Origin of the sequence: Streptomyces sp. SCSIO 75703 (assembly GCF_036607905.1) — a bacterium.
Classification (GTDB): Bacteria; Actinomycetota; Actinomycetes; order Streptomycetales; family Streptomycetaceae; genus Streptomyces.
Genome location: NZ_CP144555.1, coordinates 2351428 through 2466770, shown reverse-complemented (window position 1 = coordinate 2466770; position 115343 = coordinate 2351428). Strand labels below are relative to the sequence as shown.

The following is a 115343-nucleotide window of genomic DNA, read 5'->3' as shown; positions in this document are numbered from 1 at the left end:
CGTGGCCGACGCTCTCGCCGAGCAGAGCCGCATGCTGCGCGAGCACACCTGGCCCGGGGAGGCGGCCCGTCCGGTCGCCGGGCTGGCCGACGCCCTGGACTCCGCCCGCGAGGAGTGGGAGCGGGCCGCGTCCGCCACCGACCCGGACACCTTCGACGAGCACATGGACGAGGCGTACGTGCTCATGGACGACGAGAAGCAGGTCACCCCGCGCAAGGCTCTGGGGCTGGCTGACACGCCTCCGGAGTACGACGACTACGACGTGGAGGAGGACGACGGGTCGTACGGGGCCGACATGGAGGTGTGACGGCCGCCACAGTGGGGAGAAAGTGCCTGGGTAAAGCGTCCCGACGGGCTACATCATCACATCGAGTGATTCTCTGGCCTTTGCTTGCCCGGCACAACCTACGGTTGCGACGCTGTTGCTGTCTGTACAACCTGATGGGAGCGGCCAGTGACATTCGGTGAGCAGCCGGCGTACCTGCGCGTCGCGGGTGATCTCCGCAAGAAGATCGTCGACGGCCTGCTGCCGCCCCACACCCGGCTCCCGTCGCAAGCCAGGATCCGCGAGGAGTACGGCGTCTCGGACACCGTCGCCCTGGAGGCGCGCAAGGTGCTCATGGCGGAGGGGCTCGTGGAGGGCCGCTCCGGTTCGGGCACGTACGTGCGCGAGCGTCCGGTGCCCCGCCGGGTGGCCCGCTCCGGGTACCGGCCGGCCGGCGGGGCCACGCCCTTCCGGCAGGAGCAGGCCGACGTCGAGGCGCGCGGCACGTGGGAGTCGGGCAGCGAGCAGACCCTGGCGAACGGCTCCGTCGCCGAACGCCTCGGGGTCAAGCCGGGCGACCGTGTGATGCGCACGCGGTACCTCTTCCGGGAGGCCGGGGAGCCGATGATGCTCTCCACCTCCTGGGAGCCCCTGGACCTCACCGGCCGTACGCCCGTGATGCTCCCCGAGGAGGGGCCGCTCGGCGGCATGGGCGTGGTCGAGCGCATGGCCGCCCTCGACGTGGTCGTGGACAACGTCACCGAGGAGGTCGGTGCCCGCCCCGGCCTCGCCGAGGAACTGCACGTCCTGGGCGGCGTCCCGGGCCACGTGGTCCTCGTCATCCAGCGCACCTTCTACGCCTCGGGCCGCGCGGTCGAGACCGCCGACGTCGTCATCCCGGCCGACCGCTACCGGGTGGCGTACCACCTTCCTGTCAAGTAGCGCCGCACCGGTGTGAGAAGGCGCACGCCGGGCGTACGCCTCCTTGGCCCCTCCCCGCTCCCGGCCCCGCCGCCCCGGCCCGCACCACCGTGGGCCGGGGGCGGGGTTCCGGCCTTTCTCGCAGGTCCGCCGGGTGTCGTCCGGGACACCTGTGACCGGATGTGCCCGTGTGCGGGCACGGCGCTCGCCGTTTCGTGCGCCCCCCGCGCGCTGGCTGGTTGCGTACCTCCTTGTGAAAAGCCGTATTCGCTGCGTAAAGGTTGGGCGTAGGCTCGGGCATATGCGGATTGCGGTTTCCTTATCGGGCGGGGCACGGCGCGCGCCGTGGACGGCAAGCGGAGGGGCGCGATGAACGACGGCACGGTCACTCTTCCCTGGCTGGTCTTCCGGCAGGACGACAACGGCAATCGCTACCGGGTCGGCCGGTACGCGACCCGCGCCGAGGCGCAGAAGATCGCGGACACCCTCGACGGCCGCGGCGGCCAACGCCTCTACTGGGTCGAGAAGCTCGGGGCGGGCGGCCCCGCCGGGGCCGACTGACCGTCGCCCGGCGGCTGCGGGGCGGCGGTCCGCCCGGACGTCCTATGCTCCGGCGCATGACGCAACGGATCGTGGTGGGCGCAGCCCTCGTGGACGACGGGCGCCTGCTGGCCGCGCGCCGCAGCGCGCCCCCGGAGCTGGCCGGCCGCTGGGAACTGCCCGGGGGCAAGGTCGAGCCCGGGGAGACCCCCGAGGCCGCCCTGGTCCGTGAGCTGCGCGAGGAACTCGGCGTCACCGCCGAGGCCGGCGAACGGGTCCCGGGGCAGTGGCCGCTGCGGTCGCCGTACGTGCTGTGGGTGTGGACCGCCCGGCTCGGCCCCGGCTCCCCGGCGCCCACGGCCCTGGAGGACCACGACGCCCTGCGCTGGCTCGCCCCCGAGGAGGTCTGGGACGTGTCCTGGCTCGACCAGGACGTCCCCGCCGTCCAACAGGCCCTCGACCACCTGGGCCTGACCCCGCACGCGCCCGGCGCGTGACCCCCGGGGCCCCGCGCGCCCTCGCACCCGGGCGCGCTTCGGGCCGCCCCGGCGGCGAAAGCGGAGGTCCGCCGCGCCTCCGGCCCCGGTTCCGCCCCGGCGCTTGTACCGGCCCGCCCCCGCGGCGGTAACCGGCGTCGATATCGGGTATGTGCCCCTTAACCGCCCGAAAGGGGACGGCGGGCCGGCCGGGGATGTGATGGGGCGTGAGCGACACCCAGGACGACTGTGCCGAGTGGGTCTTCCCCGCACGGCCGGACAGCGCGCGGGCCGCCCGTTCCGCCGTCCGCGAACGGCTGCGCGGCTGGGGACTCGACAGCGCCGACGACGTCGCCGCCCTCCTCGTCAGCGAACTCGTCACCAACGCCCTGCGGTACGCCACCGCACCCATCGGCGTCCGCCTGCTGCGCCGGCCCGCGGGCCCGGTCGACGTCGTCCTCGTCGAGGTCTCCGACCCGCTGCCCGAACTCCCGCACGAGCGCCGGGCCCACCCCGAGGACGAGGGGGGCCGGGGCCTGCACCTGGTCGCCTCCACCGCCCGCCGCTGGGGCATCCGGCCCGCGGCGGGCGGGAAGACGGTCTGGTTCGAACTGGCCGTACCGCGCTGAACGGGGCGACCGGCCGGTAGCCACCGCCCGGGTCCTCCGGAGCCCGTCGCACGGGACCCGGCGCGCGCCCGTGCCCGCCCGCCCTCCGGCGCCCGGCCGGATCCGGCCGACGACGGGGGGCCGCGAGCGTGATTCGATGACGTGTCCGCTGGTTAGAAGAGTGGAAGTGTTGTCACGGTCCGGACCGAAAACCATCGGGACCGTGCTGTGATCGTGAACACCGTGTCGCGCGGCGCCGTAGTGCTGGATACTGCGGGCAGCCGCCCCCGGTGACCGGTGCCGGACGCGGTGAGCTGGAGGGGACGGATCGCGTGAGCGAGATACCAGCGAGGGCCACGGGGCCCGAGGGCCCGGCGAACGGCGCGCAGGCCGGAGCCGTGGGCGGCGCCATGGCGCACACCGCCCCCGGTGACACGCCGCCAGGCGACGCCGTGTGGCAGAGCAGTCCGCCCGGCTCGATCTACGACTACGTCAAGGTCGCGTCCTTCTCCATCGGCCCCGACGGCCTCGTCGACCAGTGGAGCCTGCGCGCCGAACAGCTCCTCGGCATCCCCGCCCGGACCGCCGTCGGCATGGACCCCGTCGAGGCGTTCATCGACCCGGACCTGCACGACCGGGGCCAGCGCAAGATGGCCGAGATCCTCGACGGCCGGGAGTGGACCGGCGTCGTCCCCTTCCGGGTCCCCCGGGGTCCCGGCGCCGCCGGGCGCGACGGACACCGGGACCGGCACGGACTGGCCGAGGTGTACGTCATGCCGACACGGACGGAGTCCGGCGAGAGGGCCGCCGTCTGCATCGTCGTCGACGTCCGCACCCTGCGCAGCATCGAGACCGACCTCGCCGCCTCACAGGCGATATTCGGCCAGTCTCCGTTCGGCTTCCTGCTGATCGACACCGACCTGCGGGTGCGCCGGGCCAACCGGCGGTTCGCCTCCATCTTCGGCGGCACGCCCGACGAGCACCGGGGCCGGGGCGTCCACGACTACCTGTCGCGCGCCGAGGCCGACCGGGTCTCCGCCACCCTGCGCCGGGTGCTGGAGACCGGTGACTCCATCACCGACATGCACGTCACCGGCTTCGTGCCGGAATCGGAGGAACGCCGCCACTGGTCGGTCAACCTCTACCGGGTGCACAGCGGTTCCGGCCGGCCCATCGGCGTGGCCTGGCTCGGCACCGACATCACCGCGCGTCGTGCCGCCGCCCGCGAGGCCGCCGCCGCCCGGCGCAATCTGGCCCTCCTCAACGAGGCCGGCGCCCGCATCGGCAACTCCCTCGACCTGGAGACCACGGCCCGCCAACTCCTCGACGTCGTCGTCCCCGGCTTCTGCGACCTGGCCACCGTCGACCTCTACCAGGGCCTGCTGGCCGGCGACGAGACCCCGCCCGGCCTCGCCGACGGCAGCGCCGAACTGCGCCGCGTCGCCTTCTCCAGCGCCGTGTCGGCGGCGCCCTTCGACGGCACCGGCGAACGGGTCCAGCTCGGCGCCCGGCACCACTACCCGTTCAACTCGCCCTGCGCCGACGCCCTGCGCACGGCCCGTCCGCGCAGCGTCCCCGCGGAGGAGGGCGGGCTCGTGCAGTCCACCCTCGCCGTGCCGATGGTCGCGAACGACACCGTGGTCGGGCTCGCCCAGTTCGCGCGGGCCAAGGGCAGCGAACCGTTCGGCGACCGGGACCGCGACCTCGCCGTGGAACTGGCCACGCGCGCCGCGGTCTGCATCGACAACGCCCGCCTCTACCGCCGCGAGCACGAACGGGCGTTGATACTGCAACGGTCCCTGCTGCCGCCCGGCGACCCGGAGGCGTCCGGCCTCGACATCGCCTGCCGCTACCTGCCGGGGAACGCGGCCACCGGCCGGCCCAGCGAGGTCGGCGGCGACTGGTTCGACGTGATCGAACTGCCCGGCCACCGCACCGCGCTGGTCGTCGGCGACGTCATGGGCCGCGGACTGCGCGCCGCCGTCGCCATGGGCGAACTGCGCACCGCCGTACGCACCCTGGCCCAGCTCGACCTCGAACCGGCCGAGGTGCTCTCCCAGCTCGACGAGATCGCCCGCGGCCTCGGCGCCCCCGGCGGCGTCCAGCAGGCCACCCGTGCCGCCCGCCGCCCCCGCGAGGCCGACCTGTCCGAGGTGTACCTGGCGACCTGCGTCTACGCCGTCTACGACGCGGTGACCCGGCGCTGCACCTTCGCCAACGCGGGCCACCTGCCGCCCGTCCTGGTCGAGCCCGGCGAGTCCGCGCTGATGCTGGACGTGCCGCCGGGCCTGCCGCTCGGCGTGGGCGGGGAGCCGTTCGAGGAGGTGGAGGTCGAACTGCCCGAGGGCGCCCTGCTCGCGCTCTACACCGACGGGCTGGTCGAGAGCCGCGACCATCCCCTGGACGAAGGGCTCCAGGCGTTCGTGGGCGCGCTCACCGACCCGGCCCGGCCGCTGGAGGACGTCTGCGACCAGATCCTCGGCACGCTCGACACCCACCACGGCGAGGACGACATCGCCCTGCTGCTGGCCCGCGTCCAGGGACTGCCCGCCGAGTCCGTCGGCGACTGGACCCTGCCGCGCGAGCCGCGCAGCGTGGGCCGGGCCCGCGAGTACACCCGCGCCCAGTTGCGGGGCTGGGGCCTGGAACCGCTGACCGACACCACCGAACTGCTCGTCAGCGAACTGGTCACCAACGCCCTGCGGTACGGGGAGGGCGAGATCAGGCTCCGCCTGCTGCTCGACCGCACACTGGTCTGCGAGGTGTGGGACTCCGGACTGGTCCAGCCGCGCCGGCGCCGGGCCCGCGACACCGACGAGGGCGGCCGGGGGCTGCAACTGGTCGGACTGCTCAGCGCGGCCTGGGGCTCGCGCCGCACCCCGCGCGGCAAGACGGTCTGGTTCGAGCTGCCCCTGCCGGGCGACGACACGCCGCTGACCGACCCCGCGGAGGCCCTGCTGGGCCTGTTCTGAGCGGCCCGCGGCACCCGGGGCACCCGCGGCACCCGCGAGCAGCCCGAGACGCCATCCGAGGCGGCCCGCGGCAGCCTGCGGCGGCCCGCGGCGCCCGGGACACGGCGCCCGAGCCCCCGCGTAGCGCCCGACGGCGCCCGAGCCCGCGTAGCGTGCGACGGCACCCGAGCCCCGTAGCGCCCGACGGCGCCCGCGAGGGCCCGAAAGGCGCAGAGCCGCCGAGCCCGGCGCACCCCCGCTCGGCCTCGGCGTCCGCTCGGCCCGGCACCCGCCAGGCCCCGGCGGTACCACCCCGCCCCGGGCCCCCGCTCAGCCGCCCGTCCCAGCCCGGGACGGTGCCGGAGGGCCCGCCGCCGGCGGGCCGGCGTAGCCGGGGAGGTCGTCGCAGGCGCCGGTGGGCGTGGCGCCCGGCGTCGTCCGGGTCCGCGCGCGCCGCAGGCGGCGCACTCGCCCGTACCCGGCGAGCACGCAGACCGTGCCCGCGGTGACCAGCGGCAGCACCAGGTCGGCGCTCGGCGCCCCGCCCCCGGCGCGGTCCCGCGCCGGGGTGCTCGCCGCCGTCCCGGCGGGGCCGGCGGGCACGGCCGGCGGGCCGCCCCGCGCCGCCGTGAGCGGCAGCACCAGCCACATCACCCCCGCCGCGCCGCCCAGCAGGGCGTGTGCGACCCGCACGGAGCGGTGCGCCGTGGCACGCCGTGGCCGGTTCCGGACGGGGAGGGGCGTCACACCGGGAGCGTACGAGCGGCCCCGCGCCGCCGCGACCGGGCGGACGGCCGGCCGGGACACCCGCCGGTGCGCGCCGGGGCGCGTTGGGCCGCACGAGTGGGGTTGCCGCGCTCCCTCGCCGTGTCTCCCCGGGTTGCCGAAGCCTTTCCTCTTCAGTGGCCCGCAGAGCCGTACGGATACAAATGATCAACTCCATATACCGCCAAATGTGATCACAGCAGGGTGATCGCGACCCACGCGGCCCACCGGAGGTAGCACAGATGTCCCACGTCGGCGTCGGACCACGCGCGCTCACCCGCTCGGTCGCCTTTCTCACCGCGGGTGTGCTCGCGGTCCCCGCGCTGGCCGGATGCAGCTCCGACGACCGCGCGGGCAAGCCCCTCGCCGGGCAGGACATCGCCCCCGCGGCCCGCTCCCGGATCGCCGACGGCGGCACCCTGCGCTGGGCCGTCGACTCCGTGCCGGAGACCCTCAACGCCTTCCAGGCGGACGCCGACGCGACCACCACGCGGGTCGCCGAGGCCGTGCTGCCCTCGATGTACCGCATGGACGAGGCGGGCCGCCCCGTCCGCGACGCCGACTACCTGGAATCGGCCAAGATCGTCGAGACCGAGCCCCAGCAGGTCGTGCTCTACAAGCTCAACCAGCAGGCCGTCTGGAGCGACGGCCGGGAGATCGGCGCCGCCGACTTCGCCGCCCAGTGGCGGGCCCTGTCCGGCAAGGACAGCGCCTACTGGACCGCCCGCAACGCGGGCTACGACCGCATCGAGAAGATCGAGCGCGGCGCCCACGACCTGGAGGTCAAGGTCACCTTCAGCCGGCCCTACGCCGACTGGAAGTCGCTGTTCACCCCGCTGTACCCGAAGGAGGTCATGGGCACCCCGGACTCCTTCAACGACGGCGCGCGGCGCAAGCTCAAGGTGACCGCGGGGCCGTTCTCCCTCAAGAAGGTCGACGTCCAGGGCGAGGAGGTCGTCCTCGGCCGCAATCCGCGCTGGTGGGGTGCCCAGCCCCGGCTGGACGAGATCGTGCTGCGCGCCGTGCCGCGCGAGGACCGGGTCACCGCGCTCGCCGAGGACACCATCGACCTGGCCGAGATCGACCCGGACGCCGCGCGGCAGGTCTCCGTGGCCGCCGGTCCGCGCGACGCGGGCACCGGGACGCCGCTGATGGGCCCGGACGGCACACCGGCGCCCGGCGCGTCGCCGCTCGCGGGGGCGCCGGGCGTCTCGGCCGCCGAGGCGCTGCGCTCCTGGGCCGTCGCCCACGGGTCCGACGAGGAGGCCGCCGAGGAGGAGGGGGAGGCCCGCGAGAAGCGGCGCGAGGCGCTCGCCGCGCAGGAGACCCGGCAGCGGGCGCTGCGCGGCTTCGAGGTCCGCAAGTCGCTGGAGCCCGCCTACACCCAGCTCGCCCTGAACGGCGCCGACGGCCCCCTCGCCGACGAGCGCGTGCGCCGCGCCGTGGCCCGCGCCCTGGACCGCACCGCGCTGGCCGAGGCGGTGCTCAAGCCGCTGGGCCTGCCCGCGAAGCCGGTGGGCAGCCACCTCGCGCTCGCCGGGCAGTCCGCCTACGCCGACGGCAGCGACGCGCTCGGCAAGCCCGACACCAAGGAGGCCCGCGCGCTCCTCGCGGACGCCGGCTGGGTGCCCGGCGGTCCGGTGGAGCCGGAGAAGAAGGGCGAGAAGGCGGCCGGCGCCGAGGACGGCACGAAGGACGGCAAGGACGCCCCGTCCGGCGAGGACGACGACGGCACGTACATCGTCGGCCAGGACGACCGGAAGAACGGCCGGGACGGCGGGACGGCCGAGGAGGGGAACGGGCGGGACGGCGGCTCCGCCGGCGACGACGGCAAGCGCGCCGACGAGCACCACGAGGGCCGGCACGAGGACCGGGACGGCGGGCAGAACACCGCGCAGGGCGGCGTGCCCGGCGCCTACGCCCCCAAGGGCACCGCGGCCCCGGCCGGCGCCGCCTCGGCCCCGCTCGCCAAGGACGGCAAGGCCCTCACGCTGCGCTTCGTGCTCCCCTCCGGCCCCGGCTCCGAGGCGCTGCGCACGGTCGCCGACCGGATCTCGGCGATGCTGAAGCGGATCGGCGTCGGCACCGAGATCTCCAAGGTCCCGGACGAGAGCTACTTCAAGGACCACATCGCCTCCGGCGAGTACGACCTCGCGCTCTACTCCTGGCCCGCCTCCGCCTTCCCCGCCACCGACGCCCGCCCGATCTACGCCAAGCCCGTCCCCGCCGCCGACGGCTCCCTGAACGTCGCGCAGAACTACACCCGGGTCGGCACCGACCAGGTCGACCAGCTCTTCGACCAGGCCATGACGACGCTGGACGAGAAGGAGGCGGACGCGCTGCTGCGCAAGGCGGACCAGCGGATCTGGGCGGCGGCGGCCTCCATCCCGCTCTACCAGCGCCCCCAGCTCGTGGCCGCCCGCACCGGTCTCGTCAACGCCGGCGCCTTCGGTCTCGCCACCCCCGTCCACCAGGACATGGGCTTCCTGGCGAAGGGCGCGCGGGGCGCCGAGGCGTCGCCCCGGCCGTCCTCCTGAGCGGTTTCGGGCGCCCCGCCCCGTAAAGTCACGTCCCGGCGCCCCGTACCATTGGGTGAGGCCGTGGCGTGCACCGCCCGGCAGGCCCGCGTGACATGGACGTACGCGAGGGCCGTCCTCACACCCTCCGGGAGTACGCCTCATATGGCTGTGTCTGTTACGCGTCACAACATCCGCAATGTCGCCATCGTCGCCCACGTCGATCACGGCAAGACCACCATCGTCGACGGGATGCTCAAGCAGGCCGGTGCCTTCGCCGCGCACCAGCTCGACACCGTGGACGACCGCATGATGGACTCGAACGACCTGGAGCGTGAGAAGGGCATCACGATCCTCGCCAAGAACACCGCGGTGAAGTACCACCCGAAGGACGGCGGGGAGCCCATCACGATCAACATCATCGACACCCCCGGCCACGCCGACTTCGGCGGTGAGGTCGAGCGTGGTCTGTCGATGGTCGACGGCGTGGTCCTGCTCGTCGACTCCTCCGAGGGGCCGCTGCCCCAGACCCGCTTCGTGCTGCGCAAGGCGCTGCAGGCGCGGCTGCCGATCATCCTGTGCATCAACAAGACGGACCGGCCCGACGCCCGCATCGACGAGGTGGTCAACGAGGCGTACGACCTCTTCCTCGACCTGGACGCCGACGAGGAGCAGATCGAGTTCCCGATCGTCTACGCCTGCGGGCGGGACGGCATCGCCTCGCTGACCAAGCCGCAGGACGGCAGCGTGCCGGGCGACTCGGACAGCCTGGAGCCGTTCTTCTCGACGATCCTGTCGCACATCCCGGCCCCGGTCTACGAGGAGGGCGCCCCCCTCCAGGCCCACGTGACCAACCTGGACGCCGACAACTTCCTCGGCCGCATCGCGCTGCTGCGCGTGCACCAGGGCGAGCTGAAGAAGGGCCAGACCGTCGCCTGGATGAAGCGCGACGGGACCGTGCAGAATGTGCGGATCTCCGAGCTGATGATGACCGAGGCGCTCACCCGCAAGCCCGCCGAGAAGGCCGGCCCCGGTGACATCTGCGCGGTCGCCGGCATCCCGGACATCATGATCGGCGAGACCCTGGCCGACGTGGAGAACCCGGTCGCGCTGCCGCTGATCATGGTGGACGAGCCGGCGATCTCCATGACCATCGGCACCAACACCTCCCCGCTGGTCGGCCGCGGCGCCACCGGCAAGGGCGCCGACAACAAGTCGGCCGTCAAGGACCGCAAGGTCACCGCCCGCCAGGTCAAGGACCGCCTCGACCGCGAGCTGATCGGCAACGTGTCGCTGCGCGTGCTGGAGACCGGCCGGCCGGACGCCTGGGAGGTGCAGGGACGCGGCGAGCTGGCCCTCGCGATCCTGGTCGAGCAGATGCGCCGGGAGGGCTTCGAGCTGACCGTCGGCAAGCCCCAGGTGGTCACCAAGGAGGTCGACGGCAAGACGCACGAGCCGGTCGAGCGCCTGACCATCGACGTGCCGGAGGAGCACATGGGCGCGGTCACGCAGCTCATGGGCGTCCGCAAGGGCCGCATGGACAACATGTCCAACCACGGCTCGGGCTGGGTCCGCCTGGAGTTCATCGTGCCCTCCCGCGGCCTGATCGGATTCCGGACCGAGTTCCTGACCCAGACGCGTGGCACGGGCATCGCCCACTCCCTCCACGAGGGCCACGAGCCCTGGTTCGGGGCGCTCAGCACGCGCAGCAACGGCTCCCTCGTCGCGGACCGCGCGGGCGCCGTCACGGCGTTCGCGATGACGAATCTCCAGGAGCGCGGGGTGCTCTTCACCGACCCCGGCACCGAGGTGTACGAGGGCATGATCGTCGGCGAGAACTCGCGCTCCGACGACATGGACGTCAACATCACCAAGGAGAAGAAGCTCACGAACATGCGGTCGTCGACGGCCGACGTGACCGAGTCGATCGTGCCGCCGCGCAAGCTGTCGCTGGAGCAGTCGCTGGAGTTCTGCCGCGACGACGAGTGCGTCGAGGTGACCCCCGAGTCCATTCGCATTCGCAAGGTGAACCTGGACGCCCGCGAGCGCGCCCGCGCCGCCAGCCGCGCCAAGCACGCCTGACGTTCCGTCAGAAGCCTTACCGGGCCCGGCTTCTCCGTCATCATGCGGGGGAGGCGGGCCCCTCGGCGTGCCCGAAAGCCGGCGGAGGGGGTCGCCGGCGGGCGTCCGGGGGGTGCGCGAGGCCGTTCGGATATCGGTGAGCCGACAATCAGGTTTCGAACATGTGAACAAGAGAATATGCCGAGATGACCGATTTGCCGGATGGGGATCTTATCTGTCAAGCGCGCAGAGGTGTCAATCTTTGCAATTTTTGCTCAAAATAAGAACGGTAGGGAGATCCCTGTGTCATTCGCCCTTGACGCGCGTTGACTCGTTTGGCGAAAGTTCCCCCAAACCGCAGAACCCGCCGGTATCTGCGCTGCGCTCGATTCTCCATCCCCCGGGGGAAGAAGACACATGACCAGTCCAACCAAGGCCGAGGGCTCAGGGGCCACGGTCGCCTTGGACCCTGAACTCGTGGTGACCGCCGAGGCCGCCGAGGGGCCGAAGCAGCCTGAGGGCCGTTCCCCCGGCCAGTTGATGTGGCAGCGCTTCAGGCGCGACCGTACCGGAGTCGTCTCCGCGTGCGTAGTGATTTTCTTCTTCCTCGTCGCCGCGCTGGCCCCGCTCATCGCGAAGCTGTACGGCAAGAACCCGTACACCCTGTACGCGCAGGAGCCGGACTACCCGTTCCTGCTGGACGACTTCGCCATGCCGACCGGTTCCTTCGGTGGCATGTCGGGCGAGTTCTGGTTCGGCGTGGAGCCCAAGCTGGGGCGCGACGTGTTCACCATGCTGGTGTACGGCATGCGGACCTCGCTCTACATCGCGGTGGCCCTCACTGTGCTCTGCGTGACCACCGGCGTGATCATCGGCCTGATCGGCGGCTACTTCGGCGGCCGGGTCGACTACTGGGTGGGCCGGGTCACGGACTTCTTCCTGGCCTTCCCGCAGCAGCTCTTCTTCATCGCCTTCATGCCCGTCGTGACCGCGATGTTCGTCTCTCCGCAGGACGAGACCCCGACCTACCTCCGGGCCATAGCGATCATCCTCGTGATGTGGTTCCTCGGCTGGATGGGTCTGGCCCGCCTGGTGCGCAGCTCCGTGCTGTCGCTGGCGGACCGGGAGTTCGTGGAGGCGGCGAAGGTGTCCGGAGCCTCTCCCTGGCGCATCGTGCGCAAGGAGATCCTGCCGAACATCGTCACGCCGATCCTGGTGCAGGCCACCTACATCCTGCCGAGCACGATCCTCTCCATCGCCTTCCTCTCGTACATCGGTGTCGGCTTCGTCGAGCCGACACCGGACTGGGGCCGCATGTTCAAGATCGGCACCGACGTGTACGAGCAGGACCCGATGTTCCTGCTCTTCCCGGGCGCGGCGCTGGTGATCTTCGTACTCGCCTTCAACCTTCTCGGCGACTCCGTCCGAGACGCATTCGACCCCAAGACCGGACGCTGACCGTCCATTGGTGGGTGGGGGCGCTGCCGCCCCGGGCCGGTCGGCCGGCCCGCCAGGCAGCACTCGTGGACAACTATCGACAGGTAGGTGCATCGGCATCATGAAGCCCATCAGAACGCGCACCGTGCGCGCCATAGCCGTGGCCATCGCGGCCGGTTCGCTCGTGCTCACCGGCTGCTCCAGCGGCAACGACGGCGGTGGGAGCAAGGGCAAGGGCGACGCGAAGTCCCAGACGGACGCCGCCGAGCAGCAGGACCCTGTCTCCTACGGTGACGCCGCCGCCTCCACCGGCCCCGCCAAGGAGGTGCCCGGGGCGAAGCCCGGCGGCGTCATCAACGTCTACCAGCAGTCCGACCTGACCCACATGGACCCGGGCCAGATCTACGTCAGTGACGCCAAGCAGTTCTCCAACCTGGTGCACCGCGGCCTGACGCACTTCCAGGAGGACGACAAGGGCAACCTGACCGTCGTCGGCGACATCGCCACCGACTCCGGCCAGTCGTCCGACGGCGGCAAGACCTGGACGTACAAGCTCAAGGACGGCATCAAGGACGAGGATGGCAACGCCATCACCTCGGCCGACGTCCGCCACTCCATCGAGCGCCTGTACTCCAAGGTCATCTTCGACGGTCCGACCTTCGTCCAGTCCTGGCTCTCGGGCAACGACTACCGCAAGGCGCTGCCGGACGGCCCCTACAAGGGCAAGCACCTGCCGGACTCCGTCCTGGAGACCCCGGACGACAAGACGATCGTCTTCCACTTCGACCAGCCGCGTCCGGACCTGCCGCAGGCCCTGACCATGCCCGGCTACTCCATCGTGCCCGAGAAGCAGGACACGAAGGAGAAGTACGACCACGCCCCGAAGGCGCTCGGCCCGTACAAGATCGCCGAGTACAAGGCGGGCAAGTCCATCAAGCTGGTCAAGAACGACCAGTGGGACGAGAAGACGGACCCGGTCCGCCACCAGTACGTCGACGGCTTCAACTTCAGCAACACCATCGACGCCGCCAGCCAGACCAAGCGTCTCCTCGCAGACCAGGGCGAGGCCAAGAACGCCATCCAGTTCACCGACTCGGTGGACCCGGCGCAGCTCTCCACGGTCATCAACGACGCGAGCGCCAAGAAGCGCACCATCCACGGCTACCAGCCGTACGTGTGGCAGATGACCTTCAACCTGGACCGGCTGAAGGACAAGAAGGTCCGCGACGCGATCACCTACGCGCTCCCGAACCAGTCCATGGTCCAGGCGGACGGCGGTCGTTACGGCGGTGAGGTCGCCGGCGGTCTGCTCGCCCCGACCCTGCCCGGCTTCGACCCCGAGTACGACCCCTTCGGCAAGCTGAAGAAGCCCAACGGCGACCCCGCGAAGGCCAAGGAGCTGCTGAAGGAGGCGGGCGTCAAGGAGGGCACGAAGCTCACCTACGCCTACTCCAACACGCCGCGCGGCCAGGCCCAGATGCTCCTCATCAAGGACGCGCTGAACAAGGTCGGCTTCGACGTCCAGGCCAAGGAGATCGACCGCGCCAGCTTCTACGAGCAGGTCGGCAAGCTCGACAACCCGTACGACATCTACATGACCGGCTGGGGCCAGGACTGGCCGTCGCCGTCCACGGTCATCACCCCGGTCTACGACGGTGAACTCGTCGCCGACGGCGCGTCGAACTACTCGCACATCAACGACGCCGAGGTCAACGACCTGATCAAGAAGGCGCTGAACCAGGAGCCGGAGGAGGCCGCCAAGACCTGGGAGAAGGCCCACCACCGGATCGTCGAGGAGATCAACCCGGCCGCCCCGGTCTACTACTCGAAGCAGATCCAGCTCTACGGTTCGAACATCGGCGGTGCCCGGTACAGCACGGAGTCGAGCTACATCGACATCAACAACCTGTACCTGAAGCAGCCGTAAGCCGTCAGTTCGGCTGACCGCGGGGGTGTGCGCCAGGCGGAGCACACCCCCGCGGACGGTACCCCCTCCTTGCCGCCGCGTTTCGAAGAGAGCATCCACCCGCCATGCTTCAGTTCCTCATCCGCAGGCTGATCGGCGCCGTCGTCATCATGTTCCTGATCGGCGCCTTCACGTTCTTCCTGTTCTATACGATCCCGCAGGACTTCGCTGCGCTGTCCTGCGGCAAGAACTGCTCCCCCGAGAACCTCGCCGTGATCCGCGAGAACCTGGGGCTCGACAAGCCCATCACCACCCAGTTCTGGGAGTTCATGACGGGCATCGTGTCTGGGCGCGACTTCCCCCAGGGGCACTGCTCCGCCCCGTGCCTGGGTGTCTCCTTCAACAGCGGCAACTTCGTCTGGGACTCCATCGTCGACCGCTTCCCGCTGACGCTGTCGCTCACCGTCGGCGGTCTGGTCATCTTCCTCGTCGTGGGTCTCGGATCCGGCATGCTCGCCGCCTGGAAGCGCGGCACCGTCGTCGACAAGATGGTCAGCGGCGCCTCGATCGTCCTCAGCTCGTTCCAGATCTACCTGCTCGGCCCGATCGCGCTCGGCATCTTCGTCTACAGCACCGGTCTGCTGGAGAACCCGAAGTACCACCCGTTCACCGAGAACCCGGCCACCTGGGCCGTCGGACTGCTCATCCCCTGGGCCGTGATGGCGACCATCTTCACCGCCCAGTACACGCGTATGTCGCGCTCGACCATGATCGAGCAGCTCCAGGAGGAGCACGTCCGCACCGCGCGCGCCAAGGGCATGTCGCAGCGGTACGTGTTCTTCCGCTACGCCTGGCGAGGCTCGCTCATCCCGATCGTCACCATCATCGGCATGGACCTCAGCGCCCTGCTGGCCGGCGCGGTGGTCACGGAGTTCACCTTCGACCTGCCCGGTCTGGGACGTCTCGCGGTCGACTCCTCACTCGACAAGGACCTGCCGCTGACGATGGGCATCATGCTGTTCGGAGCCTTCTTCATCCTGCTCCTGAACATCATCGTCGACCTCGCCTACGCATACATCGACCCGCGCGTGCGGCTCAGCTAGGAGAAACCACCGTGACCACTCTGACCAAGACCGAAGGCGCGACGGCCCCGACCGGGCCCGAAGCCTTCCTCTCGGTCCGCGACCTGCGGGTGCGGTTCTCCACCGAGGACGGCATCGTCAAGGCGGTCGACGGGCTGTCCTTCGACGTCGAGCGCGGCAAGACCCTGGGGATCGTCGGCGAGTCCGGCTCCGGCAAGTCCGTGACCAACCTGACCATCCTCGGCCTGCACAACCCCAAGACCTCCACGGTCGAGGGCGAGATCGTCCTCGACGGGCAGGAACTGGTCACCGCCGGCGAGAAGGAGATGGAGAAGCTCCGCGGCAACAAAGTCGCGATGATCTTCCAGGACCCGCTGACGGCGCTCTCGCCGTACTACACGGTGGGCCGGCAGATCGCCGAGCCGTACATGAAGCACACCGGCGCCTCCAAGAAGGAGGCGCGGGCGCGGGCGATCGAGATGCTGACCAAGGTCGGCATCCCCCAGCCCAAGACCCGGGTCGACGACTACCCGCACCAGTTCTCCGGCGGTATGCGCCAGCGCGCCATGATCGCCATGGCGCTGGTCTGCGACCCCGACCTGCTCATCGCGGACGAGCCGACCACCGCCCTGGACGTGACCGTCCAGGCCCAGATCCTCGACCTGCTCAAGGAACTCCAGCAGGAGTTCGGCTCCGCCATCGTCTTCATCACCCACGACCTCGGCGTCATCTCCGACATGGCCGACGACCTCCTGGTGATGTACTCGGGCCGGGCCGTGGAGCGCGGCGGCGTCCGCGAGGTGCTGCGCGAGCCCCGCCACCCCTACACCTGGGGCCTGCTCAGCTCGATGCCCCGGCTCGGCGGCGACACCGCGCAGGCGCTGAACCCGATCCCGGGCTCGCCCCCCAGCCTGCTCAACCCGCCCTCCGGCTGCGCCTTCCACCCGCGCTGCGCCTTCACCGCCGAGGTGGGCGGCGACCGCTGCCGCACCGAGCGCCCCGCGCTGGCCGACGGCCGGGCCGCCGCCTGCCACCTGACGGCCGACCAGAAGCAGCGCATCTTCATCGACACGATCCAGCCCCGGCTGCGCTAGGGAGATCCGAGACATGAGCGACAACCTCACCCTCCCCGCACAGCAGAGCCCCGCCGGCGCCTCGGCCGAACCGCTCCTGACCGTCGAGGGCCTGACCAAGCACTTCCCCATCTACGGGGGCTTCCCGATCAAGCGGAAGGTCGGCGCCGTCCAGGCCGTCGACAAGGTCGACCTGACCGTCGGCGCCGGTGAGAGCGTCGGCCTGGTGGGTGAGTCGGGCTGCGGGAAGTCGACCACGGGCCGGCTCATCACCCGGCTCCTGGAGCCGACCGGCGGCAAGATCACCTACGCCGGGCACGACATCACGCACGCCTCCCGGCGCGAGCTGGCCCCGATGCGGTCCGAGATCCAGATGATCTTCCAGGACCCGTACTCGTCGCTGAACCCGCGCCAGACCGTCGGCACCATCATCCGCTCGCCGATGGAGGTCAACGGGATCGACCCGGCCGGCGGCCGGGAGAAGCGGGTCCGCGAACTGCTGGAGCTGGTCGGCCTCAACCCCGAGCACTACAACCGCTTCCCGCACGAGTTCTCCGGCGGCCAGCGCCAGCGCATCGGCGTCGCCCGCGCGCTCGCGCTCAACCCGAAGCTCATCGTGGCCGACGAGCCGGTCTCCGCCCTGGACGTGTCCATCCAGGCGCAGGTGGTCAACCTGCTCCAGAAGGTCCAGCAGGAGATGGGCATCGCCTTCCTGTTCATCGCCCACGACCTCGCGGTGGTCCGCCACTTCTCGCAGCGCGTCGCGGTGATGTACCTCGGCAAGGTGGTCGAGGTCGGCGACCGCGACTCCATCTACAACCGGCCCCGCCACCCCTACACGCACGCCCTGCTGTCGGCCGTGCCCGAGGTGGCCATGGACGACGAGCCCGACGACCGCGAGCGCATCCGCCTCGCCGGCGACGTGCCCTCGCCGATCATGCCGCCCTCGGGCTGCCGGTTCCGCACCCGCTGCTGGAAGGCGCAGGACAAGTGCGCCACGGAGGAGCCGCCGCTGGTGCGCCTCTCCGACAGCCGCGAGGGCCACCTGACCGCGTGCCACTTCCCCGAGGACCCCACCACGGAGGCCCGGGACGAGGACATCGTGCTGGACCCGGGCCTGAAGGCCCTGGAGAGCGAGAACGCCGCCACGGACTGACCGGTCCGGCCTCCGCGCGGCGCACCCCCGGAACCGGGGCGGGAGCACGTCTCCCGCCCCGGTTCCGTCGTCCGCGCCACCCGCGTGCTCCCCCCACCCGTACGGACGGGTGAAAGTGCGTTACCTCCCGCTTCGCCCGATAGTGGCCGGTAACGACTCAGGGCACGAGGAGGCACTTCATGCGCGGAGCCACACACGCCACATGGGCCGCGGGCGCGGCGGCGGTAGCCCTGGCGGTGACGGCCTGCGGAGGCGGCGGGGGCAGCGGCGACGGCGGCGCGGTGCTCAGCTCCTCCTGGGGCGACCCGCAGAACCCGCTGGAGCCGGCCAACACCAACGAGGTGCAGGGCGGCAAGGTCCTCGACATGATCTTCCGGCAGCTCAAGCAGTACGACCCGGACACAGGCGAGGCCAAGGACATGCTCGCCGAGAAGATCGAGACCTCGGACTCGCAGAACTTCACCATCACCGTCAAGGACGGCTGGACCTTCAGCAACGGCGAGAAGGTCACCGCCCAGTCCTTCGTGGACGCCTGGAACTACGGCGCCAGCCTGAAGAACAACCAGCGCAACGCGTACTTCTTCGCGTACATCGACGGCTACGACAAGGTGCACCCCGAGGACGGCAGCGCGCAGAGCGCCGACACCCTCTCGGGGCTGAAGGTCACCGGGCCCCGCACCTTCACCGTGAAGCTCGGGCAGAAGTTCTCCACGTTCCCCGACACCCTCGGCTACCCGGCCTTCGCGCCGCTGCCCCGGGCGTTCTTCGACGACCACGCCGGCTGGCTGAAGAAGCCCGTCGGCAACGGCCCGTACATGGTGGACACCTACACGCGCGGCTCCCAGATGTCGCTGCGCAAGTGGGACGACTACCCCGGCGCCGACAAGGCGCGCAACGGCGGTGTCGACCTCAAGGTGTACACCGACAACAACACCGCCTACACCGATCTGATGGCCGGCAACCTCGACCTCGTCGACGACGTCCCCGCCGCCCAGCTCAAGAACGTCAAGAAGGACCTCGGCGACCGGTACATCAACACCCCGGCCGGCATCATCCAGACCCTCGCCTTCCCCTTCTACGACGATGCCTGGAACAAGCCCGGCTCCGAGAAGGTCCGCAAGGGCCTGTCCATGGCGATCGACCGCAAGCAGATCACCGACACCATCTTCCAGCAGACCCGCACCCCGGCCACCGACTGGACCTCCCCGGTCCTCGGCGCGGACGGCGGCTACAAGGCGGGACTCTGCGGCGACGCCTGCGCGTACAAGCCCGACGAGGCCAAGAAGCTCATCCAGGAGGGCGGCGGCCTGCCCGGCGGCCAGGTGAAGATCACGTACAACGCCGACACCGGCTCCCACAAGCAGTGGGTCGACGCGGTCTGCAACTCCATCAACAACGCCCTGGGCAACGACCGCGCCTGCGTCGGCAACCCGGTCGGCACCTTCGCCGACTTCCGCAACCAGATCACCGACCAGAAGATGAGCGGTCCCTTCCGCGCCGGCTGGCAGATGGACTACCCGCTCATCCAGAACTTCCTCCAGCCGCTCTACTACACCAACGCCTCCTCCAACGACGGCAAGTGGTCCAACAAGCAGTTCGACAGCCTCGTCGACAAGGCCAACGGCGAGACCGACACCGCCACCGCCGTCAAGACCTTCCAGCAGGCCGAGGAGGTCCTGCGCGACAACATGGGCGCCATCCCGCTCTGGTACCAGAACGGCAGCGCCGGCTACTCCGACCGCCTCTCCGACGTCAAGCTCAACCCCTTCAGCGTCCCGGTATACAACGAGATCAAGGTCGGTTAGGGGGCGCCATGGGACGGTACGTCGTCCGGCGGCTGCTCCAGATGATCCCGGTCTTCATCGGGGCCACGCTGCTCATCTTCCTCATGGTCAACGTCATGGGCGACCCCATCGCGGGCCTGTGCGGCGACCGGCAGTGCGATCCGGCGACGGCCGCCCAGCTCCGGCGGGAGTTCGGCCTCGACCAGCCCGTGTGGCGGCAGTACGCGACCTACATGGGCAACGTGTTCACCGGCGACTTCGGCACCGCCTTCAACGGCCAGCCGGTCACCGAGCTGATGGGCACCGCCTTCCCGGTCACCATCCGGCTCACCCTCGTCGCCATCCTCTTCGAGATCGTCGTCGGCATCGTCCTCGGCGTGGTCACCGGACTGCGCCGGGGCCGCCCCGTCGACACCGGGGTGCTGCTGCTCACCCTCGTCGTGATCTCCGTGCCCACCTTCGTCACCGGCCTGCTGCTCCAGTTGCTGCTCGGCGTCAAGTGGGGCTGGATCGACCCGGCCGTCTCCACCGCGGCCCCCTTCGCCGAGCTGATCGTGCCCGGCCTGGTCCTCGCCTCGGTCTCCCTCGCCTACGTGACCCGGCTGACCCGCACCTCCATCGCCGAGAACCGCCGCTCCGACTACGTGCGCACGGCCCTCGCCAAGGGCCTGCCGCGCCACCGGGTCATCACCCGGCACCTGCTGCGCAACTCCCTCATCCCCGTCGTCACCTTCATCGGCACCGACATCGGGGCCCTGATGGGCGGCGCCATCGTCACCGAGCGGATCTTCAACATCCACGGCGTCGGCTACCAGCTCTACCAGGGCATCCTGCGCCAGAACACCCAGACCGTGGTCGGCTTCGTCACCGTGCTCGTCCTGGTCTTCCTGATCGCCAACCTCGTCGTCGACCTCCTGTACGCCGTACTCGACCCGAGGATCCGCTATGCCTGAGCAGCCCTACGAGCCCGAGCGCGCCATCGCCGGCACCGGCATGGGCGGACAGATGGACCTCGGCGCCAGCGAGGCCGCCACCCTGGAGAAACCCCCCGGCCCCGACGGCACCGGCCCCGAGGAGAAGCCCCGCAGCCTCTGGTCCGATGCCTGGCACGACCTGCGGCGCAACCCCGTCTTCCTGGTCTCCGCGCTGGTCATCCTCTTCCTGATCGTCATCTCCCTGTGGCCCTCCCTGATCGCCTCCGGCAGCCCCCTCAAGTGCGACCTGGCCAAGGCCCAGGAGGGCTCCCAGCCCGGCCACCCCTTCGGCTTCGACGGCCAGGGCTGCGACGTCTACACCCGCACCGTCTACGGCGCCCGCACCTCGGTGGCGGTCGGCGTCCTCGCCACCCTCGGCGTCGCCCTCCTCGGCAGCGTCTTTGGCGGGCTCGCCGGCTACTTCGGCGGGGCCGGGGACGCCGTACTGTCCCGGATCACCGACGTGTTCTTCGCCATCCCGGTCGTCCTCGGCGGGCTCGTGCTGCTCTCCGTCATCACCAGCAACACCGTCTGGCCGGTGATCGGCTTCATCGTCCTGCTCGGCTGGCCGCAGATCTCCCGCATCGCCCGCGGCTCCGTCATCACCGCCAAGCAGAACGACTACGTCCAGGCCGCCCGCGCCCTCGGCGCCTCCCACACCCGGCTCCTGCTGCGCCACATCGCGCCCAACGCGATCGCCCCCGTCATCGTCGTGGCGACCATCGCGCTCGGCACCTACATCTCCCTGGAGGCCACCCTGTCCTTCCTCGGCGTCGGACTGAAGCCGCCCAGCGTCTCCTGGGGCATCGACATCTCCGCGGCCTCCCCCTACATCCGCAACGCCCCGCACGCGCTGCTGTGGCCCTCCGGCGCCCTGGCGGTCACCGTCCTCGCGTTCATCATGCTCGGCGACGCGGTGCGCGACGCCCTCGACCCGAAGCTGAGGTGAGCCCCGCCATGCTGCTCGAAGTGCGCGACCTGCACGTGGAGTTCCGCACCCGGGACGGGGTCGCCAAGGCCGTCAACGGGGTCGGCTACGGCGTCGACGCGGGGGAGACCCTGGCCGTGCTCGGCGAGTCCGGCTCCGGAAAGTCCGTCACCGCCCAGACCGTCATGGGCATCCTCGACACCCCGCCCGGCAAGGTCACCGGCGGGCAGATCCTCTTCGAGGGCAGGGACCTGCTGACCATGAAGGAGGAGGAGCGCCGCAAGGTGCGCGGCGCCGAGATGGCGATGATCTTCCAGGACGCGCTGTCCTCCCTCAACCCCGTGCTCACCGTCGGCGACCAGCTCGGCGAGATGTTCACCGTGCACCGCGGCATGTCCCGCAAGGACGCCCGCGCCAAGGCGGTCGAGCTGATGGACCGGGTGCGCATCCCGGGCGCCCGGGAGCGGGTGCGGCAGTACCCGCACCAGTTCTCCGGCGGCATGCGCCAGCGCATCATGATCGCGATGGCGATCGCCCTGGAGCCCAAGCTGATCATCGCCGACGAGCCGACCACCGCCCTGGACGTCACCGTCCAGGCCCAGGTGATGGACCTGCTCGCGGAGCTGCGGCGCGAGTACCGCATGGGGCTGATCCTCATCACCCACGACCTCGGCGTGGTCGCCGACGTGGCCGACAAGATCGCCGTGATGTACGCCGGGCGGATCGTGGAGACCGCCTCCGTGCACGACATCTACAAGGCCCCGGCCCACCCGTACACCCGGGGCCTGCTCGACTCCATCCCGCGTCTGGACCAGAAAGGCCGGCAGCTCTACGCCATCAAGGGCCTGCCGCCCAACCTCACCCGCATCCCTGCCGGCTGCGCCTTCCACCCCCGCTGCCCCATGGCGCGGGACGTCTGCCGCACCGACGTGCCCCCGCTGTACGAGGTGACCGGCGCGCCGGCCGAGCGGGGCAGCGCCTGCCACTTCTGGAGGGAGTGCCTGCATGGCTGAGCCGATCCTGGAGGTGCGCGGGCTGGTCAAGCACTACCCGCTCACCACCGGCATCCTCTTCAAGAAGCAGGTCGGCGCGGTGAAGGCCGTCGACGGGGTCGACTTCCACCTGGACCGGGGCGAGACCCTCGGCATCGTCGGCGAGTCCGGCTGCGGCAAGTCCACGGTCGCCAGGATGCTGGTGAACCTCGAACGCCCCACGGCCGGGGAGATCCGCTACAAGGGCGAGGACATCACCCGGCTCTCCGGCCGCGCGCTCAAGGCCGTGCGCCGCAACATCCAGATGGTCTTCCAGGACCCCTACACCTCCCTCAACCCGCGCATGACGGTCGGCGACATCATCGGGGAGGCGTACGAGATCCACCCGGAGGCGGCGCCCAAGGGGGACCGCCGGGCGCGGGTGCGGGACCTGCTGGACGTGGTCGGCCTCAACCCCGAGTACATCAACCGCTACCCCCACCAGTTCTCCGGAGGCCAGCGCCAGCGCATCGGCATCGCGCGCGGGCTCGCCCTGCGCCCCGAGATCATCGTCGCGGACGAACCGGTCTCCGCCCTCGACGTCTCCGTGCAGGCGCAGGTGATCAACCTGATGGGCCGGCTCCAGGACGAGTTCGACCTGTCCTACCTCTTCATCGCCCACGACCTGTCGATCGTGCGGCACATCTCCGACCGGGTCGGCGTGATGTACCTCGGCCGCATCGTGGAGACCGGCCGCGACGCGGAGATCTACGACCACCCCACGCACCCCTACACGCAGGCGCTGCTGTCGGCCGTGCCGGTGCCCGACCCGGACGCCCGGGAGCGCCGCGAGCGGATCATCCTGGCGGGCGACGTGCCCTCGCCGACGAACATCCCCTCGGGCTGCCGGTTCCGCACCCGCTGCTGGAAGGCGCGAGAGCGCTGCGCGCTGGAGGTGCCGGCGCTGGCGGTGCCCGCCGAGTTCCGGTACGCGGCCGGGCCCGCGGCGCACGACTCGGCGTGCCACTTCGCGGAGGAGAAACGGGTGGTGCCGCCGGCGGACGAGGGGCCTTCCGCCGCGGGCGGCGCGGAGGGCCGGGGCGGCGGGGACGAGGGCGACGCGGAGGGCCGGGGCGACGGCGGGGCGTCCGGCGTGGCGGGGGGCCCTGGCCCCGGTGGCCCGCGGCGGCGCGGGGCACACCGGGAGGACGGCGGGGACGGCGGGGAGGGCGGGAGCGGCGGCGACGGGGCGGGCGGCGGCTGAGGGCGTCACGGAGGGGGCGGAGCGGGCCCGCGGGGCCGCCACGGCGGCGGGCCCGGGGGCCAAGGCACGCCCGGGTCCGCCGAAGGCCGCTTTACGGCGTACCGCCGCCCCGCCGGGCGTGTCGTGACCCGCCCGGCGGCACCCGGCGCCCCCTGACCGCCGCCCCGCCGGTCGCCGACCCGCCCGGCCGGGTCCGGCCGCGTCCGCGCCGGGGCGGCCGACACACCGTCAGTCCCGTGCCGCGGGACCCCCGGAGCCGGCCAGCGAGCGCTTCAGGAAGTCCGCCTGGAGCAGCAGCAGGTTCTCGGCGACCTCCTCCTGCGGGGTCATGTGCGTCACCCCGGACAGGGGCAGCACCTCGTGCGGGCGTCCGGCGGCCAGCAGGGCGGAGGACAGGCGCAGCGAGTGGGCGACCACCACGTTGTCGTCGGCCAGCCCGTGGATGATCATCATGGGCCGGTGCGGCCCGGCCGCGTCGACCAGCCCCGCGTCGTCGACGAGCGAGTTGCGGCGGTACACCTCCGGACGCTCGCCCGGATCCCCGAGGTAGCGCTCCTGGTAGTGCGTGTCGTACAGGCGCAGGTCCGTCACCGGGGCGCCCACCACGGCGGCGTGGAAGACGTCCGGGCGGCGCAGCACCGCCAGCGCCGCGAGGTAGCCGCCGAAGGACCAGCCGCGCACGGCGACCCGCGTGAGGTCGAGCGGGAACCGTCCGGCGAGCGCCTGGAGCGCGTCGACCTGGTCCTGGAGCACGACGGCGGCCAGCTCGTCCCTGACGGCCTTCTCCCAGGCGGGGGAGCGGCCCGGAGTGCCCCGCCCGTCGGCGACGACCACCGCGAAGCCCTGGTCGGCGAACCACTGCGAGGTCAGGTGGGCGTTGTGGGCGGCGGTCACCCGCTGGCCGTGCGGACCTCCGTAGGGGTCCATCAGGACGGGGAGAAGGGCGTCTCCGTGGTAGTCCGTAGGCATAAGCACGGCGCACGGGACGCTGCGTGCGCCCCCCTGGGTGAGCGTCACGCGCGGGGAGAAACCGGGACGTTCCGCATGGGAGGCGATCGTCGCGACGGGCTCTCCGTCGCGCAGCACCCGCGCCGTCGTCCCGGGCCGGTCCAGGGTCGCCGAGACGAGCACGCTCACCTCGCCCGCGCGTACGGCGGTGTGCACGCCCGGTTCCCGCGAGACGCGCTCCATGCCCAGTTCGTTGACCCGGTGCACATGTACCTCGCCGGTTTCCGGGTCGGCCGCGTCCGCGCCGGCGGAGGCCGACACCAGCACGTCCCGCCCGCCCACGTCCAGCACCGCGCGCAGGTGCAACTGCGAACCGGTCAGCGGTCGTTCGCCCACGGCGAGGACCCGCGCCCCGCCCTCGTCGGCGATCCGGACGAGCTGTCCCGACGGGCTCCAGCACGGCACGCCGGGGAAAAGTTCCAGCCAATCCGGATCCTCGTCCGCGTGCACCATCCGGGTCGCCCCCGAGGCGGTGTCCACGGCCAGGATCACCTGCCCGCGCTGGTCGCGCGCCTGCACGAGCAGCAGCGGCGCACCCGCCGCCGACCAGTGCACTCGCGCCAGGTACGGGTAGCGCGCCCGGTCCCACAGGACCTCCGTGCGCTCCCCGTCCAGGCCGATCAGGAAGAGCCGCACGTCCGCGTTGGGGGTGCCCGCCGCCGGGTACGCCACCTGCTGCGGAGCGCGGTCGGGACGGGCCGGGTCGGAGATCCACCAGCGCCGCACGGGGCTCTCGTCCACCCGCGCCACCAGCAGCCGGTCCGACTCCGGGGACCACCAGAAGCCCCGGCTGCGGCTCATCTCCTCGGCCGCGACGAACTCGGCGAGCCCGAACGTGACGCCCTCGCCGTCCGGTTCGGCCAGCGCCCGGTCGCCCTCGCCCTCGGCGCCCACCACCCGCAGCGCGCCCCGGGCGACGTAGGCGATGTGCCGCCCGTCGGGGGCGGGGCGGGGGTCGACCACCGGGGAGGGAGTGCGCAGCTCACGGGCGGTGCCGGCGCGCAGCTCGGCGGTGAACAGCCGCCCGGACAGGGCGAACGCGGCCAGTTCCACGGCCCCGTCGGTGGCATAGCCGACGATGCCCGCGCCGCCCTCGCGGCTGCGTTCGCGCCGGGCCCGCTCCTCGGGGGAGAGCCGCTCCGCCGCGCCGTGCAGCAGGGCGCCCGGTTCCGCCGCGGGGCGCTCGGTGCCCTCGGCGACGTCGAGGACCCACAGGGCCTGGGAGCGGTCCGTGCCGGAGCCGGAGCGCAGGAAGACGACCCGCGAACCATCGGGTGCCACGGTGAACGCGCGGGGCGTTCCGAGTGTGAACCGCTGGGTGCGGGCGTGCTGTCGGGGGAAGGTGCCGGACTCGGTCGTCATGCCCCGACCATATTGGCCATGCGCCCCCTTGTGCGGCCGTGCGCCGAGCGATGCGCGCGTACGGAAAGTTATGATCACTAGCGCATAGTGGGTATCAACCAGATGCCCGCCGTGTGGATTTATCTGCCCCCATGGTTCCGTCTGTTCGACCCGACCGCGTCCGACCCCCCATGTCCCTGGGTTCTTTGGAGGTGAACCGCCGTGGCACTCTCGATTTCGGCGGTGGTGCTGCTGGCGATCATCGTCTTCCTGCTGATCAAGAAATCAGGACTGAAGGCCGGGCACGCGGTCGTCTGCATGCTGCTCGGCTTCTACCTGGCCTCCTCGACCGTCGCGCCCACGATCAGTGAGCTGACGACGAACATCGCGGGGATGATCGGCAACTTCAAGTTCTGACACCGGACCCCGTCCGGTTGTCCGGCCCCGGGCCGCGAGGGCACCGCAGCGCCCCCGCGGCCCGGGTGCGGGCAGGGCGCCCGCTCCGCTCCGTCCCGCCCGCACCCGCGTACCCCGCCCGGCGCGCGACGAGGGGAGGGCCCCCGCCCGGGGAGGACGCCTCGTAGGCTGGTGCCCATGACGGAACGGCCCTCCCCCGACCTCCCGGCGGGGGCACCCCCGGCCCGCCGCGACCGGCGGCTGCTGCTGGTGCACGCGCACCCGGACGACGAGTCGATCAACAACGGCGTCACCATGGCCCGCTACGCGGCCGAGGGCGCCCACGTGACCCTGGTGACCTGCACCCTGGGCGAGCGGGGCGAGGTCATCCCGCCCGAGTTGGCCCACCTCGGCGGCGCGGCCCTCGGCGAACACCGGCTCGGCGAACTGACCGCCGCGATGCGCGCCCTCGGCGTCGACGACTTCCGGCTCCTGGGCGGACCGGGCCGGTACGCCGATTCCGGGATGATGGGCCTGCCCGACAACGACGACCCCGGCTGCCTCTGGCAGGCCGACGTCGACGAGGCGGCCGGCCTCCTCCTCGACATCGTCCGCGAGGTCCGCCCGCAGGTCCTCGTCACCTACGACCCCGACGGCGGCTACGGCCACCCCGACCACGTGCAGGCCCACCGCGTCGCCATGCGCGCGGCCGAACTCGCCGCCGCGGAAGGCCACGCGATCGCGAAGGTCTACTGGAACCGCGTCCCCCGCTCCACCGCCGAGTCCGCCTTCGCCCGCCTGCGCGAGGAGTTGCCGGGCCTCCCCTTCGCGGAGGCGGCCGGCGTCGGGGACGTGCCCGGCGTCGTCGACGACGAGCGGATCACCACCGAGATCCGCGGCGCGGGCGCCGCCCCGGCCGCCAAGGCCGCCGCGATGCGCGCCCACGCCACCCAGATCGAGGTCGCCGGCGAGTGGTTCGCCCTCTCCAACGGGCTGGCCCAGCCCCTGTTCACCACCGAGTACTACGAACTGGTGCGCGGCGAGCGCACCGGCGACGGCCGCGAGGACGACCTGTTCGCCGGGATCGGGGAGGCACCGTGAGCGAGCGCGACCGCCGCCCCGAACCCGTCCCCGCGCTCGCCCGGCCGCTGCGCCTGCCCTCCGCCGGGCGGGCCCTCCTTCACCTGGGACTCCTCGTCCTCGGCGCGGTCACCGGCGTCGCCGGGGCGCTGGTCCAGCCCGGCTGGTTCCCCGGCGGACTGCTGCTCGCGCTGGCCGCGGAGGCCGGCCTCTGCCTCGGCGCGGCCCGCGCCACCGGCAGCCGGGCGGGGGCCGCGGTGCCCGCCGTGGGCTGGGCGGTCGCCGTCATCCTGCTCACCACCAGCCGCCCGGAGGGCGACTTCCTCTTCGCCGCCGGGGCCGCCTCCTACGTCTTCCTGCTGGGCGGCCTCGTCATCGCTGTGATGTGCGCCACCCTGGCGCCGGTGCGGCAACCGGACCGCGACCCCGCCCGACTTGGCAAGTGACGTACCGGTTCGCCGGGGCACGGCCGTGAGGGTCGGGTGCGGGTTTCCCCAGCGGCCCGGCGAGAGGGGCCGGAAGCGGCCAGTATGGTGGTGCGCGCCGCCGAGCCGCCCGCTTTCAGGTGTGATGGGCGGCGGAGCCAATCGGGAGAACCTGCCTTGAGTCGAGAAACTGACAGTCCATCCTCCGGGCCCCAGGGGCGGGGCGGAGCCGCGTACCCCTCGGGCACCCCGCCCTACGGGACCCCCACGGCTCCCGGCGCCGGTCAGGACGCGGGCCGTTCGGCCAAGCGTCCGGAGGACCGCAAGACCGAGACGACGCTGACGACCCGTATCCGGATCAACATCCCGGGATCGCGGCCCATCCCGCCCGTCGTCGTGCGCAAGACCGTCGCCGACGCCGACCCCGCGGACGGCGAGCCGGAGCAGGCCGAGCGGACCTCGCCGAGTCTCCCGGCGCCGCCCGTACCGCAGGCTCCCGCCGAACCCGCGCAACCCGCCCCGCCCGCCGAGGAGAAGCCGACCAGCGACTGGTTCGCGCCCCGCAAGTCGGCTCCCGGCAAGGGCGGTCAGGGCGGCGGCTCCGCCAACGGTGCAGGTCAGCAGGGTGGTTCGGGCGCTTCCGGGACCGTCGGCGGTGCGGGCACGGGCGGCGCCCCCGTGGCCGGCACGCGGCCGGGCGGCGGGAGTGGCCGCCCCGCCGGTGTGGTCGGCGGCATGAGCGTGACCGGCGGCGCGCGGACCGGCTCCCCGAACGGGGCCGGCCTCTCCGGCGCGACCGGCGGACCCGTGGCTCCCGGGCACGGCGGCGGCACCGGCTCCTTCGACGTCACCGAGGCGCTGGCCGGTCCCTCGACGGGCGGCACGCGCCCGGCCGCCCCCGGCACCGGCGAACCGCGCCGCGACGACCTGCCGTACGTCTCCGACGACGGCCGCGCCCCCCAGGACCCCTTCGGCGGCCCCCAGCGGCCGGGCGGGGACGGCCCCGGCGGTCCGCGGGGACCCGGCACCGGTCCCGTGCCACGCGTCCCCGGTGCCGCGCTGAGCGACGACACCGCCGTCCTCACCCCGCAGAAGCAGGCCGCCGCGCCGCCCGGCGCCTTCGGCAACCCGGGCAACGTCTCCGGCGACACCCTCACCAGCGGCGTCCCCTTCGTCCCCGGCGACCAGAACGTCTCCTACCAGCACCTGTTCCCGGACGAACCCGCCGTCGGCGGCCCCCCGAAGCCGCCCGCGCCGGCGGAGCCCGCCGCCACCCCCGCCAAGCCCGCCAAGAAGGGCCGCAGCAAGCTCGCGCTGCTCGGCGTCGGCGTGTTCCTGGTCGGTGGCGTCGCCTACGGCGCGGGCCTGCTGATGAACCGCTCCGACGTGCCCAAGGGCACCACCGTGCTCGGCGTCGACATCGGCGGCGGCACCCGCGACGACGCCGTCGAGAAACTCGACGCCGCCTTCGGGGACCACATGGCCAAGCCGCTGAAGCTCGCCGTGGACGGCCAGACCGTCTCGCTCAAGCCCGACCAGGCGGGGCTCCAGTTCGACACCCAGGCCACCGCCAGCTCCGCCGCCCGCAGCGACTACAACCCGGTCTCCGTGATCGGCTCCCTCTTCGGCAACCACCGCGTCGTCGAGCCGGTGATGCCCGTGGACGAGGAGAAGCTCCAGGCCGCCCTCACCAGCGCGGCCGGCGGCGCCGGTTCGATGACCGAGGGCTCGATCCGCTTCGAGTCCGGCAAGGTCGTCCCGGTCTACGGCAAGGCGGGCAAGGGCATCGACGTCGCCGGGTCCGCCCAGGCGATCGAGCGGGCCTACCGCGCGCAGGTCGAGAACGGCGCCTCCGACCCGGTGAAGGTGCCGACCACCACCCGGCAGCCCACGGTCCCCGACGCCGAGGTCGACCGGATGGTGAAGGAGTTCGCCCAGCCCGCGATGTCCGGCCTCGTCACCGTGCAGTCCGACGCCGCGCACACGATCGCCTTCAGCCCCGCCAACTCGCTGTGGAAGTTCCTCGGCGTCAAGGCGCAGAACGGCAAGCTCGTCGAGTACTACGACCAGGCCGCCCTCAAGGAGCTGTACGGCGACACCTTCGACGGCGTCCTGATCAACCGCGCCACCGGCGAGAAGACCCCGGTCACCGTCCAGGACGTGATCAGCGCCCTGCGCCCGGCGCTGAAGAGCACCGACAACCGCGTCGGCGTCATCGAGACCGACCCGAGCTGACCCACCGGCGACGGGCGCCCGGCCGCCGCCGGGCGCCCCTTCGCCCTGCCCGCGCCGGTCAGTTGAGCAGCGCCCGCGCGGCGCGCGCCTCCGCCCGTACGCCCTCGGCGGCCTCCTCGTCGACGGCGGCGGCCACCTCCGCGTACTCCTCCAGTTCGGCGGCGCCCGCCGCGAACTCGCCGCGCAGCACCAGCAGCCGCGCCCGCTCGTGGCGCAGCCGCGCCGGATGGGCGGGCAGCGCGAGCGCCAGGTCCACCGCCCACAGCGCCACGTCGGAGCGTTCCGGACGCGCCTTGGCCCAGGCCCGCACGTTGTTCAGGACGCGGGCGACGACGTCGAGGGGTGCCGCCGGTTCGAGCATCGCCGCACCGAGCGGCCCGCCGGTCGCCCCGGCCACCAGCGCCTGCGCGTCCTGACCGGCGAGGACGCGGCCCCCGGCGAACGGATCGGCCAGCACCGGGTCCCCGGCGGGGCCGAAGCCGACCACGAAGTGACCGGGCAGCGCGACCCCGTACACCGGCGCACCCGCCCGCCGGGCCACTTCCAGCCACACCACCGACAGCAGGATCGGCAGCCCCCGCCGGCGCCGCAGCACCTCGTGCAGCAGCGAGGACTCCAGCCGCGCGTAGTCCGCGGGCACACCGCCGAATCCGTACCGCCCGCCCAGCAGATCGCGCAGGGCCACCGCCCAGGCGTGCGGGCCGCCCGGCCCGTACGGCAGCTCACCGGCGAGCCGGTCCAGCTCCACCTGCGCGGCGTCGAGCCCCGCCTCGTCCAGCGACCCGTCCGCCACCGCGCCCACCAGCAGGCACAGCACCGACAGGTCGGGGCGCTCGCAGCGGGCCTCCTCGGCGAACCGCCGCCGCAGGTCCTCCGAGCGGTCCGGGGGCGGTGGCTGGGGTCGGTGGCGCATGGGTCCTCGCTGTCCTCCCGCGGCGCTCAGCGCCGCTCCGTCCCGGCGTCCCGGGGCTCGCGGTAGTGGTGGTACGCGTGGTGCGCGGTGAAGCCCAGCGCGGCGTACAGCGCCCGCGCCGGTGCGTTGTCCGTCTCCACCTGGAGCCACGCCGCCGACGCGCCCTCGTCGAGCGCACGCCCGGCCAGCGCGGCCATCACCCCGGTGGCGAGCCCGCGCCGGCGCCGGGCCGGGTCCACCTCGACCGCCGAGAAGGACGCCCACCGCCCGTCCACGGCGCACCGCCCGATCGCGGCCGGCGCCGGGCCCTCGCCGGGCACCGAGGCGAACCACACCGACGGCCCGCCGCCCAGCACCCGCAGCGCCACCTCGTCCAGCCCCGCGCGCCGGTACCGGCCGAGCCACGCCGCGTCCGCCGTCCGGGCGAGCGACACGCCGGAGCCGTCCGCCCGGTCGGCGACCGGGGCCAGCGCGCCGGTCCACAGCTCGGCCGACACCTCCCGCTCCCAGCCGCGGCGTTCCAGCTCCGCCGCGAGCACCTCCTGCGTGCCCTCGGCGCCGGAGGCGGTCTGCACGTAGGCGGGGAGCCCGCGCTCCCCGTACCAGCGCCGTACGACGGCCAGCGCCTCGTCGAGGGGGCGGCCGGGATCGCCCAGCGGCAGCACCGAGTTGGCCCGCCGGGTGAAGCCGCCCGCGGCGCGCAGCTCCCAGCCGCCGAGCCGTTCGGCCTCGACCGGCGGCCAGGCGCGCGAGGCGACGCGGGCCAGTTCCCCGTAGGAGGCGGCGGGGCCGCGTCTGCGGGCCCGCGCGGCGGGCACCACCTTGCCCGCGACCAGGGAGGATTCGGCGATCTGGACGACCTCGCCACTCTTCCGTGTGATCAGCAGCACACCATCGTCCCATGATGTGAGAACACCGAGTGTGTCGGTGTACTTGCCCTCGGTGGCGCCGGGCTCGCTCAGACGTCGTACGGAGACCCGTTTGCCCACGTCAGCAGCGGTGACCCGGACTTCCAGACGCCCGGCGGCGGATATTTCCACGGGTCGGTTCACCCCTCCTGTTCGGATCATGCCTCGGAACGGAGATACTAGGGGCGGGCATCGACGACGCCGCGCTCCCGCGCGCCAGGCGGCGGAGCCTGAGGAGGCCCGCCGGCGCCCAATCGAGGAGGAACGACAGCGTGACCTACGTCATCGCGCAGCCTTGTGTCGACGTGAAGGACAAGGCGTGCATCGAGGAGTGCCCGGTCGACTGCATCTACGAGGGCCAGCGGTCCTTGTACATCCACCCGGACGAATGCGTCGACTGTGGTGCCTGTGAGCCGGTCTGCCCGGTCGAGGCGATCTTCTACGAGGACGACACTCCCGAGGAGTGGAAGGACTACTACAAGGCGAACGTCGAGTTCTTCGACGAGCTCGGCTCGCCCGGCGGCGCCAGCAAGCTGGGACTGATCGAGCGCGACCACCCCTTCATCGCCGCGCTGCCGCCGCAGGCGTAACCCCGCGAGCCCGGCCGCACGCCCGCGCCGCCTCGGTCCCGTACGGCCCGATCGCCCGATCGCCGCACGGGACCGAGGCGTTTGCCGTCCGGCGGCGCGTCCGCAGCAGAAAGTGAGCTCCCCGTGTCCGCAGTCTCCGACCGACTCCCCGACTTTCCCTGGGACCGGCTCGCGCCGTACAAGGCGACGGCCGCCGCCCACCCGGACGGCATCGTCGACCTCTCCGTCGGCACCCCCGTCGACCCGGTGCCCGACCAGGTCCAGAAGGCGCTGATCGCCGCGGCCGACTCCCCGGGCTACCCGACCGTGTGGGGCACCCCCGAACTGCGGGACGCGATCACCAACTGGGTGGGCCGCCGCCTGGGCGCCCGGGGCATCACCCACCACCACGTGCTGCCCGTCGTCGGCTCCAAGGAACTCGTCGCCTGGCTCCCCACCCAGCTCGGCCTCGGCCCCGGCGACCGGGTCGCCTTCCCCCGCCTGGCCTACCCCACCTACGAGGTCGGCGCCCGCCTCGCCCGCGCCGCCCACGAGGCGTACGACGACCCGACCGAGCTGGACCCGGACGGCCTGCGGCTGCTGTGGCTCAACTCCCCGTCGAACCCGACCGGCCGGGTGCTCTCCAAGCCGGAGCTGACCCGGATCGTCGCCTGGGCCCGCAAGCACGGCGTCCTGGTCGTCTCCGACGAGTGCTACCTGGAGCTGGGCTGGGAGGCCGACCCGGTCTCCGTGCTGCACCCGGACGTCAGCGGCGGCTCCTGCGAGGGGCTCGTCGCCGTCCACTCCCTCTCCAAGCGGTCCAACCTCGCGGGCTACCGGGCGGCCTTCCTCGCGGGCGACCCGGAGGTGCTCGGCCCGCTGCTGGAGATCCGCAAGCACGGCGGCATGATGACCCCGGCGCCGACGCAGGCGGCCGTGGTGGCGGCCCTCGGCGACGACGAGCACGTCCGCGTCCAGCGCGAGCGCTACGCCGCCCGCCGCGCCGCCCTGCGGGAGGCGCTGCTCGGCCACGGCTTCCGTATCGAGCACAGCGAGGCGAGCCTCTACCTGTGGGCGACACGCGGGGAATCCTGCTGGGAGACGGTGTCCCACCTCGCCGAACACGGCATCCTGGTGGCGCCCGGCGACTTCTACGGGCCGGCCGGCGCGAACTTCGTGCGGGTCGCGTTCACCGCGACCGACGAGCGCGTCCGGGCGGCGGTCGACCGGCTGCGCTGAGCCGCGACCGGGGCGGGGCCGGACTCCCCGCCCCGGGCGCGGGGCCGGACTCCCGGGCCGCCGGACGGCCGCCGTGCGCGGTCGGCCGGGCCCGCGGGTCGCGGTCGCCGCGCACGGCCCCGACGGGCCCGCGGGACGGCCGGGTACGGCACGACGGGGCCCGGGAGACCCCGGACCCCGTCGGTCGCACCCCGCCGGGTCAGCCGAGCGGCAGGCCGTCCACCGGCAGGCCGCCCTGGGCCGCGCCGCCGACCAGGTCCCCGGCCGCCTGCTGGGCCGCCGGCGCCGCGCTGTCGACGACCGTGCCGCCGGCCTGGCCCGCGACCCCGGTGACGTTCTGGGCGGTGTCCTCGACGGTGCCGCCGACGTTCGCCGTGTCCAGCGCGGTCAGCCCGCCGAGGGACGGGGTGGCCGGCAGGGCGGGAGCCGCGCCGGCGGAGCCGGCCGCACCGACCCCGGCGGCGGCTCCGGCGGCGACGAGCAGCGCGGCACGGGCGATCCGGCGGGTCAGGGGGAGGGACATGATGCTCCTTCGACGGAGTGAACGGTGAGTGTTCCGCCCGCTCCCGGTGCAAGATCAACCGGGGTCGGACGCAGTGACTACCGCTCGACGGCGCCGAAGGTTGCGGCGGCCCGAGGTAAAGAGTTGGTAATGCGTCGCATTATCGGGTGCGCTGACAAGCGGGTGGGACCTCCCCGTTCCGGGGGCGCGCAACCCCGGGAGAGCCCTGCGTACGCGCCGTTTTCGCGCCCCCCGGGGTGACGGCGCGGCAGGGTGCGCGGCCCGCTCCGCCCGTGTGGGTGAGGACAACTCTCGCGGGTGAGGGGCCGTACGGCTGCCCGAACGCCCCCTGCGGGCGGGCGCGGCTCGTGGGGGACGTGCGCGGGGCGCCCGGGGCTCAGCGGGGCGCGGAGGTGATGCGGACCGCGCCCGGCCCCGTCTCCGCGCCCTGGGCGCCGCCGCCCGCCACGGGCCGCCACTTGCTGTCGGTGTTCCCCGCCGTCCACACCCGGCCCGCGTAGGAGACCTGCTCGATGTGGAGCGCCGAGGCGTTGGCCACCGCCCAGTGCGCGAACTGCCAGCCGCGCTGTTCCGGCCGGTCCTCGCCACCGTCCGCCGCGCCGCCGCCGGGTACCACCGGCACCGTGACGGTCCGCCCCGAGGAGCGCTCCGCCGCGGGTCCGTCCGGGGCGTCGCCCGCCGGGTCCGGCCCGGCCGGGGCGGCGGGCCCGGCGGCCGTCCCCGGCGTCTCGCCGGGGACGGCAGCGGCGTCGGGGGCGTCCGCGGCCTCCGGGAGCCGCGGCGCCGGGGTGCCGTCCGCCGGGGTGCCGTCCGCCGGGGCCCGCGGACCGGACGGCGTGCCCGTGGGCGACGGGGCCGGGCCGGCCACCGCGTCCACCGGCCGCAGCACCGCGCGCCCGAAGTCCCGCACGAGGGCGGCGCGGACCGCGTCCGGGCCCTTGGCCCGGGTCGGCGCGGGCTGCCCCTGGCAGGTCAGCGTCGCCGCGGACCGCCCGGTCAGCGCCGCGGCCAGCAGCGTGGCGTCCGGCTCGTGCTTGGCGTACGCCTGCGGGAAGCCGCTGCGCTGCACGCGCTGCGCCGCCACCGTCAGCGGCAGGCGCGTGTACCCCGGCACCTCGACCAGGTGGTCGTAGAACATGCCCGCCGAGTACGCCGGGTCCATGATCTCCTCCGGCGTGCCCCAGCCCTGCGAGGGCCGCTGCTGGAACAGGCCGACCGAGTCCCGGTCGCCGTAGTCGATGTTGCGCAGGGCGGACTCCTGCAACGCGGTCGCCAGCGCGATGGTCACCGCGCGTTCGGGCAGGTTGCGGGCGGTGCCGACGGCGGTGATGGTCGCCGCGTTCACCGCCTGCTCCGGGGTGAACACGTAGGTCGCCCCGTCGCCGTCGCCGGAGACGACCTTGCAGCCGGGCACGCCCGCGCCACCGGTGACGTACTGCAGCGCCAGGTAGCCGGCGACCGCGAGCAGGACCACGAAGGATGACCCGAAACGGAGAAGACGGCCTCGGCGTTTGCGGGTTGGGGACGGCTCAAGCACGCGTCCAAGGTACTGGAGAGTCACCGGGCCCGAGCGACGGGCATGACGGACGGGACACCGGGCGGAGGGACCTCCGCCGGTTTCTCCGGGTTAGGGTCGAGACCATGGCCGATACCCCGCTTGACCTCACTCTGGACGCCGCGGAGCTGACCGCGCGCCTCGTCGACTTCCCGTCCGAGAGCGGCTCCGAGAAGCCCCTCGCCGACGCGATCGAGAGCGCCCTTCGCGCCCTGCCGCACCTGAGGGTCGACCGGTACGGCGACAACGTCGTCGCCCGCACGGACCTCGGCCGTGCCGAGCGCGTGATCCTGGCCGGCCACATCGACACCGTCCCCATCGCCGGCAACGTCCCCTCGCGGCTGGACGAGGACGGCGTGCTGTGGGGGTGCGGCACCTGCGACATGAAGGCGGGCGTCGCCGTCCAGTTGCGGATCGCGGCCACCGTCCCGGCCCCCAACCGCGACCTGACCTTCGTCTTCTACGACAACGAGGAGGTCGCCGCCGAGCTGAACGGCCTGAAGCACGTGGCGGAGGCCCACCCCGACTGGCTGGCCGGCGACTTCGCGGTGCTCCTCGAACCCTCCGACGGCGAGGTCGAGGGCGGCTGCCAGGGCACCTTGAGGGTGCTGCTGAAGACGGCGGGGGAGCGGGCGCACTCCGCGCGCTCCTGGATGGGCTCCAACGCCATCCACGCCGCCGCCCCGATCCTCGCGCGCCTCGCCGCCTACGAACCGCGCAGCCCGGTCGTCGACGGGCTGGAGTACCGCGAGGGCCTGAACGCCGTCGGCATCTCGGGCGGGGTCGCGGGCAACGTGATCCCCGACGAGTGCGTGGTCACCGTCAACTTCCGCTACGCCCCCGACCGCAGCGAGGAGGAGGCCCTGGCCCACGTCCGGGAGGTCTTCGAGGGCTGCGGCGTGACGGAGTTCGTCGTCGACGACCACAGCGGGGCGGCCCGCCCGGGACTGACCCACCCGGCCGCCGCCGCCTTCGTCGAGGCCGTCGGCGGCACCCCCCGGCCCAAGTACGGCTGGACCGACGTGTCCCGCTTCTCCGCGCTCGGCGTCCCGGCCGTCAACTACGGTCCCGGCAACCCCCACCTGGCGCACAAGCGCGACGAACGCGTCGAGACCGCCAAGATCCTGGCCGGCGAGGAGCGGCTGCGTTCCTGGCTGACCTCGTGATCGACCGGCGTGTTTACCCGGCTGTGCGGCGGACATGCTGAGGTCCCCCGTACGTAACCCGCGTGGATCTACGCTGACCTGGAAGAACCTGCAACACGGAGGGAGCGCACATGGCGACAGGCAACCCGGAGGGCAAGAAGCAGCCACCGGACGAACAGCGCCTGGGTCCCGTCCTCCGCCGGCGCGACCAGGTCCAGCGCAGTACCACGGACCAGCGCCTGCTGGACGAGCGCGCGCCGACGGACTGGGTCCACACCGACCCCTGGCGGGTGCTGCGCATCCAGTCGGAGTTCATCGAGGGCTTCGGCACGCTGGCCGAACTGCCGCCCGCCATCAGCGTCTTCGGTTCGGCCCGGACCCCGGTCCAGTCACCGGAGTACGAGACCGGGGTGCGGCTCGGCCGCGGTCTGGTCGAGGCCGGCTTCGCGGTCATCACCGGCGGCGGCCCCGGGGTCATGGAGGCGGCCAACAAGGGCGCCCTGGAGGCGAAGGGCGTCTCCGTCGGCCTCGGCATCGAGCTGCCCTTCGAACAGGGACTGAACCCCTACGTCGACATCGGGCTGAACTTCCGGTACTTCTTCGTCCGCAAGATGATGTTCGTCAAGTACGCGCAGGGCTTCGTGGTCCTGCCCGGCGGGCTCGGCACCCTGGACGAGCTGTTCGAGGCGCTCACCCTGGTGCAGACCCAGAAGGTGACCCGCTTCCCGATCGTCCTCTTCGGCGAGCGGTACTGGCGCGGGCTGGTCGACTGGCTCCGCGACACCCTGGTCGCCGAGGGCAAGGCGGCGGAGAAGGACCTGCTCCTGTTCCACCTCACCGACGACGTGGACGAGGCGGTCGCCCTCGTCTCCAAGGAAGCGGGCCGCTAGGGCCTCTCGTGTGGATCACGCCGGGCTCGCGGGTCCGGCCTGATCCACACGGAAGACCCTAGGCCAGACCGCGGCGGGCCACCGCCGGGGCGCGGTGGCCCGCGATGGACGCCACCATCTCCAGCACCTGCCGGGTCTCCGCCACCTCGTGCACCCGGTACACCCGCGCCCCCAGCCACGCCGACACCGCCGTCGTCGCCAGCGTGCCGAGGAGACGTTCCTTCACCGGCCGGTCCAGCGTCTCCCCGACGAAGTCCTTGTTCGACAGGGACACCAGCACCGGCCACCCCGTCCCCGTCATCTCCCCGAGCCGCCGCGTCGCCTCCAGGCTGTGCCGGGTGTTCTTCCCGAAGTCGTGCCCCGGGTCGATCATCACCGACTCCCGCGGCACCCCCAGCGCCACCGCCCGCTCGGCCAGCCCCACCGTCACCCGCAGGATGTCGGCCATCACGTCCTCGTACGCCACCCGGTGCGGACGGGTGCGCGGCAGCGCGCCCCCGGTGTGCGTGCACACCAGCCCCGCCCCGTACCGCGCGGCGACCTCCGCCAGCCTGGGGTCCGCACCGCCCCACGCGTCGTTCAGCACGTCCGCGCCCGCCTCGCACACGGCCTCGCCGACCTCGTGCCGCCAGGTGTCCACGCTGATCACGACGTCCGGGTGACGCCGCCGCACCTCGGCGACGAAACCCACGGTGCGCCGCGCCTCCTCGCGCGCCGACACCTCCTCGCCGGGGCCGGCCTTCACCCCGCCGATGTCGATGATCCCCGCGCCCTCGGCCACCGCCCGCTCCACGCGGGCCAGCGCCGGCTCGTCGAGGAAGGTCGCCCCCCGGTCGTAGAAGGAGTCCGGGGTCCGGTTCACGATCGCCATGATCACCGGCTCGTGCGCCGCGAACTCGCGCCCGCCCAGCCTGAGCGTCCCCTGTGTCATCTGCTCGCCCCTACCGTTCTCACGTCCCGTTCTTCGACCGCGCACGGCCCGACTGTCAGACTCGCATGGCACGATCGGACCCGGCACAACCGACTCCGATCCAACCAGCCGATGTGATCCACCCGCCGGTGCGGTCCATCCCACCAGTGCGTGCGCACGCGCTCGATCCGGCCATGGGGGCCCAAGCGATGGTCATGTTCCTCTTCCTCGTCGTCGCGCTCGCGGTCGTGGTCGCCGCGGTGACCCTCGCCGTGGTGAGCGGCGGCGACAGCGGACCGTTGCCCGAGGCCGCCCCCGAGCGGCTGTGCGACGCCCTGCCCCCGGACCGCCCGGTGGCCCGCGGCGACGTGGAGCGGCTGCGCTTCCCCCTCGTCGTCCGCGGGTACCGCATGACCGACGTCGACGACGCCCTCGGCCGGCTCGGCGCCGAACTCGCCGAGCGCGACGCCCGCATCGCCGACCTGGAGTCCGCCCTCGCCGGGGCCCGCGCCGCCGGCGTCCTCCAGCGGCACGACCACGACCGGCCGGCGCCCGGCACGGACGGCGGGCAGGAGCGGTGAGCGGCGAGGCCGTCCCCGGGCCCGACGGGGTGCCGCGCTGCCCCTGGGCCCTGTCCACCGCGGACTACGTGGCCTACCACGACGAGGAGTGGGGCCGCCCCGTCCACGGCGACGACGCCCTCTTCGAACGCCTCAGCCTGGAGGCGTTCCAGTCCGGGCTCTCCTGGATCACGATCCTGCGCCGCCGCCCCGGCTTCCGCGCCGCCTTCGCCGGCTTCTCCATCGCCCGGGTCGCGGCCTTCGGCGACGCGGACCGCGAGCGCCTGCTCGCCGACACGGGCATCATCCGCAACCGCGCCAAGGTCGACGCCACCCTCGCCAACGCCCGCGAGCTGGCCGGCTGGGCCCCGGGCGAGCTGGACGGGCTGATCTGGTCCCACGCCCCCGACCCGGCGGCCCGCACCGTCCCCAAGAGCCTCGCCGACGTGCCCGCGCTCACCCCGGAGTCGACCGCCCTGTCCAAGGCCCTCAAACGGCGCGGCCTGCGCTTCGTCGGCCCGACCACGGCCTACGCGCTGATGCAGGCGTGCGGCCTGGTCGACGACCACCTGGCCGGCTGCGCGGCGCGGCGGGCCTGACCCCGGACCGCGCCGCGCGGCCGGGGCTCAGCGCCCGAGGTAGACCGGCTTCTCCTTGCGCACGAAGGCCCGCACGGCGATCGCGTGGTCCTCGGAGGTGCCGGCGCGGGTCTGGAGCTCGTCCTCCTTCTCCAGCGTCTCGACGAGCGAGTGCGCCATCCCGTAGGCGACCGACTCCTTGAGCGCCGCGTACGCCACCGTCGGCCCCTGCGCCAGCTCCCGCGCCGTCCGCTCCGCCTCCGCGCGCAGCTCGGCGGCCGGCACCACCCGGGTGGCGATGCCCAGCTCGTACGCCTCCCGGGCGCCGATGCCGCGCGGGAAGAGCAGCAGGTCGGTGGCGCGGCCGGGGCCGACCACGCGGGGCAGCGTCCAGGAGACGCCGGAGTCCGCGGTGAGCGCGACCCCCGCGAAGGACGTGGTGAACTTCGCGGTGTCCGCGACGATCCGGACGTCCGCCGCGAGCGCGAAGCCGAAGCCGGCCCCGGCCGCCACCCCGTTCACCGCGACGACCACCGGCTTCGGGGCCTCCACCAGGGCGCGGACAATCGGGTTGTAGTGCTCGCGCACCGTGCTCATGGTGTCGCCGGAGCCCCGCTCGCGGTCGGCGGTGAGCAGCTCGACGTGCTCCTTGAGGTCCTGGCCCACGCAGAAGGCCCGGTCCCCGGCCGCGGTCAGCAGCACCGCCCGCACGGCCTCGTCCGCCGCCGCGGACCGCACCGCCTCCCGGAGCGCGACCTTGGTCGCGACGTCCAGCGCGTTCATCGCCTCGGGGCGGTTCAACGTGATCGTCGCGAGCCCGTCGCTCACCTCGTAGAGCACGGTGTCGGCCATGACTGTCCCTCCGCGTCGCCGTCGTGGACGTGGCGGGGGCGGACGGAACGGAGCGCCCCGCCTACCCGCCGGTACGTCCGGGTCTGCTGCACAGCATGACGGAGATCACGGCCGCCGGGCCCGTACCCGGATGTGACCTGCGTCAAAGAATGCGGGTGCGGGGACATTCGGGAGGAGTGGGCGCGAGCGCGCAGTATCGCAGTCACATCGCCGAATTGAGTGGTTTTGCTCGCGTGCGTTGCGCAAGCGATGCCGACTGATGTTGGTCATCGGGTCCAGGGATGCGGGATAATGGCCGGGAAGCAATGTGTTCGATGCCGGTGTCGTGCGTCCTCGGTCGGACCGCGCGTGCCCTTCAGGGGCCGTCGGCTGTGACGGTGAGCTGGTATCAGGAAGGGGAACGAGCATGGCGGCCATGAAGCCGCGGACGGGTGATGGCCCGCTCGAGGTGACCAAGGAGGGGCGGGGCATCGTCATGCGCGTTCCGCTCGAAGGCGGCGGTCGACTCGTCGTCGAGCTGACCCCCGATGAGGCCGACGCGCTCGGCGACGCCCTCAAGAAGGTCGTCGGCTGACGCGGACGGTCCCGCCCGTCGAATCGCCCCGGTGCCGCCTGGCGCCGGGGTGATGCATTTCCCGCATCCCCTCCCGCGTCCCGCATTCCTCGCGGGGCCACCGCGCGTCCCGGCGCCCGCGGACGGGCCAGGGTCTTTCGTGTGGATCAGGCCGGACCCCACGAGCTCGGCGTGATCCCAGCGAGAGGTTCTAGCTGTATTGATCACGAGCGTTGTTGACACTGCTGGATCTTGAACATGGCGAAGACCTCCGGTGTGGTGGGAGCTGTCTAGGAACTCACCGCACGGAGGTCTTCGTGCCCCACCGTAATGCCCGGCTGACCGTCTTCGGTAGAAGACTGCTGGTCGAACGTGTCTGCTCAGGCCGTCCGGTCGCTCACGTGGCCGCCGAGATGGGTATCTCCCGGGCCACGGCTCACAAATGGATCCGCAGGTGGCGGGCTGAAGGCGAGGCGGGCCTGCACGACCGGTCGAGCCGGCCTCACACGACGCCGCACCGGACCGCGGCCTCGGTCGAAACCCGCGTCTGCGACCTGCGACAGAGCCGCAAGCTCGGGCCGGCCAGGATCGGCCCGATCCTGGGCCTGCCCGCCTCGACCGTCCACCGGATCCTGACCCGCCACCGGCTCAACCGCCTGGCCTGGCTCGACCGCCCCACCGGCACGCTGATCCGCCGCTACGAACGCGAGCGTCCCGGGGAACTCATCCACGTCGACGTGAAGAAACTCGGCCGGATCCCCGACGGCGGCGGTCACAAAGCGCTGGGCCGCCAGGCCGGCCGGGCCACCCGCAACAACATGGGCTTCGACTACGTCCACTCCGCCGTCGACGACCACACCCGCCTCGCCTACAGCGAGATCCACGGCGACGAGAAGACCGCGACCTGCGCGGGCTTCCTCACCCGCGCGGCCACGTTCTTCCACAGCCAGGGCATCACCCGGATCGAGCGGGTGCTGACCGACAACGCCTGGGCCTACCGCAAGGGCCTGGCCTGGAAGGCAGTCCTGGCCGAGCTCGGCGCGACCGGCAAGCTGACCCGGGCCTACCGGCCGCAGACCAACGGCAAGGTCGAACGCTTCAACCGCACCCTGCTCGACGAATGGGCCTACCTGCGGCCCTACACCTCAAACACCGAACGGACCGAAGCCCTGGCAGACTTCCTCCACACCTACAACCACCACCGCTGCCACACCGCACTGGACGGACACCCGCCCATCAGCCGTGTCAACAACGCTGCGGGTCAATACATCTAGCGCTTCACCGCGCAGAGCAGCCCGTCGCCCACCGGCAGCAGGGACGGCACCAGTTCCCCGCTCTCGCGGACCGTGCGCAGCAGTTCCCGCAGCCGCAGCACCTCGGTGGGCTGCGGCCCGGAGTCGACCGTCCGGCCGGCGCCGAAGACGCCTTCGAAGGCGACCAGACCTCCCGGGCGCAGCAGCCGCAACGATTCGTCCAGGTAGTCGAGGTACTCCAGCCGGTCGCCGTCGCAGAAGACCAGGTCGTAGCCCGCGTCGGCGAGCCGGGGCAGCACGTCCAGGGCCCGGCCGGGGATGAAGCGGGCCCGGTTGCTGGCGAAGCCCGCGGCCCGGAACGCCTGGCGCGCGAACTGCTGGTGCTCCGGCTCCGGGTCGACGGTGGTCAGCACCCCGTCGGGGCGCATGCCGTGCAGGAGGTGGATCCCCGACACCCCGCAGCCGGTGCCGATCTCCGCGACCGCCTTGGCGTCCACGGTGGCGGCGAGCAGTCCCAGCGCGGCGCCCGTGCCGGGCGTCACCGAGCGCAGGCCCGCCTCGCGGGCCCGCTCGCGCGCCCAGCGCAGCGCGTCGTCCTCGGCGACATAGGCGTCGGCGAACGCCCAGCTCGTCTGCCGGTTGCCGGTAATGACCCTCTCCTGTCCCCGTCGTTGCCTCGGGCGTGACTGTATCCGTTGGGGTCGGGAACTCGCAGATGGGACCGGCCGTTTACCAGGCGAGGGGAAACGAGCGGCGGACGGCCGGGACGAGGACGGGGGGGGACAGTCGTGGACCAGGGCACCACCCGCGCGGCGACGCATCCGCACGACCCGGACCAGCCCAGATCAAATTCTCGTAAAACCGCTTATCCGGAGCTAACGGGCGAGGTGGCTATGGTAGGGGCTCCACTGGACACCACCAGAGCCGACAGGGGAGGTGCGGCCGTACCCGTGGATCGCGGAGGAGTGCTACGGCGCATCCTCGGGTCGGCGGGCAGGCCGAAATCCGTGAACGACACCGCTGCTGACCACAGCCACGCCGCCCGCCCCGCCACGGGGCGCGCGCAGACCGCGACCTTCGCCGGCGACGCGGACGCACAGGCGTGGACTCCGCCCACCTGGGAGGAGATCGTCAGCACCCACAGCGGCCGCGTCTACCGCCTCGCCTACCGCCTCACGGGCAACCAGCACGACGCGGAGGACCTCACGCAGGAGGTCTTCGTCCGGGTCTTCCGCTCCCTGTCGACCTACACGCCGGGCACCTTCGAGGGCTGGCTGCACCGCATCACGACCAACCTCTTCCTGGACATGGTCCGCCGCAAGCAGCGCATCCGCTTCGACGCGCTCGGCGACGACGCGGCCGAGCGGCTGCCCAGCAAGGAGCCCAACCCGCAGCAGGTCTTCCACGACGCGCACTTCGACGCGGACGTCCAGCAGGCGCTGGACACCCTCGCGCCCGAGTTCCGCGCCGCCGTCGTCCTCTGCGACATCGAGGGCCTGTCGTACGAGGAGATCGCCGCGACCCTCGGCGTGAAGCTCGGCACCGTGCGGTCCCGCATCCACCGCGGGCGCTCCCAGCTCCGCAAGGCCCTCGCCCACCGTTCTCCCCAGGCCCGCGCCGAACGCCGGTCCTTCGTGGCCGGCGTTCCCGCACTGGGAGGAGGGGGCACGAGCGCGTGAGCGGGACACGTCCGAAACGCGAGGGACAGCTCGCGGAACAGCATCTGGGAGACCGACTCTCCGCCCTGGTGGACGGAGAGCTCGGTCACGACGCGCGTGAGCGGGTGCTCGCGCACGTGGCGACCTGTCCGAAGTGCAAGACCGAGGTGGACGCCCAGCGACGGCTGAAGAGCGTCTTCGCCGAGACGGCCCCGCCCGGCCCCTCCGAGAGCTTCCTCGCCCGCCTCCAGGGGCTGCCCGGGGGTGATCCCGACGCCGGCGGACGGCCGGGCGGCGGCACGGGCTTCGCCGGACTGCCCGACCGCCTCGGGCCCGGCTCCGGCTCCGGCGTCTTCGGTACCGGGGGCGAGGAGCGCTTCGCGTTCGACTACGCCCCCGCGCGCCCCCATCCCGCGCTGCCCGCGCCCGTCGCGGACCGGGGCTTCCGCATCGCCGACGTGAGCCGGCACGACGCCGACCGGTCGGCGTCGCGCGGCCTGCGGTTCGCCTTCGCCGCCGCCGGCGCGGTCTCGCTCGCCGCCATCGCCCTCGGCGGCGTCACCGTCGGCACCCCCGACACCACCGCCGAGGCCCGCGGCGGCTCCGGCAGCGGCAGCAACGTGACCCCGCTGCGCACCCAGGGCACGGCCGCCGCCGCGACCCCGGAGAACCAGCGGCGTCGCTCCGCCGCCCCGCTGCTCGGCCAGTCCCAGGGCCACCTCGGCTTCGGGGACTCCCCGGCGGCCCCCGCCGCACCGGCCGTCCCCCCCTCGGCGTCGGCGCCCCTGCTGCCCGGGGTGCCCGCCCCCTCGGCCGACCCGCGCCAGCAGACGGTCCACGCGCTGACCACCCCGGTGATGGCCGGCGCCGCCGCCATGTCCCCGTTGATACGCCCGTTGAGCAGCGTGCCCCCGCTCTCGCTCCGCTCCTGGCCCGCGGTGCCCGACATCCGCCCGCCCGGCCTGCTCGCCGCCCCGGCCGCCGACCCGGACGCCGCGCCGCCTCCGGCGTCCCCCGGTGCGACCACCTGGCCGGTTCCCTGACCGCGGGGTCGCGCGCCGGCCTCGGGAAACCTGATTGAATCCGGGAGGGCGCCAGAGCCCTGGGAGCCGAGGAGCACGGCCTGCTGTGGGGGAGAACATGACCGAGGGGAAGCCCACGAGGGCGAAATGGTGGAGCCGCCCTCGCCCGTCCGACGACCTGCCGGACGGGGACTACACCCTGGCGGGCCCCCGCCCGGCCGCCGACCCGGGGACCCCCGGTGCCGACGAGGGCGACCACGGGCCGGACCGGCCCGCGCCCGCCCCGGCCACCGCGGCCGGCCCCGAGGTCCCCGCGGACGGCACCCCGCCGCCCGCGCCCGTGGCCGCGCGTCCCCGCCCCCTGCACGACCCGGACCCCTACGGCACCCCGCCCTACGGCGAACCGGGCCCCTGGGCCCCCGCCCCGCCCGTCCAGCACCCCGCGGCCCACGGCACGGCCGCCCCGGCCCACGGCACGGCCGCCCCGGCACTCCCGCAGGCGGCCCCCTTCGCGCCCCCGGCCCCCATGGCGCCCACGGCACCGCTCCCGGCCTCCGCGGCACCGCCCACCGCGCCGTCGGCCGAGCCGGGCGCCGGCCCGTCACGCCCGGCCTGCGCGCCGCCCACCGCGCCCCCGGCCGGCCCGCCCCCGGGCCACGCCCCCGAGGACCGGGCCCGCGACGAGTGGGCGCACGGCGCCGGGGCCCCCGGGGAGCGGTCCCCCGAGGACCGGGACCGGTACGGCCACCGGGCCCACCCCGCCGCCCCGGCCCCCGCCGGCCCGCCCCCGGCCCCCGCGGTCGACCCCTGGCAGCGCTACGACCCCTGGGCGCCCCCGGTCGCCGCCGAGCCGCTCCAGCAGACCGGCGCCGCCGTCCCCACCCGGGACCAGCGCCGCCGGCGCGCCCGCACCACGCTCGCCGCCGCCGCCCTGGTCATCGCGGTGGCCTCCGGCGTGGCCGGCGGTGTCGTCGGCGCGTACCTGGAGCGCAACGGCGGCATCGGCGCCGTCGAACTGCCCCAGGCGGGCCGGGAACCGGACGGCCGCGCCGCCGACAGCGTCGCCGGCATCGCGGCCCGCGCCCTGCCCAGCGTCGTCACGCTGCACGTGCGCGGCAGCGACGCCTCGGGCACCGGCACCGGTTTCGTCCTCGACGACCGTGGCCACATCCTCACCAACAACCACGTCGTCGAACCGGCCGGCACCGGTGGCGAGATCACCGTCACCTTCCACAGCGGGGACACCGCCGAGGCCACCGTCGTCGGCCGTGACAGCGGGTACGACCTGGCCGTGGTCCGCGTCCGGGGCGTCAAGGGCATGACCCCGCTGCCCCTCGGCAACTCCGACAACGTCCGGGTCGGCGACCCCGTCGTCGCCATCGGCGCCCCCTTCGACCTGGCCGGCACCGTCACCTCCGGCATCATCAGCGCCCGCGAGCGGCCCATCACCGCCGGCGGCGACAAGGGCGACGGCAGCGACGTCTCCTACGTCGACGCCCTCCAGACCGACGCCCCCATCAACCCCGGCAACTCCGGCGGCCCCCTCCTGGACGCGCGGGGCCGGGCCATCGGCATCAACTCCGCCATCCGCTCGGCCGACGGCGGCGGCAGCGAGTCGGACGCCGGCCGCGCCGGCTCGATAGGACTCGGCTTCGCCATCCCGATCAACCAGGGCAAGCGCGTCGCCGAGGAGCTGATCAACACCGGCCGCGCCACCCACCCGGTCATCGGCATCACCCTCGACATGAGCTACTCCGGCGACGGCGCCCGCGTCTCCGCAGAGGGCGGCGACGGCGGGTCCCCGGTCACGGCGGGCGGGCCCGGCGCCGCGGCCGGCATCCGGTCCGGGGACGTGATCACCGAGGTCGACGGCCAGCGGGTGCACTCCGGCGAGGAACTCATCGTCAAGATCCGCGCCCACCGCCCCGGCGACCGGCTGGACCTGACCCTGCTGCGCGACGGCGACGAGACGAGGGTCTCCCTCGTGCTCGGTTCCTCCGGCGGAGGCTGACACGGCCGGGCCGGGACGGTACCGGCCGACCGGGGTCGGCGGGTACCGTGGTGGCGGCCCGGACATCGCAAGGAGCTACAGGTGTTCAATGACATAGGACCGCTTGAGCTGGTCACGCTCGTTGTCCTCGCCGTGCTCATCTTCGGTCCGGACAAACTGCCCAAGGTCATCCAGGACGTCGCCCGCACCATCCGGAAGATCCGGGAGTTCTCCGACAGCGCCAAGCAGGACATCCGGCAGGAGCTGGGCCCGGAGTTCAAGGACTTCGAGTTCGAGGACCTCAACCCCAAGACGTTCCTGCGCAAGCAGCTGGAGAACGAGGACCTGGGGCTCAAGGAGATCCGCAACGGCTTCGACCTCAAGAAGGAGATGTCCGAGGTCGCCGACGCCGTCCACGGCCGCGAGGCGGACCCCGCGCCCGCCGCCGGAGCCGCCTCGGCCGGCACCTCTTCCGGCGGCCGTGTGGACATGACCAAGAAGCCCGCGGCCCCCGCCCGCGACGATCACCCGCCCTACGACGCGGACGCCACCTGACCCGGATCCCCCCGTTGTGCGCCCCCGGCGCACGCCCGGGGCACACCGGGGCGTCTGCTACTCCGGACCGGTGGTGCCGCCACCCGACTGCGATGCCCCTGTACTCCACGCGCCCGCCTGCGCTCGCGGCGGCCCGTACGGGTGTGGCTATGCTGCCCGAGGCGTTTGTGCGGACCGGAGGAGTGCGCCCGAAGGGGGGCGGGCCGTTTCCGGCCCGCCGAGAGCGAGGAGGCTCCGGGCACATGGAGACGACGAGTCGGGCCGCGAGAGCGTCGGCCGCGGAGGGCGGACAACACGGCCCCTCCGCCTGGCGCACGGTCGACGGCTACCTGCGCGCACCCTTCCCGTGGTACGGCCTCGACGAGGCGTTCACGGGGCGGCGCTGGCTGATGCAGGTCGGCACGGCGGCCGACGGGACGGTGGAGCACGGGGCGATCGGCCACGGCGACGAACCGTCCGTGCGCAACGAGCACGTGGCCGGTGACGACCAGGACGCCAAGGAGAAGTTCGCGGTCGTGGTGACCGTGGCCGCCAACCCCGACCGGCGCAGCGCCGACGGCACGGGACTGCTGGAGGCCACCTCCGTCTCCTCGGCGGCGTGGCTCGCCGGGGTCGGTCTGCTCTCCTTCACGTGGCCCGGCCAGATGGACCACACCCTGCGCGACGACTGGCTGGAGCAGCAGACGGAGACCGCCTGGTCCCTCGCCGACGACCTCGACGCGGCGGAGTGGTCGACCCTGTCCCTGCCGGTGGACGGCGTGCCGACGACGTTCCACTACCGCGAGTCGGCCTACGGCTGGGTGCTGGCGGGCTCGGCCGGCAAGAGCGTCCACCTGGGCGCCTACGGCCGGGGCATGAGCGCCTACGGGCTCGCCTTCTCCGTGGTCAAGGACATCGCCGCCCACGCCTGAGCGGCCCCCACCCGAGGGGCCGCCGCCCGAGCAGGGTCACCACGAGCGGGGTCACCACGAGCGGGGCCGCTCGCGGGCGGGACCGCCGCGCCCCGAGCGCACCGCACCCGGGAACCCGGCGTACGCGCCGCAGACGGCGGAGCGGACTACGCGACGGGGCGCCGTCCCACGGACGGCGCCCCCTGGTCGTACCGTCGGCCCCCTGGTCGTACCGGCGGTCAGAACTTGTTGCGCGGAGTGATTCCCAGGGACAGCCCCGACAGGCCGCGCTCCCGGTTGCCCAGCTTGTCCGCGATCGAGCGCAGCGCCTCGCCGGCGGGGGAGTCGGGGTCGGAGAGCACCACGGGCTTGCCCTCGTCGCCGCCCTCGCGCAGCCGGACGTCGATCGGGATGGAGCCGAGCACCGGCACCGTCGCCCCGGTCGTGCGGGTCAGGCCCTCGGCGACCGCCTGGCCGCCGCCCGTGCCGAAGACGTCGACCATCTCGCCGCAGTGCGGGCAGGGCAGGCCGGACATGTTCTCGACCACGCCGACGATCTTCTGGTGGGTCTGCACCGCGATGGCACCGGCCCGCTCGGCGACCTCGGCCGCCGCCTGCTGGGGCGTGGTCACCACCAGGATCTCGGCGTTCGGCACGAGCTGCGCCACCGAGATCGCGATGTCGCCGGTGCCCGGCGGCAGGTCGAGCAGGAGGACGTCCAGGTCGCCCCAGTACACGTCCGCCAGGAACTGCTGGAGCGCGCGGTGCAGCATCGGCCCGCGCCACACCACCGGGGCGTTGCCGGGCGTGAACATGCCGATGGAGATGACCTTCACGCCGTGCGCCGACGGCGGCATGATCATGTTCTCGACCTGGGTGGGCCGCCCGTCCGCGCCGAGCATGCGGGGCACCGAGTGGCCGTAGATGTCGGCGTCGACGACCCCGACCTTCAGCCCGTCCGCCGCCATCGCCGCCGCCAGGTTCACCGTCACCGAGGACTTGCCGACGCCGCCCTTGCCGGAGGCGACCGCGTAGACCCGGGTCAGGCTGCCGGGCTTGGCGAAGGGCACCTCCCGCTCGGCCTGTCCGCCGCGCAGGGCCTCCGCCAGCTCACGGCGTTGTGTGTCGCTCATCACGTCGAGTTCGACGTCGACCCGCGTGACGCCCTCGACCCGAGAGACCGCCTCCGTCACGCGCTGGGTGATCGTGTCCCGCATCGGGCAGCCGGAGATCGTCAGGTACACCCCGACCGCGACCGCTCCGTCCGCGCCGATCTCCACCGACTTGACCATCCCCAGCTCGGTGATGGGACGGTTGATCTCGGGGTCGTTCACCGTCGCCAGCGCCTCGCGCACCGCGTCTTCCGTAGCCATGCTGACGATGGTACGGCGCCCACCACGGGGAGTGGGAAGCCCGTCACCGGTCGGTTTGGTCACCCTGCTCCGGCCCGTCCGCCGCGGCGGCCCCCGAAACCGCGCGCCGGTCCCCGCGGCGCTCCTCCAGTTCGCGCAGCGCGTCCTGCAACTCGGAGCGGATCCAGTCCCGGGTGGCGACCTCGCCGAGCCCGACGCGCAGCGCGGCGATCTCCCGGGTCAGGTACTCGGTGTCGGCGATCGACCGCTCGTTCTGTTTGCGGTCCTGCTCCAGGTTGACCCGGTCCCGGTCGTCCTGCCGGTTCTGCGCGAGCAGGATCAGCGGGGCCGCGTAGGACGCCTGGAGGGACAGGGCCAGGGTCAGGAAGATGAACGGGTACTGGTCGAACCGCAGACCGATCGGCGCGGCCACGTTCCACACCACCCACAGGATGATGACGACCGTCATCCAGACGATGAACCGCCCGGTGCCCAGGAAGCGCGCGATGCGCTCGGAGAGCCGGCCGAAGGCGTCCGGGTCCCACTCCGGCACCAGGCGGCGGCGTGGCGGGCGGGGCTGGTCCAGCCGGAAGCGCGCACGGGTGGCCGCCGTCGCCCCCGACGCCACGCGCTCGCGCGGCGGCGTCTCGCGCTCAGGACCCATCCGGGCCCACCCCCTCGTCCAGGTGGTACTCGGTCTCCCGCCAGTCGTCCGGCAGCATGTGGTCCAGGACGTCGTCGACGGTGATCGCGCCCAGCAGCGAGCCGGAGTCGTCCACGACGGGCGCCGCGACCATGTCGTACGTGGCGAAGAACCCGGCGACCACCGGCAGCGCGGCGTCCGGCGCCAGCGGCTGCAGGTCGTCGTCGAGCATCGAGCCGACCAGCGTGTACGGCGGATCGCGCAGCAGCCGCTGGAAGTGGACGGTGCCCAGGTACTTGCCGGTCGGCGTCTCCTCCGGCGGGCGGCACACGTAGACCTGCGCCGCGTGGGCGGGGGACAGGTCGGGGTTGCGGATGCGGGCCAGCGCGTCGGCGACGGTGGCGTCGGGGCGCAGTACGAGGGGCTCGGTCGTCATCAGACCGCCCGCCGTGTGCTCCTCGTAGGACATCAGGCGCCGCATGTCGGCCGCGTCGGAGGGCTGCATCAGGCCCAGCAGCCGTTCCTTGTCCTCCTCGGGCAGCTCGCCCAGCAGGTCGGCGGCGTCGTCGGGGTCCATCGCCTCCAGGACGTCCGCCGCCCGCTCCTCCTCGAGCTTGCCGAGGACCTCGATCTGGTCGTCCTCCGGCAGTTCCTCCAGCACGTCGGCCAGCCGCTCGTCGTCGAGGGCGGCGGCGACCTCGGCCCGCCGCTTGGCGGAGAGGTGGTGCAGCACGTTGGCGAGGTCGGCGGGGCGCAACTGCTCGAAGGTGGCGAGCAGGTTCTCGGCGCCCTGCCCGTGCTCCTCCAGCGAGAAGCCGGTCACCGCGGACCACTCGACGGTCAGCGTCTCGCCCCGGTTGCGGCGGAAGGCGCCGCCCTTGCGGCCCTTGCGGACGAAGACCCGGTCGATCTGCCACTCGCGGCGCGCGGGCTGCTGCCGCACCGCCAGGTCGAGCACGGTGACCTCCTCGCCGGTGTCCACGAGCGTCACCCGCCGGTCCAGCAGCTCGCCGAAGACCAGCCGCTCGGTGGGCCGCTGCTCGAAGCGCCGCACGTTGAGCACGCCGGTGGTGATGACCTGCCCGGAGTCGATGCCCGTGACCCGGGTCATGGGCAGGAAGATGCGGCGCCGGGTGGCGAGTTCGACGACGAGCCCGAGCACGCGCGGGGGCTTCTGGCCGACACGGAGCATGACCACCAGATCGCGCACGCGCCCCACCTGGTCGCCGTTGGGGTCGAAGACGGCGGCACCGGAGAGGTGGGAGACGAAGATCCGGGGGGCGCCCGCTGCCATGGCGGCGGCTCCTTTGCGTCTGGGCTGTTGCGTACGGTGTTCCATTTCCGACATGCCCGCTCGGACGGCCTTCAGGCTAGCCCGTCCCGAAGAGCCCTGTCCTGGCAGTCGGGTCCGGACGGACCGGCGTCGGGCGCCGCGACGGCACCGGTACGCTGCCGTACGCCGATTGGCCCCGTCAGAAAGGCAGCTCCACCCGTGACTGTGACTCCCCGGCGCCGATTCCGCAGGGCCGCTCTCCTGGGCGCGCTGTGCGCCCTGGCCGTGACGGGGGCCGGGCTGACGGGCTGCCGGGCCGAGGACCCGGACGCGGGCACCAACGGCGTGGGGAAGCTGCCGGCCGCCGCCATCCACAGCAAGGCCCTGGCCGTGGCCGGCTCCGCCGGGGCGGTCCGCCTGCACGGGACCGTCGAGGCCGGCGGCAGCACCTACACCCTCGACATGCGGCTCACGGCGGACGGGGGCACCGGGTCGGTCGCCGCCGGGGGCACGACCTTCGGGCTGCTGCGCGTCGGCGACCAGCTCTACCTGAAGGCCGACGCCGGTTTCTGGAGCCACGACGGCGGGGACGAGGCGGCCGCCGCCAAACTGGCCGACAAGTACGTGAAGGTGCCGCAGGGCGATCCGGCGTACCAGAAGTTCAGCGGCTTCACCGACAAGGACGACCTGCTGGAGGCACTGCTCACGCTGCACGGCACGCTGGCCACCGACGGCCGGCACGAGCAGGGCGGGGTCCGCACCATCCGGGTCAGCGGCGACGGTGGTTCGGGCGGCTCGCTGGACGTCTCCCTGGAAGGCACGCCGTACCCGGTGCGCCTGGTGCGGGCGGGCAGCGCGGGCACGCTCAGCTTCTCCGACTGGGACGAGGACGTGCCGGTCGAGGAGCCGGCGGAGGACGAGACCCTCGACTACGGCAAGCAGCTCCCAGCCTCCTGACGGGCGGCCGGGAACGGCCGGCCAGGGTCTTTCGTTCGCATCAGGCCGCATCAGGCCGCATCAGGCCGCATCAGGCCGCGGGGTCCGGTGCCATGCGTCGCGCGGCGGAGGAGGACGACAGGGCGGGGCCCTGACAACCGACGACAACGCGGCGAGGCGCGGTGCCGGGCCCCGCGAGCCCGGCGTGATCCACCGAAAGACCCTAGCGCCGCCGGCGCCGCTTCAGCAGCAGGCGGGGCAGCGCCGCCGGGGCCGCCTCCCGGGTGGTCGCCGGGCTCGGCGGCGGGGGCTCGGCCAGCGAACCGTCGGGCAGCGGCGTGAGTTCCCCGGTCGGCTCCAGGCGCAGCACCCGGCACTCGCGGGCCCAGCGGGCGGGCATGGCCTCGCCGTCGGTCGCGTTCAGCCGCTTGCCCCGGAGTTCGGCCACGGCCGCCTGCCAGACCTCGGAGCCGGGCGCCGCCTCCACCACCCGCGCCGTCCAGGTGACCAGCCGCCCGCCCTTGTCCTTGCTGCGCACGGTGACCTCGGCAGTGGCCCCGTCCGTCAGGCCGGTCAGCGGCTGCTCGCCGGGGCCGTCGCCGACCACGCAGGCGGCGCCCTCGTGCCAGACGTGCCACAGGGGGCGGGCGGGCGCGCCGGGGGCCCGGACCCAGACGAGGCCGGACTTCCTGGTGGCCTCCTCGACGAGGGCCTGGTCGAGCAGCTCGGATGTCATGCGGGCCAGCCTAGGGCCTCTCGTTCGGATCAGGCCGGGCTCGCGGGGTCCGCCCTGATCCGAACGGAAGACCCCAGGGCCCTCGGGCCCCGGTGGGCCGCCGGAGGACCGGCGGGGCGGGGGACGCCGGGCGGGCGGTGCCGTGGGGCGTCAGAGCCAGCCGTTGCGCTTGAGCATGCGGTGGATGCCGAGGCAGATGCCCACCGTGATGCCGAGGACCAGCGGGTAGCCGTAGCGCCACTCGACCTCCGGCATGTGCTCGAAGTTCATCCCGTACACGCCGCACACCATCGTCGGCACGGCGATGATCGCGGCCCAGGAGGTGATCTTGCGCATGTCCTCGTTCTGCGCGACGGACGCCTGGGCGAGGTTGGCCTGGAGGATCGAGTTCAGCAGCTCGTCGAAGCCGATCACCTGCTCCTGGACCCGGGCCACGTGGTCGGCGACGTCGCGGAAGTACTTCTGGATCTCCGGGTCGACGAGCAGCATGGGCCGCTCGCTCAGGAGCTGCATGGGGCGCAGCAGCGGCGCCACCGCGCGCTTGAACTCCAGGACCTCCCGCTTGAGTTGGTAGATGCGCCCGGCGTCGGTGCCGCGCGGGGTGCCCCGGCGGTCCGGGGAGAAGACCTCGGTCTCGACCTCGTCGATGTCGTCCTGCACGGCGTCGGCGACCGCCAGGTAACCGTCGACTATGTGGTCGGCGATGGCGTGCAGCACCGCCGAGGGGCCCTTGACCAGCAGCTCGGGGTCGTCCTGGAGCCGGTGGCGCAGCGCGCGCAGCGAGCCCTGGCCGCCGTGGCGGACGGTGATGACGAAGTCCCGTCCGGTGAAGCACATGACCTCGCCGGTCTCGACGACCTCGCTGTTGGTGGAGAGCTTGTCGTGGTCGAGGTAGTGGATGGTCTTGAAGACGGTGAAGAGGGAGTCGTCGTAGCGCTCCAGCTTGGGCCGCTGGTGCGCCCGGACGGCGTCCTCCACGGCCAGTGGGTGCAGCCCGAACTCCCGTGCGATACCGGCGAATTCGTCCTCGTCGGGCTCGTGCAGGCCGATCCAGGCGAAGCCGCCGTCGCGGCGCACCTGGCGCAGCGCCTCCTGCGGGGCGAGCGGTCCGGCCTGCGGGACGCGCCGGCCGTCCCGGTAGACGGCGCAGTCGACCACGGCGGAGACGGTCCCGGGGCCCGGCACGGCCTCGAAGCCCTCGTCTTTGCGGGGGGAGACGCGTGAGGGGCGGACCGCGGCGCGCAGGTCTCGGATCATCGACATGGGCGGGCTCCTTCGCGACGGGCAGCAAAGCGGCGTCGGCGAGGGGTGGAACCACCCGGAATGAGGACGTCCTGGGCAGGTGCGTGAGGCGCGTCCACAAAGCGGGGGGCACCGCACCGTCGCGGTGGTCGGCTTCGCTGCTGAGACGTCTGCCGGTGCAGACGGGCAGATCAGGCAAAACGAGACGCAGCGCTCTTCCGCGTGAGGACGCGCAGGGGGGAGGGGCCGCAGCGTGCCGGGGCCGGAGCGGCTGGATCAGCGGCGGGAAGAGCGAGTGGTACTGCACGGTCGACTTCGGTCCATGCCAGCCCCACCTCCTCCGGCCGGTCCCCCGTGAGGGACGATCCATCCCCTGTTTGAAGGGGTTCCCCGTAGGGGAGTGTTCACAGCGTCGGGACGTGATCGCCGCGCTTGCGCATGCCGCCCGACCGCCGGCTCAGAGTACCAGCCGCGCTACGTGTCAAGGCGCCGCTTTGCCGTGTGCTGATGAGTTCTATGCTCGCCGCATGGCTGATGTTCTTCCCCTGGCCGAGGCCCGGTTGCGCGGTGCGCTGGGCGAGCCGGACGCGCGCGCCGCGGTCACCTTCCTCGGCGCCGACCGCATCGAGGTGCTGCGCTTCCCGGGCGGCGGCCCGGAGGGCGACATCGTCCGCTACGCCACCCTCGGCATGTCCGCCCAGCCCATGACCGACCCCTCGGCCCTGGTCGCCGACCCGCTCCAGGGGCCCCGCGCCGAGCTGGTGCTCTCCGTGCGGGCGGGGCGGGCCGACACCGACGAGGTGCTCCGCCCGCTCGCCGTGCTGGCCGCGTCCCCGCAGGTCGAGGGGGTGATCGTGGCGCCGGGCGCCTCGCTGGACACCGGCGGCGCGCTCTGGCCCGGCGCCCCGTTCACCTCGGTCCTGGTGGCCGAGCCGGGCGGCCTGGTGGAGGACCTGGAGCTGGACCCGCCGCTCGACCCCGTGCGGTTCCTGCCGCTGCTGCCGATGACGCCGAACGAGGCCGCCTGGAAGCGGGTGCACGGGGCGCAGGCGCTGCGCGAGCGCTGGCTCTCTCACGGGACGGACCTGCGGGACCCGCTGCGCGCCTCCGTGCGGCTGGACTGACCGGCCGCCTCCGCCGCCCGCCGCCGGGGCGGCCGGACCGGCGCCGGGTGACCGATCTCACCAACAGGCGGGATACGGCGGCCTGTTGGGCGGGCCGGACCCCTCCGCGCCGGGCCTGTGCTGGACCGGCGGCCGTGCGGGACGACTGATCGGTGGGGCGTACATCCTGTTCCGCGGGGTGGGCGTCCCGGTACACGGGGGTGATCGTCCTTGACGTGGCGGAGCCGGGGGAGGACCGTGGGGCCCTATGAGGGGTGAACCCAGTTGCCCGAAGTGCGGTGGCCGGGTCCGGGCTCCCGGCCTCTTCTCGGACACCTGGCAGTGCGCCGTGCACGGCACCGTGCACCCTCTGCAACCCGTGCTCCCGCCGAGCGTCGAGGCGCTCGGCGTCATCGTCCGCCGCACCGAGGTGCCCGTGTGGATGCCGTGGCCGCTGCCGGTCGGCTGGCTCTTCACCGGCGTCGTCCACGCGGGCGACGACCGCAGCGGCGGCCGGGCCACCGCCCTCGCCTGCACCGGCCCCGGCCCGCTCGGCGGCATGGGCGAGCTGGTCCTGGTCGCGGAGGAACCGGGCGTGGGCCTCGGCGCGCGGTTCGCCGGCCTCGACGCCCCCGACCCGGGCCCGTACCTGGACGTGGACAAGGCGCCCGAGGCCAAGGTGCTCGCGGCCGGCCGGCCGACACCGCTGTGGCACGTCCCCGGCGCCCCGGAGGACCGTGCGGTCTTCGCCGGCGAGGCCCTCGGGGTGTGGCTGTGGGCCGTGGTCTTCCCCGAGCGGACCGGCCTGCTCATGTACGACGAACTGGTGCTGACCGACCTCCGGGACGCGGGCGCGGAGATCGACCTCGTACCGTGCGGGGCGCTGTCGCCCAAGCTGCTGCATCCGTAGCGGGGCGCGGGAGCGGAACGGCTCCCGTACGGTCGTGCTCCCCGGGGCCGGCCGGTGCGCACGGTCCGCGGGCCGCCTGCGACGTAGGGGGTGCACGGTGCTTTCGGGTGTGACATCGAAGGCTGAGACTCCGGTTATCCTGTGGGTGTCCCTTCCGTCCCGTCACCGCCCTGGAGTCGCGTCGTGCGCATCGATCTGCACACCCACTCCACCGCGTCCGACGGCACGGACACCCCGGCCGAGCTGGTGCGCGAGGCCGCCGCCGCCGGACTGGACGTCGTCGCGCTGACCGACCACGACACCACCCGCGGCCACGCCGAGGCCCGCGCCGCGCTGCCCCCGGGGCTCACCCTGGTCACCGGCGCCGAGCTCTCCTGCCGGATCGACGGCGTCGGCGTGCACATGCTCGCCTACCTCTTCGACCCGGAGGAGCCCGAACTGCTCGCCGAACGGGAGCTGGTCCGGGACGACCGGGTGCCGCGTGCCCGCGCCATGGTCCGCAAACTCAACGACCTGGGCGTCCCCGTCACCTGGGAGCAGGTCGCGCGGATCGCCGGCGACGGGTCGGTCGGCCGCCCACACGTGGCCTCCGCCCTGGTCGAACTCGGCGTCGTCCCCACGGTGGGCGACGCCTTCACCGAGGAGTGGCTGGCGGACGGCGGCCGGGCCGCCGTGGAGAAGCACGAGACCGACCCCTTCGAGGCGATCCGCCTGGTCAAGGGCGCCGGCGGGGTCACCGTCCTCGCGCACCCGGGCGCCGTCAAGCGGGGCCGCACGATGTCCGAGAGCCTGGTCGCGGACCTGGCCGCCGCCGGCCTCGACGGCATCGAGGCCGACCACATGGACCACGACGAGCCCACGCGCGCCCGGCTGCGGGGCCTCGCCTCGGACCTGGGCCTGCTGGTCACCGGGTCCAGCGACTACCACGGCAGCCGGAAGACCTGCCGGCTCGGCGAGTACACGACGGACCCCGAGGTCTACGGGGAGATCACGCGCCGGTCCTTCGGGGCGTTCCCCGTGCCGGGCGCCGGCGGAGTCTGAGCCCGCCCGGAACCGGCCCGCGCGTCACCGACGACTGCCGCCCCGCCGAGGGGCGCACTCGCCGGTCCGCTCTCCCGTCACCCCACCCGTCACCCCACCCTTCACTTCCTTCTCCGTCTCCTGCCGTCCGCGTGCCGCGCGGCCGGTCCCCGTATCGCAAGGCTCTGTCACGCTCATGTTCGACGTCGCCGTCTTCGGCTCCCTCTTCCTGACCCTCTTCGTCATCATGGACCCGCCCGGGATCACGCCGATCTTCCTCGCGCTGACCTCCGGCCGGCCCGCCAAGGTGCAGAAGCGGATGGCCTTCCAGGCCGTCTGCGTGGCCGGCGGTGTGATCACCGTGTTCGGACTGCTCGGCCACCAGATCCTCGACTACCTGCACGTCTCGGTGCCCGCCCTGATGATCGCGGGCGGGCTGCTGCTCCTGCTGATCGCCCTCGACCTGCTCACCGGCAAGACGGACGAGCCCCAGCAGACCAAGGACGTCAACGTGGCCCTGGTCCCGCTCGGCATGCCGCTGCTGGCCGGGCCCGGCGCCATCGTGTCGGTGATCCTCGCCGTGCAGAAGGCCGACAGCGTGGGCACGCAGGTGTCCGTCTGGACGGCGATCCTCGCCATCCACGTGGTGCTGTGGCTGGTGATGCGCTACTCGCTGCTGATCATCCGCGTCATCAAGGACGGCGGTGTGGTCCTGGTGACCCGCCTCGCGGGCATGATGCTCTCCGCCATCGCGGTGCAGCAGATCATCAACGGCGTCACGCAGGTGATCCAGAGCGCCTGAGAGCACGGGCCCGACCGCGGGCTCCCCGGCCGGGGTCCGGCCGGGGTCCGGCCGGGGAATCGACAGAGCCCCCGCACGGCACCGGTTCGGTGTCGTACGAGGGCTCGCACACTCTTCACGCGCGCCGCGCGCTACGAGGCCGGACTCTCGGCCGGACGGATCCACAGGCGCTGCCCTATGGCGGCGGCCTGCTGCACGATGCGGTTCACGGAGGCGGCGTCCACGATGGTGGTGTCCACCGGCGTCCCGTCCACGTCGTCGAGTCGCATGACTTCAAAGCGCATGGCCTCTCCCTTGATCTGATCATCCTCCTGAGGAGAACTACTGAGGTGTCCCGGGTCATCGGTGCCCTGGGTTCCACAGAAAACAACGGACTGCACCATGCAAACATTCCCTAGGCTAAGGAAAATTTTCGAGCTGCTAACGATTGGCTGGATGTCGCCAAATCGTCGATCGATAGATGTCCGATGCAAGACTGACCGGGACCGGTTGTGTTCGCAGCGTGACCGCCGGGACAATAGAGGCGATGAACGACGACCCCGGGTCCCTGAATGCCCGAATCGAACAGACCAACGAGCTGTTGCGGCGGATGCTCGCCGAGGTGGCGAAAACGCCCTCCACGCACGCGATCTTCGTCGACGCCGGGTACCTCTACGCGGCGGCGGGCCGCCTCGTGGCCGGGACCGAGGACCGCCGGGCCTTCGACCTCGACGCCGAGGGGCTGATCGAGGCGCTCATCGACAAGGCCCGCACGATCTTCGCGGACAGCCGGCTGCTGCGGGTCTACTGGTACGACGGCGCCCGGCGCCGCATCCACACCCTGGAGCAGCAGTCCATCGCCGAGCTGCCGGATGTCAAGGTCCGCCTCGGCAACCTGAACGCGAACAACCAGCAGAAGGGCGTCGACTCCCTCATCCGCTCCGACCTGGAGTCCCTCGCGCGCCACCGCGCCATCAGCGACGCGGCCCTGCTCGGCGGCGACGAGGACCTGGTCTCCGCGGTGGAGGCGGCCCAGGGCTACGGCGCCCGCGTCCACCTGTGGGGCATCGAGGCGCCCGACGGCCAGAACCAGGCCGAGCCGCTGCTCTGGGAGGTCGACAGCCAGCGCACCTTCGACCTGGAGTTCTTCAAGCCGTACGTCTCCCGGCGCACCGCGCCGCCCTACGAGGTGGCGGGCGTGGCCCGGCCGTCACGGGAGGACGTCCGCTTCGTCGGCGCGCAGATCGCCGCGAAGTGGCTGGGGGCGCGGGGCCGCGAGGCGCTGATGGAACTGCTCCCCGGCCACCCCTACCTCCCCGGCTCCGTGGACCAGGACCTCCTGGTGGAGGCCGAGGGTCTGCTCCAGTACTCGCTGCGCGGCCAGGCCGACCTGCGCCGGGCGCTGCGGGACGGCTTCTGGGAGCACCTGCAGGGGCAGTACTAGGCCCGAAGCCGGGGGCGGGGGGCCGGGGGCGGGGTCGGTCTCGGGCCGGGGGGCGGGGTGAGGGGCCGGCACCCGTGTCGGGGGGCCGGCTCCGTGTCAGAGGCCGGTGGCGTCGTCCGGGTGGTCCTGCGGCACGGTGTCCCAGAAGTCGGCCAGGGCGCGGGCGGTGGGCAGCGGCCGGTCCGTGTTGGGGGAGTGCTCGGCCCCGGCGACCACCGTGCGGTGCGCGCCCAGCCGCCGGGCCATGTCGTCCAGCAGCGGCACGGGCCAGGTGTCGTCACGCTCCCCGGACAGCACGTGGAACGGCAGCGGCAGCGCCGCCAGCTCGGGAATCCGGTCCGGCTCCTCACACAACTGCCGTCCGGTGACGCGGAGTTGGGCAGGCATGGTGCCCAGCCAGCGGTCCCGCAGCCGCTCCCGGTCGGCGGTCCCCCGGGAGGCCGCCTCGGCCTCCTCGGGCGGGCCCATGGCCTGCATGACCTTCCAGACCTCCTCCATGGTCAGGGTGTCGAGCGCGTCCCGCAGCAGCCGCACCCGCTGCCGCTGCGAGCCGGAGATCCGGGCCGGGCCGGAGGACATGAGCGTCAGGGACAGGAACGGCGCCGGGTCGAGCAGCGCGGCGGCACGGGCGATCTGCCCGCCGAGGGAGTGCCCGAGCAGGTGCACCGGCACCGCGAGCGCCGTGACCTGGGCCAGCACGTCCCGGGCCAGTTCCGCCTGCGCGTAGGGGGCCTCGTCGTGCTCCGGGCCGGGCGTCTCGTACTGGCCCCGTCCGTCCACGGCGACCGTCCGGTAGCCGCGTGCCGCGAGGGGGGCGTGCAGCAGGGTGAAGTCCTCCTTGCTGCCGGTGAACCCGGGCAGCATCAGCACGGTCCCCCTCGGCCCGGTGCCGTCGGCCACGGGGGAGTCCACGGCGGCGAACTCGCCGCGCGGCGTGCACAGGCGGTAGGTACGGGCTCCGGGGGGCGGGGTGAAGGCGGCGTTGGTGCTCACGGGCAGAGGCTATCCGCCGGGGGCGGGGCGGGGGAGGCGGGAACGCCGCCGGCCCGGTTCCGCGCGGATGGCGGGACCGGGCCGACGGGGTGACGGGCGGTGCGGATCAGCTCTCGGCAGGCTCCGCGGCGGCCGTGGCCGCCTTACGGGTGCGACGGGCCTTCGGCTTCGCCTCGGCGGCGCCCTCCGCCGCGCCGGTCGCCTCGGCGGAGGCGACCGTCTTGCGGGTGCGGCGCTTCGGCGCGGCCTCGGGCTCTGGCGCCGCCTGCGCGGGGATGCCCGACGCGTCGGCGGCCTCGGCGGTGGCCGTGGCCTTGCGGGTGCGGCGGCGCGGCGTGGTGCCGGTGCCCTCGGCCGTGTCCACCGCGGCCTCGGCCGGGGAGACCTCGGCTTCGGCGGTCTTCGCGGTGGTCTTCTTGGCGGCCGTCTTACGGGTGCGGCGCGGCTTGGCCTCGGCGGCCTCCGCCTCCGGCTGGGCGGCCTCGGTGGTGTCGGCGGCCTCGGCGGTGGCCGTGGCCTTGCGGGTGCGGCGGCGCGGCGTGGTGCCGGTGCCCTCGGCCGTGTCCACCGCGGCCTCGGCCGGGGAGACCTCGGCTTCGGCGGTCTTCGCGGCGGTCTTCTTGGCGGCCGTCTTACGGGCGCGGCGCGGCTTGGTCTCCGCGGCCTCCGCCTCCGGCTGGGCCGGGAGGCCCGGGGCGTCGGTGACGGCCTCCGTCTCGACGGCCTTCCCCGCCGTGGTCTTCCGCGTACGGCGCGGCGTGGCCTCGACCGCCTCGGCCGCGGGGGCCTCGGCGACTGCCTCGGCGGTGTCGAGCACCGCCTCGGCGGTCGCCGCGGCCTTGCGGGTGCGGCGGCGCGGCTTCTCGGCGGGGGCCTCGGCGACGGGCGCCTCGGCGGCCTCCGGTTCCGTCACCCTGCCGGCCACCGGCGCGGTCGCGACGGGGGCGGTCTCCACGGTCTCCACCGGGGCGGCCTCCGCCGACTTGCGGGTGCGGCGGCGGCGCGGCCTGGCGTCGGCCGGCTCGGTCGCGGGGGCCTCGACGGCCCGGACGTCCGTGCCCTCGGCCGTCGCCACCGCGGTGTGTGCGGCCTCGGCGGTCTCGTCGGCGGGGGTCCCGGCGGTCACCTGCGGGCGGGCCGCCTCCCCGTTGCGGGTGCGGCGCCGGCGGCGCAGCGTGCGCGGACCCTTCCCGGCCTCGGTGTCCGTGTCGGTGTCCCCGGCCGCGGGCGCCTCGGCGGGGGCCGCCCCGGCGTCCACGGGCTCCCCGCCGCGCATCCGGCGACGGCGGCGCGGCGTACGGGAGGACTGCTCACGGTCGCCGGAACGGGACTCGTCCCGGCCCCGAGGGCCACGGCCGCCGCGTCCACCACGGCCGCCCGGCTCGCCCAGGTCCTCCAGTTCCTCGGCGGCCAGCCCGGCACGGGTGCGTTCCGAGCGGGGCAGCACGCCCTTGGTGCCCTCGGGGATGCCGAGGTCGGAGTAGAGGTGGGGGGAGGTGGAGTACGTCTCCGGCGGGTCGTTGAAGTCCAGCACCAGCGCCTTGTTGATGAGCTGCCAGCGCGGGATGTCGTCCCAGTCGACCAGGGTGATCGCCGTACCCTTCGCGCCCGCGCGGCCGGTCCGGCCCACGCGGTGGAGGTACGTCTTCTCCTCTTCCGGCGACTGGTAGTTGACGACGTGCGTCACACCCTCGACATCGATGCCGCGGGCGGCGACGTCGGTGCAGACCAGCACGTCCACCTTGCCGTTGCGGAAGGCGCGCAGCGCCTGCTCGCGGGCACCCTGTCCGAGGTCGCCGTGGACCGCGCCGGCGGCGAAACCGCGGCGCTGGAGCTGCTCGGCGATGTCGGCGGCGGTGCGCTTGGTGCGGCAGAAGATCATCGCCAGTCCGCGGCCCTCGGCCTGGAGGATGCGGGAGACCATCTCCGGCTTGTCCATGGAGTGCGCGCGGTAGACGAACTGCTTGATGTTGGCGACCGTCGCGCCCTCGTCGTCCGGCGAGGTGGCGCGGATGTGCGTGGGCTGCGACATGTAGCGGCGGGCCAGTCCGATGACCGCGCCCGGCATGGTCGCCGAGAACAGCATGGTCTGGCGCTTGGCCGGGAGCATCGTGACGATCTTCTCGACGTCGGGCAGGAAGCCCAGGTCGAGCATCTCGTCGGCCTCGTCGAGGACCAGGCACCGGACGTGCTTGAGGTCCAGCTTGCGCTGGCCGGCCAGGTCCAGGAGACGGCCGGGGGTGCCGACGACCACGTCGACGCCCTTCTTCAGCGCCTCGACCTGCGGCTCGTAGGCACGGCCGCCGTAGATCGCGGTGACCCGCACGTTGCGGACCTTGCCGGCGGTCAGGAGGTCGTTGGTCACCTGCTGGCACAGCTCGCGCGTGGGGACGACGACGAGCGCCTGCGGGGCGTCGGTGAGCGATTCGGGGGCGGCGCGGCCCGCCTCCACGTCGGCGGGGACGGTCACCCGCTCCAGGAGGGGGAGGCCGAAGCCCAGCGTCTTGCCGGTGCCGGTCTTGGCCTGGCCGATGACGTCCGTGCCCGAGAGGGCGACGGGGAGCGTCATCTCCTGGATGGGGAAGGGGTGGACGATGCCGACGGCCTCGAGGGCTTCGGCGGTCTCGGGGAGGATTCCGAGGGATCGGAACGTCGTAGTCAGGGTGCTGCCTCTTCTGTGTGCGCGGTGCGAGGCGAGCGCGGGGGTCGTGGCGACCGTGCCGGGGACGTCGGCTGCCATACGGGCGGGCCGTAGGACACGGGACCTCTGCCGACGCTCTAGCGCTCGAACCGCTGAGGGTCTCCCTCCGGGTCCGTACACACCGGTGCGCACGACGGGGAGGGCTGTCGGGTCGGAGCCGATCGGGCCACCGACCGGGCATCCTCATGCGTGCGGCCCGTCGACGATGTCACGTACCCGTACGTCACATACTCGGCAGGCGCATTACCACCATACCCCGGATTCGCGCACATGCGAGGGGGGATGTGCGGACGTAGCCGTCGTCACACTCATCGGCCGGGGCCGTGGAGGGGGTGGCGGGCGGACTATTGTGCGCTCCATGACGAGCTCTGACAAGCCTGGCAACGCCGCGGACACCACGACCGCACCCACCGGAATCGCCGCCCGGGACTGGGCGACGGCCTCCGCCGACCCGCAGTACCGCGCCGCCGTCGTGGATCTGCTCGGCGCGCTCGCCTACGGGGAGCTGGCGGCGTTCGAGCGGCTGGCGGAGGACGCCAAGCTGGCGCCGACGCTGGCCGACAAGGCGGAGCTGGCGAAGATGGCGTCGGCGGAGTTCCACCACTTCGAGCGGCTGCGCGACCGGCTGGCCGAGATCGGCGAGGAGCCGACGGCGGCGATGGACCCCTTCGTGGCCGCCTACGACGGCTTCCACCGCCAGACGGACCCCTCGGACTGGCTGGAGGGCCTGGTCAAGGCGTACGTGGGCGACTCCATCGCCAGTGACTTCTACCGTGAGGTGGCCGCCCGGCTCGACTCCGACACCCGTGCCCTGGTGCTGGCGGTGCTGGACGACACCGGGCACGCGAGCTTCGCGGTGGAGAAGGTGCGCGCCGCGATCGAGGCCGAGCCGCGTGTGGGCGGACGGCTGGCCCTGTGGGCGCGGCGGCTGATGGGCGAGGCCCTGTCGCAGTCGCAGCGGGTGGTCGCCGAGCGGGACGCGCTGTCGACCATGCTCGTGGGCGGGGTCGCGGACGGCTTCGACCTCGCCGAGGTCGGCAGGATGTTCTCCCGGATCACCGAGGCCCACACCAAGCGGATGGCGGCGCTGGGCCTCGCCGCCTGAGGCGTGCCGGGGGCGGGGAGAGGCCCGGACGGGGGCCGGGCTCGTCCGGGCGCCGTCCGGGGGCCGGGCCGGGTGCGCCGGGAGCGCGGCCGCCCGGGGCCGGTCCGGCGCGGGCGCCCGTCCGGCGCGCGCCGACGCGGCGCTCAGGCGGTCGCCGAACGGTGCCGGAGTGCCCCCGCCGGTCGCAGCAGCAGCGACAGCGAGGCCACGGCGAAGGTCACCGCGCCTATGAGGACCGGCACGAGTCCGCCCGCGTCCAGCGCGGTGTGCGTGACGAAGGCCCCGAAGAGCGCGCCGGCGACACCCGTCGGCAGGACCAGGACGGGGGCCGGCAGGCGGTGCGGCAGGCGGCGGACGGCGGCCCAGGCCAGGGCGAGGCCGAGGAGCGTGGCGATGAGCGCTTGCAGCAGCATGTCGGGGGTCCCTCCCACACGGTCGGCGTGCCCGAAACGGTCGTAGCCGTCCTACCCGTGGCCCATGCGGCGCAATCCACCCCCCGAGGGTGACCCGCGGGTACCGAACGGGGAGGGCCCGGCGGTCACCTGCCGCCGGGCCCTCCCCGTTCGCCGTCCTGCCGTCAGAGCGTGCCGAAGCCCACCTTGCGCGGGGACGGCTCGCCGATCTCGACGTACGCGAGACGGTCGGCGGGCACCAGGACCTTGCGGCCGTGCTCGTCCACGAGGCTCAGGAGCTGCGCCTTGCCCGCCAGCGCCTCGGCCACCAGGCGCTCGACTTCGTCGGCGCTCTGACCGCTCTCCAGAACGATCTCGCGGGGCGCGTGCTGCACGCCGATCTTGACCTCCACGGCTATGTCCCTCCGACGGTCAGTGAAGTGCGCGATCCTTCCGCGCCGTACCCGCACACACTAGCCCGGTGCGGGGGAGCGGTACGCCGCACCGGAGAACGCCAGGAGCGAACAGCCGGCCCGCGCCGACGCGGCGGCGGCCGCGGCCCGCGCCCCACGGGGCACCGGGACCGCGGCCGCCGCCGGCGTCAGTGCTGCTCGGTGCCGTGCATCGGGAAGCCGGCGATGCCCCGCCAGGCCAGCGAGGTCAGCAACTGGACCGCCTGGTCGCGCGGCACGCTGCGGTCGCTGTGCAGCCAGGAGCGGGCCACCACCTGCGCGAGGCCGCCCAGACCGGAGGCGAGGAGCATCGACTCGGCCCGCGAGAGGCCGGTGTCCTCCGCGATCACGTCGCAGATCGCCTCGGCGCACTCGTTGGTGACCTTGTCGACGCGCTCGCGCACGGCCGGCTCGTTGGTCAGGTCCGATTCGAAGACCAGCCGGAAGGCGCCCCCGTCGTCCTCGACGTACGCGAAGTAGGCGTCCATCGTCGCGCGCACGCGCTGCTTGTTGTCGGTCGTCGACGCGAGCGCGTGCCGCACCGACTGGATGAGCGCCTCGCAGTGCTGGTCGAGCAGGGCGAGGTAGAGGTCCAGCTTGCCCGGGAAGTGCTGGTAGAGCACCGGCTTGCTGACGCCGGCCCGCTCGGCGATGTCGTCCATCGCGGCGGCGTGGTAGCCCTGTGCCACGAACACTTCCTGCGCGGCGCCCAGGAGCTGGTTCCGCCGGGCTCGGCGGGGAAGGCGTGTGCCCCGCGGGCGTACCGCCTCTGTCTGCTCGATGGCTGTCACGCCGCCTCCCATAGTCGTCCACGTGCGGTGTGCGCCGCGTCGCCATCGTACTTTTCGGTAACCGTGGTGTGCGCGGTGCGAGCGCAGAATTTCACGGACCGGACGGCGGCGAAAGGCGTGCAAGAGGTTTCAAAAGATCTCAGACCGGGCATAAAACGGCCTCTTTCCTGTCAGGAGGCGCCTTCCGGTCCCCGCACGGACGGCCCGTCTCAGCGGTAGTCGTCCTCGTCGTGGTGGACGACCCGGGCCTGTTCCGCGAGGTCGCCCTCGCTGGCCCGGTCCGGTTCCACGCCGGTCAGCGAGTCGTCGCGCTCCGGGGCGACGTCGGCGTACTGCTCGGCCGCGTCGGCGTCGGGCTCCTCGACACCGATCTCGCCGGGCTCCTCGTTCTCGTCGTCGAAGGTCTCGGGGTCGGTGGGATCGACGGTCATGCTGGGCTCCCTTCCTCGAAGACGTCCCTGGCGCACAGGGGCGAACACCGGGTGCCCCGCCCCGAGCGTAGGAGACACCCGGTGCGCACGCCATGCGTCACGGGGTGAAGCCCGGCGGGGCTCCGGGCGGCGTCCCCTGGGTTCCGGGGAGAGTCCCGGGGAGCCCCGGGGCGGTCGTCCCCGGGTGCCGGGAAGGCCTCCAGGGAGGCTCCGGGCGGCCGTCCATCGGGCTCGGGGAGGTGTTTCGGAGGGGTCCGGGGTGCTCCGGGCCGCTCGCGGCGACGGCTTCCCCCTGGGGGCGGCCTGTGATGGCGAACACGTCAAGCGGGGCGTGATCGTCTCGTAACATTGCCGCATGTCTTCGACCGAGCCGCCGTCCGTGCCGCCCGCCACCGTCCTGCCCAAGGTGGCGGCCGTCAGGGGCACGGAAGGCGAACGGCTCCGGCAGGCGCACCTGCCCGGCATCACCCTGACGCTCCGCTCCCGTCCTCCCGCGCGCGAGGGGCTGCCGCCCGCGCTCTACGTGCACGGCCTCGGCGGCTCCTCTCAGAACTGGTCGGCGCTGATGCCCCTGCTCGACGACCTCGTGGACGGCGAGGCCGTCGACCTGCCCGGCTTCGGCGAGTCCCCGCCGCCGGACGACGGCGACTACTCGGTGACGGGCCACGCCCGCGCCGTCATCCGCCACCTCGACGCGAGCGCGCGCGGCCCCGTCCACCTCTTCGGCAACTCCCTCGGCGGAGCCGTCGCCACGCGCGTGGCCGCCGTCCGGCCCGACCTCGTGCGGACGCTGACCCTCGTGTCGCCGGCCCTGCCCGAGATCCGCGTCCAGCGCAGCGCCGTGCCGACCGGGCTGATGGCCGTCCCCGGGGTCGTCCCCCTGTTCTCCCGTCTCACCCGGGAGTGGACGGCGGAGGAACGGGTCCGAGGCGTCACCGCGCTCTGTTACGGCGATCCCGCCAGAGTGACCCCCGAGGGCTTCCGCAACGCCGTCGACGAGATGGAGCGGCGACTCCAACTCCCCTATTTCTGGGACGCGATGACCCGCTCCGCGCGCGGTATCGTCAACGCGTACACCGTCGGCGGGCAGCACGGGCTGTGGCGACAGGCGGAACGGGTCCTCGCGCCCACGTTGCTGGTCTACGGTGGACGCGACCAACTCGTCGGCCACCGCAGGGCCCAGCGGGCCGCACGCGCCTTCCGCGACTCGCGGCTGCTGACGCTGCCCGACGCGGGACACGTGGCGATGATGGAGTACCCGGAGACGGTGGCCACGGCGTTCCGCGAACTCCTCGCGGACACCCGGGAGCCGGCGGCCGGCGAGAGGACCGAGGCGGCCGTCGCGGACGAGCCCGCCGACCAGAGCACAGGAGGCTGAGGCGCGACGTGGGACGCCACAGCCGTCGCGGCCCCGCTCCCCGGGGCGACGACGCGGACGCCGCCGCACGGGAGGGCCTGATCCGGCGGCCCGGCCGCCGGCGGATGAGCGGCACGCCCGCGGAGGAGCGGGCGGCCCCGGCCGGTCCCGTGCCCGACGCCGCCCCGCGCGAGGCGTACGCCGGCCGGCCGGGAACGGTGCCGGGCACGCCGTATGACACGCCGTCGGGTACGACGGGCGGGCTCCAGGACGGCCGGACGGGCGGGCTCCAGGCCGGAGCCGGGCGGGTGGGTCCGCCGCCGGCGGACGGCACACCGCCGTACGGCTTCCCGGGGATCGCGGGCGACCCCGCGGGGCGCGGCCCCCGGGGCGGGCCCGGAGGCGCTCCCCGCGCGACCGACGGCGGCTCTCCGCGTACGGGCCCCGCGGCGGGCGGTCCCCGGTTCCCCGGTGACACTCCCGCGCACGCCGGGCCGCGCGTGCGCGGAGGACACCCCGAACACCGGGAGGCCGGTGGCGGCTGGGGACGGCTGGGCGAGGCGCCCGGCGCCGGGCGCGACACGCCGGCGGCACCATGGACCGGCACCCCGGAGGGCCCTGGTGTGCCGCTTCCGCGCCAGCGGCAGTCGCCGCCCGGCGGCCCGCCCCGGCGGGCCCCGGACGAGGCGCGGCGGGAGCGTCCGGGCGGGACGCCGCGCCGGGCGCGTGCGGAGGGCCCGCGCCAGGAGTACCTCGACGCCTTCGACGACGACGACGTCTTCGCCGCCCGGCCCCCGCGCGGCCCCGCCGTCTCCGGGCACGGCGAGGGCCCCTTCATCGGCGACTGGAGCGACGCCCCCGCCGACACGCACCCGGAGGGCACCCGCGGTGACGGCGGACACGGCGCCGTCGGCCCGGAGCGACCCGCCGAGGACCCCGCGCCCGCCAAGGGCGCCAAGGGGCGCACCTTCACCGGCATCGCCGCGGCGGCGGTGACCACGGTGCTGGCGATCGTCGTCGCCGGACAGGTCGCCGACGGCCAGGACGGCGAGGGCGTCCGCTCGCGGGCCGCCGCCGACGGGGCGCGCGACGCCCGGGGCGCCTCGGCGCGCACCGACGGGCGGGCGGTGCCCCCCGCCCCCGAGGCGGCGCCCCCGACCTACGCGCAGCGGATGAGCACCCTCTACCCGCTCGGCGCCGATCTGGAGGGACCCGGCACCTTCGACGCCGTCACCGGCGTCGCCAAGGCCCCCGGGACGGGGCGGAAGTACACCTACCGCGTCGACATCGAGCGCGGACTCGGCCTCGACGGCGACCTGTTCGCCGAGGCCGTGCAGAAGACGCTCAACGACGACCGCAGTTGGGCGCACAACGGGGCGCGCACCTTCGAACGCATCCACTCCGGGGACCCCGACTTCGTCATCACCCTCGCCAGCCCCGGTACCACCGCCTTCTGGTGCGCCAAGTCCGGACTGGACACCACCGAGGACAACGTCTCCTGCGACTCCGCCGCCACCCCCCGCGTGATGATCAACGCCTACCGGTGGGCACAGGGCTCGGAGACCTACGGCGACAGGCACATCCACGCCTACCGGCAGATGCTGATCAACCACGAGGTCGGCCACCGCATCGGCTACAACCACGTCACCTGCGACAAGGACGGCGACCTCGCGCCCGTCATGCAGCAGCAGACCAAGTTCCTCGACCACGACGGCATCCGCTGCCGGCCCAACCCCTGGGCGTACCCGGGCGCTTGACCAGGCATGGCCGAAGCGTCACGCCGTGTAGCGGCATGATCCCTTAGCGCGATCAAACGCACTCCGCCGACGAAAGTTACGACCGTTCACCCCTTTTGGTGGTGCGACGGACAACCGTCCGGCGCGCCCCCGCCTTGTCCGCTTACGTTCGTCCCGCTGCGAGCCGCCGGGTCAACGGCGGCTCCCGAAACGGGAGATCGGGGGTGCGCGCGTGCGCATCGGACTGCTTACGGAGGGCGGCTACCCGTATGCGAGCGGTGAGGCCGGACTCTGGTGCGACCGGCTCGTACGCGGGCTCGAACAGCACGAGTTCGACGTCTACGCGCTCAGCCGCGACGCCCGGCAGGAGGACGAGGGCTGGGTCTCGCTGCCGCCCCAGGTGAGCCGGGTGCGCACCGCTCCGCTCTGGGAAACCGAGGACGACGGGGCCGGGTACGGACGGCGCGCGCGCCGGCGCTTCGCCGAGTCCTACGCCGAACTCGCCACCGCCCTGTGCGCCACCGGCCCCCAGGACCCCTCGGGCCGTCCCGGAGAGGCGACCAGCACTGAGGCGGACCGTTTCGCCAACGCGCTCTACGGTCTCGCCGAACTCGCCCGGGACGAGGGCGGGCTCCCCGCCGCGCTCCGCTCCGAGACCGCCGTACGCGCCCTGGAACGCGCCTGTCGCGCGCCCGGCGCCCGGCGCTCCGCCCGCGAGGCCCGCGTCCCCGACCTGCTCACCGTCGCCGCACGCCTCGAACACGCCCTGCGCCCCCTCTCCCTCGACTGGTACGAAGCCGACGGCCTCGGCGACGTCGACCTCTGCCACGCGGCCTCCGGCGGCGCCGCGGCGCTGCCCGGACTGCTCGCCGCGCACTTCCACGGCGTGCCGCTGCTGGTCACCGAGTACGGCGTCCGGCTGCGGACGCACTACCTGCGCGAACCGGACTCCCCGCCCGCCACCCGCGCCCTGCTGGCCGCCTTCCAGGGCCGGCTGGCCACCGAGACCTACCGCCGGGCCGCCCTGATCACCCCGGGCAACACCCACGCCCGCCGCTGGCAGGAACGCTGCGGCGCCGAACGCCACAAGGTCCGCACGGTCCACCCCGGGATGGACGCGACGCCCTTCGCCGAGGCGGCCGAGGCGCCGGAGCGCGCCGACCCGCGGACCCTCGTCTGGGTCGGCACCGTCGAGCCCGCCAAGGACCTGGTCTCGCTGCTGCACGCCTTCGCCGAGATCCGACGCGAGGAACCCGGCGCCCGTCTCCGCGTCGTCGGCACCCCGGCGGGCCCCGAGGGCGCCGCCTACCTCGCCCACTGCCAGGGGCTCGCCGCCCAGCTCTTCCCCGACGAGGCCGACGGCCCCCACGCGGTCGGCGACAACCCCGTCTCCTTCGAGCAGACCGGCGGACCGGAACTGCCCACCCGCGCCGACGCCTACGCCGCCGGGGCCGTCGTCGTCCTCTCCAGCGTCGTCGAAGGGTTTCCGGCGGGGCTGGTGGAGGCCATGTTCTGCGCCCGCGCCACCGTCTCCACCGACGTCGGCGCCGTGGTGGAGGCCATCGGCGGCACCGGACTGGTCGTACCGCCGCGCAACCCCCGGGCGCTCGCCGAAGCGTGCGTCGCGTTGCTGCGCGACCCGGAGCGCAGGGAACGCCTGGGCGCCGCCGCGCGCGCCCGCGCACTGGAACTCTTCACCGTCGAGCAGAACGTCACCGCGTTCCACGGCATCTACCTGGAGATCCTTTCGAGGACCCCGGTCCGCCACCTCGTCCCGGACGACCCCGGGGCACCGCTGCCCTTCGCCGTCCCGGCCGAGGCCCACGTCCCCGGCCGGTGGACCGACACCTCCGCCCCCGCCGCGCCCCGGGGCGGCCCCGGCTGGGCGAAGGGCGCCCCCGTCCGGGCCACCGCGCCCGCCTCCGTCGGGGAGGGAGTGCGGTGAGCGGCCTGGACCGTCCTCGACGTCCGCTCCCGCAGGGCCCCTGGGAGACGCGGCCGGACCACGCCGACCACGGGATCGACACGCCCGCGACGCCCCCCTGGGGCGCGCACCGCGCCACCGTCGCCGACGTCAGCGCGCCCGGCCCGCTCGGTGCTTCCCACACGCCCGGCCGGGGGCCGATCGCCGCCGACGAGGTGTCGGGCGCGGGCCGGCGCGGCGCCGGCGGCCTGTCCGGGATAGCCCCGCACACCGGCGGCCCCGGCTACGGAGACGCGGCCGGGGGAGCGGCGGCCTCCGCCCTCGGCCGGGAGACGGCGACGACCGGGGAGGAAGAAGGCCGGCGGCCCGGCGACGGACCCGGCGCGACCGCGACGGCCCCGGCCGGGGGCATCCGGCCGGCCGGTCCCGGTGACGCGGCGTCCGCCGGGGACGCGGGAGACGCCGGCCCCGGCGGAGCGGCTTCCGGCGGGGGTTCCCGGCCGGGGGCCGGTCGCGGGGAGGCGGCCCGGCGTGGCGAGGGAACGTCCGCGACGAATACCGGGCCCGCAGCTCCTGAGGGGGGGACCCCCGTCGAGGGCTCCTGGCCGGCCGGTCGTGGGGGGACGGCCTCCGCGGGAGTCGCGTGGCCGGCTGCTGCCAGTGAGACGGTTTCCGCCGACGGCTCCCCGCCGGCAGCGGCCGGCCGTGGCGAGGCGGCCTGCGCCGCGCACGGCGGGTCCGCCGGCCGGGGCGCGGGAACGTCCGCCGAGGGCTTCCGCCCGGCCGGTCAGGGTGGGGCGGCGTCCGCCGGGGACGCGGGACGCGCCGGTCGCGGTGCGGCGGTCTCCGGGGGAGACGTCCGGCTCGCCGGACCTGGTCGGGCGGTCGCCGCCGCGGACACCCGGCCCGCCGCCCGTGGGCCCTGGCCCGCGCGAGCCGCCGCCCGTACCGCCGCGGACCCCGTCAAGTCCCTGATGCACCGCCACCGCGCCCTGTGCGAACGCGCCGTGGACCCCCTGGAGATCGCCGCCGGGCTGGAGGCACACGGCGTCACCGACCGCACCGCCGCGCGCTTCCGCCACCGTGACGTCTTCTCCCTCGCCGAGGAGATGTACGCCCGCGTCCCCCGCGACACCGACACGCCCGAACCCGTCACCGAGGCCCCCGACACGCCGTCGGCCACGCGCTGGATCGCCCTCGGGCTGCTGCCCGGCGTGCTGTGCGCCGCCACCGTGGCCGCCCTGCGCCTCACCGAGGGACGCGTCCAGGTCGTCGCCGCCGCCGTCGGTGCCCTCGCCGTGGCCGTGGCGCTGGGCGCGGTGCTGCGCCGGGGGCCGCTGCGCGCCGAGGCGCACGCCCCCGTCGGGCGGACCTGCTGGCTCCTCGCGTACGCCGTCTTCGGGGACGGACTGCTCCACGCCGCCCTCGGCGGCGGTCCCGACGGTCCGCCCGACGGCACCGCCACAGGACCGTGGGGGATCACCACCGCCCCGCTCCTCGCGCTGGCGCTGTCCTGCGCGCCCGCCGTCGGGACCGCCCACGTCCTCGCCACGCGCGCCCGGCGCAAGCTGGCCACGAGCCGTGGCCTCGCCGACTTCACCACCGCACTGCGCCCCCTGCTGCTCGGCCTGGTCGCCCTCTTCCTCGTCGTCCTCGCGGCGCTGCTCACCCTGACCGGCACCGTCCTCGACGAGCCCCACGGCCTTCCGCAGGGCCTCACCCTGGGCGCGCTGCTGCTGCTCGCCCGGCTGCTGACCGTCCACGGCTTCGCCCACGCCCCCTCGCTCGTGCTCACCGCCGTGGCCGCCGCCGAGGCGACCGCCCTGGCCAGCGTCTTCGCCGGCCGGCTGCCCGGCTGGGACGTCGCGGCCCTGCCCGTGGAAAGCCTCGTCGGCCTGTGGGGCCCGGCCGCCGTACCGACGAGCGCCTGTGGTCTCGGCGCGCTGGTCCTCCTGGTCCACGCGACCCGCCGGCTGACCCGGGCCTCGGCCCACGCCCCCGCGGACCGGCCGCGATGACGACGACCCCGTGCCCCGTGACCGCCCACCCCCCTCACCCCCGCCTCGAAGGAGACCCCCAGATGACCCTCTCCCGACCCGACAACCCGGCCCCGGGGGCAGCCCGATGAGAGTCCTGCTGATCGGTTCCACCGGGTACATCGGCCGCTTCGTCGCCGAACGCCTCCTCGCCGACCCCGCCGTGCAGCTCACCGCCCTCGGCCGCGGCGACGACGCCGACGTCCGCTTCGACCTCGCCACCGGCAGCCCCGGCGCGCTGACCCGCTTCTTCGACGCCGTGCACCCCGGGGTCGTCGTCAACTGCGCGGGCGCCACCCGTGGCGGCGCGCGCGACCTCACCCGGCACAACACCGTCGCCGTCGCCACCATCTGCGAGGCCCTGCGCCGCAGCCGCTGCGGAGCCCGCCTGGTGCAGGTCGGCTGCGGTTCGGAGTACGGGCCCAGCCAGCCCGGTTCCTCCACCGCCGAGGACGCCGTGCCCCGGCCCGGCGGGCCCTACGGCGTCAGCAAGCTCGCCGCCACCGAACTGGTCCTCGGCTCCGACCTGGACGCCGTCGTCCTGCGCGTCTTCTCACCCGCCGGCCCCGGCACCCCCGCCGGTTCCCCGCTCGGCCGGCTCGCCGAGGCCATGCGCCGCGCCATGCAATCCGGCGACGGCGAACTGCGGCTCGGCGGCCTCGCCGCCCAGCGCGACTTCGTCGACGTCCGCGACGTGGCCCGCGCCGTCCACGCCGCCTCCCTCTCCGCCGCCCAGGGCGTCATCAACATCGGCTCCGGCCGCGCCGTCCGCCTGCGCGACGCCGCCGCCACCCTCGCCCGCGTGGCCGGCTACGGCGGTGCCCTGCACGAACTCGACGCGCCCCCCGGCGCCATGCGCCCCCTCATCGGGCACCCCCGCTCCGAATCCCTCGGGCACCGCGACGGCCTCGGCCACCACCGGCCCGACCCGCTCGGCCACCACCGCCCGGACCCCCTCGTCCACCGCGACCACCGGGGCGACCCGGACCACGCAGCCCCCGTCGCCTACCCCTACCCCGACGGCTGCGGCGGCTGGCAGCAGGCCGACGTGCGCACCGCCCGCGACCGGCTCGGCTGGCGCCCCCGCATCCACCTCGAAGAGTCCCTCGCCGACATCTGGATGGAGGCGGCATGCCGTATCTGACCAGCACCGCCCAGGGCACCGCGAGCACCGAACTCCGCACCGGCCTCGCCGTCCCCGGGCTGGCCCACCCCCTCCTCGCCCCCGCCGAATGGGCCGGCCTCACCAGCCCGGGGACCCCACTGCACTGGGTCGTGCTCGACATCGCCGACGGCCCCGGCAGCCAGCCCGACCCGCACTGCCTCGAAGCCGCCGGACGCCTGCGCAACGCGGGCGTCCGCGTCCTCGGCCGCCTCGACGGCGCGTACGGGCGGCGGCCCTCCGGCGGCCTGGTCCTGGACGCCCGCCGCTACGCCGACTGGTATCTGGTCGACGGCTTCCTCCTCGACCGCTGCCCCGCCGACCGGTCCCACCTGCCCGAGGTGCGACGCACGGTCGCCACCCTCCGCGCCCTGCGTGACGACGCCCACATCGTCCTCGGCCACGGCACCCACCCGCACCCGGGCTATGCGGAGAGCGCCGACCAGATGGTCACCTTCTCCGGGGCCTGGAGCGACTACCGCTGGTCGCAGGCGGCCGAGTGGAGCGCGGACTATCCGCCCGAGCGCTTCTGCCACCTCGTGCACGGCGTCCCGCACGGACACCTGGAGGAGGCGCTGCGCATCGCCCGCTGGCAGGGCGCGGCGACGATCTACTTCACCGACCGCACCGACCAGGGCGGATGGGCCGACCCCTGGGAGACCATGCCCGGGTACTGGGACGATATCGTCTCGCGCCTCGGGATGGGTGTCTCGGAATGAAAAAGGCCGTGGCAGTGTTACGCGGAGAACAACCGTCATGATTGACCGACCAACGGAGTCCCCGTGTCGCTGCCACCCCTGGTCGAGCCGGCCCCCGAGCTCACCGTAGACGAGGTCCGCAGGTACTCCCGCCACCTGATCATCCCCGACGTCGGGATGGACGGGCAGAAGCGGCTGAAGAACGCCAAGGTGCTCTTTGTGGGCGCCGGTGGCCTGGGTTCGCCGGGGCTGATGTACATGGCCGCGGCGGGTGTGGGCACCCTCGGCATCGTGGAGTTCGACGAGGTCGACGAGTCGAACCTGCAGCGTCAGGTCATCCACAGCCAGGCCGACATCGGCCGGCCGAAGGCCGAGTCCGCGCGGGACACGATCCAGGGCATCAACCCCTACGTGAAGGTGGTCCTGCACCAGGAGCGGCTCGAGGCCGACAACGTGAAGGACATCTTCGCCCAGTACGACCTGATCGTCGACGGCACGGACAACTTCGCCACCCGCTACCTGGTCAACGACGCCTGTGTGCTGCTGAACAAGCCCTACGTGTGGGGCTCGATCTACCGCTTCGACGGCCAGGCCTCCGTCTTCTGGTCCGAGCACGGCCCCTGCTACCGGTGCCTCTACCCGGAGCCCCCGCCCCCCGGCATGGTCCCCTCCTGCGCCGAGGGCGGCGTGCTCGGCGTGCTCTGCGCGTCCATCGGCTCCATCCAGGCCAACGAGGCGATCAAGCTCCTCGCCGGCATCGGCGAGCCGTTGGTCGGCCGCCTGATGGTGTACGACGCCCTGGAGATGCAGTACCGCCAGGTCAAGGTGCGCAAGGACCCCGACTGCGCGGTCTGCGGCGAGAACCCGACCGTCACCGAGCTGATCGACTACGAGGCGTTCTGCGGCGTCGTCTCGGAGGAGGCCCAGGAGGCCGCCGCCGGCTCCACGATCACTCCCAAGCAGCTCAAGGAGTGGATCGACGACGGCGAGGACCTCGAACTGATCGACGTCCGCGAGCCCAACGAGTTCGAGATCGTCTCCATCCCGGGCGCCCGCCTGATCCCCAAGAACGAGTTCCTGATGGGCACCGCCCTGGAGAGCCTGCCGCAGAACAAGAAGATCGTCTTGAACTGCAAGACGGGTGTCCGCAGTGCGGAAGTCCTGGCGGTCCTGAAGTCCGCCGGCTTCTCGGACGCCGTCCACGTGGGCGGCGGCGTGATCGGCTGGGTCAACCAGATCGAACCGGAGAAGCCCGTCTACTGAGCCCCTTCCGGCCCGGCACCGGGCCCCGTGCTCCGGACGGCGGGGGCTTCGCGCACCACGGGTGCCCGAAGTCCCCGCCTCCGTCATGAGCAGACGGTGCCGTCCTCGGGAACCGTGCCCTTCAGCAGGTAGCCGTCGATCGCGGAGTCGACGCAGTCGCTGCCGCTCCCGTACGCCCCGTGCCCCTCGCCCTTCCAGGTGAGCAGCACCCCGACGTCCTGGCCCAGTTCGTCCGCCATCCTGCGGGCTCCCTCGTAGGGCGTGGCCGGGTCGCCGGTGTTGCCGACCACCAGGATCGGGGCCGCGCCGGGCGCGCTGACCTCCGGTGTCTCGTGCTGTCCCGGCACCGGCCAGTCGTGGCACCAGCCGGCGGTGTCCCAGCCGAGGAACGCGCCGAACACCGGCGAGATCTCCTCGAACCTCGGCAGCAGCTTCCGGGTCTCCTCCAGCGTCGGCCGCTGCTTGGCGTCCAGGCACGATATGACGCGCTGGGAGTGGGTCGTCGTGCCGTACCCGCCGGAGTCGTCCCGCTCGTTGTACCCGTCGGCGAGCGCGAGCAGTTTTGAACCGTCGCCCTTCTCGGCCGCCTCCAGGGCGCTGGTGAGCACGGGCCAGCCGGCCTGGCTGTACAGCGGCAGCACGATCCCGGTCAGCGCGAGCGTCTGCGTCAGCTTCCGCCCGGGGGAGGACGTGGGCAGCGGCTCGGCGTCGAGCCGGTCCAGCAGAGCGGCGATCTTCCGGCTGCCGGCCGCTGGGTCCTGTCCCGTCGACTTGAGATAGCCGTCCAGCGCGCGCTGGAAGCCCCGCGTCTGGTTCTCCGCGTGGCCGATCATGTCGGCGGTCGGGTCCACCACCGCGTCGAGGATCACGCGGCCGACCCGCTGGGGGAACAGGTGGGCGTAGACGCCGCCGAGTTCGGTGCCGTAGGAGATGCCGAAGTAGTGCATCGACTCGTCGCCCAGCACGTGCCGCATCAGGTCCATGTCGCGGGCGGTGTCCGTCGTCGAGACGTGGGCCATCAGGGGGCCGGCGGACTTCTCGCAGCCCTTGCCGAAGTCTGCGGCGTCCTCGAGGAACGCCTGCTCCTCGGCCGGGGTGTCCGGGGTGCCGTCCACGGACTCGGCGGCCTCGATCGCCTCGTCCTCCCGGCAGCGGATGCCGTGGCTGGCGGCGACACCGCGCGGGTCCCAGCTCACCAGGTCGTACCGCTGGTGCAGGGCGGAGGTGGTGTCCGCGTAGGACGGCATCATGGACACGCCCGAGCCGCCGGGGCCGCCGAAGTTGAAGAGCAGGGACCCGATGCGTTCCTTGCCGCGGGCCTTGGAGCGGATCAGGGCGAGACCGATCGTCTCCCCGTCCGGCTTCGACCAGTCGAGCGGCACCTTGAGCGTGGTGCACCGCCAGTCGCCGCCGGGTGCCGGGGTGTCGTCGGTGGCCTCGCACCGTCCCCAGTCGAGCTTCTGCGCGGCCAGTGCCTCGGGCACCCCGGAGGGCGCCGCCGACGGCCGGCCGCCGCCGGTCCCCCCGTCGGCCGCCTCGTCGCCGGACGAGCCGCCGGTGCAGCCCGCCGTCAGCAGTGCGGCGGCGGCCGTCAGGGCCGTCCACCGTACGAGTCGTGCCATGTCTTTCCCCCCTCGCGAGCCGTCCGCGCCGTGCGGCGGATGGCGTTCATGCCATGGTAGGCGGCTCGCCGGCCGCTCACCGCGTCCTGTGGATAACGCTCTGACCTGCGAGATCGCTGGGTTCGATCAGGTGCAGACGGTGCCCGCGGCAGGGGTGTCGCCGTCGAGCAGATAGGCGTGCACGGCGTCGCGCACGCACCGGTTCCCGCTGTCGTAGGCACCGTGCCCCTGGCCCTTGTAGGTGAGTTCGACGCCGACGCCCCGGCCGAGCGCCCTCGCCATCCTCGCCGCGCCCTCGTACGGGGTGGCCGGGTCGCCCGTGTTGCCGATGACCAGGATCGGCGGCGCGCCGGGCGCGCTGACGTCGGGGTGGTCGGCGGCCCCCGCCACCGGCCAGCCGGTGCAGCCGAGCAGGCCCCAGGCCAGGTAGTCGCCGAACACCGGGGACGCCTCACGGAACCGGGGCAGCAGCCGTTCCACGTCCGCCGTGTCGTACCGGGGTTTGTCGTCGGCGCAGTTGATGGCGATGTTGGCCGCGGTGGCGTTGCTGTACTCGCCGTTCTCGCCGCGTCCGTTCATGGCGTCCGACAGGGCCATGAGGATGCGGCCGTCGCCGTCGTACGCCTGCTCCAGGCCCTCGGTGAGGTACTGCCAGAAATCCTTCGAGTAGAGCGACTGGGCGATGCCGCCGGTGGCGGCGCTCTGGGTGAGCTTGCGGGGCGGGATGCCCGGGATGGGCCGGTCGTCCAGGTCCCTCAGCAGCCGGACGATGCGGTCCTCGACGTCCTGGGCACTGTCGCCGATGGGGCAGTCCTCGGCGGTGGCGACGCAGTTCCGCGCGAACTGGCCGAGCGCGAGCTGGAAGCCGCGGGCCTGACCGAGCGAGCCCTCCTCCTCGGTCTGGTCCGGGTCGACGACCGCGTCGAAGACGGCGCGGCCGACCTTCGTGGGGAACAGGTGGGCGTAGACGCCGCCGAGTTCGGTGCCGTAGGAGATGCCGAAGTAGTGGAGCCGGTCGTCGCCGAGGACCCGGCGCATCAGGTCCATGTCGCGGGCCGCGTCGGTGGTGGCCACGTGCGGCAGCATGCGTCCGGAGTTCCTCTCGCAGGCCGCGTTGAACCTCTTGGTGCCGGCCAGCAGCGCGGCGCGCTCGGCGGCGTCGTCCGGGGTGGCGTCCTGCTGGAAGTAGGCGTCGAGCTGCCGGTCGTCCTCGCAGCGCACGGGCGCGCTGCGGCCGACCCCGCGCGGGTCGAAGCCGACCAGGTCGTAGCGGGTGCGCAGGTGCTCGTAGTCCGCGCCGAAGGCGGGCAGGGTGGTCACGCCCGAGCCGCCTGGGCCGCCGAAGTCGAAGACGAGGGAGCCGATGCGCCGGTCGGCGGGGCCGCTGGACCGGGCCCGGATCAGCGCGAGGCCGATGGTGTCGCCCCGGGGGTGGTCCCAGTCGAGCGGCGCCTTCATGGTGGCGCACTGCCAGGTGCCGCCGTCCGGCAGCGGAGAGGGCGCGGGGCCGCCGCCCTCGGCCGGGGTGGGGGCCGGGCACGCCTTCCAGTCGAGTTCCTGTGCCGTCAGGTCGCCGCGGGCGGGTGGGTCGTCGGCGCAGCCCGCGAGCGAGGAGGCTAGCAGGACGGCACCGGCGGCGAGGGCGGCGGCGCGCAGCCGGGGAGGGGTCGGCATGTGCCCATCGTGCGGTCGCCCTGACCGGCCCGCCCGGGGCGGGAGGCCGTACGGGGGAGGCGGTGCGGCAGCGGTACGCGCGCGCAGGTGCGGGTGCCGCGCGCGGAGATAGGCGGGTCGCCGCGCGCGAGGCGGGGCGGGCGGCACGCGCGGGGGCACCGGTCCAGCCCGGTACCGGGCTGGTGACCTGAATCTACGATTCAGGTCACTAGAGGGCCTGCTTGCGGGAGAGGTGGTTGAAGGCCAGCCAGCCCGGCAGCACCGGCAGCCACAGGGTGAGCAGCCGGAACAGCAGTACCGCCGGTGCCGCGACCTCCTTGGGCAGCCCGACCGCGATGAGGCCGACCGTCAGCGTCGCCTCCACGGCGCCCACACCGCCCGGCGTCGGCGCGGCGGAACCGAGCGCGTTGCCCGCGAGGAAGACCACGGCGACGCTCGCCAGGCTGATCGAGGACGACTCGTCGCCGAAGGCCCGGATCGAGGCGTCCAGGCACATCACGAAGCACGCGGTGAGCAGCAGCATGCCGCCGATGCCGGTGACCAGCTTCTGCGGGCGCTGGAGCACGTCCAGCATGCGGGGCACGACCCCGGCGAACAGCGACCGCACGCGCGTGACGACGAATTTCCGCAGGAAGGGCACCGACGTCACGACGAGGACGAGCACCGCCACCGTCAGCAGCCCGGCGATGACCGTCCGGGAGGGTGACAGCGACGGCGTCTTCTCGGTGCCGGTCAGGTAGCCGAACGAGAGCAGCATCAGGATGTGGCAGCCCAGTCCGAAGAGCTGCGACGCGCCGACACTGGCCACCGCGAGCCCGGGACGCACCCCGGCGCGTTGCAGGAAGCGCGTGTTCAGCGCGACCCCGCCGACCGCCGCCGGGGCGACGATCTTCACGAACGAGCCGGCCACCTGCGCCGCCACCGTCCGCACGAACGGCACCCGCTCGGGCACGAACCCCAGGAGGGCCATCGCGGCGGCGAAATAGGTCGCCGCCGAGAAGAGCACGGCCGCCACGACCCAGCCCCACTGGGCGTTCTCGATCAGCGCGCCGAACTCGATGTGGGTGAGCTGCGTCAGCAGGAAGTACGCGCCGATCGCGCCGGCGATGAAGCTGATCAGGGTGCGCGGGCGCACCCGTTCCAGCCGGGCCGGCTCGACCGGCGCCTGTGGCCGGATACGGAGCACCGCGTGCCGGATCTGCGTCAGCAGGTCCTCCTCGCGCGCCCCCTCCATGGCCTCGTCCAGCGCCCGCTTCTCGGCCCGCTGCTCCGCGCGGACGGCCTTCTTGTCCGGCTTCCCGGTCGCGGCGGTCTCCTCGCCGGCCGCCTCCGTGCGGGCCAGCTTGGCCTGCCGGGACGCCTCCAGCACGGCTTCCCGCTCCCGCTCGGAACGCTCCCTGGCCAGTTTGCGCAGGGTCGCCCGGGTGGAGCGGCTGAGCGCGATCGGCTGGAGCATCGGCAGACAGTCCGCCACCGCGTCCGGGCCGAGCACGCCCACCGCGGAGGCGACCGCGCGCTCGGCGCCGACCCGCAGCCCGAGCGTCACGAGGAGCTGTGAGACGTCCATCCGCAGCAGCAGGTCGCCGGCCGCGATCTCGCCGATGCGCAGATCCGTGATGATCACCGTGCCGGAACGATCCACCAGGATCGCGTCGCCCACCAGCCTGCGGTGGGCGATGCGCCGGGACTGCAGGGCGCGGACTTGTTCCCAGGTGCCGCGCAGCAGAGCGTCGGTGATCTCCTCGTCCGGCAGCGAGTCGAGGGTACGCCCGCCGGTGTGCTCGTAGACGAGCATCACCGCGTCGGGGCCCAGTTCGGACGTGGCGATCAGTTTGGGCGCGTTGGCGCCCGCCGCGATGGCCGCGTAGGCGAGCAGGGCCTCCTGCTCCAGCGCCTGCCGCAGGGAGGGCAGACTGCTGCGCGTCGCGAAACCGCGCAAGGTCAGGTTGCGCCACGCCCGGTAGAAGAAGCCCTGCGCCTGTTGCTCCCGGTCCACCACCGTGACGTCCAGGGGGCGGCCGTCCTCCAGGGTGACGAAATAGCGCCGGCCGCGGTCGCCGGTCTCGGTACCGTCCGCGGGCATCTCCTCGCGGGCGGCGGTCACCGGGTGGAAGCCGACGGTGCGCAGGCCCGCCATCAGGGTGCGTCCGGTGGGGCGGATGTTGGGGGAGCCGACGGCGTAGAGCGTTCCGTAGGCCACGGTCCAGCCGATGAGGACGGTCAGGATGATCGAGAACGGGGTGGTGTAGCCGGTGACCAGCATCGAGAAGGCGTCCAGCAGCAGCACGATCCACAGCACCGCGCGCCAGCGGGGTCTGCGGGACATGCCGACGGCCGTCATGTAGGCGATCACCGGCGCCAGATAGCCGTGGACGGGATCGGTGAGCGCGTGCACGTCGCCCGGGGAGGGCTGCGTCAGCGCCTCCTGGATGGACTCCGGGGCGCCCTTGGCGACCCACAGGTCGGTGGCGAGCGTCACCCCGTGCGCGAGGACCGCCGCGAGGACGCCGTCGGCGATGCGCAGACCGTCGCGTTTGATCAGCCGCTCGATGGCGAAGGCGACGGGCACCAGGAGGATCGCGATGCTGGACGCGAGACCCGCGATCTTGATCAGCAGGTCGGGTGCCTGTCCGGTGCCCTTGTTGATGTCCTGTTCGAGCCCGGAGGTGGTGCCGTGCGCGAACGCGGCGACGGCGAGGAGCACGCCGATGGCGAGCACGCCCACCAGGAGCCGCATGAGGTCCGAGGGACGGTGCACGCGCGCGGGGAGCAGCGGTTCGTCGCCCTCGACCTCGTCGATGTGGGTCACGTCGGCCGGGTCGGCGGCCGTCGCCGAATGGTGCCCGGCCGAAGGCTCGCCGGGTCTTCCGGCCTTCTCCGCCCCGCCGCCGGGGGCGTTCGCTCCGTGCGCGTCCTTCTCGCCGTTCCCGCCGTTCCCGCCCCGTGTGGCGTCAGCGCCGGCGGCGTCCGGGCGTGGCGAGGCGTCAGCGGTGCCCTCGGCTCCCTCGGAGTGCGCACCCTGCTGCTTCATCGCCTCTTCTTGCTCTCGTATCACTGGTCACCGCCCGCACGATGGTGGCATGCCGCCTCGGCGTCCGGGCGCATCAGGGTGCCCGCGCGGGCGGCACAGTCTGCCCGAAGCACCGCGTCCGGGCGAGGGAGACGGGCCGCCGGGAGCATCCCGGGTTGTCGGTGGGGTGGGGCAGGATGGACCGGGTGAGCGAGCAGAGCCTTCCGGACGACACCCCCGCGCTGCCCGCGTACGCCGAGCGGGTGCTCGACGTCGCCGAGCTGATCCCGCCGGGCCGTGTCATGACGTACGGGGACGTCGCCGAGTGGCTGCAGGAGGGCGGCCCCCGGCAGGTCGGGCGCGTGATGTCCCTCTACGGGGGCGGCGTCCCGTGGTGGCGCGTGGTCCGCGCCGACGGTGTCCTGCTCGCCGGTCACGAGCGCGACGCCCTCGGCCACTACCGGACGGAGGGCACCCCCCTCAGGGAGGCCGGCCCGGCGGCACAGGCCCGGATGCCGCGCCTCGACCTGAGACGGGCGCGGTGGGACGGGGCCGGGCACGAGCAGGGTCACACCTGACAGCTTCCGCCATCCGGCGGGCCGTGGTGGGGCCGGTGATCCGTAAGAGGGAAAAGGGGCACATCGGGCACGTCCGTGGCATGACGTACGTTCGTGGGGCGAGGGACACGTGCGCCCGGAGCGACCCGGGGGATGAAGGGGAAGCCCCGCTTCCCCCCTGTCCGTCGGAGTGGCGCCGGCCGCGCGCGTCCCCCTCATCCCCGGGCCACCGCCGCCCCCTCGGGACGGACGGCCCACCAGCACACCCACCAGGACCGGCGAACCACGTGAGCTCCTCTTCCTCCACCCGACAGCCGTCGCACCCCCAGGCGCGACGGGGGAGCCGTGGCACCTACCGACTGGTCCGTACCCCTCCGGAGCGCAGGGACCCCCCTCGTCTGGACGCCGCCCAGCGCGCCGTGGTTGACCACCGGGCCGGGCCGCTGCTCGTCCTCGCCGGTCCCGGCACCGGCAAGACGACCACCCTCGTCGAGTCGGTCGCGGACCGGATCGCCCGGGGCGGCGACCCCGAACGCATCCTGGTGCTGACCTTCAGCCGCAAGGCGGCGGTCGAACTGCGCGACCGGATGGCGTTGCGCATCGGTGCCGCGCGCGCCCCCCGGGCGACCACCTTCCACTCCTTCGGCTACGCCCTCGTCCGCTCCCACCAGGACAGCGACCTGTTCGCCGAGCCGCTGCGGCTGCTCTCCGGACCCGAACAGGACGTGACCGTGCGCGAACTGCTGGCCGGCCAGCGCGACCTGGAACGGCTCGGTCTCGCGCACGTGCGCTGGCCCGACGACCTGCGCGCCTGCCTGACCACACGAGGGTTCGCCGACGAGGTGCGCGCGGTCCTCGCCCGCAGCCGTGAGCTGGGCCTCGCCCCGGACGCGCTGGCGGCCTTCGCCCGGCGCATCGGACGCCCCGACTGGCACGCAGCCGCCGCCTTCCTCGCCGAGTACCTGGACGTGCTCGACCTCCAGGGCGTCCTCGACTACGCGGAACTGGTCCACCGCGCGGTCCTCCTCGCCCGCCGTCCCGAGGTCGGCGCCCGCCTGGCCGCCTGCTACGACGCGGTCTACGTCGACGAGTACCAGGACACCGACCCGGCCCAGGTGCGGCTGCTGCGCGCCCTGGCCGGCGGCGGACGCACCCTGGTCGCCTTCGGCGACCCCGACCAGTCGATCTACGCGTTCCGGGGCGCGGACGTGAACGGCATCCTGGAGTTCCCGCACGTCTTCCCGCGCGCGGACGGCCGCCCGGCGCCCGTCGAGGTGCTGCGCACCGCCCGCCGCTCCGGGGCCGGGCTGCTCACCGCCACCCGGCTGCTCACCCAGCGGATGCCGCTCAACCGGCTCCCCGCCGACAAGGCGCGCGCCCACCGCGAGCTGACGCCGGTACGGGACGGCGGTCGCGTCGAGGTGTACACGTACCCGACGCCCGGCGCGGAACTGGACAACATCGCCGACATCCTGCGCCGCGCGCACCTGGAGGACGGGGTGCCATGGAGCGGCATGGCGGTGCTGGTGCGCGCCGGTGGCCGCTCCATCCCGGCCGTCCGCCGTGCCCTCACCACGGCCGGGGTGCCCCTCGACATCGACGGCGACGACCTGCCCCTGCGCCACGAACCGGCCGTGGCACCGCTGCTGACGGCCCTGCGGGCGGTCGCCGCGGCGGAGGCGGCGCGGCCGGGGAAGGCGACGGCGACGGGGCCCGGTGCCGGTGGAGCGGGGGACGACGACACGCGCGGTGGGGATAGCGGCGGCAGGAAGGACGACACGCCGGAGGGCGGGGGCCCAGACGCGGCCGCCGGGGAGGCCGAGCCGCCGGCCGACGGGCGTGTCGACGGCGGGAACGACGGTGACGTGCGGCGCGGCCATGGGGGGCCGGAGGACGGCGGTGCGCTGCCTGACCACATCGGGCCGGACGACAGTGGTTCGCCGTCCGACTACGGGGGGGCGGAGGACGGTGGTGTGCGGCCCGGCCATGGGGGGCCGGACGACGGTGGTGTGCGGTCCGATCATGGGGGGCCGGAGGACGGTGGTGCGCTGCCTGACCACGTCGGGCCGGGCGACGGCGATTCGGCGTCCGACCACGGGGAGTCTGACGACGACGGTGCGCTGCTCGGCCACGCGGTGTCGGACGACGGCGGTGAGCGGGCCGCGCCCGCCGGGCCGGGCGGCTGCTGGCTCGACACCGAGACCGCGCTCACCCTGCTCACCTCGCCGCTCGCCGGCATGGACGCCGCCGACCTGCGCCGGCTGGGCCGTGCCCTGCGCGAGGAGGAGCGGGCCGCCGGAAACGCCTTCCCACCGCCCTCCGACGTCCTGCTCACCCGCGCCCTGGCCGAGCCCGAGCGGCTCGCCGTGCACGACCCGGCGTACGCGCGCGGCGCCCAGCGCCTCGGCGCGCTCCTTGGCAAGGCCCGGGAGCGGCTGGCGGGCGGCGGCAGCGCCGAGGAAGCCCTGTGGGACCTGTGGGCCGGCACCCCCTGGCCCGGCCGCCTGGAGCGGGCCTCCCGCCGGGGCGGCGCGGCGGGCCGCAACGCCGACCGCGACCTCGACGCCGTCTGCGCCCTCTTCGCGACCGCCGCCCGCGCGGAGGAGCGCATCGGCGGCCGGGGCGCGCTGAACTTCCTGGAGGAGATCGACGCCGAGGACATCGCCGCCGACACCCTCACCCGGCGCGCCGTACGCCCGGAAGCCGTTCGCCTGATGACCGCGCACCGTGCGAAGGGCCTGGAGTGGCACCTCGTCGTCGTGGCCGGCGTCCAGGAGGGGCTGTGGCCGGACCTGCGCCGCCGGGGCTCCCTGCTGGAGGCCGACCGGATCGGCCGCGACGGCCTCGCCGAACCCCTCACCCCGGGGGCGCTGCTCGCCGAGGAGCGCCGCCTGTTCTACGTGGCCGCCACGCGCGCGAGGGAACGCCTCGTCGTGACCGCCGTGAAGGCACCGGCCGACGACGGCGACCAGCCCTCCCGCTTCCTGACCGAACTCGGCGTCACCCCGCACGACGTGACCGGTCGTCCCCGGCGGCCCCTCGCCGTCGCCGCCCTCGTCGCCGAACTGCGCGCCACCACCGTCGACCCGCGCGTCTCCGAACCGCTGCGGCAGGCCGCCGCCCACCGTCTGGCCCGCCTCGCCGCCGTCGCCGACGAGGACGGCCGGCCCCTGGTGCCCGCGGCCCACCCCCACCGCTGGTGGGGCATGTGGGACCCCACCGAGAGCAGGGCGCCGCTGCGCGACCGCGACCGCCCCGTCGCCCTCTCCGGCAGTGCCCTCGACCAACTGGCCAACACCTGCGCCCTCCAGTGGTTCCTCGGCCGCGAGGTGAAGGCCGACGCGCCCGCCACCGCCGCCCAGGGCTTCGGCAACGTGGTGCACGTCCTCGCCGACGAGGTCGCCTCCGGGCACACCGCCGCCGACCTCGACGTCCTCATGGAACGGCTGGACTCGGTGTGGAACGCGCTCGCCTTCGACGCGCCGTGGAAGTCGGCGCAGGAGAAGGCCAACGCGCGCGTGGCACTCGAACGCTTCCTGCGGTGGCACGTGCTGGACCGCACCGGACGCACCCCCGTGGCGAGCGAGCACGACTTCGACGTGACGCTCGGCGCCGGCGAGTACGAGGTGCGCATCCGCGGCCAGATGGACCGGGTCGAGGCGGACGGCGACGGCCGCGCCTACGTCGTCGACTTCAAGACCGGCAAACAGGCACCCACCGCCGGTGAGGTGGCCCGCCACCCGCAGCTCGCCGTCTACCAGCTCGCCGTCCGCGAGGGCGCCGTCGACGAAGTCTTCGACGGGGCGCGCCCCGAGCCGGGCGGCGCGGAACTCGTCCATCTCCGCCAGGGCGCGGCCCGCAAGGACGGCGGCGAGACCCTGCCCAAGGTGCAGGGGCAGGAACCCCTCGGCACGACCGGCGACGACTGGGTCGGCGACCTGCTGGCCACGGCGGCGGGCAAGGTCCTGGACGAGCGGTTCACCCCCACCGAGGGACAGCACTGCACGCACTGCTCCTTCCGCGCCTCGTGCAGCGCCCGCCCGGAGGGACGCCACGTCGTGGAATAGGCCGGCCCTCACCCGGGGCCGCCGTGTGCCGAGGGTCCGCCCCGGTACGGGGGCACCCCCTGCCGGGCGCCACCTGCCAGGTGCCTGACCCGGCCGACCTGCCGGGCCACAGCCCGCCCACGTCGGACCGGCTACCGCCGCGACGCGGGCCGCGCCGTATGCCCGTGCCCCGGGTGGGCCGCCGCACGCCCTGCCCGGACCCCGCCCCTCCGCCCCGACCCGGCCGTCCTGCCCGTACCCCCGCCCCCGGCCCGGACTCCGCCTCCCCGGCCCGGACCGCGGACCCGGGGCGGGCCGCCGCACGCCGGGCGCTTCGACCGGTCCGGTCCGCCGCGGGCCGTCAGCCGCCGACGCCCGTCCCCTCCCGGCGCCCGCCCGGCCCGGCGTTGTCAGTGCCCGCGGATAGCCTCTGTCCCATGCCCGCCCCTCTCACCGACCCCGAGCAGCTCAAAGAGCTGCTCGGCATCCCCTTCACCCCGGAGCAGACGGCCTGCATCGTCGCGCCGCCCGCCCCGCAGGTGATCGTGGCCGGGGCCGGTTCGGGCAAGACGACGGTGATGGCCGCCCGCGTCGTCTGGCTGGTCGGCACCGGCCAGGTCGCCCCGGAACAGGTGCTCGGACTCACCTTCACCAACAAGGCCGCCGGCGAACTCGCCGAACGCGTCCGCAAGGCGCTCGTGCGGGCCGGCGTCACCGACCCCGACGTCATCGACCCGGACCAGCCGCCGGGCGAGCCGGTCATCTCCACGTACCACGCCTTCGCCGGCCGCCTGCTCACCGACCACGGTCTGCGCCTCGGGCTCGAACCCAGCTCCCGCCTGCTCGCCGACGCGACCCGCTACCAGCTCGCCGCCCGGGTCCTGCGCGAGGCCCCCGGCCCCTACCCGGCCCTCACCCGCTCCTTCGCCGACCTCGTCGCCGACCTCCTCGCGCTCGACGCGGAACTCTCCGAGCACCTGGTCCGCCCCGAGGACCTGCGCGCCTGGGACGCCGGCCTCCTGGACACCCTCCGGGACACCAAGCTCACCAACGCCGACCTGCGCAAGGTCCCGGAAGCCGCCGCCGCCCGCCGCGAACTCGCCGACCTCGTCATCCGCTACCGGGACGCCAAACGCGAACGCGACCTCCTCGACTTCGGCGACCAGATCGCCCTGTCCGCGCGGCTCGCCGGACTCGCCGAGGTCGGCCGCGTGCTGCGCGAGGAGTTCAGGGTGGTGCTGCTCGACGAGTACCAGGACACCTCGGTCGCCCAGCGCGTCCTGCTGGCGGGCCTGTTCGGCGGCGGCACCGGCCATCCCGTGACCGCCGTCGGCGACCCCTGCCAGGCGATCTACGGCTGGCGCGGCGCCTCCGTCGCCAACCTCGACGACTTCCCCGAGCACTTCGCCCACGCCGACGGCAGCCCGGCCGGCCGCCAGGCGCTCAGCGAGAACCGCCGCAGCGGCGGGCGCCTCCTCGACCTCGCCAACGGGCTGGCCGCACCCCTGCGCGCCCTGCACGCGGGCGTGGAGGCCCTCCGGCCCGCCCCCGGCGCCGAACGGGACGGCGTGGTCCGCTGCGCCCTCCTGCGCACGCACGCCGAGGAGATCGACTGGATCGCCGACTCCGTCGCCCACCACGTCCGCACCGGCACCCCGCCCGGGGAGATCGCCGTCCTGTGCCGCACCGCGACCGACTTCGCCGAGATCCAGGGCGCCCTCGTCGCGCGCGACGTGCCCGTGGAGGTCGTCGGCCTCTCCGGACTGCTGCACCTGCCCGAGGTGGCCGACCTCGTCGCCGTCTGCGAGGTCCTCCAGGACCCCGGCGCCAACGCCTCCCTGGTCCGGCTGCTCACCGGCCCGCGCTGGCGCATCGGCCCGCGCGACCTCGCCCTGCTGGGGCGCAGGGCCCGGTTCCTCGTGGCCCACGCGCGCGTGGACGGCGACGACGATCCCGACCGGCGGCTCGCCGCGGCCGTCGAGGGCGTCGACCCGTCCGAGGTGATATCCCTCGCGGACGCCCTCGACACCTTCCTGGACACGCCGCTTGACGACGGTGGCGGCGACGACGGGCTGCCCTTCTCGCCGGAGGCCCGCGTCCGGTTCGCCCGGCTCGCCGCCGAACTGCGCGACCTGCGCCGCTCCCTGGCCGACCCTCTGATGGACGTGCTGCACCGGGTCCTCGCCGTGACCGGACTGGAGGTCGAGCTGTCCGCGTCCCCGCACGCGCTGGCCGCCCGCCGACGCGAGACCCTGTCGAACTTCCTGGACGTCGCCGCCTCCTTCGCCGCGGGCGACGGGCAGGCCACCCTGCTCGCCTTCCTCGGCTTCCTGCGCACCGCCGCCCAGTACGAGAAGGGCCTGGACAACGCGCTGCCGGGCGGCGAGAACACCGTCAAGGTGCTCACCGCCCACAAGTCGAAGGGCCTGGAATGGGACATCGTCGCCGTCCCCGGGCTGGTCACCGGAACCTTCCCCAGCGGGCAGGGCCGGGAGAAGTGGACCGCCCAGGCCAAGGTGCTGCCGCACGGGCTGCGCGGCGACGCCGACACCCTGCCCGACGTGGAGTCCTTCGACGCCAAGGGGCTGAAGGGCTTCCACGCGGCGATGAAGGAGCACCAGCACACCGAGGAGCTCCGCCTCGGCTACGTCACCTTCACCCGGCCCCGCTCCCTGCTGCTCGGCTCCGGCCACTGGTGGGGGCCGAGCCAGAAGAAGCCCCGCGGGCCCTCCGGCTTCCTCCGGGCCCTGCACGACCACTGCGCCGCCGGACACGGCGAGATCGAGGTGTGGGCCGACGAACCCGCCGAGGGCGAGGAGAACCCGGCCCTGGGCCGCACCGACGCCGACCAGGTCTGGCCGCTGCCGCTGGACGACGCGGCCCTCGCCCGGCGCCGCGCCGCCGCCGGCACGGTCCTCGCCCACCTCGACGCCCTCGCCACCGCCGGGGACGGCCGCCCCGCCGCCGCGCACGACGTCGAGGCCCACGACACCCCGGACTGGCCCCCGCCCCCCGAGGACGAGGACGAGACCGCGGAACCGGCCCCACGGGACCACGACGGGTACACGGACCATGAGGGGTACGGGGACCACGACGCGCCCCCCGCCGGGGACGACCCCGCCGACTGGGACTCCTGGAGCAGCGCCCGTCCCGCCCCGCCGTCCGGTGACCGCCGCCCCACGGTCCCGCACCAGGCGGCAGCCCCGCCGTCCGACGAGCCCCTCGCGCCCGCCCGCCCCGACGGTGTGGACGTCTCCCGGCTCACACCTGAAGAAGCCCGCACCGTCGCCTCCTGGGACCGCGACCTCGACGCCCTCACCGGCGAGCTGCTGCGCGCCCGCCGGACGGTCACCGCCGTCCCGCTGCCCGCCTCGCTCACCGCGTCCGAGCTGCTGCGGCTGGCCGCCGACCCGGACGGCTTCGCCCAGGAGCTGGCCCGCCCCATGCCCCGCCCGCCCCAGCCCGCCGCCCGCCGCGGCACCCGCTTCCACGCCTGGATCGAGGCCCGCTTCGAGGCACTGACCCTGCCCCTGCTCGAACCGGACGACCTGCCCGGCGGCGACGCCGAGATCGCCGACGAACAGGACCTGGCCTTCCTCAAGGACGCCTTCGAACGCACCGCGTACGCGCGCCGCACCCCCTACCGCGTCGAGGCCCCCTTCCAGCTCGCGCTCGCCGGACGGGTCGTGCGCGGCCGGATCGACGCCGTGTACAAGGAGGGCGAGGGCCCCGGCGCGACGTACGAGATCGTCGACTGGAAGACCGGCCGCGAGGGGAGCGCGGACCCGCTCCAGCTCGCCGTCTACCGCCTCGCCTGGTCCGAGCAGCAGCGCGTCCCCCTGGAATCGGTCACGGCGGCCTTCCTCCACGTCCGCACCGGCGAGGTCGTACGCCCCGCCGCGCTCCCCGGCCGGCGTGCCCTGGAGGAACTGCTGGCGCCCGAGCCGCCCGGTGACGAACCGCACGCCGGGCCCGCCCACGGAGGCCGATAGGCTCGTGAGCATGAGCCAGACCCCGGACAGCGCCGTCCGCGCGTACATCGAAGAGCACCGTTCGGCCTTCCTCGACCGCCTCACCGAGTGGCTGCGCATCCCCTCCGTGTCGGCTCAGCCGCACCACGCGGGCGATGTACGCCGCAGCGCCGACTGGCTCGCCGCCGAGCTGCGGACGACCGGATTCCCCACCGTCGAGGTCTGGCCCACCCCGGGCGCCCCCGCGGTCTACGCGGAGTGGCCCTCCGGCGACCCCGGGGCGCCCACCGTCCTCGTCTACGGTCACCACGACGTGCAGCCCGCCGCCCGCGAGGACGGCTGGCACAGCGAGCCCTTCGAGCCGGTCGTCCGCGGGAACCGTCTCTACGCGCGCGGGGCGGCCGACGACAAGGGACAGGTGTTCTTCCACACCCTCGGCGTCCGCGCCCACCTGGCCGCGACCGGCCGCACGGCTCCGGCCGTCAACCTCAAGCTGCTCGTGGAGGGCGAGGAGGAGTCCGGCTCGCCGCACTTCCGGGCGCTCGTCGAGCAGCGGGCCGGGCGGCTCGCCGCCGACGCCGTGATCGTCTCCGACACGGGCATGTGGTCCGAGGACACCCCCACGGTCTGCACCGGCATGCGGGGCCTCGCCGAGTGCGAGATCCGGCTGCACGGCCCCGACCGCGACATCCACTCCGGCTCCTTCGGCGGCGCGGTCCCCAACCCCGCCACGGCGGCCGGCCGCCTCGTCGCCGCCCTGCACGACGAGCACGGGCGCGTGGCGGTGCCCGGCTTCTACGACGGCGTGATCGAGCTCACCGACCGCGAACGCGCACTCTTCGCCGAACTGCCCTTCGACGAGGAGCAGTGGCTGTCCACCGCCGCGTCGCGGGCCACCCACGGCGAGGCCGGCCACACCACCCTGGAACGCGTCTGGGCCCGCCCCACCGCCGAGGTCAACGGCATCGGCGGCGGCTACCAGGGGCCGGGCAACAAGACGATCATCCCGTCCTCCGCCCTGGTGAAGCTCTCCTTCCGGCTGGTCGCCGGCCAGGACCCCGACCACGTCGAGAAGGCCGTCCGCGACTGGGCCGCCACGCAGGTGCCCGCCGGCATCCGCTGGGAGATCGACTTCGGCGCGGCCACCCGCCCCTGCCTGACCCCGCTGGACCACCCGGCGCTGCGCTCCGTCGTCCGCGCCATGGAGCGCGCCTTCCGCACACCGGTCCGCTTCACCCGCGAGGGCGGCTCCGGACCCGCCGCCGACCTCCAGGACGTGCTCGGCACCCCGGTGCTCTTCCTCGGCATCTCCGTCCCGTCCGACGGCTGGCACGCCCCGGACGAGAAGGTCGAACTCGACCTTCTCCTCAAGGGCGTCGAGACGTCCGCCCATCTGTGGAGCGACCTGGCCGAGCACTGGCGGCCCGCGTCCTGAACGGCTCCGGGCGCCCGCGGGGGCCGGGGTCCCCGGCGGCCCGCCCGCCCGGCACACTGGAGGGCGGCCCCGCCGCCGAGCCCGTCCGGACCCGGTCCACCACCGCCATACGACCGCCGAACCGCCTGCCGAACCCAACCGTTGCCCCGGGGGAGTTGGAAGCACCCGTGACCACCTGGACCGACCACACCGCCGACCGACCCATCTCGCTCACCGCCCCGAGCGGCATCGACCGCGCCGTGCACCACCGGCTCGACGAGGCATGGCTCGCCGCGGCGTGGAGCCACCCCACCACCCGCTGCTTCGTGGTCTCCGGTGGTCAGGTCCTCATCGACGAGACGCCCGACGGCCGCACCGAACTCGTCGTGACCCCCTCCTTCGAGGCGCCGCTCACCGAGGCCCACCGCTACTTCCTGGGCACGGACGAGGACGGTGTCAGCTACTTCGCCCTGCAGAAGGACTCCCTGCCGGGACGCATGGACCAGTCCGCGCGTCCGGCGGGGCTGCGCGAGGCCGGGCTGCTGCTCTCCCCGCACGACGCGGGCCTGATGGTCCACGCGGTCGCGCTGGAGAACTGGCAGCGGCTGCACCGTTTCTGCTCCCGCTGCGGCGAGCGCACCGTCATCGCCGCGGCCGGGCACATCCGCCGCTGCCCCGCCTGCGGCGCCGAACACTACCCGCGCACCGACCCCGCCGTGATCATGGCGGTCACCGACGAGGACGACCGCATCCTGCTCGGCCGCCAGGTGCACTGGCCCGAGGGGCGCTTCTCGACGCTGGCCGGCTTCGTCGAGCCCGGCGAGTCGGTCGAGCAGTCGGTGCGCCGCGAGGTGCACGAGGAGGTCGGCATCACCGTCGGCCCGGTCGAGTACGTCGCCAGCCAGCCCTGGCCCTTCCCGTCCAGCCTCATGCTGGGCTTCATGGCGCGTGCCGTCTCCGCCGAGATCGAGGTCGACGGGGACGAGATCCACGAGGCCCGCTGGTTCTCCCGCGACGAACTGGGCGCCGCCTTCGCCTCCGGCGAGGTGCTGCCGCCCTACGGCATCTCGATCGCCGCCCGCCTGATCGAACTCTGGTACGGCAAACCCCTGCCGACGCGCGGCTTCGTGTAGCGGCCGGGGGCCGTCCGGCCGGGCCGACGGCCCCGGACACGGCGCGGCCCCCTCCGTACGTCACCGGAGGGGGCGCCACGCGGGGGAACGTCAGATGGCCAGGGCCTGCTTCACCTGGGCCAGGCTCGGGTTGGTCATGACGACCTCGTCGCCACCCGTGGAGGGGACCACCCGGAGGGTCGGCACCGTCTGGTTGCCCCCGTTCGCCTTCTCGACGAACGCGGCGGACTCCGGGTCGTGCTCGATGTTGATCTCGGTGTAGGCGATGCCCTCCCGGTCCATCTGGCTCTTGAGCCGACGGCAGTAGCCGCACCACGTGGTGCTGTACATCGTCACAGTGCCCGGCATGTCTCTCGTGCTCCTTCGTCGGTCGGCGGTTGCGTGCTCGCAGAGAGTGAACGTACGGCACGCCGCCGCCATTCCCGCCGCAGTCACGGACCCCGGCGGAGAGGCGGCGGGGGACCCGCGGGCCGGTCCGCGGGAAGAACGGCAGGTCGCGGCGGTGTCGGTACGACCATCGGACCGGGCCTGTGGACAGTCGCCGCACCCGTCCCACCCGACCTGGCAGCATGGCCGTGTGACAGCAGCAACGCACTCCACCCTCTTCCCGCAGGCACCGGACTCGGCCGACGCGGTGCTCGAAGGGCTCGACCCCGAGCAGCGCGCCGTCGCCACGTCCCTGCGCGGTCCGGTGTGCGTGCTGGCGGGCGCCGGCACGGGCAAGACCCGGGCGATCACCCACCGCATCGCCTACGGGGTGCGCGCCGGCATCCTCCAGCCCTCCAGCGTGCTCGCCGTCACCTTCACCAACCGGGCCGCCGGGGAGATGCGGGGCCGGCTGCGCCAGCTCGGCGCCGCCGGCGTGCAGGCGCGCACCTTCCACTCGGCGGCCCTGCGCCAGCTCCAGTACTTCTGGCCGAAGGCGATCGGCGGCTCCCTGCCCCGGCTCCTCGACCGCAAGATCCAGCTCGTCGCGGACGCCGCGGCGGCCTGCCGCATCCGCCTCGACCGCGGCGAGCTGCGCGACGCCACCGCCGAGATCGAATGGTCCAAGGTCACCCAGACCGTCCCCGCCGACTACGTCCTCGCGGCCGCCAAGGCCGGCCGCGAGACCCCGCGCGACCCGGCGGAGATCGCCCAGCTCTACGCGGCCTACGAGGAGCTCAAGCGCGGCCGGGGCGTCATCGACTTCGAGGACGTGCTGCTGCTGACCGTGGCCGTCCTCCAGGACCGGCACGACGTCGCCGAACAGGTCCGCGCCCAGTACCAGCACTTCGTCGTCGACGAGTACCAGGACGTCAGCCCCCTCCAGCAGCGCCTGCTGGAACTGTGGCTCGGCGACCGCGACGACCTCTGCGTGGTCGGCGACGCCAGCCAGACGATCTACTCCTTCACCGGAGCCACCCCGGACCACCTGCTCGACTTCCGCACCCGCCACCCCGGCGCCACCGTCGTCAAGCTGGTCCGCGACTACCGCTCCACCCCCCAGGTCGTCCACCTCGCCAACGGACTGCTCGCCCAGGCCCGCGGCCGGGCCGCCGACCACCGCCTGGAACTGGTCTCCCAGCGCCCCGCGGGCCCCGAGCCCGCCTTCACCGAGTACGGCGACGAGCCCGCCGAGGCCGAGGGCACCGCCCGCCGCATCCGCGAACTCGTCGACGCCGGGGTCCCGCCCGCCGAGATCGCCGTCCTCTTCCGCACCAACTCCCAGTCCGAGACCTACGAACAGGCCCTCGCCGACGCCGGCGTCCCCTACCAGTTCCGGGGCGCCGAGCGGTTCTTCGACCGGCCCGAGGTGCGCAAGGCCGGCGTCGCCCTGCGCGGCGCGGCCCGCTTCGGCGGCAACGACCCCCTCCTCGACGACGCCGTCGACCTGCCCTCCCAGGTGCGCGCCGTGCTGTCGGGGGAGGGGTGGACGCCCGAGCCCCCCGCCGGCTCCGGCGCGGTCCGGGAGCGCTGGGAGTCGCTGGCCGCCCTGGTCCACCTCGCCCGGGACTTCGCCGCCGCGCGGCCCGGCGCCACCCTGGGCGACCTGGTCGCCGAACTGGACGAGCGGGCCGGTGCCCAGCACGCCCCCACCGTCCAGGGCGTCACCCTCGCCTCCCTGCACTCCGCCAAGGGACTGGAGTGGGACGTCGTCTTCCTGGTGGGCGTCGCCGAGGGCATGATGCCGATCACCTACGCGAAGACGGACGAGCAGATCGAGGAGGAACGCCGCCTCCTCTACGTCGGGGTCACCCGGGCCCGGCGGATCCTGCACCTCTCCTGGGCGCTCGCCCGCTCGCCCGGCGGACGGGCCGGCCGCCGCCCCAGCCGGTTCCTCAAGGGACTGCGCCCCGGCACGGTCACGGCGGGCGAGCACGCCCCGGGCGGCGGCACGGGCGGAGTGGAGCGCGGCCACCGGACGGGCAGCCCGGCCGAGGCACCGCGACGCAGACAGCGGACACCGGCCCGCTGCCGGGTCTGCGGGCGCTCGCTCACCGACGCCGGCGAGATGAAGCTGATGCGTTGCGAGGACTGCCCCTCCGACATGGACGAGGGCGTCTACGAGCGGCTGCGCGACTGGCGCCGGATCCAGGCCGAGCGCAGCGGCCAGCCCGCGTTCTGCGTCTTCACCGACAAGACCCTGATGGCGATCGCCGAGTCCGTCCCGGACGACGAACGCGACCTGGCCCGGATTCCCGGGGTCGGAGCCCGCAAGCTGCACCGTTACGGCGCCGACGTGCTGTCGATCTGCGCGGGGCACGAGGTCGCCGGAGCGGACGAAGAGGACTGAGTCCAACTCGTCGCGAAAATAGTTTGCGCATGCCCCGGGAATCCCCATAGGTTCTTGGTCACGGAGAACGGTGGCCTTCCCGAAGGCCCTGTGTCCGTGTTGTACTTGTGTATCCGCGGACTGCTACACCCCAGTCCCCCGAGACGCCGAGAGGAGGCGAGCCCAGTGATCAGCATCGAGACCGGCACCATCGTCAAAATGGCCGATTGCCAGGCCGTCTCCCTGTGCATGAGCGACGTCTCCCACCGGGGCACCGGTCTGTCCGGCATCGCCGTGCGCCCGGTCTCCTCCGTCGTGCTTTCGGGCCTCCCTGTCCGCGAGCGTGACGAGCGACCGACCACGGCGCTGGAAGCGGCTGAGGTGGCACAGGCCCAGGCCTATGCCTTCGCGGCGACCGGTGCCGGATTCCGCAAGCAGACGACGAACCACCAGATGTGGGCCTTCCGTGGGCCAGACCCCTGGAGTGATCCAGCCTGACTCGATCAGGCCGGCGCCTTCAGGGCCGCGGAACCCCATCCGGGAACCGCGGCCCTTCTGTTTTCCCCGAACAAGGAGAACGGCACGAAGGAGCCTCGGGACAAGAAAAGAACCCGGTACCCCGCCACCCGGCCGACCGGCCGGAACGACCAGACGAGGAAGACCAACCGTGCAACTCGAAGCGCACGCCCCGTCCGTACCGCCTTCCGAAGCGATCCCCAAGCCCGGCCTCTCTAAGGACCCCATCTTGACCCCGCTCACCGCGCTGACCGCGCTCGACGACGCCATCGAGAACCTCGGCGTGCCCGTGCCGTGCCGCTCCTACGACCCCGAGGTCTTCTTCGCGGAGTCGCCGGCGGACGTGGAGTACGCCAAGTCCCTCTGCCGCACCTGCCCGCTGGTCGAGGCGTGCCTCGCCGGCGCCAAGGAGCGGCGCGAGCCGTGGGGCGTCTGGGGCGGCGAGCTGTTCGTCCAGGGCGTCGTCGTCGCCCGGAAGCGGCCTCGTGGCCGTCCGCGCAAGAACCCGGTCTCGGCATGAACATCACCGGAACGATCGACCGCCCCCTCACGCACGACCCCAAGAAGCAGGCCCCGATGAAGCCGACCACTCCCGATCCCGCAGGCCCCGCGACCGAAGACATCACGACCAGCGGTGCGAAGGACTCGCGCCAGAACAGGACCCGCGAGATGCAACTCATCCCAGAAGCCCTGGCACGCGCGCATATGGACACGCGCCTGCGGGCCGCCGAGCGGGAGCGCCGGGCACTGCGACTGGCGACCGCCCGCCGGATGCAGCGCCGGGCCGAGCGCGCCTCCCTGCGTGCCCGGCGCGCGCTCGCCATGGCGGTCATGCAGTAACCCGTCCCACCCGAAGCCGGTGGCCTCCCCGCGCGGGAGGCGAGGCTCACCTCCCGGGGGCCGGTCCGTCCGCACGGACCGGCCCCCGCGGCATGTCCGAAAGGGCGTCAGCCCTCCGCCGCGGGCCGCGCCACCTCGTCGTCCGTCTCCTCCGGCGCGAACCCGGTCAGCCACTCCTCCAGTTCGTCGCGCAGCCGCACCGTCGCGCCCAACTGGCACAGCACGCCGATGGTGCTCAGGGTCACCCGGTGGATCAGCAGGTAGGAGGGGGGCAGGTTGAGCTGCTTGGCGAGCTGGTAGGCGGGGGAGCGGGGGTCGGCGATGCGGGCCGCCTGCCCGCGCATCCAGCCGCGGGTGAAGGTGAAGGCGTCGACGCGGGCCGGCTCGATGATCGGCGACAGGTAATCCAGGACGGCGTCCGGGTCCAGCTCGATGGACTCCTTGACGAAGCCCTCCGCGCAGAGCCGCTCGTAGACCGCTTCGGCCTCGCCGTCCAGGGACATCCGCAGGGACTCCCCGATGGGGGCGGGCAGCCCGCCCGGGAGCCTGTCGACGGTGCCGAAGTCGAGGACGCCGAGCCGCCAGTCGTCCTCCCCGAGCGGACCGCCGGGCAGCAGCCGGAAGTTGCCCGGGTGCGGGTCGGCGTGGAGCAGGCCGGTGCGGGCGGGGCCGGAGAAGAGGAAGTGGGCCAGGAGCTGCCCGGCCCGGTCCCGCTGCTCCCGGGTGCCGTCCGTGATGATCTCCGACAGGGGGACGCCGTCGATCCACTCGGTGATCAGGACCTGCTCGGTCTGGTGCACCACGTCCGGGACGACGATGTCCGGGTCGTCGGCGAACTCCCCGGCGTGGGAGCGCTGGGCCGCGGCCTCCAGGTCGTAGTCGAGTTCCTCGGCGACGCGGTCCTTCAGTTCCGTGATCAGCGGCTTGACGTCCATGCCGGGCACGAGGGGGCCCAGGAGCCGGGCGAAGCGGCTGAGCTGGTTCAGGTCCGACAGCAGGGCCTCTCCGGCGCCCGGGTACTGCACCTTGACCGCCACCTCGCGGCCGTCGTGCCAGATCGCCCGGTGCACCTGGCCGATCGAGGCCGCGGCGGCGGGCTTGTCCTCGAACTCCGTGAACATCTCACGCCAGTCCTCGCCGAGCCGCTCCCCGAGCACCTTGTGCACCGTGCGGGTCGGCATCGGAGGCGCCGCCTCCTGCAGTTTGGTCAAGGCCGCCCGGTAGGGGCCCGCGACCTCCTCGGGCAGCGCGGACTCGAAGACGGACAGGGCCTGGCCGAACTTCATCGCGCCGCCCTTCAGCTCCCCGAGCACCTTGAAGAGCTGCTCCGCCGTGCGCTGCTGCAACTGCTGACCGACGATCTCCGCGGATTCGCCCACGATCCGCTTGCCGAGTCCCCAGGTCGCCCGCCCGGCGAAGCCGAGCGGGAGCGCGGCGAGCTTGGCGGTCCGGGTGACCGCCTTCCGGGGAAGATCAGACATGCGCCCTCCAAGTCCCAGCCGGCCGCGCCGTCCGTGCCACACGGCGTACTCTCGCCGACGGCCAGTGCTCCGCCATTGTCTCGCGCTCACCCCCCTCTTCGGAGGTGTGTTTCCCCTTACCTTTCCCGACGGCCCGGCCGGTGTGCTCCCCGGCCCCGCCTCCGGCCCCCTCGGCGGGGCGGCGTTCCCCGTCGGCTGTGCCGTGTTCCCCTGTCGTGGCGCTCGTGCCGGCGGCTCCGCACGGACACCCCGGATGGCCGGGGACCGGGCGCGTCCGCCACTCCAATGCGGGCAGCGCGGCCTCCCACCGGGCACCGGCCGAGGACGGCGTCCGGCCGTCGAGGAAGGCCAGGGCGTGTGCCGCCGCCAGCCCGGCGACCGTGGTGGCCAGCGTGAGGTCGCAGGCCCGCACCTGCCGCTGCCCGCCCGAACGCCACTGGGCGACGAGCCGGGGCCAGACCGGGTCCCGCTCGGCGCGGTCGGCCTGAAGGCACCCGGCGCAGCCCGTCTCCCCGGGCAGCACCAGCGGGCCGACCACCCCCGTGCCCTCCACGACGCCCGCGTACAGATGCGGGGTCCCCGAGGCCATGAGGAAGTGGGCGCCGAGGGGGTCGGGGGCGTGCACCGCGACGTCGTCACGCGGGGCGAGGATCACCAGGGCGAAGCCGGGCCCGTCGTCCTCGGGCGGTGTCGCGGTGCTCCGGCGGGGTGGCCGTGAGGGAGCCGCCCGCCGCACCGCCCGCCGGGCCGCCTCGTCCCGCCGGTCGCCGACCGTTTCGGCGGGCAGCCCGCCCGGCGTGACGTCCCACGGCTCCACGCGGCCGCCGTCGCGCACGTCGACCTCGCCGACGCCCGCGCCCGCCAGTACCGAGGCCAGCAGCGTCCCGACCCGGCCCGCACCCCGTACCCGCACGCGCAGCGACGCGCGGGCGGCCAGGCGGTCGATCGCGTCGCCCGGCCGGGTCGTGGTCAGGGAGAGGGAGGCGAGGTCGGGGCGGAGACGGTCGAGGACCTCGCCGCGCTCCCGCAGGGCGTCGGCGGCCGGCCCGCCGCCCCGGGCGTCGTCGAGGAGGCCGGCCCGGGTCAGCCGCTCCAGCAGCCGGTCGACGTGGCCGTCCGGCAGATCCATCCGGCGGCCCTCCTCGCGGAGCAGGTCCGTCCCCCGGGTGCCGTTGAGCAGGTCGAGGAAGCTGCCGGTCGCCCCGTCCAGCGGGCCGAGGGCCAGCGCGTGGGCCGGTGTCATGCCGAACTGTGCCGTGCTGAGGTCACGCCAGCCGCGCCTGAGCGCGGGCTTCACCGTCGGATGCATGCCGTACCCCCGTGATCGTCGTCCGTCCCCGCACCGGCGGGTGCGGCGGTGTCCTCCACGGACCGCTCCAGCCACGGACCGCTCCGTCCACGGAGGTTTCCGTGTCCGCGCACCTGCGTGTCCGCGCACCTGCGTGTCCGTGCGCTTCGGTGTCCGTGCGCTTCCGTGTCCGTGTCTCCGGGCAGCGGTCCGGCCGGGACCGTGCCGGCGCAAGCCAGCATGCCCGGACGCGGCCGGCGGTGCGGAAAGTTGTCCACAGGTGGTGGGTGATGGTCGTACGAGCACACCGCGAGATGCTCCGCCATCCCCACCGCGCGCCGGCCCCTGCCGCCGCGCCGGATCGGGGGCGAACCGTGTGCGGAGCCGGGACTTCCCCGGGGACAGCGGGTAACGTCGGGGCGTGTCCGCCGACCCACTGCACCGCGCCGGGGCCGCCCGGCGTGCGCCGACGAATCCCCCGCCGACCGGCCCGGAACCGGACGCCGTGGAGATCCGCAGAAGCACGCGCCGCCGCCGTACGGTCTCCGCCTACCGCGAGCGCGACCGCACCGTCGTGCTGATCCCCGCCCGGATGTCCGAGGCCGAGGAACGCCGCTGGGTACGGGTCATGCTCGACAAGCTGGCCGCCCAGGAGAGCCGGCGCGTCCTCGGCGACGCGGAGCTGGCCGAGCGCGCCGAGCGCCTGTCGGGCCAGTACCTGGACGGCCGGGCACGGCCCGCCTCCGTGCGCTGGGTCACCAACCAGAACACGCGCTGGGGCTCGTGCACCCCCTCCGAGGGGAGCATCCGCCTCTCGCACCGCCTCCAGGGGATGCCCGAGTACGTCGTCGACTACGTCCTGCTGCACGAACTGGCGCACCTGCTCGTCCCCGGCCACGGGCCCGACTTCTGGCGGCTGCTGGAGGCGTACCCGCGCACCGAGCGGGCCCGCGGCTACCTGGAGGGAGTGGTCGCCGCCGACCGCCTGCCACACCTCTCCGGAGCGCGGGAGGCGTAACCCGCGCGCGGGGAGGGGCCACGCGCTCGCGCCGAAAGCGGGCCACCGCGTAACCCGCGCCCGCGCGCGGAGAGCGCTCCCCGCCCCGTCGGCGGCCGGTGGGGAACGTCCGGTCAGGGCTGTGTACCGGGTCTGTACCGACTTCGTCCGGTGTCGGAGTTTGCCGTTAGCCTGGCGCGACGCACTCGTATTCGGATGGGGGACGGTCGTTACGCATGGCCAGGGAATTCCAACGCGGCCACAAGGCCAGGGTCAGTGACCTCACCGCGGGCACGGATCTGTACGTGGGCGTGCAGATCTCCGGTCCCGGACTGAGCTTCGACATCAGCTGCTTCGGGCTCGACGCCGACGAACGGCTCTCGGACGACCGGTACTTCGTCTTCTACAACCAGCCGCAGTCCCCCGAGGCGTCCCTCCGGCTCCTGGGCGCGCAGGCCGGCGACACCGAGTCCTTCCGGGTCACGCTCGACCGGGTCCCGCAGCAGATCCAGAAGTTGTCCTTCACGGCCACGATCGACGGCGACGGGCAGATGTCGCAGGCCGGCCCCGGTTACCTGCGGATCGTCGCCGGCGGCGAGGAGGTCGCGCGCTACCCCTTCGACGGCTCGGAGTTCTCCACCGAGCGGGCCGTGATGCTGGGCGACTTCTACCGGAAGGACGGATGGCGGTTCGCCGCCGTCGGCCAGGGCTTCGACGGCGGGCTGGAGGCGCTGCTGAAGAACTTCGGCGGCGAGGTCGCCGAAGAGGAGGAGCCGACGCAGCCCGAGCCGCCGCAGCCGCAGACCGCCGCGCCCCCGGCCTTCGCCCCGCCCGCCCAGGCCGCTGCGCCCCCGGCCTTCGCCGCCCCGGCCCAGGCCGCCGCGCCGCCCGCCCCGGCGCCCGTACCGCAGCAGGCCCCGCCCGCCCCGATGGGCTTCACACCGCCGCCCCCGTCCACGCCGTCGGGCGCACCCGACGTCCACGCCGCGCAGACGATCATCGCCCCGCTGCACACCCCGCCCGGCGGTTCCCCGGTGCCGCCCCCGCCCCCGCCGCCCGGCGTGCCGGGGCAGCCGCCGCCCCACGGCCACGTTCCCGGCCAGGCGCCCCCGCCCCCCGGTTACGGCCAGCCGCCGCACGCGCCGACCCCGCCGCCCGGCTACGGCATGCCGCCCCACGCGCCCGCCCCGCCCCCCGGCTACGGTCAGCCCCCGCACGCGCCCGCCCCGCCGCCCGGCTACGGGCAGCCCCCGGGCCACGGGCAGCCCGCCCCCTACGGCGTCCCGCCGAGCCCGCCCCCCGGCACCGCCCCGCAGGGCACCGGCGTGGCCGGCGCGCTCCAGCGGTTCCGGGAGACCGAGACGGGCCACCGCTGGACGCTCCAGAACAGCAAGCTGGTCCGTGTCGACCTCGGCACCGCCGACCAGCCGGTCCTGGCCCGGCAGGGCAGCATGGTCCTCTACCAGGGCAAGGTCGACTTCGCCTACAAGGGCGCGGGCTTCGCCGGACGGATCGTCGGCAACGCCACCGGCCAGGAGATGCAGCTCATGCGCTGCACCGGCAAGGGACAGGTCTTCCTCGCCGAGGAGGCCGCCATGCTGCACCCCATCGAGTTGCAGGGCGACGCGGTGTGCGTCTCCGCCGAGAACGTGCTGGCCTTCGACGAGAGCCTCCAGTACGAGGTCCGCCGCATCGAGGGACACGGCATCCCGGGCGGCGCGCTGTTCACCATGCAGTTCCAGGGCACCGGCACGCTCGTCGTCAAGACGCGCGGCGTCCCGGTCGTGCTGCCGGTCACGCCGACCACCTTCGCCGACTGCAACGCCGTCGTCGCCTGGTCCGCCGCCGCCCAGGTGATCGTCTCCAGCCAGGTCCGGATGCGGCGCAACGCCTACCCGGGCGACACCGGCGAGAGCGTGAACCTCCAGTTCCGGGCGGCGCCCGGCAGCTTCGTCGTCGTCCAGCCGTACGAGATCTGAGGGAGCGCCCGACATGAACCAGCCGCTCGCGGGCTACGCTCCCGCACCCGTCACCGCCCGCATGGAGAACCACGGCGACCACATGCTGAAGGTCGCCATGCAGACCGGGAACGACCTCTACGCGCGCGTGGGCTCGATGGTCGCCTACGAGGGCTTCGTCCAGTACGAGCCCAGCCCCTCGGCCGTGCGCCAGATCGCCAAGGACTGGGTCACCGGCGAGGGCGCTCCCCTCATGAAGTGCACCGGCGACGGACTGCTCTACCTCGCCGACTACGGGGCGAACGTCGTCGTGATCAACCTCGACGGCGACGGGATCTCCGTCAACGCCACCAACCTGCTCGCCTTCGACGCCCACCTGAGCTGGGGCGTGGAGCGGGTCAAGGGACTCGCCAAGTTCGCCGGGCAGGGCCTGTGGAACACCAGGATCTCCGGGCAGGGGTGGGTCGCGCTCACCTCCCGGGGCACGCCGATCGTCGTCGACTGCGGCGGAGGCGAGGACGAGACCTACGTCGACCCGGACGCGCTCGTCGCCTGGTCCCCGAACCTCCGGGTGAAGGGCAAGCGCAGTTTCAAGGCGCAGTCGCTGATCGGCCGCGGCAGCGGCGAGGCGTACCAGATGGCCTTCTCCGGTCAGGGCATCGTCGTCGTCCAGCCCAGCGAGGACAGCACCGACCGCCTCCGGATCAGGGGCTGAGGGGGAGCCAGAACACCATGCAGAGCCCGATTTTCGCCTACAACGACCAGCAGACCCAGGAACGCTGGAGCCTGCAGAACAAGCACATGCTCCGCGTGGTCCTGGAGGGCCACGACGACATCCTCGCCCGCAAGGGCACGATGGTCGCCTACCAGGGCCTCGTCGAGTTCGACGCCGAGTACCAGAGCGGCGGGCAGACGCGCACGCGCGCGTACACCGGCGAGGGCCTCGACCTGATGCGCTGCCACGGGCAGGGCACGGTCTACTTCGCCAACCTCGCCCAGTACGTGCACGTGATGGAGGTCGAGCGGGAGGGGCTGACCGTCGACAGCGCCTACGTGCTGGCGATGGACTCCTCGCTGCACCACGAGGTGATCGCCGTGGACAGCCAGTACGGCATCTCCGGCTCCGGCAAGTACCAGCTCAACATCACCGGCCACGGCCGGGTCGCCCTGATGACCTCGGGCGCGCCGCTGCTGATGCGGGTCACGCCCGACCGGTACGTCAACTGCGACGCGGACGCGATCGTCGCCTGGTCGACCTCGCTGCGCGTGCAGATGCAGGCGCAGACGCACTCCTCCGGGGTGTGGCGGCGGCGTGGCAGCACGGGCGAGGGCTGGGAGCTGAGCTTCATGGGCGAGGGCGTCGCCCTGATCCAGCCCAGCGAGCTGCTGCCGCCGCAGGACGCCCAGATCGGGCAGGGCCTGGCCGCGCAGTACGGCTTCGGCGGGCAGGGCGCCCGCGGCCACAACCAGGGCAACGTCTGGAGCTGAATCCGGGCCACGGTGAGGGGCGACCGCCCAGGCGATCGCCCCTCACCCGCCGAGTGGGTCCGCCCGCCGGCCACGGACGCCAGGGGCCGCTCCGCCCTCCCCGGCCCGCCGACCGGGGTCAGACCCGCTCGCGCGCCGCCGCCGCCAGGCGGACGACCGACTCGTCGGCCACGTCCGCGACGTCTCCGTACGGGTACCAGCGCAGGTCCAGGGACTCCTCGCTGATCGACTCCACGGCGCCGGCGGGCGCCACCGCCGCGTACTGGACGTCCAGGTGCCAGGCGCACGGCGTGAGGTGGCGGTCCAGCCGGACCGGGCCCCCGGGCACGAGGGCCAGCCCCTCGATGCCGGACTCCTCCCGCGCCTCGCGCAGCGCCGCCTCCGCCAGCGACCGGTCGCCCGGCTCGCAGTGGCCGCCCATCTGGAGCCACATGCGCAGCTTCCGGTGCAGGGTGAGCAGCACCCGGCCGCGCGAGGGGTCGATCACCAGGGCGCTCGCCGTGAGGTGACCCTCCCCGCAGGACTTCCACATGCCGTCCGGGTGCGCCGCGAGGTGGTCCAGGTAGATCCGGCGCAGTGCGTCCTGGCCCTGGTGTCCCTTGACCACCAGGGCCGCGTCCTCGTGGAGGCTCACTCGGCGCCGTCGCCCTTGCCCGGGTCCTCGCCCCTGTCACCCCGGGGGGTGTCCGGACCGTCCGCGGGCGCCTCCCCGTCGTCCTGCTCCTTCTTGTGGAGGTCGGGCTTGCCGGCCGCCTCGCCGAGCATGCGGTCCAGCTCGGAGAAGTCGAGCTGCTCGCGGTGGACGAAGCCGTCCGGGTCGTCCAGGTCGGTCGCCGTCGGCAGCATGTCCGGGTGGGCCCACAGCCCGTCCCGGCCGTCGACGCCGCGCGCGTCGGTGAGCGACGCCCACAGCCGGGAGGCGTCGCGCAGCCGGCGCGGACGCAGCTCCAGGCCGATCAGCGTGGCGAAGGTCTGCTCCGCCGGCCCGCCCGAGGCGCGACGGCGCCGCAGCGTCTCGCGCAGCGCGTCGGCCGAGGTCAGACGCGGCTTGGCCGCCGCGTGGACCACCGCGTCCACCCAGCCCTCGACCAGCGCGAGCGCCGTCTCCAGCCGGGCCAGTGCCGTCTTCTGCTCCGGCGTGTCCTCCGGCTGGAACATGCCCTGCTGAAGGGCCTCCTGCAACTGCTCCGGGTTCTGCGGGTCGAACTGGCCGACGACGTCCTCCAGCTTCGCCGTGTCGACCTTGATCCCGCGCGCGTACCCCTCGACCGCTCCGAACAGGTGCGAGCGCAGCCACGGCACGTGGGCGAAGAGCCGCTGGTGGGCCGCCTCCCGCAGGGCGAGGTACAACCGCACCTCGTCCTGGGCGACGCCCAGGTCCTTGCCGAACGCCTCCACGTTCACCGGGAGCAGCGCCGCCTTGCCGGCCGGGCCGAGCGGCAGGCCGACGTCGGTCGAGCCGACGACCTCGCCGGCGAGCACGCCGACGGCCTGTCCGATCTGGGTGCCGAACATGGCGCCGCCCATGGAGCGCATCATGCCGATCAGCGGGCCGGCCATGGCCTGCATCTCCTCCGGCAGGACGTCGCCCATGGCGTTGCCGACCCGCTCGGCCACCGGGTCGACCAGTTCCTGCCACGCGGGCAGGGTCGCCTCGACCCACTCCGCGCGGCTCCAGGCGACGGCCGAGCCCGCCCCGGAGGGCAGGGCGGTCGCGTCGTCGAGCCACAGGTCGGCCAGGCGGACTGCCTCCTGGACGGCCTTGCGCTCGCTCGGACCGACGCTGGCGTCCTTGGTGCCGTCCGGGGTGCCCTGCGCGACCGTCTGGCGGGCGATCTGCTTGGCCATGTCCCAGTTCACCGGGCCGCCCTCGTACGAGAGCATCTGGCCGAGCTGCTGGAACGCGGCGCCCAGGTCGGTGGGGTTCAGGGAACCGAACATGGCGGCGAACGGATTGTCCGCGCCGGGGCCGCCGGCACCGGCCGCGCCGAATCCGAACGGGTTGGCCGGTCCCCGACCACCACCGCCCTGCTGGTCCTTCTTCTTGCCCTCGTCGCCGTCGTCCGGCTCCTCCGGCGGAAGGCCGAATCCGAATGGGGTGTCACTCACGGGGTTCCTCGGCTGGTAGGGCCGCCGGTTCTCTCCGGCGGCACGGCTGCCCGACTTCACCACCCAGCGTAGACACCCGGGGCGGTTCGGGCCTCGGTGCTTCGCCGACTGACTGCCTGCGGCAGGATGGATGCCACCTGGTACGTACGCGTCGCTCGCGCCCGTACTGAAGACAACCGCTGGAGACGCCCGGTGAGTTCCCCAGATCCGCAGGTTCGCGCAGCGCGAAACCAGTCAACCAGTTCCGAGCGCCCCGGCGCGCGCGGACCCGTCGTCGCGGTCACCGGAGCCGCCTCCGGCATCGGCGCGCTGCTCACCGCCCGCCTGGCCGCCTCCGAGGAGATCCGGCAGGTCGTGGCCATCGACGAGCGGCGCGGCGAGTGCGCCGAGGCACGCTGGCAGATCCTGGACGTCCGGGACCCGGCCATCGCGGAACGGCTGCGCGGCGCGGACGTGGTCGTGCACCTGGCGCTCGACCTGGACCTGGAGACCGACGCCGCGGCCCGCACCGCGTACAACGTCCGCGGGACCCAGACCGTGCTGACCGCGGCCGCCGCCGCCGGGGTGCGCCGGGTCGTGCTCTGCACGTCCGCCATGGTCTACGGCGCCCTGCCGGACAACGAGCTGCCGCTGTCGGAGGATGCCGAGCTGCGGGCCACCGCCGAGGCCACGGCCGTCGGGGACCTGCTGGAGGTCGAGCGGCTGGCGCGGCGGGCCCCGCGGGCGCACCCCGGGCTCAATGTGACCGTCGTCCGCCCCGCCGTCCTGGTCGGCGGCGTGGACACGGCGCTGACCAGGTACTTCGAGTCGCCACGGCTGCTCGTGGTGGCCGGCTCGCGGCCCGCCTGGCAGTTCTGCCACGTGGACGACCTGTGCAGCGCCCTGGAGTACGCGGTCCTGGAGAAGGCCGACGGGGAACTGGCCGTCGGGTGCGACGGGTGGCTGGAGCAGGAGGAGGTGGAGGAGCTGAGCGGCATCCGGCGGATGGAGCTGCCGTCGGCGGTCGCGCTGGGCGCCGCCGCGCGCCTGCACCGCATCGGGCTCACCCCCTCCCCGGCCGGCGACCTCGCCTACACGATGTACCCGTGGGTGGTGAGCGGCAGCCGGCTGCACGACGCGGGATGGCGGCCGCGGTACACCAACGAGGAGGTCCTCGCCGAACTGCTGGACGAGGTCGCCGGACGGCACACGGTCGCCGGGCGGCGCCTCGGCCGCAAGGACGCCACGGCGGCGGGCGCCGCGGGCGCGACGGTCGCGCTGCTCGGCGCGGCGGCGGTGGTGCGCCGGGCACGGAAGGCGCGGCGCCGGATCTGAGCCGGGCGGGCCCCTCGTCCGCGGGCACGCCACGCCGGGCCGCCGCCACTGTGCCGCCGGCGGTCACGTACGGCGTGTCCCCGTCCCCGTCCCGCTCGGCGGCCCGCATGACACGTCGCCTCCCGCGTCGCCCCGGTCCCGTACGCCACGCCGGGCCGTCGCCCCCGTGCCGTCGGCGGCTACGTACGGCGTGTCGCCGCTGTGCCGTCCCCGTCCCGCCGGGCGGCCCGCATGACACGCCGCCTCCCGCGTCGCCCCGGTCCCGTACGCCACGCCGGCTCCCGTGTTGCCTCCGTGCTTGACGACACGCCGCGTCCCCGCGGCCCCGGTCCCCTCCGGCACGCCGCCTCGGACCTCCCGTGTCCTCCGTGCGACACGCCGTCCCCGGCCCACCGCGGCCTCCGTACGACACGCCGCCCCCCATCCGTCCCGCCGTCCCCGTGGCACCCGGGCGGGTCGCGAGCCGCGCCGCCGCTCCCGGCGACCGGGCCGCCCGTCCGCAGCCCTGTTCCCCCGCCGACGGCCGTGGGGCACGATGGGCGCATGGCATCCACCAGCGATCACCCCGTCAAGCTGCTCGGCATCCGGGACACGCCGCTCTCCGTGGACGAGGTCTTCCGGGCCGTCGGGGACGACGCCGCCGGAGGCACGGCCCTCTTCGTGGGCACCGTGCGCGACCACGACGGGGGCGCCGCCGTCACCCGGCTCGCCTACTCGGCACACCCCAGTGCCGAGGACGAGCTGCGGCGGGTCGCCGAGAAGGTCGCCGCCGACCACTCCGTCCGGGCACTCGCCGCCGTGCACCGGGTGGGGGACCTGGAGATCGGGGACCTCGCCGTGGTCGTGGCCGTGTCCTGCCCGCACCGGGCCGAGGCGTTCGCCGCGTGCCGGAAGCTGATCGACGACCTCAAGCACGAGGTGCCGATCTGGAAGCACCAGACCTTCCGGGACGGCACCGAGGAGTGGGTCGGCGCCTGCTGAGCGCCGCCCGGCCGGCGGAGCCATACTGCTCCGTCCGGTTGCGTAACCGGCCCCCTGGCGTGAGCGTTGTCACTGCAGATGGTTAATCTGCTGATCAGTCAGTCGCGGACGCTCGTGGGGTTGGGAGGTCGGCATGGCAGCGCTTGCCTGGTTGCTGATTCCGTTCGTGGCGGCTGTCGTCGCGGGTCTGTGGGGGAGCTGGGCCAACCGCACCCGCAAGGCGCGGGGTGACGGGCCCGAACTCGACGGATACGCCCGTTTCCGCGAGGCCATGGAACGGTCCCGCACCGGCGTCTGAACGGGCCCCGCCCTGACGGTCCTCCGACAGTCCCGTCCCGTACTGTCGTTCCATGCCACGCCGCACGGCGACGATGCTCGCCTCCACCCTCATGCTGATCGCACTCCTGTGCGCGGGTGTGTTCTTTCCCGTGCCGTACGCGGAGATGTCCCCGGGACCGACGGTGAACACCCTCGGCGATCACGACGGTGAGCCGGTACTGCAGATCTCCGGGCGGGACACGTACGAGACGAGCGGGCACCTCAACATGACCACCGTGCGGGTCACCAGCGCGGGCTACCGGATGAACCTGGTGGAGGCCGTCTACGGCTGGTTCGCGCACGACAGCCGTGTGGTGCCGCACGACACGCTCTACCCGGACGGCAAGACCGAGGAAGAGGCCACCCAGGAGAACGCCGAGGAGTTCAGCCAGTCCCAGGAGAGCGCCAAGGTCGCCGCCCTGAAGGCGCTGGACATCCCGGTCCGGTCCTGGGTCGTCGTCTCCACGGTCCTCAAGGGCTCCCCGGCGGAGGGCAGGCTGCACGCGGGCGACGTCATCAAGGAGGTCGACGGGAAGAGCATCCAGGAGCCCGCCGACGTCGCCGATCTGGTGACCAGGCACCGGCCCGGCGAGGACGTGGTGTTCACCGTCGTGCCCGCCAAGGAACAGGCCGCGGCGGAGAAGGAGCGGCGCAGCCCGAAGGTCACCGAAAAAGTGACGATCACCACAAAGGCCGCCGACGACGGCGGGGAGAAGCGCGCGATCGTCGGGATCTCCGCCGGGACCGACCACACCTTCCCGTTCTCCATCGACATCAAGCTCGCGGACGTCGGCGGACCCAGCGCCGGGCTCATGTTCGCGCTCGGCATCTACGACAAGCTCACCCCGGACAGCCTCACCGGGGGCAAGTTCGTCGCCGGCACCGGCACCATCGACGACGAGGGCGACGTCGGCCCGATCGGCGGCATCGGCATGAAGACCATCGCCGCCCGCGACAAGGGCGCCGAGTTCTTCCTCACACCCGCCGACAACTGCGCCGCGGCCGCCGCGGACATCCCCGAGGGGCTGACCCTCGTGAAGGTGAGGACCCTCGACGACGCGCTCCGCGCCCTCGACGACATCCGCGCCGGGAAGACCGCCGACGTGCCCACCTGCGCGGCCGGCTGACACGCCGCGCACCGGCCCGGCGCGGCCGGCTGCTACTCCTCGAAGGTCGCCGTCAGCGCCTGGGCCAGCCCCGGCACCAGCTCGGAGCCGGTGAGGACGTCCGTGGCGGAGTCCTTCTCCCGCAGCCGCAGCGCCGACTCGCGCACGCCGTCGCGCAGCACCGCCACCGTCATGCGGACCTCCTGGCGGTCCGGGTGCTCCGCGACCCAGCGGGCGAGCCCGTCCTCGTCCAGGTCCTGCGGGACCTGCGCCTCGGCGGACGGAGGCAGCATCAGCCGCTCCACGGTGAGGGCGCAGCCGACCACGGCGTCGGGCCAGGCGATGGTGCCGAGGAAGTCGTCCAGCGGCCGCTGCGCCGGGATCTCCTCCTGTTCGATGGGGGTGAGGCCGTCGGCGTCCGGCGCGTCCGGCAGGCCGAGACGGTCGGCGAGCGAGGGCTGGTCGGCCCGCAGCCGGGCGGTGTCGACGAGGGCGAAGAGGCGTGCGGGCTGGTCCCAGCCGAAGCCGGAGACGTACTCGTCGATCTCCAGCACGGCCCGGGTGAGGGGACTGGCTGCCATGGGGGTGTTGGACATGGTCACAATCCTGCCTCGTTCCCGGCCCGAATCGGGAACCGAGTAAACGATGAGTAAGTTGACATAGGTGTGGGCCCACGTTCGCGAGGGCGCACGGGGGCCCGCGAACCCCGGGGGCCTGACGAGACAACAGCGAACTTCGAGGTGCGCACCTTGGCTTTCCAGATGCCGGACCGCGGCGGAGGCCCGACAGGGCCGCGGATGAGAGTGGGCCGCCCGTCCCGGCGTGTCCGGACCCTGCTGATGACACTTGGTGTCCTCGCCGTGCTGGGCATGGCGTTCACCATGTTCGCCGGGTTCTGGACGGACTGGCTCTGGTACCGCTCCGTCCACTACTCGTCGGTCTTCACGACGACCCTGTGGACGAAGATCGGGCTCTTCTTCGTCTTCGGGCTGCTCATGGCGCTCGCCGTGGGCCTCAACATCTGGCTGGCCCACCGGCTCCGGCCGCCGCTGAGCGCCATGTCGATGGAGCAGCAGAACCTGGACCGCTACCGGATGGGCATCGCCCCGTTCAAGAAGTGGCTCCTGCTCGGCATCACCGCCCTGGTGGGCCTCATCGCCGGCGCGTCCGCGGCCGGCCAGTGGCGGACCTGGCTGATGTGGGTCAACGGGGTGCCGTTCGGCCAGAAGGACCCCCAGTTCAAGCTGGACGTCGCCTTCTACGCCTTCGACCTGCCGTGGTACCGGTTCCTGCTGGGCTTCGGCTTCGCCACGGTGATCCTCTCGCTGATCGCCGCCGCCCTCACCCACTACCTGTACGGCGGGCTGCGGGTCACGAGCCCCGGCGCGCGGGCCACCGCCGCGGCCACCGGCCACCTGTCGGTGCTGCTCGGCGTCTTCGTCACCCTCAAGGCCGTCGCCTACTGGCTCGACCGGTACGGACTGGCGGTGAAGTCCAGCGACTTCAAGGCCACCGACAACTGGACCGGCCTGCGGTACGTGGACGCCAACGCCTACCTGCCCGCGAAGACCATCCTGTTCTGCATCGCCGTCATCTGCGCGCTGCTCTTCTTCGCCACCCTGTGGCGGCGGACGTGGCAGCTCCCGGTCATCGGCTTCGGCCTGATGGTGCTGTCGGCGATCCTCATCGGCGGCCTCTACCCGGCCCTCGTGCAGAAGTTCCAGGTCCAGCCGAACGAGCAGGCCAAGGAAGCCCCGTACGTCGAGAAGAACCTCAAGGCGACGCGTGACGCCTACGGCATCGCGGGCACCCAGGTCACCGAGTACTCGGGCCGGAGCAACACCGAGGACAAGACCAAGCTGCGCGACGACGCCGACACCACGGCGTCCATCCGCATCATGGACCCGAACATCGTCTCGCCGACCTTCCAGCAGCTCCAGCAGATGCGGAACTACTACGCGTTCCCGACCAATCTGGACGTGGACCGCTACAACAAGGACGGCAAGGACCAGGACACGGTCATCGGCCTGCGCGAACTGAACCTGGCCGGTATCCCGAAGAAGAACTGGATCAACAACCACTTCCGCTACACCCACGGGTTCGGCGTGGTCGCGGCCAAGGGCACGGAGGTCGACTCCGAGGGCCGTCCGGTCTTCACCGAGTCCGACCTGCCGTCCGTGGGCGACCTCGGCAAGTACGAGCAGCGGATCTACTACGGCGAGAAGACCACCACGTACTCGATCGTCGGCGGCCCCCAGAAGGAGGTCGACTACTCCGACGACGCGGGTGAGAAGACCACCAGCTACAAGGGCGACGGCGGCGTGGACCTGTCCAGCCCCCTCAACCGGGCCGCCTACGCGCTGGCGTTCAGCGAGCCGCAGATCCTCTACTCCGGCGCCATCGGCGAGGGGTCGAAGATCCTCTACAACCGCACGCCGAAGGAGCGCGTCGAGGCGGTCGCCCCGTGGCTGACCATCGACGGCGACGCCTACCCGGCCGTGGTGAACAACCGCATCCAGTGGATCGTCGACGCCTACACGACGACCAACGGCTACCCCTACGCGTCCCGGACGACGCTCGGCGACACGACGGCCGACTCGCTGACCGCGAACAACAACTCGCGCGCGGTGGTCGCCCAGCAGAACCAGGTCAACTACATCCGCAACTCGGTGAAGGCGACCATCGACGCCTACACCGGTGAGGTCAAGCTGTACGAGTGGGACACCAGGGACCCCGTCCTCAAGACGTGGATGAAGGCGTTCCCCGGTTCGGTGCAGGCCAAGAGCGAGATCTCCGAAGACCTGATGGCGCACCTGCGCTACCCGCAGGACCTCTTCAAGGTCCAGCGCGAGCTGCTGACCCGCTACCACGTCAAGGACGCCACCACCTTCCTCAGCGGCAGTGAGGTGTGGCAGGTGCCGGACGACCCGACCAACAAGTCGGGCAACGCCGTCCCGCCGTACTACCTCAGCATGAAGATGCCCGACCAGAAGGAACAGGCGTTCTCGCTGACGACCACGTTCACGCCCAACGGGCGCGACAACCTCAGCGCGTTCATGGCGGTCGACGCCGAGGCCGGCACCGACGACTACGGCAAGATCAGAATCCTGAAACTGCCGACGAGCACCACGGTGCCCGGACCCAAGCAGGTGCAGAGCCAGTTCAACTCCGAACAGGACATCGCCGAGTCCATCCGCCTCCTCAGGGGCGGCGACTCGGAGGTCGAGTACGGAAACCTGCTGACCGTCCCGCTCGACGGCGGGCTCATGTACGTCGAACCGGTCTACGTGCGAGGCGGCGGCCTCAAGTACCCGCTGCTGCGCAAGGTCCTGGTGAGCTACGGGGGCAACACGGCCTTCGAGAACACCCTCGACGAGGCCCTGAACAAGATCTTCGGGGCGGAGGGTTCGGTCTCCAAGCCGCCGGGCGACGACGGGGACACCACCAAGCCGCCGTCGAACCCGACCGTCCGGAAGGCCCTGGGTGACGCCCAGAAGGCGTTCGAGGCGGGGCAGAAGGCCCTGGAGAAGGGCGACTGGGCCGCCTACGGCGAGGCGC

At 73.6% G+C, this 115343-nt stretch carries 96 protein-coding genes and 1 pseudogene (2 of these 97 only partly in view); 67 read left to right on the top strand and 30 right to left on the bottom strand.

Annotation, left to right across the window (positions count from 1 at the left end; all coding sequences use genetic code 11):
• The 6 genes from VM636_RS10625 to VM636_RS10600 form a co-directional block, all read left to right on the top strand.
• A protein-coding gene (locus VM636_RS10625) for a DUF4190 domain-containing protein (RefSeq protein ID WP_338484303.1) crosses the window boundary here: on the top strand, positions 1-307 show its final stretch. 725 nt of this gene lie to the left of the window's left edge; the window shows 307 of its 1032 coding nt (coding positions 726-1032); its start codon lies beyond the left edge, outside the window; the stop codon is at positions 305-307.
• 147 nt (positions 308-454) lie between these two features.
• Complete coding sequence (locus VM636_RS10620) at positions 455-1207, top strand: GntR family transcriptional regulator (protein ID WP_030419045.1); 753 nt, start codon at positions 455-457, stop codon at positions 1205-1207.
• Between the two features lie 348 nt (positions 1208-1555).
• Complete coding sequence (locus tag VM636_RS10615) at positions 1556-1747, top strand: SPOR domain-containing protein (protein WP_030419046.1); 192 nt, start codon at positions 1556-1558, stop codon at positions 1745-1747.
• Positions 1748-1803: 56 nt separating this feature from the next.
• On the top strand, positions 1804-2223 hold the full coding sequence (locus tag VM636_RS10610; RefSeq protein ID WP_030419047.1) for a (deoxy)nucleoside triphosphate pyrophosphohydrolase: 420 nt from the start codon (positions 1804-1806) through the stop codon (positions 2221-2223).
• Positions 2224-2429: 206 nt separating this feature from the next.
• Complete coding sequence (locus tag VM636_RS10605; RefSeq protein ID WP_030419048.1) at positions 2430-2831, top strand: ATP-binding protein; 402 nt, start codon at positions 2430-2432, stop codon at positions 2829-2831.
• 269 nt (positions 2832-3100) lie between these two features.
• Complete coding sequence (locus VM636_RS10600; RefSeq protein ID WP_107091417.1) at positions 3101-5782, top strand: SpoIIE family protein phosphatase; 2682 nt, start codon at positions 3101-3103, stop codon at positions 5780-5782.
• A gap of 309 nt (positions 5783-6091) precedes the next feature.
• On the opposite strand, the gene VM636_RS10595 is transcribed toward VM636_RS10600, so the two are convergent.
• Positions 6092-6508, bottom strand: a complete 417-nt coding sequence (locus VM636_RS10595) for a hypothetical protein (RefSeq protein WP_158786387.1) — start codon at positions 6506-6508, stop codon at positions 6092-6094.
• Positions 6509-6768: 260 nt separating this feature from the next.
• On the opposite strand from VM636_RS10595, the gene VM636_RS10590 reads away from it, so the two are divergent.
• The 12 genes from VM636_RS10590 (at position 6769) to VM636_RS10535 (ending at position 23678) form a co-directional block, all read left to right on the top strand.
• Positions 6769-9063, top strand: a complete 2295-nt coding sequence (locus tag VM636_RS10590; protein ID WP_030419051.1) for an ABC transporter family substrate-binding protein — start codon at positions 6769-6771, stop codon at positions 9061-9063.
• 144 nt (positions 9064-9207) lie between these two features.
• Positions 9208-11124 (top strand): translational GTPase TypA, encoded by a 1917-nt coding sequence (gene typA / locus VM636_RS10585; protein ID WP_030419052.1) that lies wholly within the window; start codon positions 9208-9210, stop codon positions 11122-11124.
• A 396-nt stretch (positions 11125-11520) separates the two neighbouring features.
• Positions 11521-12561 carry an ABC transporter permease gene (locus tag VM636_RS10580; protein ID WP_338484302.1) on the top strand — a complete coding sequence of 347 codons (1041 nt, stop codon included), beginning with the start codon at positions 11521-11523 and terminating at the stop codon, positions 12559-12561.
• 100 nt (positions 12562-12661) lie between these two features.
• A complete protein-coding gene (locus tag VM636_RS10575; RefSeq protein ID WP_338484301.1) occupies positions 12662-14467 on the top strand; it encodes an ABC transporter substrate-binding protein in 1806 nt (601 codons plus the stop codon).
• Positions 14468-14571: 104 nt separating this feature from the next.
• Positions 14572-15549: an ABC transporter permease gene (locus VM636_RS10570; RefSeq protein WP_338484300.1), complete on the top strand. Its 978-nt coding sequence runs from the start codon at positions 14572-14574 to the stop codon at positions 15547-15549.
• Positions 15550-15560: 11 nt separating this feature from the next.
• Complete coding sequence (locus VM636_RS10565; RefSeq protein ID WP_030419056.1) at positions 15561-16622, top strand: ABC transporter ATP-binding protein; 1062 nt, start codon at positions 15561-15563, stop codon at positions 16620-16622.
• A 13-nt stretch (positions 16623-16635) separates the two neighbouring features.
• A complete protein-coding gene (locus VM636_RS10560; protein ID WP_338484299.1) occupies positions 16636-17757 on the top strand; it encodes a dipeptide ABC transporter ATP-binding protein in 1122 nt (373 codons plus the stop codon).
• Between the two features lie 179 nt (positions 17758-17936).
• Positions 17937-19562 (top strand): ABC transporter substrate-binding protein, encoded by a 1626-nt coding sequence (locus VM636_RS10555; RefSeq protein WP_338484298.1) that lies wholly within the window; start codon positions 17937-17939, stop codon positions 19560-19562.
• A gap of 8 nt (positions 19563-19570) precedes the next feature.
• Positions 19571-20494 (top strand): ABC transporter permease, encoded by a 924-nt coding sequence (locus VM636_RS10550; RefSeq protein ID WP_030419059.1) that lies wholly within the window; start codon positions 19571-19573, stop codon positions 20492-20494.
• Positions 20487-21464 carry an ABC transporter permease gene (locus VM636_RS10545; RefSeq protein ID WP_338484297.1) on the top strand — a complete coding sequence of 326 codons (978 nt, stop codon included), beginning with the start codon at positions 20487-20489 and terminating at the stop codon, positions 21462-21464. The genes VM636_RS10550 and VM636_RS10545 overlap by 8 nt, the downstream gene beginning before the upstream one ends.
• Before the next feature lie 8 nt (positions 21465-21472).
• On the top strand, positions 21473-22456 hold the full coding sequence (locus tag VM636_RS10540) for an ABC transporter ATP-binding protein (RefSeq protein ID WP_030419061.1): 984 nt from the start codon (positions 21473-21475) through the stop codon (positions 22454-22456).
• The gene (locus VM636_RS10535; RefSeq protein WP_037857631.1) at positions 22449-23678 is read left to right on the top strand and encodes a dipeptide ABC transporter ATP-binding protein; all 1230 of its coding nucleotides are present in this window, start codon (positions 22449-22451) and stop codon (positions 23676-23678) included. The genes VM636_RS10540 and VM636_RS10535 overlap by 8 nt, the downstream gene beginning before the upstream one ends.
• A 228-nt stretch (positions 23679-23906) precedes the next feature.
• On the opposite strand, the gene VM636_RS10530 is transcribed toward VM636_RS10535, so the two are convergent.
• Positions 23907-26048 (bottom strand): prolyl oligopeptidase family serine peptidase, encoded by a 2142-nt coding sequence (locus VM636_RS10530; RefSeq protein ID WP_338484296.1) that lies wholly within the window; start codon positions 26046-26048, stop codon positions 23907-23909.
• 201 nt (positions 26049-26249) lie between these two features.
• Between VM636_RS10530 and VM636_RS10525 the strand changes: the two genes are divergently transcribed.
• The 4 genes from VM636_RS10525 to VM636_RS10510 all read left to right on the top strand — a co-directional run bounded on the left by VM636_RS10525 (position 26250) and on the right by VM636_RS10510 (position 30163).
• Entirely contained in the window at positions 26250-26444 is a 195-nt protein-coding gene (locus tag VM636_RS10525; RefSeq protein WP_030419064.1) for a hypothetical protein, read from the top strand.
• A gap of 177 nt (positions 26445-26621) precedes the next feature.
• On the top strand, positions 26622-27524 hold the full coding sequence (gene mshB / locus VM636_RS10520) for an N-acetyl-1-D-myo-inositol-2-amino-2-deoxy-alpha-D-glucopyranoside deacetylase (RefSeq protein WP_051821224.1): 903 nt from the start codon (positions 26622-26624) through the stop codon (positions 27522-27524).
• Positions 27521-27949, top strand: a complete 429-nt coding sequence (locus tag VM636_RS10515) for a DUF6113 family protein (protein ID WP_053914499.1) — start codon at positions 27521-27523, stop codon at positions 27947-27949. Before mshB ends, VM636_RS10515 begins: the two co-directional genes overlap by 4 nt.
• Before the next feature lie 156 nt (positions 27950-28105).
• Positions 28106-30163, top strand: a complete 2058-nt coding sequence (locus tag VM636_RS10510; RefSeq protein WP_338484295.1) for a hypothetical protein — start codon at positions 28106-28108, stop codon at positions 30161-30163.
• Between the two features lie 58 nt (positions 30164-30221).
• On the opposite strand, the gene VM636_RS10505 is transcribed toward VM636_RS10510, so the two are convergent.
• Positions 30222-31076: a transglutaminase-like domain-containing protein gene (locus tag VM636_RS10505; protein ID WP_030419068.1), complete on the bottom strand. Its 855-nt coding sequence runs from the start codon at positions 31074-31076 to the stop codon at positions 30222-30224.
• 26 nt (positions 31077-31102) lie between these two features.
• Complete coding sequence (locus tag VM636_RS10500; protein ID WP_338486349.1) at positions 31103-32116, bottom strand: GNAT family N-acetyltransferase; 1014 nt, start codon at positions 32114-32116, stop codon at positions 31103-31105.
• Between the two features lie 140 nt (positions 32117-32256).
• Here VM636_RS10500 and fdxA point away from each other — a divergent pair, with 140 nt between their 5' ends.
• Both fdxA and VM636_RS10490 read left to right on the top strand, forming a co-directional pair.
• The gene (gene fdxA / locus VM636_RS10495) at positions 32257-32574 is read left to right on the top strand and encodes a ferredoxin (RefSeq protein ID WP_004926152.1); all 318 of its coding nucleotides are present in this window, start codon (positions 32257-32259) and stop codon (positions 32572-32574) included.
• A gap of 123 nt (positions 32575-32697) precedes the next feature.
• Entirely contained in the window at positions 32698-33792 is a 1095-nt protein-coding gene (locus VM636_RS10490) for a bifunctional succinyldiaminopimelate transaminase/glutamate-prephenate aminotransferase (protein WP_053914502.1), read from the top strand.
• Between the two features lie 199 nt (positions 33793-33991).
• Here VM636_RS10490 and VM636_RS10485 read toward each other — a convergent pair whose 3' ends face one another.
• Both VM636_RS10485 and VM636_RS10480 read right to left on the bottom strand, forming a co-directional pair.
• The gene (locus VM636_RS10485) at positions 33992-34315 is read right to left on the bottom strand and encodes a hypothetical protein (protein WP_030419071.1); all 324 of its coding nucleotides are present in this window, start codon (positions 34313-34315) and stop codon (positions 33992-33994) included.
• Positions 34316-34691: 376 nt separating this feature from the next.
• Positions 34692-35852, bottom strand: coding sequence for a hypothetical protein (locus VM636_RS10480; protein ID WP_030419072.1), 1161 nt, complete (start codon positions 35850-35852; stop codon positions 34692-34694).
• Positions 35853-35956: 104 nt separating this feature from the next.
• On the opposite strand from VM636_RS10480, the gene dapE reads away from it, so the two are divergent.
• Both dapE and VM636_RS10470 read left to right on the top strand, forming a co-directional pair.
• On the top strand, positions 35957-37036 hold the full coding sequence (gene dapE / locus VM636_RS10475; protein WP_030419073.1) for a succinyl-diaminopimelate desuccinylase: 1080 nt from the start codon (positions 35957-35959) through the stop codon (positions 37034-37036).
• A gap of 110 nt (positions 37037-37146) precedes the next feature.
• A complete protein-coding gene (locus VM636_RS10470; RefSeq protein ID WP_030419074.1) occupies positions 37147-37905 on the top strand; it encodes a TIGR00730 family Rossman fold protein in 759 nt (252 codons plus the stop codon).
• Between the two features lie 58 nt (positions 37906-37963).
• On the opposite strand, the gene folP is transcribed toward VM636_RS10470, so the two are convergent.
• Positions 37964-38836 (bottom strand): dihydropteroate synthase, encoded by an 873-nt coding sequence (gene folP, locus VM636_RS10465; protein WP_030419075.1) that lies wholly within the window; start codon positions 38834-38836, stop codon positions 37964-37966.
• A gap of 188 nt (positions 38837-39024) precedes the next feature.
• Between folP and VM636_RS10460 the strand changes: the two genes are divergently transcribed.
• Positions 39025-39396: a DivIVA domain-containing protein gene (locus VM636_RS10460; RefSeq protein WP_053914822.1), complete on the top strand. Its 372-nt coding sequence runs from the start codon at positions 39025-39027 to the stop codon at positions 39394-39396.
• The gene (locus tag VM636_RS10455; protein ID WP_030419077.1) at positions 39393-39974 is read left to right on the top strand and encodes a DNA-3-methyladenine glycosylase I; all 582 of its coding nucleotides are present in this window, start codon (positions 39393-39395) and stop codon (positions 39972-39974) included. The genes VM636_RS10460 and VM636_RS10455 overlap by 4 nt, the downstream gene beginning before the upstream one ends.
• A 27-nt stretch (positions 39975-40001) precedes the next feature.
• Here VM636_RS10455 and VM636_RS10450 read toward each other — a convergent pair whose 3' ends face one another.
• Positions 40002-40805, bottom strand: a complete 804-nt coding sequence (locus tag VM636_RS10450) for an enoyl-CoA hydratase-related protein (RefSeq protein WP_030419078.1) — start codon at positions 40803-40805, stop codon at positions 40002-40004.
• Positions 40806-41211: 406 nt separating this feature from the next.
• Here VM636_RS10450 and VM636_RS10445 point away from each other — a divergent pair, with 406 nt between their 5' ends.
• Together VM636_RS10445 and VM636_RS10440 are read left to right on the top strand one after the other, a co-directional pair.
• Entirely contained in the window at positions 41212-41379 is a 168-nt protein-coding gene (locus VM636_RS10445; RefSeq protein WP_003966491.1) for a DUF3117 domain-containing protein, read from the top strand.
• 296 nt (positions 41380-41675) lie between these two features.
• On the top strand, positions 41676-42632 hold the full coding sequence (locus VM636_RS10440; protein ID WP_338484294.1) for an IS481 family transposase: 957 nt from the start codon (positions 41676-41678) through the stop codon (positions 42630-42632).
• Here the strand turns inward: VM636_RS10440 and VM636_RS10435 are convergent.
• Entirely contained in the window at positions 42629-43303 is a 675-nt protein-coding gene (locus tag VM636_RS10435) for an O-methyltransferase (protein ID WP_107091429.1), read from the bottom strand. The genes VM636_RS10440 and VM636_RS10435 overlap by 4 nt on opposite strands.
• A gap of 315 nt (positions 43304-43618) precedes the next feature.
• Between VM636_RS10435 and sigE the strand changes: the two genes are divergently transcribed.
• The 5 genes from sigE to VM636_RS10410 all read left to right on the top strand — a co-directional run bounded on the left by sigE (position 43619) and on the right by VM636_RS10410 (position 48747).
• On the top strand, positions 43619-44290 hold the full coding sequence (gene sigE, locus VM636_RS10430; RefSeq protein WP_030419080.1) for an RNA polymerase sigma factor SigE: 672 nt from the start codon (positions 43619-43621) through the stop codon (positions 44288-44290).
• Positions 44287-45312, top strand: a complete 1026-nt coding sequence (locus VM636_RS10425) for a zf-HC2 domain-containing protein (protein ID WP_053914603.1) — start codon at positions 44287-44289, stop codon at positions 45310-45312. Before sigE ends, VM636_RS10425 begins: the two co-directional genes overlap by 4 nt.
• A gap of 97 nt (positions 45313-45409) precedes the next feature.
• Positions 45410-47302 carry a trypsin-like peptidase domain-containing protein gene (locus tag VM636_RS10420; protein WP_338484293.1) on the top strand — a complete coding sequence of 631 codons (1893 nt, stop codon included), beginning with the start codon at positions 45410-45412 and terminating at the stop codon, positions 47300-47302.
• Positions 47303-47383: 81 nt separating this feature from the next.
• Positions 47384-47836, top strand: coding sequence for a sec-independent translocase (locus VM636_RS10415; RefSeq protein WP_030419083.1), 453 nt, complete (start codon positions 47384-47386; stop codon positions 47834-47836).
• 242 nt (positions 47837-48078) lie between these two features.
• Complete coding sequence (locus tag VM636_RS10410; protein WP_030419084.1) at positions 48079-48747, top strand: hypothetical protein; 669 nt, start codon at positions 48079-48081, stop codon at positions 48745-48747.
• 218 nt (positions 48748-48965) lie between these two features.
• On the opposite strand, the gene VM636_RS10405 is transcribed toward VM636_RS10410, so the two are convergent.
• Genes VM636_RS10405 through VM636_RS10395 form a run of 3 tightly spaced genes read right to left on the bottom strand, consistent with a single transcriptional unit; the run spans position 48966 to position 52015 of the window.
• A complete protein-coding gene (locus VM636_RS10405) occupies positions 48966-50099 on the bottom strand; it encodes an Mrp/NBP35 family ATP-binding protein (protein ID WP_030419085.1) in 1134 nt (377 codons plus the stop codon).
• 43 nt (positions 50100-50142) lie between these two features.
• On the bottom strand, positions 50143-50742 hold the full coding sequence (locus tag VM636_RS10400) for a DUF1003 domain-containing protein (RefSeq protein ID WP_338484292.1): 600 nt from the start codon (positions 50740-50742) through the stop codon (positions 50143-50145).
• Positions 50732-52015 carry a CBS domain-containing protein gene (locus tag VM636_RS10395; protein WP_053914602.1) on the bottom strand — a complete coding sequence of 428 codons (1284 nt, stop codon included), beginning with the start codon at positions 52013-52015 and terminating at the stop codon, positions 50732-50734. Before VM636_RS10395 ends, VM636_RS10400 begins: the two co-directional genes overlap by 11 nt.
• 198 nt (positions 52016-52213) lie before the next feature.
• On the opposite strand from VM636_RS10395, the gene VM636_RS10390 reads away from it, so the two are divergent.
• Entirely contained in the window at positions 52214-52951 is a 738-nt protein-coding gene (locus tag VM636_RS10390) for a hypothetical protein (protein ID WP_053914601.1), read from the top strand.
• A 202-nt stretch (positions 52952-53153) separates the two neighbouring features.
• On the opposite strand, the gene VM636_RS10385 is transcribed toward VM636_RS10390, so the two are convergent.
• A complete protein-coding gene (locus VM636_RS10385; RefSeq protein ID WP_030419089.1) occupies positions 53154-53666 on the bottom strand; it encodes a hypothetical protein in 513 nt (170 codons plus the stop codon).
• A gap of 150 nt (positions 53667-53816) precedes the next feature.
• The gene (locus VM636_RS10380) at positions 53817-54929 is read right to left on the bottom strand and encodes a magnesium and cobalt transport protein CorA (protein WP_030419090.1); all 1113 of its coding nucleotides are present in this window, start codon (positions 54927-54929) and stop codon (positions 53817-53819) included.
• A gap of 506 nt (positions 54930-55435) precedes the next feature.
• Between VM636_RS10380 and VM636_RS10375 the strand changes: the two genes are divergently transcribed.
• The 4 genes from VM636_RS10375 (at position 55436) to VM636_RS10360 (ending at position 58743) form a co-directional block, all read left to right on the top strand.
• Positions 55436-56032 (top strand): suppressor of fused domain protein, encoded by a 597-nt coding sequence (locus VM636_RS10375; RefSeq protein ID WP_030419091.1) that lies wholly within the window; start codon positions 55436-55438, stop codon positions 56030-56032.
• A 247-nt stretch (positions 56033-56279) separates the two neighbouring features.
• Positions 56280-56921, top strand: coding sequence for a DUF6758 family protein (locus tag VM636_RS10370; protein WP_053914599.1), 642 nt, complete (start codon positions 56280-56282; stop codon positions 56919-56921).
• Positions 56922-57104: 183 nt separating this feature from the next.
• Positions 57105-57962 (top strand): PHP domain-containing protein, encoded by an 858-nt coding sequence (locus VM636_RS10365; protein WP_338484291.1) that lies wholly within the window; start codon positions 57105-57107, stop codon positions 57960-57962.
• Positions 57963-58137: 175 nt separating this feature from the next.
• Positions 58138-58743, top strand: a complete 606-nt coding sequence (locus VM636_RS10360; RefSeq protein WP_030419094.1) for a MarC family protein — start codon at positions 58138-58140, stop codon at positions 58741-58743.
• A gap of 131 nt (positions 58744-58874) precedes the next feature.
• On the opposite strand, the gene VM636_RS10355 is transcribed toward VM636_RS10360, so the two are convergent.
• Positions 58875-59027, bottom strand: a complete 153-nt coding sequence (locus tag VM636_RS10355; RefSeq protein ID WP_078855784.1) for a hypothetical protein — start codon at positions 59025-59027, stop codon at positions 58875-58877.
• Positions 59028-59269: 242 nt separating this feature from the next.
• Here VM636_RS10355 and VM636_RS10350 point away from each other — a divergent pair, with 242 nt between their 5' ends.
• Positions 59270-60166, top strand: coding sequence for an NYN domain-containing protein (locus VM636_RS10350; protein WP_030419095.1), 897 nt, complete (start codon positions 59270-59272; stop codon positions 60164-60166).
• A gap of 96 nt (positions 60167-60262) precedes the next feature.
• Here the strand turns inward: VM636_RS10350 and VM636_RS10345 are convergent, their stop codons facing one another.
• Complete coding sequence (locus VM636_RS10345) at positions 60263-61159, bottom strand: alpha/beta hydrolase (protein ID WP_338484290.1); 897 nt, start codon at positions 61157-61159, stop codon at positions 60263-60265.
• Positions 61160-61265: 106 nt separating this feature from the next.
• Positions 61266-63899 carry a DEAD/DEAH box helicase gene (locus VM636_RS10340; RefSeq protein ID WP_338484289.1) on the bottom strand — a complete coding sequence of 878 codons (2634 nt, stop codon included), beginning with the start codon at positions 63897-63899 and terminating at the stop codon, positions 61266-61268.
• Positions 63900-64218: 319 nt separating this feature from the next.
• On the opposite strand from VM636_RS10340, the gene VM636_RS10335 reads away from it, so the two are divergent.
• Positions 64219-64965, top strand: a complete 747-nt coding sequence (locus VM636_RS10335; RefSeq protein ID WP_030419098.1) for a ferritin-like fold-containing protein — start codon at positions 64219-64221, stop codon at positions 64963-64965.
• 143 nt (positions 64966-65108) lie between these two features.
• Here VM636_RS10335 and VM636_RS10330 read toward each other — a convergent pair whose 3' ends face one another.
• From VM636_RS10330 to VM636_RS10315, 4 genes are all read right to left on the bottom strand, one after another.
• Positions 65109-65378 carry a hypothetical protein gene (locus tag VM636_RS10330; protein ID WP_030419099.1) on the bottom strand — a complete coding sequence of 90 codons (270 nt, stop codon included), beginning with the start codon at positions 65376-65378 and terminating at the stop codon, positions 65109-65111.
• 164 nt (positions 65379-65542) lie between these two features.
• Entirely contained in the window at positions 65543-65770 is a 228-nt protein-coding gene (locus VM636_RS10325; protein ID WP_030419100.1) for a DUF3107 domain-containing protein, read from the bottom strand.
• A 188-nt stretch (positions 65771-65958) separates the two neighbouring features.
• A complete protein-coding gene (locus VM636_RS10320; RefSeq protein WP_030419101.1) occupies positions 65959-66600 on the bottom strand; it encodes a TetR/AcrR family transcriptional regulator in 642 nt (213 codons plus the stop codon).
• A 209-nt stretch (positions 66601-66809) separates the two neighbouring features.
• The gene (locus VM636_RS10315) at positions 66810-67031 is read right to left on the bottom strand and encodes a hypothetical protein (RefSeq protein WP_030419102.1); all 222 of its coding nucleotides are present in this window, start codon (positions 67029-67031) and stop codon (positions 66810-66812) included.
• Positions 67032-67386: 355 nt separating this feature from the next.
• Here VM636_RS10315 and VM636_RS10310 point away from each other — a divergent pair, with 355 nt between their 5' ends.
• The 7 genes and pseudogenes from VM636_RS10310 to moeZ all read left to right on the top strand — a co-directional run bounded on the left by VM636_RS10310 (position 67387) and on the right by moeZ (position 77207).
• Positions 67387-68409 carry an alpha/beta hydrolase gene (locus VM636_RS10310; protein WP_338484288.1) on the top strand — a complete coding sequence of 341 codons (1023 nt, stop codon included), beginning with the start codon at positions 67387-67389 and terminating at the stop codon, positions 68407-68409.
• A gap of 8 nt (positions 68410-68417) precedes the next feature.
• Positions 68418-70145, top strand: coding sequence for a DUF3152 domain-containing protein (locus VM636_RS10305; RefSeq protein WP_338484287.1), 1728 nt, complete (start codon positions 68418-68420; stop codon positions 70143-70145).
• Positions 70146-70356: 211 nt separating this feature from the next.
• Complete coding sequence (locus tag VM636_RS10300; RefSeq protein ID WP_030419105.1) at positions 70357-72069, top strand: DUF3492 domain-containing protein; 1713 nt, start codon at positions 70357-70359, stop codon at positions 72067-72069.
• Between the two features lie 923 nt (positions 72070-72992).
• Positions 72993-74066 (top strand): annotated as a pseudogene (locus VM636_RS10295) (hypothetical protein); the annotation flags it as partial.
• Positions 74067-74172: 106 nt separating this feature from the next.
• Complete coding sequence (locus VM636_RS10290) at positions 74173-75228, top strand: NAD-dependent epimerase/dehydratase family protein (RefSeq protein ID WP_030419107.1); 1056 nt, start codon at positions 74173-74175, stop codon at positions 75226-75228.
• A complete protein-coding gene (locus VM636_RS10285) occupies positions 75216-75965 on the top strand; it encodes a spherulation-specific family 4 protein (protein WP_030419108.1) in 750 nt (249 codons plus the stop codon). Before VM636_RS10290 ends, VM636_RS10285 begins: the two co-directional genes overlap by 13 nt.
• A 63-nt stretch (positions 75966-76028) precedes the next feature.
• A complete protein-coding gene (moeZ, locus tag VM636_RS10280) occupies positions 76029-77207 on the top strand; it encodes an adenylyltransferase/sulfurtransferase MoeZ (protein ID WP_030419109.1) in 1179 nt (392 codons plus the stop codon).
• 83 nt (positions 77208-77290) lie between these two features.
• Here the strand turns inward: moeZ and VM636_RS10275 are convergent, their stop codons facing one another.
• The 3 genes from VM636_RS10275 to VM636_RS10265 all read right to left on the bottom strand — a co-directional run bounded on the left by VM636_RS10275 (position 77291) and on the right by VM636_RS10265 (position 83534).
• Positions 77291-78829 (bottom strand): alpha/beta hydrolase, encoded by a 1539-nt coding sequence (locus VM636_RS10275; protein WP_338484286.1) that lies wholly within the window; start codon positions 78827-78829, stop codon positions 77291-77293.
• 126 nt (positions 78830-78955) lie between these two features.
• Positions 78956-80503, bottom strand: coding sequence for an alpha/beta fold hydrolase (locus VM636_RS10270; protein WP_338484285.1), 1548 nt, complete (start codon positions 80501-80503; stop codon positions 78956-78958).
• A 208-nt stretch (positions 80504-80711) separates the two neighbouring features.
• The gene (locus tag VM636_RS10265; RefSeq protein ID WP_053914593.1) at positions 80712-83534 is read right to left on the bottom strand and encodes a lysylphosphatidylglycerol synthase transmembrane domain-containing protein; all 2823 of its coding nucleotides are present in this window, start codon (positions 83532-83534) and stop codon (positions 80712-80714) included.
• A 185-nt stretch (positions 83535-83719) separates the two neighbouring features.
• On the opposite strand from VM636_RS10265, the gene VM636_RS10260 reads away from it, so the two are divergent.
• The 5 genes from VM636_RS10260 to nudC all read left to right on the top strand — a co-directional run bounded on the left by VM636_RS10260 (position 83720) and on the right by nudC (position 94634).
• On the top strand, positions 83720-84091 hold the full coding sequence (locus tag VM636_RS10260) for an MGMT family protein (protein WP_053914608.1): 372 nt from the start codon (positions 83720-83722) through the stop codon (positions 84089-84091).
• A 266-nt stretch (positions 84092-84357) separates the two neighbouring features.
• Positions 84358-88137: an ATP-dependent DNA helicase gene (locus tag VM636_RS10255; RefSeq protein WP_338484284.1), complete on the top strand. Its 3780-nt coding sequence runs from the start codon at positions 84358-84360 to the stop codon at positions 88135-88137.
• A 416-nt stretch (positions 88138-88553) separates the two neighbouring features.
• On the top strand, positions 88554-92108 hold the full coding sequence (locus VM636_RS10250; RefSeq protein ID WP_053914592.1) for an ATP-dependent DNA helicase: 3555 nt from the start codon (positions 88554-88556) through the stop codon (positions 92106-92108).
• A 10-nt stretch (positions 92109-92118) separates the two neighbouring features.
• Positions 92119-93522, top strand: a complete 1404-nt coding sequence (locus tag VM636_RS10245; RefSeq protein ID WP_030419116.1) for a dipeptidase — start codon at positions 92119-92121, stop codon at positions 93520-93522.
• A 167-nt stretch (positions 93523-93689) separates the two neighbouring features.
• Positions 93690-94634: an NAD(+) diphosphatase gene (nudC, locus tag VM636_RS10240; protein WP_030419117.1), complete on the top strand. Its 945-nt coding sequence runs from the start codon at positions 93690-93692 to the stop codon at positions 94632-94634.
• A 90-nt stretch (positions 94635-94724) separates the two neighbouring features.
• Here the strand turns inward: nudC and VM636_RS10235 are convergent, their stop codons facing one another.
• A complete protein-coding gene (locus tag VM636_RS10235) occupies positions 94725-94982 on the bottom strand; it encodes a mycoredoxin (RefSeq protein WP_030419118.1) in 258 nt (85 codons plus the stop codon).
• A 229-nt stretch (positions 94983-95211) separates the two neighbouring features.
• Here VM636_RS10235 and VM636_RS10230 point away from each other — a divergent pair, with 229 nt between their 5' ends.
• The 4 genes from VM636_RS10230 (at position 95212) to VM636_RS10215 (ending at position 98745) form a co-directional block, all read left to right on the top strand.
• Entirely contained in the window at positions 95212-97410 is a 2199-nt protein-coding gene (locus VM636_RS10230; RefSeq protein ID WP_107091427.1) for an ATP-dependent DNA helicase UvrD2, read from the top strand.
• A gap of 165 nt (positions 97411-97575) precedes the next feature.
• Positions 97576-97887 (top strand): hypothetical protein, encoded by a 312-nt coding sequence (locus VM636_RS10225; RefSeq protein ID WP_030419120.1) that lies wholly within the window; start codon positions 97576-97578, stop codon positions 97885-97887.
• A 169-nt stretch (positions 97888-98056) separates the two neighbouring features.
• Entirely contained in the window at positions 98057-98425 is a 369-nt protein-coding gene (locus VM636_RS10220; protein ID WP_030419121.1) for a WhiB family transcriptional regulator, read from the top strand.
• Positions 98422-98745, top strand: a complete 324-nt coding sequence (locus VM636_RS10215; RefSeq protein WP_030419122.1) for a hypothetical protein — start codon at positions 98422-98424, stop codon at positions 98743-98745. Before VM636_RS10220 ends, VM636_RS10215 begins: the two co-directional genes overlap by 4 nt.
• 107 nt (positions 98746-98852) lie before the next feature.
• Here the strand turns inward: VM636_RS10215 and VM636_RS10210 are convergent, their stop codons facing one another.
• Positions 98853-100226: an AarF/ABC1/UbiB kinase family protein gene (locus tag VM636_RS10210; protein ID WP_053914590.1), complete on the bottom strand. Its 1374-nt coding sequence runs from the start codon at positions 100224-100226 to the stop codon at positions 98853-98855.
• A complete protein-coding gene (locus VM636_RS10205; protein WP_053914589.1) occupies positions 100219-101535 on the bottom strand; it encodes a TOMM precursor leader peptide-binding protein in 1317 nt (438 codons plus the stop codon). The genes VM636_RS10210 and VM636_RS10205 overlap by 8 nt, the downstream gene beginning before the upstream one ends.
• Before the next feature lie 400 nt (positions 101536-101935).
• On the opposite strand from VM636_RS10205, the gene VM636_RS10200 reads away from it, so the two are divergent.
• From VM636_RS10200 to VM636_RS10185, 4 genes are all read left to right on the top strand, one after another.
• Positions 101936-102532, top strand: a complete 597-nt coding sequence (locus VM636_RS10200; RefSeq protein WP_030419125.1) for a M48 family metallopeptidase — start codon at positions 101936-101938, stop codon at positions 102530-102532.
• A gap of 215 nt (positions 102533-102747) precedes the next feature.
• Complete coding sequence (locus VM636_RS10195) at positions 102748-104490, top strand: TerD family protein (protein WP_053914588.1); 1743 nt, start codon at positions 102748-102750, stop codon at positions 104488-104490.
• A gap of 13 nt (positions 104491-104503) precedes the next feature.
• Positions 104504-105184, top strand: coding sequence for an AIM24 family protein (locus VM636_RS10190; protein WP_030421729.1), 681 nt, complete (start codon positions 104504-104506; stop codon positions 105182-105184).
• Between the two features lie 17 nt (positions 105185-105201).
• A complete protein-coding gene (locus tag VM636_RS10185) occupies positions 105202-105957 on the top strand; it encodes an AIM24 family protein (RefSeq protein ID WP_030421728.1) in 756 nt (251 codons plus the stop codon).
• 118 nt (positions 105958-106075) lie between these two features.
• Here VM636_RS10185 and VM636_RS10180 read toward each other — a convergent pair whose 3' ends face one another.
• A complete protein-coding gene (locus VM636_RS10180; RefSeq protein ID WP_053914587.1) occupies positions 106076-106591 on the bottom strand; it encodes an NUDIX hydrolase in 516 nt (171 codons plus the stop codon).
• Positions 106588-108066 (bottom strand): zinc-dependent metalloprotease, encoded by a 1479-nt coding sequence (locus VM636_RS10175; RefSeq protein WP_053914586.1) that lies wholly within the window; start codon positions 108064-108066, stop codon positions 106588-106590. The genes VM636_RS10180 and VM636_RS10175 overlap by 4 nt, the downstream gene beginning before the upstream one ends.
• 192 nt (positions 108067-108258) lie before the next feature.
• On the opposite strand from VM636_RS10175, the gene VM636_RS10170 reads away from it, so the two are divergent.
• The 4 genes from VM636_RS10170 to VM636_RS10155 all read left to right on the top strand — a co-directional run bounded on the left by VM636_RS10170 (position 108259) and on the right by VM636_RS10155 (position 111806).
• Positions 108259-109380, top strand: a complete 1122-nt coding sequence (locus tag VM636_RS10170; RefSeq protein ID WP_030421725.1) for an SDR family oxidoreductase — start codon at positions 108259-108261, stop codon at positions 109378-109380.
• A 543-nt stretch (positions 109381-109923) separates the two neighbouring features.
• Positions 109924-110361, top strand: a complete 438-nt coding sequence (locus VM636_RS10165; protein ID WP_030421724.1) for a molybdenum cofactor biosynthesis protein MoaE — start codon at positions 109924-109926, stop codon at positions 110359-110361.
• A gap of 133 nt (positions 110362-110494) precedes the next feature.
• Positions 110495-110659 carry a hypothetical protein gene (locus VM636_RS10160; RefSeq protein WP_199825518.1) on the top strand — a complete coding sequence of 55 codons (165 nt, stop codon included), beginning with the start codon at positions 110495-110497 and terminating at the stop codon, positions 110657-110659.
• 52 nt (positions 110660-110711) lie between these two features.
• Positions 110712-111806, top strand: coding sequence for a PDZ domain-containing protein (locus VM636_RS10155; RefSeq protein ID WP_053914585.1), 1095 nt, complete (start codon positions 110712-110714; stop codon positions 111804-111806).
• A 32-nt stretch (positions 111807-111838) separates the two neighbouring features.
• Here the strand turns inward: VM636_RS10155 and VM636_RS10150 are convergent, their stop codons facing one another.
• Positions 111839-112381, bottom strand: coding sequence for a PPA1309 family protein (locus tag VM636_RS10150; protein ID WP_030421722.1), 543 nt, complete (start codon positions 112379-112381; stop codon positions 111839-111841).
• 165 nt (positions 112382-112546) lie between these two features.
• Here VM636_RS10150 and VM636_RS10145 point away from each other — a divergent pair, with 165 nt between their 5' ends.
• Positions 112547-115343, top strand: the 5' portion of a protein-coding gene (locus VM636_RS10145; protein WP_053914584.1) for a UPF0182 family protein. Its footprint extends 206 nt past the window's final position; only the first 2797 of its 3003 coding nucleotides appear in the window; it begins with the start codon at positions 112547-112549; the stop codon falls past the right edge of the window.

Bases quoted from the DNA above. Each gene is read 5' to 3' on its own strand.
- VM636_RS10615 (WP_030419046.1), top strand. From the start codon at position 1,556: ATGAACGACGGCACGGTCACTCTTCCCTGGCTGGTCTTCCGGCAGGAC.
- VM636_RS10610 (WP_030419047.1), top strand. From the start codon at position 1,804: ATGACGCAACGGATCGTGGTGGGCGCAGCCCTCGTGGACGACGGGCGC.
- VM636_RS10590 (WP_030419051.1), top strand. From the start codon at position 6,769: ATGTCCCACGTCGGCGTCGGACCACGCGCGCTCACCCGCTCGGTCGCC.
- typA (WP_030419052.1), top strand. From the start codon at position 9,208: ATGGCTGTGTCTGTTACGCGTCACAACATCCGCAATGTCGCCATCGTC.
- VM636_RS10580 (WP_338484302.1), top strand. From the start codon at position 11,521: ATGACCAGTCCAACCAAGGCCGAGGGCTCAGGGGCCACGGTCGCCTTG.
- VM636_RS10575 (WP_338484301.1), top strand. From the start codon at position 12,662: ATGAAGCCCATCAGAACGCGCACCGTGCGCGCCATAGCCGTGGCCATC.
- VM636_RS10570 (WP_338484300.1), top strand. From the start codon at position 14,572: ATGCTTCAGTTCCTCATCCGCAGGCTGATCGGCGCCGTCGTCATCATG.
- VM636_RS10560 (WP_338484299.1), top strand. From the start codon at position 16,636: ATGAGCGACAACCTCACCCTCCCCGCACAGCAGAGCCCCGCCGGCGCC.
- VM636_RS10555 (WP_338484298.1), top strand. From the start codon at position 17,937: ATGCGCGGAGCCACACACGCCACATGGGCCGCGGGCGCGGCGGCGGTA.
- VM636_RS10550 (WP_030419059.1), top strand. From the start codon at position 19,571: ATGGGACGGTACGTCGTCCGGCGGCTGCTCCAGATGATCCCGGTCTTC.
- VM636_RS10545 (WP_338484297.1), top strand. From the start codon at position 20,487: ATGCCTGAGCAGCCCTACGAGCCCGAGCGCGCCATCGCCGGCACCGGC.
- VM636_RS10540 (WP_030419061.1), top strand. From the start codon at position 21,473: ATGCTGCTCGAAGTGCGCGACCTGCACGTGGAGTTCCGCACCCGGGAC.
- VM636_RS10535 (WP_037857631.1), top strand. From the start codon at position 22,449: ATGGCTGAGCCGATCCTGGAGGTGCGCGGGCTGGTCAAGCACTACCCG.
- VM636_RS10530 (WP_338484296.1), bottom strand. From the start codon at position 26,048: ATGACGACCGAGTCCGGCACCTTCCCCCGACAGCACGCCCGCACCCAG.
- mshB (WP_051821224.1), top strand. From the start codon at position 26,622: ATGACGGAACGGCCCTCCCCCGACCTCCCGGCGGGGGCACCCCCGGCC.
- VM636_RS10505 (WP_030419068.1), bottom strand. From the start codon at position 31,076: ATGCGCCACCGACCCCAGCCACCGCCCCCGGACCGCTCGGAGGACCTG.
- VM636_RS10485 (WP_030419071.1), bottom strand. From the start codon at position 34,315: ATGTCCCTCCCCCTGACCCGCCGGATCGCCCGTGCCGCGCTGCTCGTC.
- dapE (WP_030419073.1), top strand. From the start codon at position 35,957: ATGGCCGATACCCCGCTTGACCTCACTCTGGACGCCGCGGAGCTGACC.
- VM636_RS10470 (WP_030419074.1), top strand. From the start codon at position 37,147: ATGGCGACAGGCAACCCGGAGGGCAAGAAGCAGCCACCGGACGAACAG.
- folP (WP_030419075.1), bottom strand. From the start codon at position 38,836: ATGACACAGGGGACGCTCAGGCTGGGCGGGCGCGAGTTCGCGGCGCAC.
- VM636_RS10460 (WP_053914822.1), top strand. From the start codon at position 39,025: ATGGTCATGTTCCTCTTCCTCGTCGTCGCGCTCGCGGTCGTGGTCGCC.
- VM636_RS10450 (WP_030419078.1), bottom strand. From the start codon at position 40,805: ATGGCCGACACCGTGCTCTACGAGGTGAGCGACGGGCTCGCGACGATC.
- VM636_RS10445 (WP_003966491.1), top strand. From the start codon at position 41,212: ATGGCGGCCATGAAGCCGCGGACGGGTGATGGCCCGCTCGAGGTGACC.
- VM636_RS10420 (WP_338484293.1), top strand. From the start codon at position 45,410: ATGACCGAGGGGAAGCCCACGAGGGCGAAATGGTGGAGCCGCCCTCGC.
- VM636_RS10410 (WP_030419084.1), top strand. From the start codon at position 48,079: ATGGAGACGACGAGTCGGGCCGCGAGAGCGTCGGCCGCGGAGGGCGGA.
- VM636_RS10405 (WP_030419085.1), bottom strand. From the start codon at position 50,099: ATGGCTACGGAAGACGCGGTGCGCGAGGCGCTGGCGACGGTGAACGAC.
- VM636_RS10400 (WP_338484292.1), bottom strand. From the start codon at position 50,742: ATGGGTCCTGAGCGCGAGACGCCGCCGCGCGAGCGCGTGGCGTCGGGG.
- VM636_RS10395 (WP_053914602.1), bottom strand. From the start codon at position 52,015: ATGGCAGCGGGCGCCCCCCGGATCTTCGTCTCCCACCTCTCCGGTGCC.
- VM636_RS10385 (WP_030419089.1), bottom strand. From the start codon at position 53,666: ATGACATCCGAGCTGCTCGACCAGGCCCTCGTCGAGGAGGCCACCAGG.
- VM636_RS10380 (WP_030419090.1), bottom strand. From the start codon at position 54,929: ATGTCGATGATCCGAGACCTGCGCGCCGCGGTCCGCCCCTCACGCGTC.
- VM636_RS10375 (WP_030419091.1), top strand. From the start codon at position 55,436: ATGGCTGATGTTCTTCCCCTGGCCGAGGCCCGGTTGCGCGGTGCGCTG.
- VM636_RS10370 (WP_053914599.1), top strand. From the start codon at position 56,280: ATGAGGGGTGAACCCAGTTGCCCGAAGTGCGGTGGCCGGGTCCGGGCT.
- VM636_RS10360 (WP_030419094.1), top strand. From the start codon at position 58,138: ATGTTCGACGTCGCCGTCTTCGGCTCCCTCTTCCTGACCCTCTTCGTC.
- VM636_RS10355 (WP_078855784.1), bottom strand. From the start codon at position 59,027: ATGCGCTTTGAAGTCATGCGACTCGACGACGTGGACGGGACGCCGGTG.
- VM636_RS10350 (WP_030419095.1), top strand. From the start codon at position 59,270: ATGAACGACGACCCCGGGTCCCTGAATGCCCGAATCGAACAGACCAAC.
- VM636_RS10340 (WP_338484289.1), bottom strand. From the start codon at position 63,899: ATGGCAGCCGACGTCCCCGGCACGGTCGCCACGACCCCCGCGCTCGCC.
- VM636_RS10335 (WP_030419098.1), top strand. From the start codon at position 64,219: ATGACGAGCTCTGACAAGCCTGGCAACGCCGCGGACACCACGACCGCA.
- VM636_RS10330 (WP_030419099.1), bottom strand. From the start codon at position 65,378: ATGCTGCTGCAAGCGCTCATCGCCACGCTCCTCGGCCTCGCCCTGGCC.
- VM636_RS10315 (WP_030419102.1), bottom strand. From the start codon at position 67,031: ATGACCGTCGATCCCACCGACCCCGAGACCTTCGACGACGAGAACGAG.
- VM636_RS10310 (WP_338484288.1), top strand. From the start codon at position 67,387: ATGTCTTCGACCGAGCCGCCGTCCGTGCCGCCCGCCACCGTCCTGCCC.
- VM636_RS10290 (WP_030419107.1), top strand. From the start codon at position 74,173: ATGAGAGTCCTGCTGATCGGTTCCACCGGGTACATCGGCCGCTTCGTC.
- VM636_RS10285 (WP_030419108.1), top strand. From the start codon at position 75,216: ATGCCGTATCTGACCAGCACCGCCCAGGGCACCGCGAGCACCGAACTC.
- VM636_RS10275 (WP_338484286.1), bottom strand. From the start codon at position 78,829: ATGGCACGACTCGTACGGTGGACGGCCCTGACGGCCGCCGCCGCACTG.
- VM636_RS10270 (WP_338484285.1), bottom strand. From the start codon at position 80,503: ATGCCGACCCCTCCCCGGCTGCGCGCCGCCGCCCTCGCCGCCGGTGCC.
- VM636_RS10265 (WP_053914593.1), bottom strand. From the start codon at position 83,534: ATGAAGCAGCAGGGTGCGCACTCCGAGGGAGCCGAGGGCACCGCTGAC.
- VM636_RS10250 (WP_053914592.1), top strand. From the start codon at position 88,554: ATGCCCGCCCCTCTCACCGACCCCGAGCAGCTCAAAGAGCTGCTCGGC.
- VM636_RS10245 (WP_030419116.1), top strand. From the start codon at position 92,119: ATGAGCCAGACCCCGGACAGCGCCGTCCGCGCGTACATCGAAGAGCAC.
- VM636_RS10235 (WP_030419118.1), bottom strand. From the start codon at position 94,982: ATGCCGGGCACTGTGACGATGTACAGCACCACGTGGTGCGGCTACTGC.
- VM636_RS10215 (WP_030419122.1), top strand. From the start codon at position 98,422: ATGAACATCACCGGAACGATCGACCGCCCCCTCACGCACGACCCCAAG.
- VM636_RS10210 (WP_053914590.1), bottom strand. From the start codon at position 100,226: ATGTCTGATCTTCCCCGGAAGGCGGTCACCCGGACCGCCAAGCTCGCC.
- VM636_RS10205 (WP_053914589.1), bottom strand. From the start codon at position 101,535: ATGCATCCGACGGTGAAGCCCGCGCTCAGGCGCGGCTGGCGTGACCTC.
- VM636_RS10195 (WP_053914588.1), top strand. From the start codon at position 102,748: ATGGCCAGGGAATTCCAACGCGGCCACAAGGCCAGGGTCAGTGACCTC.
- VM636_RS10190 (WP_030421729.1), top strand. From the start codon at position 104,504: ATGAACCAGCCGCTCGCGGGCTACGCTCCCGCACCCGTCACCGCCCGC.
- VM636_RS10185 (WP_030421728.1), top strand. From the start codon at position 105,202: ATGCAGAGCCCGATTTTCGCCTACAACGACCAGCAGACCCAGGAACGC.
- VM636_RS10165 (WP_030421724.1), top strand. From the start codon at position 109,924: ATGGCATCCACCAGCGATCACCCCGTCAAGCTGCTCGGCATCCGGGAC.
- VM636_RS10160 (WP_199825518.1), top strand. From the start codon at position 110,495: ATGGCAGCGCTTGCCTGGTTGCTGATTCCGTTCGTGGCGGCTGTCGTC.
- VM636_RS10155 (WP_053914585.1), top strand. From the start codon at position 110,712: ATGCCACGCCGCACGGCGACGATGCTCGCCTCCACCCTCATGCTGATC.
- VM636_RS10150 (WP_030421722.1), bottom strand. From the start codon at position 112,381: ATGTCCAACACCCCCATGGCAGCCAGTCCCCTCACCCGGGCCGTGCTG.